At 50.9% G+C, this 85,369-nt stretch carries 71 protein-coding genes, 1 tRNA gene and 2 pseudogenes; 32 read left to right on the top strand and 42 right to left on the bottom strand.

The genetic code is table 11. The annotated features are described in order from the left end of the window. Positions 1-473, top strand: a 473-nt coding sequence (locus ACO0LL_RS18475) for an IS3 family transposase (RefSeq protein WP_422952294.1), incomplete at its 5' end; no start/stop codon positions are given. 117 nt (positions 474-590) lie between these two features. On the opposite strand, the gene ACO0LL_RS18470 is transcribed toward ACO0LL_RS18475, so the two are convergent. From ACO0LL_RS18470 to mutM, 7 genes are all read right to left on the bottom strand, one after another. After that, positions 591-1,598, bottom strand: coding sequence for a tetratricopeptide repeat protein (locus ACO0LL_RS18470; protein ID WP_422952293.1), 1,008 nt, complete (start codon positions 1,596-1,598; stop codon positions 591-593). 366 nt (positions 1,599-1,964) lie between these two features. Then, positions 1,965-3,128 carry an ABC transporter permease gene (locus ACO0LL_RS18465; protein WP_422952292.1) on the bottom strand — a complete coding sequence of 388 codons (1,164 nt, stop codon included), beginning with the start codon at positions 3,126-3,128 and terminating at the stop codon, positions 1,965-1,967. Beyond that, positions 3,128-3,958: an ATP-binding cassette domain-containing protein gene (locus tag ACO0LL_RS18460; protein WP_422952291.1), complete on the bottom strand. Its 831-nt coding sequence runs from the start codon at positions 3,956-3,958 to the stop codon at positions 3,128-3,130. The genes ACO0LL_RS18465 and ACO0LL_RS18460 overlap by 1 nt, the downstream gene beginning before the upstream one ends. Beyond that, positions 3,955-5,436, bottom strand: a complete 1,482-nt coding sequence (locus ACO0LL_RS18455; RefSeq protein ID WP_422952290.1) for an alpha/beta hydrolase — start codon at positions 5,434-5,436, stop codon at positions 3,955-3,957. Before ACO0LL_RS18455 ends, ACO0LL_RS18460 begins: the two co-directional genes overlap by 4 nt. A 74-nt stretch (positions 5,437-5,510) precedes the next feature. Further along, positions 5,511-6,695 (bottom strand): A/G-specific adenine glycosylase, encoded by a 1,185-nt coding sequence (gene mutY, locus ACO0LL_RS18450; RefSeq protein WP_422952289.1) that lies wholly within the window; start codon positions 6,693-6,695, stop codon positions 5,511-5,513. Positions 6,696-6,699: 4 nt separating this feature from the next. Next, the gene (locus ACO0LL_RS18445) at positions 6,700-8,637 is read right to left on the bottom strand and encodes a dynamin family protein (protein ID WP_422952288.1); all 1,938 of its coding nucleotides are present in this window, start codon (positions 8,635-8,637) and stop codon (positions 6,700-6,702) included. 102 nt (positions 8,638-8,739) lie between these two features. Next, positions 8,740-9,561, bottom strand: coding sequence for a bifunctional DNA-formamidopyrimidine glycosylase/DNA-(apurinic or apyrimidinic site) lyase (mutM, locus tag ACO0LL_RS18440; RefSeq protein ID WP_422952287.1), 822 nt, complete (start codon positions 9,559-9,561; stop codon positions 8,740-8,742). 164 nt (positions 9,562-9,725) lie between these two features. On the opposite strand from mutM, the gene ACO0LL_RS18435 reads away from it, so the two are divergent. The 8 genes from ACO0LL_RS18435 (at position 9,726) to ACO0LL_RS18400 (ending at position 17,898) form a co-directional block, all read left to right on the top strand. Continuing rightward, the gene (locus ACO0LL_RS18435; RefSeq protein WP_422952286.1) at positions 9,726-11,543 is read left to right on the top strand and encodes a tetratricopeptide repeat protein; all 1,818 of its coding nucleotides are present in this window, start codon (positions 9,726-9,728) and stop codon (positions 11,541-11,543) included. Positions 11,544-11,606: 63 nt separating this feature from the next. Beyond that, the gene (gene lolB, locus ACO0LL_RS18430) at positions 11,607-12,278 is read left to right on the top strand and encodes a lipoprotein insertase outer membrane protein LolB (protein WP_422952285.1); all 672 of its coding nucleotides are present in this window, start codon (positions 11,607-11,609) and stop codon (positions 12,276-12,278) included. Further along, on the top strand, positions 12,275-13,162 hold the full coding sequence (gene ispE / locus ACO0LL_RS18425) for a 4-(cytidine 5'-diphospho)-2-C-methyl-D-erythritol kinase (RefSeq protein WP_422952284.1): 888 nt from the start codon (positions 12,275-12,277) through the stop codon (positions 13,160-13,162). Before lolB ends, ispE begins: the two co-directional genes overlap by 4 nt. Positions 13,163-13,194: 32 nt before the next feature. Continuing rightward, positions 13,195-13,271, top strand: a tRNA-Gln gene (locus ACO0LL_RS18420). Positions 13,272-13,393: 122 nt separating this feature from the next. Then, a complete protein-coding gene (locus tag ACO0LL_RS18415; protein ID WP_162039708.1) occupies positions 13,394-14,356 on the top strand; it encodes a ribose-phosphate pyrophosphokinase in 963 nt (320 codons plus the stop codon). A gap of 114 nt (positions 14,357-14,470) precedes the next feature. Further along, complete coding sequence (locus tag ACO0LL_RS18410) at positions 14,471-15,058, top strand: 50S ribosomal protein L25/general stress protein Ctc (RefSeq protein ID WP_422952283.1); 588 nt, start codon at positions 14,471-14,473, stop codon at positions 15,056-15,058. A gap of 136 nt (positions 15,059-15,194) precedes the next feature. Continuing rightward, entirely contained in the window at positions 15,195-16,940 is a 1,746-nt protein-coding gene (gene ggt / locus ACO0LL_RS18405) for a gamma-glutamyltransferase (RefSeq protein ID WP_422952282.1), read from the top strand. Positions 16,941-17,436: 496 nt separating this feature from the next. Continuing rightward, complete coding sequence (locus ACO0LL_RS18400) at positions 17,437-17,898, top strand: pilin (protein ID WP_422952281.1); 462 nt, start codon at positions 17,437-17,439, stop codon at positions 17,896-17,898. 192 nt (positions 17,899-18,090) lie between these two features. Here ACO0LL_RS18400 and ACO0LL_RS18395 read toward each other — a convergent pair whose 3' ends face one another. From ACO0LL_RS18395 to ACO0LL_RS18335, 13 genes are all read right to left on the bottom strand, one after another. Then, positions 18,091-20,469, bottom strand: coding sequence for a tetratricopeptide repeat protein (locus ACO0LL_RS18395; RefSeq protein WP_422952280.1), 2,379 nt, complete (start codon positions 20,467-20,469; stop codon positions 18,091-18,093). Between the two features lie 232 nt (positions 20,470-20,701). Continuing rightward, positions 20,702-21,151: a pilin gene (locus tag ACO0LL_RS18390; RefSeq protein ID WP_422952279.1), complete on the bottom strand. Its 450-nt coding sequence runs from the start codon at positions 21,149-21,151 to the stop codon at positions 20,702-20,704. 318 nt (positions 21,152-21,469) lie between these two features. Beyond that, positions 21,470-21,922, bottom strand: a complete 453-nt coding sequence (locus ACO0LL_RS18385) for a pilin (protein WP_422952296.1) — start codon at positions 21,920-21,922, stop codon at positions 21,470-21,472. Positions 21,923-22,041: 119 nt separating this feature from the next. Then, a complete protein-coding gene (locus tag ACO0LL_RS18380; RefSeq protein ID WP_422952278.1) occupies positions 22,042-22,506 on the bottom strand; it encodes a pilin in 465 nt (154 codons plus the stop codon). Positions 22,507-22,945: 439 nt separating this feature from the next. Next, positions 22,946-23,554, bottom strand: coding sequence for an FHA domain-containing protein (locus tag ACO0LL_RS18375; protein WP_422952277.1), 609 nt, complete (start codon positions 23,552-23,554; stop codon positions 22,946-22,948). A 29-nt stretch (positions 23,555-23,583) separates the two neighbouring features. Further along, the gene (locus ACO0LL_RS18370; RefSeq protein ID WP_422952276.1) at positions 23,584-24,390 is read right to left on the bottom strand and encodes a Stp1/IreP family PP2C-type Ser/Thr phosphatase; all 807 of its coding nucleotides are present in this window, start codon (positions 24,388-24,390) and stop codon (positions 23,584-23,586) included. A 489-nt stretch (positions 24,391-24,879) separates the two neighbouring features. Beyond that, the gene (gene sucD / locus ACO0LL_RS18365; RefSeq protein ID WP_186947208.1) at positions 24,880-25,761 is read right to left on the bottom strand and encodes a succinate--CoA ligase subunit alpha; all 882 of its coding nucleotides are present in this window, start codon (positions 25,759-25,761) and stop codon (positions 24,880-24,882) included. Between the two features lie 18 nt (positions 25,762-25,779). Beyond that, complete coding sequence (gene sucC, locus ACO0LL_RS18360; protein WP_268978095.1) at positions 25,780-26,964, bottom strand: ADP-forming succinate--CoA ligase subunit beta; 1,185 nt, start codon at positions 26,962-26,964, stop codon at positions 25,780-25,782. A 31-nt stretch (positions 26,965-26,995) separates the two neighbouring features. Further along, the gene (locus tag ACO0LL_RS18355; protein ID WP_422952275.1) at positions 26,996-27,580 is read right to left on the bottom strand and encodes a DUF2889 domain-containing protein; all 585 of its coding nucleotides are present in this window, start codon (positions 27,578-27,580) and stop codon (positions 26,996-26,998) included. An 819-nt stretch (positions 27,581-28,399) separates the two neighbouring features. Beyond that, the gene (gene recX, locus ACO0LL_RS18350; protein WP_422952274.1) at positions 28,400-28,858 is read right to left on the bottom strand and encodes a recombination regulator RecX; all 459 of its coding nucleotides are present in this window, start codon (positions 28,856-28,858) and stop codon (positions 28,400-28,402) included. 127 nt (positions 28,859-28,985) lie between these two features. Then, positions 28,986-30,029: a recombinase RecA gene (gene recA / locus ACO0LL_RS18345; RefSeq protein ID WP_422952273.1), complete on the bottom strand. Its 1,044-nt coding sequence runs from the start codon at positions 30,027-30,029 to the stop codon at positions 28,986-28,988. 415 nt (positions 30,030-30,444) lie between these two features. Beyond that, positions 30,445-31,179, bottom strand: a complete 735-nt coding sequence (locus tag ACO0LL_RS18340) for a hypothetical protein (protein WP_422952272.1) — start codon at positions 31,177-31,179, stop codon at positions 30,445-30,447. A gap of 176 nt (positions 31,180-31,355) precedes the next feature. Continuing rightward, positions 31,356-32,069 (bottom strand): AbiV family abortive infection protein, encoded by a 714-nt coding sequence (locus tag ACO0LL_RS18335; protein ID WP_422952271.1) that lies wholly within the window; start codon positions 32,067-32,069, stop codon positions 31,356-31,358. Positions 32,070-32,301: 232 nt separating this feature from the next. On the opposite strand from ACO0LL_RS18335, the pseudogene ACO0LL_RS18330 reads away from it, so the two are divergent. The 6 genes and pseudogenes from ACO0LL_RS18330 to ACO0LL_RS18305 all read left to right on the top strand — a co-directional run. Beyond that, a pseudogene (locus ACO0LL_RS18330) lies at positions 32,302-32,640 on the top strand (helix-turn-helix domain-containing protein); the annotation flags it as partial. 181 nt (positions 32,641-32,821) lie between these two features. Next, a pseudogene (locus ACO0LL_RS18325) lies at positions 32,822-32,938 on the top strand (transposase domain-containing protein); the annotation flags it as partial. Positions 32,939-33,296: 358 nt separating this feature from the next. Beyond that, positions 33,297-33,749, top strand: coding sequence for a hypothetical protein (locus ACO0LL_RS18320; RefSeq protein ID WP_422952270.1), 453 nt, complete (start codon positions 33,297-33,299; stop codon positions 33,747-33,749). 519 nt (positions 33,750-34,268) lie between these two features. Beyond that, a complete protein-coding gene (locus tag ACO0LL_RS18315; protein ID WP_422952269.1) occupies positions 34,269-34,649 on the top strand; it encodes a recombinase family protein in 381 nt (126 codons plus the stop codon). Between the two features lie 95 nt (positions 34,650-34,744). After that, positions 34,745-35,446 carry a hypothetical protein gene (locus ACO0LL_RS18310; protein WP_422952268.1) on the top strand — a complete coding sequence of 234 codons (702 nt, stop codon included), beginning with the start codon at positions 34,745-34,747 and terminating at the stop codon, positions 35,444-35,446. Positions 35,447-35,661: 215 nt separating this feature from the next. Next, positions 35,662-36,735 (top strand): alpha/beta fold hydrolase, encoded by a 1,074-nt coding sequence (locus ACO0LL_RS18305; protein WP_422952267.1) that lies wholly within the window; start codon positions 35,662-35,664, stop codon positions 36,733-36,735. Between the two features lie 576 nt (positions 36,736-37,311). Here ACO0LL_RS18305 and ACO0LL_RS18300 read toward each other — a convergent pair. The 3 genes from ACO0LL_RS18300 to ACO0LL_RS18290 form a co-directional block, all read right to left on the bottom strand. Further along, positions 37,312-39,180: an ABC transporter ATP-binding protein/permease gene (locus tag ACO0LL_RS18300; RefSeq protein WP_422952266.1), complete on the bottom strand. Its 1,869-nt coding sequence runs from the start codon at positions 39,178-39,180 to the stop codon at positions 37,312-37,314. Between the two features lie 309 nt (positions 39,181-39,489). After that, on the bottom strand, positions 39,490-40,902 hold the full coding sequence (locus tag ACO0LL_RS18295; RefSeq protein ID WP_422952265.1) for a diguanylate cyclase domain-containing protein: 1,413 nt from the start codon (positions 40,900-40,902) through the stop codon (positions 39,490-39,492). A gap of 340 nt (positions 40,903-41,242) precedes the next feature. Next, the gene (locus ACO0LL_RS18290) at positions 41,243-41,392 is read right to left on the bottom strand and encodes a hypothetical protein (RefSeq protein ID WP_422952264.1); all 150 of its coding nucleotides are present in this window, start codon (positions 41,390-41,392) and stop codon (positions 41,243-41,245) included. Positions 41,393-41,403: 11 nt separating this feature from the next. On the opposite strand from ACO0LL_RS18290, the gene ACO0LL_RS18285 reads away from it, so the two are divergent. Then, entirely contained in the window at positions 41,404-44,220 is a 2,817-nt protein-coding gene (locus ACO0LL_RS18285) for a choice-of-anchor Q domain-containing protein (protein WP_422952263.1), read from the top strand. A gap of 4 nt (positions 44,221-44,224) precedes the next feature. Here ACO0LL_RS18285 and ACO0LL_RS18280 read toward each other — a convergent pair whose 3' ends face one another. Next, the gene (locus tag ACO0LL_RS18280; RefSeq protein ID WP_422952262.1) at positions 44,225-44,557 is read right to left on the bottom strand and encodes a hypothetical protein; all 333 of its coding nucleotides are present in this window, start codon (positions 44,555-44,557) and stop codon (positions 44,225-44,227) included. Between the two features lie 330 nt (positions 44,558-44,887). Between ACO0LL_RS18280 and ACO0LL_RS18275 the strand changes: the two genes are divergently transcribed. Next, a complete protein-coding gene (locus ACO0LL_RS18275) occupies positions 44,888-48,085 on the top strand; it encodes a diguanylate cyclase (protein WP_422952261.1) in 3,198 nt (1,065 codons plus the stop codon). A gap of 190 nt (positions 48,086-48,275) precedes the next feature. Here the strand turns inward: ACO0LL_RS18275 and ACO0LL_RS18270 are convergent, their stop codons facing one another. Then, a complete protein-coding gene (locus ACO0LL_RS18270) occupies positions 48,276-50,354 on the bottom strand; it encodes a hypothetical protein (RefSeq protein ID WP_422952260.1) in 2,079 nt (692 codons plus the stop codon). A gap of 269 nt (positions 50,355-50,623) precedes the next feature. Here ACO0LL_RS18270 and ACO0LL_RS18265 point away from each other — a divergent pair, with 269 nt between their 5' ends. The 3 genes from ACO0LL_RS18265 to ACO0LL_RS18255 all read left to right on the top strand — a co-directional run bounded on the left by ACO0LL_RS18265 (position 50,624) and on the right by ACO0LL_RS18255 (position 54,751). Then, positions 50,624-51,655, top strand: a complete 1,032-nt coding sequence (locus ACO0LL_RS18265; RefSeq protein WP_422952259.1) for a hypothetical protein — start codon at positions 50,624-50,626, stop codon at positions 51,653-51,655. A 146-nt stretch (positions 51,656-51,801) separates the two neighbouring features. Further along, on the top strand, positions 51,802-52,587 hold the full coding sequence (locus tag ACO0LL_RS18260; RefSeq protein WP_422952258.1) for a substrate-binding periplasmic protein: 786 nt from the start codon (positions 51,802-51,804) through the stop codon (positions 52,585-52,587). A 478-nt stretch (positions 52,588-53,065) separates the two neighbouring features. After that, positions 53,066-54,751, top strand: coding sequence for a chitinase (locus tag ACO0LL_RS18255; protein WP_422952257.1), 1,686 nt, complete (start codon positions 53,066-53,068; stop codon positions 54,749-54,751). A 113-nt stretch (positions 54,752-54,864) separates the two neighbouring features. Here ACO0LL_RS18255 and ACO0LL_RS18250 read toward each other — a convergent pair whose 3' ends face one another. The 3 genes from ACO0LL_RS18250 to ACO0LL_RS18240 all read right to left on the bottom strand — a co-directional run bounded on the left by ACO0LL_RS18250 (position 54,865) and on the right by ACO0LL_RS18240 (position 58,968). Beyond that, on the bottom strand, positions 54,865-55,923 hold the full coding sequence (locus ACO0LL_RS18250; protein WP_422952256.1) for a cupin-like domain-containing protein: 1,059 nt from the start codon (positions 55,921-55,923) through the stop codon (positions 54,865-54,867). Between the two features lie 113 nt (positions 55,924-56,036). Further along, positions 56,037-58,049: a glycosyl hydrolase family 18 protein gene (locus tag ACO0LL_RS18245; RefSeq protein WP_422952255.1), complete on the bottom strand. Its 2,013-nt coding sequence runs from the start codon at positions 58,047-58,049 to the stop codon at positions 56,037-56,039. A 334-nt stretch (positions 58,050-58,383) separates the two neighbouring features. Next, positions 58,384-58,968 carry a metal-dependent hydrolase gene (locus tag ACO0LL_RS18240; protein ID WP_422952254.1) on the bottom strand — a complete coding sequence of 195 codons (585 nt, stop codon included), beginning with the start codon at positions 58,966-58,968 and terminating at the stop codon, positions 58,384-58,386. 211 nt (positions 58,969-59,179) lie between these two features. Between ACO0LL_RS18240 and ACO0LL_RS18235 the strand changes: the two genes are divergently transcribed. After that, positions 59,180-60,889 carry a S41 family peptidase gene (locus ACO0LL_RS18235; RefSeq protein ID WP_422952253.1) on the top strand — a complete coding sequence of 570 codons (1,710 nt, stop codon included), beginning with the start codon at positions 59,180-59,182 and terminating at the stop codon, positions 60,887-60,889. Positions 60,890-60,980: 91 nt separating this feature from the next. Here ACO0LL_RS18235 and ACO0LL_RS18230 read toward each other — a convergent pair whose 3' ends face one another. Next, on the bottom strand, positions 60,981-61,127 hold the full coding sequence (locus ACO0LL_RS18230; RefSeq protein WP_422952252.1) for a hypothetical protein: 147 nt from the start codon (positions 61,125-61,127) through the stop codon (positions 60,981-60,983). A gap of 44 nt (positions 61,128-61,171) precedes the next feature. Then, positions 61,172-64,399 carry a PAS domain S-box protein gene (locus tag ACO0LL_RS18225; RefSeq protein ID WP_422952251.1) on the bottom strand — a complete coding sequence of 1,076 codons (3,228 nt, stop codon included), beginning with the start codon at positions 64,397-64,399 and terminating at the stop codon, positions 61,172-61,174. A gap of 822 nt (positions 64,400-65,221) precedes the next feature. Between ACO0LL_RS18225 and ACO0LL_RS18220 the strand changes: the two genes are divergently transcribed. Next, positions 65,222-65,371 carry a hypothetical protein gene (locus ACO0LL_RS18220; protein WP_422952250.1) on the top strand — a complete coding sequence of 50 codons (150 nt, stop codon included), beginning with the start codon at positions 65,222-65,224 and terminating at the stop codon, positions 65,369-65,371. Positions 65,372-65,384: 13 nt separating this feature from the next. Here the strand turns inward: ACO0LL_RS18220 and ACO0LL_RS18215 are convergent, their stop codons facing one another. Continuing rightward, positions 65,385-67,082 carry a serine hydrolase gene (locus ACO0LL_RS18215; RefSeq protein ID WP_422952249.1) on the bottom strand — a complete coding sequence of 566 codons (1,698 nt, stop codon included), beginning with the start codon at positions 67,080-67,082 and terminating at the stop codon, positions 65,385-65,387. A 356-nt stretch (positions 67,083-67,438) separates the two neighbouring features. On the opposite strand from ACO0LL_RS18215, the gene ACO0LL_RS18210 reads away from it, so the two are divergent. Continuing rightward, entirely contained in the window at positions 67,439-67,987 is a 549-nt protein-coding gene (locus tag ACO0LL_RS18210; RefSeq protein WP_422952248.1) for a hypothetical protein, read from the top strand. A gap of 158 nt (positions 67,988-68,145) precedes the next feature. Here ACO0LL_RS18210 and ACO0LL_RS18205 read toward each other — a convergent pair whose 3' ends face one another. Then, the gene (locus tag ACO0LL_RS18205; protein ID WP_422952247.1) at positions 68,146-68,982 is read right to left on the bottom strand and encodes a hypothetical protein; all 837 of its coding nucleotides are present in this window, start codon (positions 68,980-68,982) and stop codon (positions 68,146-68,148) included. A gap of 241 nt (positions 68,983-69,223) precedes the next feature. After that, positions 69,224-69,814 (bottom strand): hypothetical protein, encoded by a 591-nt coding sequence (locus ACO0LL_RS18200; RefSeq protein ID WP_422952246.1) that lies wholly within the window; start codon positions 69,812-69,814, stop codon positions 69,224-69,226. A 161-nt stretch (positions 69,815-69,975) separates the two neighbouring features. Here ACO0LL_RS18200 and ACO0LL_RS18195 point away from each other — a divergent pair, with 161 nt between their 5' ends. After that, entirely contained in the window at positions 69,976-70,704 is a 729-nt protein-coding gene (locus ACO0LL_RS18195) for a metallophosphoesterase family protein (RefSeq protein ID WP_422952245.1), read from the top strand. A gap of 65 nt (positions 70,705-70,769) precedes the next feature. Here the strand turns inward: ACO0LL_RS18195 and ACO0LL_RS18190 are convergent, their stop codons facing one another. Next, positions 70,770-71,699 carry a DMT family transporter gene (locus ACO0LL_RS18190; RefSeq protein WP_422952244.1) on the bottom strand — a complete coding sequence of 310 codons (930 nt, stop codon included), beginning with the start codon at positions 71,697-71,699 and terminating at the stop codon, positions 70,770-70,772. 96 nt (positions 71,700-71,795) lie between these two features. Here ACO0LL_RS18190 and ACO0LL_RS18185 point away from each other — a divergent pair, with 96 nt between their 5' ends. Further along, a complete protein-coding gene (locus tag ACO0LL_RS18185) occupies positions 71,796-72,662 on the top strand; it encodes a LysR family transcriptional regulator (RefSeq protein ID WP_422952243.1) in 867 nt (288 codons plus the stop codon). Positions 72,663-72,668: 6 nt separating this feature from the next. On the opposite strand, the gene ACO0LL_RS18180 is transcribed toward ACO0LL_RS18185, so the two are convergent. Both ACO0LL_RS18180 and ACO0LL_RS18175 read right to left on the bottom strand, forming a co-directional pair. Next, positions 72,669-73,058, bottom strand: coding sequence for a nuclear transport factor 2 family protein (locus ACO0LL_RS18180; RefSeq protein WP_422952242.1), 390 nt, complete (start codon positions 73,056-73,058; stop codon positions 72,669-72,671). A gap of 84 nt (positions 73,059-73,142) precedes the next feature. Beyond that, entirely contained in the window at positions 73,143-74,006 is an 864-nt protein-coding gene (locus ACO0LL_RS18175) for an MBL fold metallo-hydrolase (RefSeq protein ID WP_422952241.1), read from the bottom strand. A gap of 134 nt (positions 74,007-74,140) precedes the next feature. Here ACO0LL_RS18175 and ACO0LL_RS18170 point away from each other — a divergent pair, with 134 nt between their 5' ends. Next, positions 74,141-75,043: a LysR family transcriptional regulator gene (locus ACO0LL_RS18170; RefSeq protein WP_422952240.1), complete on the top strand. Its 903-nt coding sequence runs from the start codon at positions 74,141-74,143 to the stop codon at positions 75,041-75,043. A gap of 90 nt (positions 75,044-75,133) precedes the next feature. On the opposite strand, the gene ACO0LL_RS18165 is transcribed toward ACO0LL_RS18170, so the two are convergent. Continuing rightward, a complete protein-coding gene (locus ACO0LL_RS18165) occupies positions 75,134-76,315 on the bottom strand; it encodes an agmatine deiminase family protein (RefSeq protein ID WP_422952239.1) in 1,182 nt (393 codons plus the stop codon). Between the two features lie 162 nt (positions 76,316-76,477). On the opposite strand from ACO0LL_RS18165, the gene ACO0LL_RS18160 reads away from it, so the two are divergent. Further along, a complete protein-coding gene (locus tag ACO0LL_RS18160) occupies positions 76,478-77,365 on the top strand; it encodes a LysR family transcriptional regulator (protein WP_422952238.1) in 888 nt (295 codons plus the stop codon). Positions 77,366-77,401: 36 nt separating this feature from the next. Here the strand turns inward: ACO0LL_RS18160 and ACO0LL_RS18155 are convergent, their stop codons facing one another. The 3 genes from ACO0LL_RS18155 to ACO0LL_RS18145 all read right to left on the bottom strand — a co-directional run bounded on the left by ACO0LL_RS18155 (position 77,402) and on the right by ACO0LL_RS18145 (position 79,297). After that, a complete protein-coding gene (locus ACO0LL_RS18155) occupies positions 77,402-78,106 on the bottom strand; it encodes a glutamine amidotransferase (protein WP_422952237.1) in 705 nt (234 codons plus the stop codon). A 217-nt stretch (positions 78,107-78,323) separates the two neighbouring features. After that, positions 78,324-78,536 (bottom strand): tautomerase family protein, encoded by a 213-nt coding sequence (locus ACO0LL_RS18150; protein WP_422952236.1) that lies wholly within the window; start codon positions 78,534-78,536, stop codon positions 78,324-78,326. 20 nt (positions 78,537-78,556) lie between these two features. Continuing rightward, positions 78,557-79,297, bottom strand: coding sequence for an SDR family oxidoreductase (locus ACO0LL_RS18145; protein WP_422952235.1), 741 nt, complete (start codon positions 79,295-79,297; stop codon positions 78,557-78,559). Between the two features lie 121 nt (positions 79,298-79,418). On the opposite strand from ACO0LL_RS18145, the gene ACO0LL_RS18140 reads away from it, so the two are divergent. Further along, entirely contained in the window at positions 79,419-80,351 is a 933-nt protein-coding gene (locus ACO0LL_RS18140; protein ID WP_422952234.1) for a LysR family transcriptional regulator, read from the top strand. Next, positions 80,351-81,112, top strand: coding sequence for a hypothetical protein (locus tag ACO0LL_RS18135; RefSeq protein ID WP_422952233.1), 762 nt, complete (start codon positions 80,351-80,353; stop codon positions 81,110-81,112). Before ACO0LL_RS18140 ends, ACO0LL_RS18135 begins: the two co-directional genes overlap by 1 nt. A gap of 184 nt (positions 81,113-81,296) precedes the next feature. On the opposite strand, the gene ACO0LL_RS18130 is transcribed toward ACO0LL_RS18135, so the two are convergent. Both ACO0LL_RS18130 and tnpA read right to left on the bottom strand, forming a co-directional pair. Beyond that, positions 81,297-81,650 carry a DUF1428 domain-containing protein gene (locus ACO0LL_RS18130; RefSeq protein ID WP_422952232.1) on the bottom strand — a complete coding sequence of 118 codons (354 nt, stop codon included), beginning with the start codon at positions 81,648-81,650 and terminating at the stop codon, positions 81,297-81,299. 310 nt (positions 81,651-81,960) lie between these two features. After that, on the bottom strand, positions 81,961-82,392 hold the full coding sequence (gene tnpA, locus ACO0LL_RS18125; RefSeq protein WP_422952231.1) for an IS200/IS605 family transposase: 432 nt from the start codon (positions 82,390-82,392) through the stop codon (positions 81,961-81,963). Between the two features lie 416 nt (positions 82,393-82,808). Between tnpA and ACO0LL_RS18120 the strand changes: the two genes are divergently transcribed. The 3 genes from ACO0LL_RS18120 (at position 82,809) to ACO0LL_RS18110 (ending at position 85,312) form a co-directional block, all read left to right on the top strand. After that, complete coding sequence (locus ACO0LL_RS18120) at positions 82,809-83,570, top strand: creatininase family protein (protein ID WP_422952230.1); 762 nt, start codon at positions 82,809-82,811, stop codon at positions 83,568-83,570. A 257-nt stretch (positions 83,571-83,827) separates the two neighbouring features. Continuing rightward, positions 83,828-84,298, top strand: coding sequence for a cache domain-containing protein (locus ACO0LL_RS18115; protein WP_422952229.1), 471 nt, complete (start codon positions 83,828-83,830; stop codon positions 84,296-84,298). A gap of 264 nt (positions 84,299-84,562) precedes the next feature. After that, positions 84,563-85,312 carry a tetratricopeptide repeat protein gene (locus tag ACO0LL_RS18110; protein WP_422952228.1) on the top strand — a complete coding sequence of 250 codons (750 nt, stop codon included), beginning with the start codon at positions 84,563-84,565 and terminating at the stop codon, positions 85,310-85,312. The last annotated feature ends 57 nt before the right edge of the window (positions 85,313-85,369 follow it).

Raw genomic sequence — 85,369 nt, 5'->3', positions numbered from 1 at the left:
GGGTAACTGATGTGACGGAATTTAACGTCGCAGGAGAGAAACTGTACCTGTCTCCGGTGATGGATTTGTATAACAGGGAAATTATTGCCTTTGAGACAGCCAGGCGCCCCGTTTATGAACTCGTCGGGAAGATGTTAAAGAATGCCCTGGTCAAGCTCAAAGCACACCAAAAACCTATCCTGCATTCTGATCAGGGGTGGCAGTACCGCATGCTTGCCTACCAGCGTGCGTTACAGCAGAAACAGGTCGTGCAAAGCATGTCACGTAAGGGCAATTGTATCGACAATGCGGCTATGGAGAGTTTCTTCGCCGTGTTGAAGTCAGAGTTCTTCTATCTCAACAAATTTAGCAGTGTCGAAGAACTGCAAGCAGGCATCAAGGATTATATTCACTACTATAATCACGACCGCATCAAGGTCAAACTAAAAGGACTGAGTCCTGTGCAATACAGAATTCAGTCCTTGGCTACTTAAATAATTAAACGTCCAACTTTACGGGGTCACTTCATTTTGGTGCGTTTTTTTATGACCTATCCCATGATTTTCATTGATTGCCTATCAGCTCTGCAAAACACCTGCAGCAATGAATAATCAGAGTTTTTGCAACACCTGGCTGGCACGGTCAATTTCGGCCTGGTATTGTGGCGACTTGCCTGGTAATGCTTTCAATATTGAAACTGCTTCTTCCAGCATCAGTCTGGCAGATTGCATCTGCTTTTGCTGGCGATAAACCATGCCCAGATTAATCATGGTATGGGCAACTTTGGGTTGAAATGTTTCCGGATTTCCTTTCGCGGCCTGTCGCCAAAATGAAATCGATTTTTCATACGCCTGCCGCGCTTCATCCCAGCGTCCCTCCTCCTGGCAGAGTATGCCTAAATTCAACAAGCTGCGGCCAAGATCGGCAATCGATGAGCCGGGACTCATTTGTTCTCTCTTGCGATGAAGTTGCACAACTTCTTCGAAAAGAATACGCGCATCTTGATAGCGCCCTTGTGCCGCGTATTGAGAAGCCAGGGATTCAAGCATCACCTGTACCATCGCGAAGTAAAAATCCGGTATTTTCTCTGCCACATTACGGAACATGACCATCGCCTCTTCAAAATCGAGCTGCATTTCCTTTTCTCGATTTATCTTGCGATACAACAAGCCTCTGCTGCGCAGCGTCAATACCATATCTATTCGATTAAAACTGGCATTGGCCCTCTTCAAAGTGCGGTATACGGCGATCGCTTCATCAAATAAAGCCAGTGCCTCCTTGTTGCGTTCGGCCTCGGAATACACATTTGCAAGACTGGTCAAAATTTCCGCTAAATGCGTTGTATGCAGAAGCGGCTGACTCTTCGCCAATTGTCTATAAATGCTGAGCGCTTCTTCGCTGGCTGCTATAGCGTCATCAAAACGCTTTTGGTTCAGATAGCTATTACTCAAATTGATCAAAGCACTGGCTATTTTTTTTTGATACGTTTCCGGATTGCTGAGCGCCAGCTTGCGGTAAATGAACAAACCTTCTTCATAACTGGCCTGTGCATCCGGCATCCGGCTCTCGGCTTCATACGGGATGCCAACGGCAATCAGGGCGTCAGCCAGCTCTGCCATATACTTGCCAGGGTATTTTTGCGATAACTGGCGATAGATATTCAGCGCTTCTTCATCAGGTATGCGCGCCTCCTTCATCTTACCAACCATGGCATAAGTGCGTCCGTGTGCACTGAGTAATTTCGCCAGTTGCGGTAAATATTGCTCAGGGTCTTTTTCTGCCAGTCGCCGATAACGATTGATATTTTCGGCACTGGTGTCTTCATTGGCAGGTACTGCTGCGGCAGGCGCATCGGCCGCAGAGCATGGCTGCGCATTGATACTGGCGATCGCCATCAAGACGGAAAAATAAAAATGGTGTTTGAGATTATTCACAATAATTTTGTCTCGTTCAATTTACGTATCCATGTATCAAGTTCTGCATATTCAATGCATCACTACCCTGCGCATTTTTTGCGAGATATACGCCAGGCTGACCAGGCTCATCAGGGCACAGACCAGGAAGGCGATGCCAACCGCGACGACACTCAGGGTTTCGCCTTTCAACACCTGGTTCATCATCTGGTTTTGTGACAACACTGGCACCCATTGGAACCACGAAGGTTCGCGACCAGGGAACAGGATAGGTACCAGCGATACAAAGGGTATGAACATGGTCACCAGCTGGTTGCGTACCTGGGCTTCTTTATAGCTTTTGCAATCCAGTGAAATGGCAATCTGTATCGCCGCGACGCTGGCGGCCAGTGGCAGCAAGACCAGCAAGAAGCCCATCGCATCCTTGAAATTGAACTGGAATTCAGCGCGCAGGGTTTCATTATGGATTAGCCATTGTGAAGGGAAGAAGCTGAAGATCGTCAGCACCACCACGCCCATGCCAACAATGGCAACCGCGCCCCATTTACCTATGGTCAGTTGCCAGCCGCTGACCGGGTTCATCATCAGCGGTTCCAGCGAGCCGCGTTCACGCTCACCTGCCGTGGTATCAATCGCGGCATACATGCCACCGAGGACAATAGCCATCAAAACCATCATGGGCAGCATGGTGGTGATGGTAGCTTTGCGTTCTTCCGGCTTTTTGATATGACGTTCGCGTATGTCAAGACGCTGCAATAATTCCAGCGACACACCACGCATGGCCAGCCCCAATGTAGCCAGCTCCTGCGAATAGCCATCCAGCAAACGGCGCAGGGGGCGCACACCAAATTCTGCCTGGCGGTTTGAGGTATCAAAGGCTATTTCCAGAACACCCTTGCCACCTGATGCCAGCTTTTCATCAAAATCATCGGGGATCAGCAAGACGGGCTGGTCAAGTTCCTTGCTTTGCGATTTGGCAGCATAATCATCAGGCGCGGTCTTGATTTGATAACCCTGACGCAGGATGAAGTTTTCCAGGCCGCGTGCATGCTCTATGCCCTTGACGAGGACAGTACGTTTTTCTTCCTGCGATTCAACCTGGGTCAGCACGACCGAGAAAATCAGCAGCATCAGTGGCACGCCCAGCAATGAACTGATCAGGGCCACCATCAGGGTGCGGCGGTCACGCAAGGCGTCACGTAATTCCTTGCGCAGGATAGCTAAAGTGGCTTTCATCAGTTCACTCCTGTCAGAGATTTTTGTGGATGCAGGAATGCCAGTTTGACGAAGGCATCTTCAAAATTATCTTCACCGGATTGCGCCAGCAATTCTTCTACCGTGCCATGCGCCACGTCCTTGCCCTGGGCAACGATGACAACCTGGTCGCACAGTCGTTCTACCTCTTGCATGATGTGGGTAGAGAAGATGATGCACTTGCCGCCGCCTTCTGGCGAGCGCAGGAAGCGCAAAAATTCCCGCAGCGCGCGGGTAGCGACGACGTCCAGACCGTTGGTGGGTTCATCCAGAATGATGTTCTTGGGATCATGCACCAGTGCTCTTGCCAGCGCGGTTTTCATACGTTCACCCTGGCTGAAACCATCGGTGCGGCGGTCCAGCAATTTATCCATATCCAGCCATTGCGACAGTTGCTGGGTACGCTGTTCTGCATGGGCAGTGTCCATGCCATGCAACAAGCCATAGTAATGAATATTTTCACGCGCAGTCAGGCGCGGGTAGAGGCCACGCGCATCTGACAAGACCCCCATATGTGACTGGGTCGATGAAGTACCGGCCTTGACTGCTGTGCCGTCAACCATGATCTGCCCTTCGTCGGATTGCAAGAGTGCAGCGATCATGCGCAGCGTGGTGGTTTTGCCTGCGCCATTTGCGCCCAGCAAACCGGTGATGCAACCATCACTGGCGCTGAAGCTGACGCCATCAACAGCCTTCACCACTTCACTGGTTTTTTTCAGCAAGCCCAGGCTGCGTGCAGCATTGACAAAAGCATTGCCTGAGGATTTGCCGAGGCGCACAAATTCTTTGTGCAAGTCATTGACGATGATCATGGCTTGGCCTCCTTGCCAACTTTGCTGGCAGCAGGCGGCACGGGTGCCTGCCAGGCCAGTGCACGCGGTATCTGACGCACGCAGGTGGTATCGACCTTGACGGCTTCGCTGTCTTCTTTGGCATTTAAAAAACGGTGCACTACATCGCGTATGCAACCTTGCGCCAACAAACCGTGACCGGTATTTTCTATGACGACATGGCGGGCATTCGGGCCCAGTGCCTTGGCGACTTCATCGCCATATCTGGTGGGAGTAACAGGATCAAGACCGCCACTGAGCAACAGGGCGGGCGATGCTGAGGCGGGCACTTTGAAAAAATCTGCGGGTATCTCGCTACGCGGCCATTTTTTGCAAGTCTGGGTATATTGATCAGCCATGAGCTTTTCAAAATCATCATTGGCAGGCAAACTTGCCGACTGTGCGAAAGCTTCACCACACCAGACCGAGAAATGCATGCCGTAAGAAATGCCACCAGGGCCAGGCAAATTTGTCGCACCTGTCATGGTCACCAGCGGCGCATAATTACCCTGCTCTGCCTGCGTCAGTGCATATGGCAAAGCGGACAGCGAATTAGGGCTGTACAAGGACTTGTGAACCAGGCCCAGCAAGCTGTCACGCGTCATCTCGGTCTTGATGGGCGTGCCCATGCGTGGGTGCGTGATACTGATTTTCTGCGGCTGGCTGGCCAGCAGTTTTTTCCAGCGGTTTTCCAGGTCTGGGTAACTGGCATTGCAGGCGGCTTCTTTTTTACAATCTCTGAACAAGGCATCCAGCGCTTTTTGTGCATCGGCACTGGCCAGGCGCATGCTGGGTGGTACCACGCCGTCGAGCACGATGCGGCGTACGGATTGCGGGAACTGACGCAGGTATTCAAGCCCGGCACGCGTGCCATATGAAGCACCGACGACATTGATGCGGCCATAGCCTTGCTTCAGGCGTACCGCCTCCAGATCTTGCATGGCAATGCTGGTACCAAAGTATTGCAGCTCGCCGTAAGGCAAGGTTTGCAACTGGCGCATGCAGTCGTCGGTGACTTTGACTCTTTGTTCTGGCGATAAAACTTCTTCGGCTTTTTCGAGTTCCGGACATTCCAGCGGCGCACTGCGGCCGGTGCCACGCTGATCAACAAACACCAGGTCACGGCGACGATTCAGGCGTGCCATCAAGGTAGTCGCCCAACTGGCAACGCTGATGGCACTTTGGCCTGGGCCACCGGCCAGCAGGAAAACGGCATCCGGCAATTTATTCCTGTCCTGCGAAGGGATCACAACATACTGGATATCGATCTGCTTGCCTTGCGGCTGTGCCGGATTCAAGGGTCTTTGCACCTGTCCACATTGCACTTCTTGCGGGAAGTCTGGCAGGCGGCAAGCCTTGGTGGGTGAAGTAGTGGCTGCGGCATTGGCATGTGCTGTCACTGCACTGCATAGCGCCAGGCCAAGCATGAGCCTGAGCCTGAGCATGAATCTTTTGTTCAAAGTGGTCTCCTGAAACTGCTTACTTAATGACTTGATTACTTTAATAGCAACTTCAGGAGTCTAAGCGGAATTACTCAATCAGTAAATGGCAGTTGCGATTGCGTGCCAAGATTGCTGAGCAGAGTCTTGATAGGTGCAGGCAAACCCAGTTGCATTGCTTCACTGAGCGGATGCCAGCCCAGCTCGCCCTCTGCAACTTGCAGGTGACGTTTTTTGAGTTGCACATGCACCGGCAGGATATGCAATTTGAAGTGGGTGAATACATGGGCAAAAACCGGCAAGGTCTGGATGCTGGCGATGTCACCAAACCGGCTGGCGCGCTCACGCACAGTCGCCATTTGCGCATCGACAGAAAAGGCATCGTCTTCGCCGCTATATTCCTGCATGCCCGCCAGTTCTGGCAGCGATAACAAACCACCCCAGATGCCGGTGGGTGGCCTGCGCTCCAGCAAGACTTCTGCGCCATCCTGCACCAGCAGCATGATGGCCTGTTTTTCTTTTTGCGCTTTTTTTGGTTTGCGTACTGGCAGCTCTGCGGTCCTGCCTTGCGTATAAGCCACGCAGCGTGTCTGGAAAGGGCATAGCGTGCATTTGGGGTTGCTGCGCGTGCATACCGTAGCCCCGAGGTCCATCAGGCCCTGCGTATAAGCGCCTATGTCTAGCGCGGGCAATAAAGCCTGGGCGCGCAGCCACATATTGGCTTCTACCGGTTTGGTGCCGGGATAGCCATCTATGCCAAACACACGGGCAAATACCCGCTTGACGTTGCCATCCAGAATTGCTGCTACCGTGCCATAAGAAAATGCCGTGATCGCAGCGGCCGTTGAACGGCCTATGCCTGGCAATTCTTGCAGCAAGGCGGGGTCAGCCGGGAACTTGCCCTGGTAATTATCCACCACCTGTTTGGCGCAATGATGCAGGTTACGGGCGCGGGTGTAATAACCCAGGCCAGCCCAGTGTTCCATGACTTGTCCGGCCGGCGCTGCGGCCAGATCAAACACAGTAGGAAAAGTTTCCAGGAAGCGTTTGTAATATGGAATAACTGCCGTGACCTGCGTTTGCTGCAGCATGATTTCAGACAGCCAGACACGATAAGCCTCGTGGCTTTGCTGCCAGGGCAAGCCATGGCGGCCATGCTGTTTTTGCCAGGTGATGAGCGCTGCAGAAAAACTGGGATCGACGTATAAACTTGAGTGGGAAGTAGCAAGCTGAGGCTGACCCGCCGGGTCAGCCTTGCTACGTGATGCTATGGACTTCATTATTTCAGGCAGCCACCCTGAGTGCAGTCAGTTCTGCCGTCAATGCAGTACGCAGTGTGTCTTCAAGATCGGTCAGCGCTTTTTTCTGCGCATCGATGTCTGCCTGCAAGCTTTCGAACGACGATATCTTGTCTTCCAGGCTGTCGGTCGCCACATGGATACGCTGTATCGATTGCATACGGTTTTTCAACTGGCCTTTGTGTTCTCGTATCTGCGCTTCCAGCGGTGCCATGACGACTTTTTGCCAGGCTTCGACATCGCGGTTGGCTTGCAAGAAGCTTTGTTTGACGCGGGCAGCGACAGAATCAAAGAACTTGTGCATCAACACAACTTGCGGTGTGGTCAGCAAAGTGGCGGTGCTGAACTGCTTTTGATACACGCCTTCAATCGCTTCGACTTCCTTAATGTATTTATCGAGAGAGAATGACATGGGTGACGACAAGGCCAGACCATGTTCAGTCGAAAACTTGCGGTACATGACCGTCATCATTTCCGAAATCTCATCTGTCTTTTTATTCGATGTCTGCAGGTTCAGTTTAACCTGAGAAAAGAATTGCCTGACCGATTCACGCAGGCCAACCGAGAACCTGCTCTTTTCCATGGCTTCGCGCGATTTACGGATTTCTTCACGCAGGATATCCATGCCCAGGCTGGTATATACCTCAGTCGATAACCGGGTAAACACCGAACGCGTGCCCTGCATGCGCAAGAGGCTGGCATCGAATTCTTTTTTCTCGGCATCGATACGCTTCATCATGTGTTCTATGACGTTCATATTCTTGCCGCGCAGGCTCTTCAATTCCATCATTTGCTCAACCATGCTGCGGCTGCGGGCAGAGATAACTGCCTGTTGCGCATGGATGATTTCATTGATTTCTGATGACATCTGCGCACGGATGATATTTTGCTTGGCCGGTATCAACTCCTTGGACAGCGCATATTCCAGCGTAGGCAGGCGGCTGCGTGCCAGCAAAGGTGCATCTTTATTGATCTTGGCGACCAGGCCTTTTTGCGCCGAGATAGGGAAAATCTGCTTTTCTTCCAATCCAAGCGTATGCGCAACCGTGCTTACCTGACGGACGATTTGCGCTTCGACTTCTTCAGGCGTGCGCAGTTCATCCCACATGCTGTCTATCTTGTTCAAGACCACCATGCGGCCAGGGCCATTGCCGATATTATTGCGCCAGACATCGATATCGCTCTTGGTCACGCCAGTGTCGGCGGCCAGAATGAACAAGACGGCATGTGCATTCGGGATCAAATTCAGTGTCAGTTCAGGCTCGGTACCTATCGCATTCAGGCCTGGTGTATCGACAATGATCAGGCCTTCTTTCAGCAAAGGATGGGGGAAATTGATAATCGCATGACGCCATTGAGAAATCTCTACCAGGCCATCTTCATCGACTTCCAGCGGTGCATCGGGGTCGTTTTCATCAAACAGGCCATATTGTTTGGCCACGTCTATGCTGACCTTCTTGGTCAGGCTGACTTGCTTGAAGGCTTCCAGCATGCCGTCGCCAGAGTTGATATTCAGCGGCAGCACCGTCCATACATGGCTTTGGCCCTTGTATTCACTGGTCGATTGCGCTTCGGCACGGGTTTCTATCGGCAGCAGGCGTATGCAGGGCGGAATGGTGTCGTCATACAAAAGCTCGGTCGGGCACATCGTGGTGCGTCCGGCAGAAGACGGCAATATACGCTGGCCATAGTCTGCAAAGAATATGGCATTGATCAGTTCTGACTTGCCGCGTGAGAATTCTGCAACGAAAGCGATAGACAATTTGTCATCAACCAGACGTTCCATCAAACGCGCAATGCGTTGATCACTGGCGGCATCGGCCATATCCGATCCATGTATCCATGACCGGTACTGCTCCAGCGCTTTGACCACTCCTTTGCGCCAGTCGCTGTACTCCTGGAATTTCTGAACCAGATTGCTCATGTTCCCCTCAGTTAACTTTTTTGATATTCCAAGTATATATGGAAGCGTTAAAAAAATACGCGTAAATCGAATTTTGCTTACATTTCAGCCAGATTTGTGGGTTTATTTCTGACATTTTGCACAATAAAAGCTACTGCGTTGTCCTTGTTTTATCTGTCTGACGGCTTCGCCACAAACGCGACAGGGTTCGCCAGTGCGGTCATACACAAAGTAAGATTGCTGAAAATACCCGCTTTGCCCATCCACGCCCATGAAATCTTTAAGAGTGCTGCCACCCGCCTCAATCGCTGCCGCCAGGGTCGCCCGTATGGCCGCTTCCAGTAAAGTATAGCGCTTCAGGCTGATGCGTCCAGCCTGAGTTTTAGGGTTGATGCCGGCCCGGAACAAACTTTCTGATGCATAAATATTACCAACACCGACCACAATATCCCCGGCCAGCAAGACTTGTTTGATGGGCGCACTACGGTTTCTTGTTAATTTATACAATAATTCTGGATTAAATCCGGCTTCCAGCGGCTCTACGCCCAACTGGCGTATCAGCAGATGCTCTTCAAGGTCGCCATCAGCAGCGTCATGCCAGAGTACCGCGCCAAAACGGCGTGGGTCTGTCATGCGCAGAGCAAACTCGCCCACGACGATATCAATATGATCATGCTTGGCTGGTGGCAGGTTTTTGTCAAGCACGCGTAAATGGCCGGACATGCCGAGATGTATGAGCAAGGTGCCATGCTCAAATTGCAACAACAGGTATTTGCCCCTGCGCCCCGTCGTCAGGATGCGCCTGCCTGCCAGCAAAGCAGGCAAATTGGTGGGAAAAGGCCAGCGCAAGCCAGCACGGCGCATGATCACGTCAGTGACCAGCTTGCCCGACAGGTGCGGTTCTACACCACGGCGCGTCACTTCAACTTCAGGTAATTCTGGCATGTGAGGGAACTTTTACCATTACAATCTGACACAGTGTATATAAGCAGTGAAACCCACAGTTGCGCTGCTTCAGCGTAAAATCAATCATCAACGTCAAATCCGGATTCGTTTTGAAAACACTGCCTACTCTCATATTTAGCCCTATTGTATCCGCAATATCATCCATGTCTGCTGCTGCACTGTGGCGACCTGCGGCTCTGGTATTGAGCGCTGCCCTGATCAGCGGGTGTGCAAGCGTAGGCAAACCAGGCGCAACTGCCGAGGACACGCATCATGTCAGTGATGCTGCACAGGCGGCCCTGTCTGCAGAAAAGACACTGAACGGCGTCAGCAGCGCACCGGTGTATGAAGACCCCTTGCCTGAAGTCAAGCTGACCGAGGAATTATTCTACAAGATCGTCACCGCAGAAATCGCCTTCCAGCGTGGCAGTTGGCAAAGTGCGTATGTGATTCTGTACTCTGTGGCAGAACAGACCCGCGATCCGCGTATTGCCAAACGGGCTGCGGAAATCGCGCTGGCCGCCAAACAATCTGGCGAGGCCTTGCAGGCTGTGCGCCTGTGGCGCGAGCTGGCACCTAATTCAAATGAAGCCACCCAGTATTACCTGGGCTTCATGGTGATGAATAATAATCTGGCTGAAATCCAGTCTGTCTATACCGAAAAGCTGAAGTCATCTGACCCCAAACAACTGGGTGTCATGATGTTGCAGGTACAGCGCCTGTTGTCGCGCGCACGTGACAAGAATGGTGCATACAATACCTTGGTCACCCTGCTGCAACCGTATAAAGATAGCCCCGATGCCCATATGGCGCTGGCCCAGGGTGCCTATGTCAAGGGTGACAACAAGCTCGCCGTCAGTGAAGCGCAGGAAGTACTGAAAGCCAGGCCAGATTCTCAACTGGCGGCGCTGACAGTTGCGCAGGCGTCTTCACAAGAGGATGCGGCCAAGGCTTTATCGGCCTTTCTGGTAAAAAACCCAGGTGCCCGCGATGTGCGTCTGGCCTATGCCAGCATATTGATAGACCTGAAACAACTGGATCAGGCCAACCAGGAATTTGAAATCATCGCGCGTGACAAACCTGATGATGTCAGTGCCATCTACACTCTGGGTGTACTGGCGATGGAACGCAACCAGCCACAAAAAGCCGAGGCTTATTTCCTGCGTTATCTGCAGTCGCTCGAAGGCAAATCCGGTGAAGAGCGCGATCCGACCACAGCCCTTGTCAATCTCTCGCGCATTGCAGCTGAACGCAAGGATTACAAAGCCGCGCAAGACTGGCTGGCACAAGTCGATTCTTATGATGGCCGCAACCCTGCCTGGTTCAATGTACAGATACGCCGCGGCTTCCTGCTGGCCAAGGAAGGCAGGCTGCTGGAAGCCCGCGCCTTTATACAGCAAATCAAGGCCAGCAATGAAACTGAACAAATCCAGCTGATACAGTCAGAAGCGCAGCTATTGCGCGATGCAAACCTGCCGGATCAGGCCAGGGCCGTGCTGGAGCAAGGCATTAAACAGACACCAAATAATCCAGACTTGCTTTATGACTTCGCCATGCTGGCCGAGTCACAAAAAGATATCCCGGGTATGGAAGCCTCATTGCGTAAGGTCATAGAACTGGCGCCCACCAGCCAGCATGCCTACAATGCCCTGGGTTACTCTTTTGCTGACCGCAATGTGCAACTTGATGAAGCCAATACTCTGATAGAAAAAGCTAACCAGCTCTCACCAGATGATCCTTTCATCCTTGATAGCCTGGGTTGGGTCAAGTTCAGGCTGGCCAAGTATGATGAAGCTGAACAAGCCCTGCGCCGCGCCTATCAAATGCGCCCCGATGCCGAGATAGGTGTGCATCTGGGTGAAGTCTTGTGGACCATGGGACAAAAAGATGATGCAAAAAAAATCTGGCGCGATGCACTGAAAAAAGACCCGGAAAATCAGACACTGAAATCCACACTGGAAAGATTGAAAGTCAAACCCTGATGCTGATCTTGTCAAAGATGCTTACATCGAAAATTGAATAGAATGACACCTGGCGGACAGATAATGTCCGCCTTGTTATTTGTACTCACTCCATCCGCGATTCATACTGCAACCATGCCATCAAACACCCCATTCAAGCTGCTCGCCTCTACTCTTTTTTGCACCCTGTTCAGTACTGGTTGCGCCAGCCTGAACGGCCCAGCACAAGTGCCAGCAACAGCGAGCACTGCTACCACAGCAAGCACCCGCCAGTATCAGCAGAAAATACAGATCAGCGGCAAGATATCCATCCAGTACCAGCAGGCAGACAAGCCACAAAGCCTGCCTGGCGGCTTTGAATGGGAGCAGGATGCGCAAGGGATACGCATCACCCTGCTGTCACAACTCGACCAGATCATGGCGCGCATCACCCAAAATGCGCAGGGGGCAACACTGGAGCTAAACGGCAAGGCACCGCGCACTGCCAGCGACCTTGACCAGTTATTGCAAGATACCCTGGGCTGGTCTTTGCCGGTAGCAGGTTTGCGCGACTGGCTGCAAGGCTTTGTCGCCATCGACGGCAAGCAACTGAGCGCCGTGAAAGCAGAAGACCAGACCCTGACTACACAGGGCTGGAAGCTGCGTTATGTCAGCTGGCATGAACAACCAAACTTCCCGAAACGCATAGACTTGCAAAGATATACCGAGCAGGCTGGTGATGTCTCTATCCGCATTGTGGTGAATGAATGGAAATGAGCAGACTGGACAATTGCCCTGCCCCCGCCAAACTCAACCTGTTTTTGCATGTGACAGGCCGCCGGGCAGATGGCTATCATTTGCTGCAAACCGCATTCCAGTTGATAGACCGTTGCGATTACCTGGATGTCGAAGTGCGCGCCGATGGCCAGATATGCAGAACCAATGAGATAGAGGGCGTGCCTGCGGACAGTGACCTGATCGTGCGAGCTGCAAGATTATTGCAAAGCCATACCGGCAGCAAATTGGGTACGAACCTGACTTTGCGCAAAAACCTGCCCATGGGCGGCGGCCTCGGTGGCGGCTCATCTGACGCGGCCACTACCCTGCTGGCGCTAAATCATTTATGGCAAACCGGTGTGCAATGCGATGAGTTGATGAAACTGGCCCTGCAACTGGGGGCAGATGTACCCTTCTTCCTGTTTGGAACAAATGCCTTTGCTGAAGGCGTGGGCGAGGAATTACAGGCCCTGGTCACGCCAGACGTCTGGTTTGTGGTACTGGAGCCGGGCGTACAAGTCCCTACACCTGCAATTTTTTCGGCAAAGGAGTTGACAAGGGACACAAATCCGGTCAGAATAGCGGACTTTTCCAGTGATGCAAAACATAATTGGAAAAACGATCTGCAAACAGTTGCCTGCGCATTGTTTCCGCAAGTTGATGCAGCCATTAAGTGGCTCTCACAATACGGCGATGCAAAGATGACGGGATCTGGAGCTTGTGTTTTTTGTGCCTTTGCCGACGAGACGGCAGCAGACACAGTGTTAAAACAAGTGCCCGGTCGCTGGACATCATGGAAAGCAAAAGCACTGAGTAGCCACCCGATGGCACAGAAATTGGGATCGAAAAATATTTGGCTTGAAGCCGGTTTAACGCTAAAATAGCGGCGAACTTGGAAACAGGCAAACGGTTGTGTAGGGGAGTCGCCAAGCTGGTTAAGGCACCGGATTTTGATTCCGGCATGCGAAGGTTCGAATCCTTCTTCCCCTGCCATTAAATTAAAGCCGCCGCATAGATTGTGCGGCGGCTTTTTCAGTTTTATCAGCGGCCATTTTTGTATAAAACCCATGCAAAATAAGCCAGACCCACAAAATCTCAGCCGATAGGTCCCAGCCATGGCAAATGCGCGCGCAAATGACAACATGATGGTTTTCACTGGCAACGCCAATCCTGCACTGGCTGCCGGTGTTGCCAAACAACTCGGCATCCCCCTCGGCAAGGCAGACGTTTCCAAATTCTCCGACGGCGAAGTCATGGTCGAGATCAATGAAAACGTCCGCGGTAAAGATGTATTCGTTCTGCAATCCACCTGCGCACCTACCAACGACAACCTGATGGAAATCATGTTGATGGTCGATGCACTGAAACGTGCTTCTGCCGGTCGTATCACTGCTGCCATCCCTTATTTTGGTTATGCCCGCCAGGACCGTCGTCCCCGCTCTGCGCGTGTGGCGATTTCTGCCAAGGTCGTTGCCAACATGCTGGAAGAAGCCGGTGTAGACCGCGTGCTGATCATGGACTTGCATGCAGATCAAATCCAGGGTTTCTTTGATATCCCTGTTGATAATATTTACGCTTCACCAATTTTGCTGGGCGACCTGGTCGCAAAGAATTACGAAGACCTGCTGGTAGTTTCCCCTGACGTGGGCGGCGTAGTACGTGCCCGCGCTCTGGCAAAACGCCTGGGGTGTGACCTGGCCATCATCGACAAACGCCGTCCAAAAGCGAACGTCTCTGAAGTCATGAACATCATTGGTGAAGTTGAAGGCCGTAACTGCGTCATCATGGATGACATGGTTGACACTGCCGGCACACTGACCAAAGCTGCTGAAGTATTGAAAGAACGTGGCGCCAAGAAAGTATTGGCTTACTGTACTCACCCTGTTTTGTCTGGCCCTGCGATACAACGTATTTCGCAATCGCCATTGGATGAACTGGTCGTGACAGACACTATCCCGCTGACAGAAGCTGCCCGTGCCTGCTCCAAGATCCGTCAATTGTCTTGCGACAGCTTGCTGGCCGAGACTTTCCGCCGTATCACCAAGGGCGAGTCTGTCATCTCCCTGTTCACGGACTAAATCATTTTTCGGCCCTGCCATCTTCTTGGTGGCAGGGCTATTTTCTGGGCCCCTGGTCGCGGGGGTTCAACACCGCAAACCGAATAAACGGTTTGCATTTTTTGGAGTAACACCATGAAAGTAATCGCATTTGCACGCAATGTTCAGGGGACCGGAGCGAGCCGCCGCCTGCGCCTTGCTGGCCAAACACCTGGCATCATCTACGGCGGTACAGAAGCCCCGGTATCCATCACTCTGGATCACAATGCGCTGTACCATGCATTGAAAAAAGAAGCTTTCCATTCTTCCATTCTGGACCTGGAAGTTGATGGCAAATCAGAAAAAGTATTGTTGCGTGACTTCCAAGTCCACGCCTACAAACAACTGGTTTTGCACGCTGATTTCCAACGCGTAGATCCTAACCAAAAAATCCACGTTAAAGTGCCTCTGCACTTCATCAACGCTGACGTATCCCCAGCTGTGAAACTGTCTTCCGCAGTGATCAGCCACGTTGCTGTTGAACTGGACGTCTCCTGCCTGCCAGCAGACTTGCCAGAATTCGTTGAAGTTGACCTGTCCAAACTGGAAGCCGGTCAATCCATCCACGTATCTCAACTGACACTGCCAAAAGGCGTGACAGCTGTTGTACACGGTGGTGACGCTACTGTTGCTATCGCTGTTGTGCCAGCTGGCGCAACTTCTGCAGAAGCTGAAGCAAAATAATTTGCATTTATGCAGATTAGATGAAAGCCGCCTTCGGGCGGCTTTTTTTATTTGGGCTGGCGTGAAACTTTGTTTATGCGAAATACGATAATTGGTATTACTATTTCTACTATCGATGATTTCTGGAGTTATACGCATGCCCTCGCCTTCCAGCCGCAAGCTATGTCTGAGTCTGCTCGTCCCCCTGTGTTTCGCTGTAGTCAGCCCCGCCAGCCAGGCGCAATTGGCTGCAGGCATCAAATACGATACCAGCTACCCCATCATCAGCCCGATGTATGCAAAGTCTGGCATGGTGGCGACTGAGCAGGCGCTGGCAAGCCAGGTTGGCCTTGATATCCTCAAGCGTGGTGGCAATGCGGTAGATGCTGCAGTGGCAGTCGGTTTCGCGCTGGCTGTGGTGCTGCCAAACGCAGGCAATATTGGTGGTGGTGGCTTCATGATTATTCATGACAGTAAATCAGGCAAGGATATCGCGCTGGATTTTCGTGAACTGGCACCAGAAAAAGCCAGCCGTGACATGTACCTGGATGCCAAGGGCAATGTCATCTCCGGCAAATCCCTGTATAGCCATCTGGCAGTCGGCATACCCGGCACGGTGGCAGGCATGGACCTGGCCTTGCGCAAATATGGCAGCATGAAATGGAAGGATGTCATCGCCCCGGCGATACGCCTGGCCGAACAGGGTTTTGAAATCACCCCGCATCTGGCTGAACTCATCGATTCCAGCAAAAATCAGCTCGGTAAATGGCCGGCCAGCCGCGCGATCTTTTTCAAGGATGGCAAACCCATGCTGGCAGGTGAGCGCTTGCTGCAAAAAGACCTGGCGCAGTCGCTGCGCCTGATTGCCGAGCAAGGCCCGTCTGCATTTTATGAAGGTGCGGTCGCCAAAAAAATCGTCGCTGAAATGCAGCAGCATGAAGGCTTGATCTCTGCCAGCGACCTGAAGAATTACAAGGCAGTGGAACGCATACCCGTGCGTGGCAATTATCGTGGCTATGACGTGGTCTCGATGCCGCCACCCAGTTCTGGCGGTGTACACATCATACAGATGCTGAACATGCTGGAGCATTACCCACTCAAAGAACAGGGTGCCAACAGCGCCCAGACCCTGCATCAGTTGAGCGAGGTCATGAAGCTGGCCTATGCTGACCGTTCAGAATTTTTGGGTGATCCTGACTATTACAAGGTGCCGCTAAAGGGCCTGACTTCACGCGCTTATGCGGATGAACTTGTCAAGAAAATACAGCCAGACCGCGCCACGCCTTCTGCCGAAATCAAACCAGGCAAACCTCTGCCCTATGAGAGCGACCAGACCACGCATTACAGCGTGGCCGACAAATTCGGCAACATCGTCGCCACCACTTACACCCTGAACCTGAACTTTGGCAGCGGCATCGTTGCCACTGGCACAGGCATAGTCCTGAACAATGAAATGGATGATTTCTCGGTCAAGGCTGGCGTACCAAATGCCTTTGGCTTGCTGGGTGGTGATGCCAACGCCGTACAGGGCTGGAAACGGCCTTTAAGCTCGATGTCGCCGACGATCGTACTCAAGGATGGCAAACCCTTTCTTGTCACCGGCAGCCCTGGTGGCAGCCGCATTATCACAACGACACTGCAAACCATTCTGAACGTCATAGACCATGACATGAACGTGGCAGAAGCCACCATTTCGCCACGCATACACCAGCAATGGATGCCAGACCAGCTACGCTTTGAAAAAGGCATCAGCATGGACACGCTGCGCCTGCTGGAGCAAAAAGGCCAGGTACTGCGCCCTACTGGCACGCTGGGCAAGACCCAGACCATACAGATAGTCCCGCAAGGCTTTGCCGGTTATTCAGACCCGCGCAACCCGGATGGTGCTGCGCTGGGGTTTTAATCGGAGTTTTAAGTCAGGGCCATCATTTGTCAATTACGCCTGGTGTAAATAGCAATTCTTCTTGCGTTATTAAAAAACCACTGACCTAAAGTGTAACAATTTCGAAACAAGTGCAAATTTTTGTATTACATTGACGTTTTTTGTCATTGACATTTGTCGTTTTAGTATTTTTTAATATAAAAAACTAAAATGACAAGAATATCGCGCCTGATGTCATATCTTCATCAAACTGGATAAAACGCAGGCCGATATTTTTCCATAGCCAAATATTTCTGCGCTATTCCCGGTTGCAAGAGTTTATATTTCTTGCGAACTTTCTATTGGGCATTTCTCCTGTATCAACAAGGCAAACAATTGCAAGCTGGATGCAAGAACAATTGTGGCTTTAAGGGTTCAGCTTTAGCATACGGCTGGCAATTTTAAGCGCAGTCAAACGATTGGCACAAAATTTGCGTCTATGACGTAACTAAACTGCTTTTGCTGATTGGAGAAAGAAATGCAAAGATATTCAAAAACAATTCAGCGAGGCTTCACACTCATAGAATTGATGATCGTGGTGGCCATCATCGGCATCCTGGCGGCAATCGCTTTTCCACAATATTCTGATTATGTTTCTCGCACACGTGCGTCTGGTGCGATATCCGAACTCAATAGCCTGAAAAAAGAATTATCCATTTGCTACCAGAATGAAAATAGCTGGTCAAACTGCACAGTCATGGGCAGCAATTCTATTCCTACGGTCATCACATCAAAATTTTTGACCAATGCAGCCCCCTCCATTTCGAATGCAGGCGTGATTACACAATCAACGACAGGGGCAACGACAAGTACAGGAACTGCGTTGAGCATCATATTGACCCCTTCCATCAGCTCAGGGCAAAGTAATATGATATGGGCAAACACAGGGACTGTCTGTGACCCGATTCGCGGTTTGAAACCAGGCCAGGGCGGCTGCTAATATCCTGCATTTATGCTGCACTGAAGCTGCAAATAAGCTGTACATAAGCAGGCTGGCGGGAACAATGCTAAATGCATGTCCCGCAATTTCAATCAAGCCCTCATAGGCTTGATCGCAGCCTTGAGTGGTGCGCTTGATTGAACAGAGGCTTGAGTATCGTAGTAGCCTTCACCCGCACTCCCCCCCCGCTTCTTATACCTTCGTCCCCTCGCACCATGTAGTCCACATGCTACGCAGCGCGGTATCTACTTTAGCTGAGAATCCCGCCTCATCCATCAACTTGCTGTGTATCATCTGCTCGCGCAAATTCTCACGCACTTGTGCGAGCATGCTGGTGTTACTGGCAAGTTCGACGACTTTATCTATATATTCCTGTTCAGATTGCGCTATCCATTCTGGATGACCAATGCCTTTCAGAATTGAACTACCCAGCAAGCCGACGCTAGGCCGTCCGGCCAGCGTCACATAGGGCACGCCCATATACAGAGTTTCAAACAGCGTAGTACCTGAATTGTGCGGGAAACAGTCCAGACCTATATCGATCTTTCTCAGGGTATTCCAGGGCGGGGTATCGTAGCCTATTTCCAGGCGGGACTTGTCTATGCCAAGTGCAGCAAATTTTTCTTCAAGATCCCGGCGCAAATCGGCATTTTTAAAATTCCCACTATTGATTAATAATTTTGCGCCTTCTATTTTTTCCAGTATCGCTGCCCATACACGTATGGTGAGATGATTGATCCTGACTGACCTGGTCAGCGTACCCAGAGTTATGTAACCATTTTTGAGCGCAGGCAGAGTGCTGACCTCGCCCATTCCATCGGCAGGACGATATGCAAATGAGGGCGTCTCCAGGCGCCAGGGCTGCTCTGAAAATACGGCTTCAGCGCCTGGTGGAGCACAAGTATCATCGGTCAGAAAATAATCAATCGCCCTAAGGCCAGTCGTATAACCATAACCCAGCCACGAAACCTGCACCGGCGCTGGCTTGCGGGCAAATACCTGCAAGCGGTTACTCCCCGTATGACCGGCAAGATCGATCAGAATATCGATGCCATCCGCCCGGATTCTCTCTGCCAGCTCGTCATCAGACAGGCCTGCCGTGGGCACCCAGTGATCTACATAAGTCTTGTAACGCTCAGTGACTGCATCTTCATATTTTAATTCTGCATAGGCATATAACTCAAAACCAGACGAGTCATGATGTGCCAGCAAAGGCTCGAGAAAATACTGGACTGCATGCCGGCGAAAATCTGGCGAAACATAGCCAACTCTGATACGGCGCTGCGGGTTCTTGTCGTTCGCAAATGCCTGCCACTTGCGCTGGTGGGGACGCGCATACTTTTCTTCATAGACCTGATACTCGCCAAATATCTCACTGGCACTTCGCACAGGATCATAGTTCAGCAGGAACAGCAGGTTGCCATAGGTCTCGGCATGATCGGGCTCTATTTCCAGCGCTCTGCGATAACTTTGTTCAGCTTCTGCCCTCATGCCGCGGTCAGAATAGGTATTCCCTATATTGCTGAACAAATTGAGTGAATTGGCATCCAGACTGAGGGCACGTTGATAAGATGCTGTCGCCTCAAGGTAGCGCGCTGTTTCGTGATAAACAATACCCAGATTGCAATGAAAACGGGCAATTTCAGGTTGTAAGGATATCGCAGTTTTATAACACTTTTCTGCATCCTCAAGGCGAGTCTGCTTTTTATAGACATCACCAAGATTACAATGCGCATCTGCAAAGTCAGGACGTATTTTCAAGATAGCCTGAAAACATTGTGCCGCTTCTTCCAGCCTGTTTTTCTCCTGTAAAATCAAGCCGATATTATTGCGGGTTTCTACATGAAGTTCATTGATCTTCAGGGCACTATTAAAATAGCTTTCTGCCTCATCATATTTGCCGCGCTCTTTGCATATCATGCCGAGGTTACAAAATGCAGCAAAGTTGCCGGAATCGATTTTAATGGTTTGCTTGTAGTGATCTTCCGCTTCGTCCAGCAAGGACTGGCGCTGCAAAATAGTCGCTAGATTGAAGTGTGCATGACTGAAATTGGGTCTGAGTGCCAGAGCCTTGCGATACCAGGACTTGGCTTCATCCAGGCACCCCAGCGATGTCAGCGTCACACCCAGGTTGAAAAAAACGTAGTGAGACTCGGGATGAAACTGAAGTATCTGCTTATACACTTGCTCAGCATCTTCATAACGACGCAACTCATCGAGGCTGATACCCAGATTAATGGCCGCATCCAAAAAATCTGGCTTGATTGCCAGCGCTAGCCGGTAATACTTTTCAGCCTGCACACAATTGCGTTGCTCATACCAGGCATCACCCAGTTTATTGTTTAATTCTGCATCTTCTGGATGGATCAGCAGGGCCTGCTGATAGCTTTTTACTGCTTCAACAAAGTTTCTGTTTTTAAAAAACGCATCTCCAGCCGTCTTCAAACTTTCAGCGCCGGTCTCTTGCAGATGCGTTGCCAAGCTAGCAGGCTCAGGGGCCTCTGGGGCCTGGACAGAGTTAGTGCTCTTGTCAGCAGTTGAAGAAAATTTACTCTTAATCCAATTCAGCATTTGTCATTTCTCAAGTAAGCGCCAGCCATATTTATGTATTAGTCCAGATTGTAAATGTGGCGCACAAGTTTGAGCAATAAATCAGACCTGCCTTGCAAGTCCCGGGATGTCTTTTGCATATGACGGGTTGTTACCGGTAAGGCAAGGCGAGAAGTTTTTCTGTCATAGACAGAAATAGAGAAGATATGAGAACCCGCAAGCTGTTGATTGAGCTTGCGGGTAAATTGATATGTCAGCAGCCGCCCTGGCCGGACTTCAAGCCGCGTATGGGGTCACAGATTGTGCCACTTGCTGTCCAGATCATGTTTGCCTGGCCACTGGAGATAGTCGGGGTCAATGTCACAGCCAAAGGTGCACCACCAGTCGTGGTTGCACCCGTTTGCGTTGCAGTGATAACGCCATTGCCCGCTGCTGTGGGGGCCACTGGCAAAAACTTGGTGGTGATGGGATAAGTGGGGATGCCATTGCTACCTATGGTAGAACAGCTTGCCCATGCGCCTTCCATTTGATAGCAAAGCGAAATCGCATGCTTCAGACTCTGCAACTCTGAAATTGCCCCGGCTGCGCGCGTGCGTGACGTATAGTCAGAATATTGAGGAAGCGCAATTGCGGACAGAATGCCGATAATTGCCACGACTATCATCAATTCTATCAAGGTGAAACCGCGTTGTACCGTTTGCATAGATGTGATCATTTATTGTTACCGCGTATAAGAGTTGGTCGTTACTGAAGATAACATAGCATCATCAACAGAAACCAGATACTTTCCTTGATTATTCAGGCCATCTTCATAAGACGGGGTCAAATCATGTCTTAAATAAAAACAAGTACATTGTATAAACTGCACTTTCATGAGCTTCATACACACTTTTCTCTGACCTCGCCCGTTTAGCTCAGGCTTTACAAAGACTTGTCTGAACTTATTATGAGTGCATTTTTTGATCGCTAAAAAAAAAGCCCACCATAATAAAGTGGGCTTTTTTGACAATCAAACCAGCTATTATGGGCAGCCGCCTTGACCAGCTTTCAAACCACGGATTGGATCGCATACTGTGCCAGATGCTGTCCAGATCATGTTTGCTTGACCAGAAGACACTGTTGGTGTCAATGTCAGTGTCAAAGGAACACCAGCAGTTGTTGTTGCACCAGTTTGTGTTGCAGTGATGATACCCAGACCAGCTGCAGTTGGGATTACTGGCAGGAATTTAGTTGTAACTGGGAAAGATGGGATACCGTTAGAACCTGTAGTTGCACAGTTAGTCCATGCACCTTCATTTTGGTAGCAAATTGCCATTGCAGATTTCAGACTATCCAGTTCCGAAACCGCGCCAGCTGCACGAGTACGGGATGTGTAATCAGAATACTGAGGGATAGCGATCGCTGCCAGGATACCGATAATTGCAACAACAATCATCAATTCGATCAACGTAAAACCACGTTGCACGGTTTTCATATTTAATTTCATTTGTTGCCTCATTATAAAATTGAATCTTTAAAAAAAATTGTCCAGAGGTTCATAACAAAAAAAGCCCACAACAATGAAGTGGGCTTTTTTGACAATCAAACCAGCTATTATGGGCAGCCGCCTTGACCAGCTTTCAAACCACGGATTGGATCGCATACTGTGCCAGATGCTGTCCAGATCATGTTTGCTTGACCAGAAGAGATTGTTGGTGTCAATGTCAGCGTCAAAGGAACACCAGCAGTTGTAGTTGCACCAGTTTGTGTTGCAGTGATGATACCCAGACCAGCTGCAGTTGGGATTACTGGCAGGAATTTAGTTGTAACTGGGAAAGATGGGATACCGTTAGAACCTGTAGTTGCACAGTTAGTCCATGCACCTTCATTTTGGTAGCAAATTGCCATTGCAGATTTCAGACTATCCAGTTCCGAAACCGCGCCAGCTGCACGAGTACGGGATGTGTAATCAGAATACTGAGGGATAGCGATCGCTGCCAAGATACCGATAATTGCAACAACAATCATCAATTCGATCAGTGTAAAGCCGCGTTGCAGCTGTTTAGGGATAGCTTTCATTATGAACTCCAGGAAAAGTTGAAATCAGGGACTACGGTTCACATGTAGCAATCACCGTGCCAGTTTGTGTTTACTGCGCAACTTCGCATTTTCTTATGCATAAATCAGCGATTCCATAAGCCATTGATTAACTAGTGACGAAATGCGTCAACAATTGCAATTTAATCAATGCAAATATTTGTCAATGTTTGTGTAAGATCACAAAGACGACTGACAAGTCTGTCAGTCATGTAAAAAATTGTTTCAACACTTGATGAAAATATGAAAATTTTTTTACTTGGCAACTGCCTGACATATGTAGCGTAAGCGCAAGCACATGCGCAGTGGATGTGCAGCCAGGTCATCTGGCCCATCAAATGAAGCAAGGGAAGTTTTTCCAGGCAATTTCAAAGTCTGGCTTGTCCCTGCCCTGGTGGCTCAGGCAGGGACGAAATGAGTTCTAGTAGAAAATCACTGCCATTTTTGTCCCTGACAGCTCTATCATGTCAGCATGCTTGAGGGTATGAGGTTTGTCTTTGATGGACTGGGTATTGACGGTCGCAGCAGCATTACCCTCGACCTGTGCAATGACATATTCCTTGCCTTGCTGGGTAATCGCAATGACCTGGGTGCCAGGGCTGCCTATTGTAGTGACGGGCTTTACAAGATTGAGTTCCTTACCTGCATTAGGGCCAGTCATGACCTTGATCTTGGCTCTTGGCTTTTCAACTGCGGCCGGTTGCGCCTGGCCTGGCTCAGGCACAAAAGTCTGCTTGCCTGACTCTTCTACCTGGAAACGCAATTTGTATTTACCGATGTCGATGACATCATCGTGCTGCAACAAATGTTTTTTGACAGGCTGCGCATTGACCATGGTGCCATTGGTGCTACCAAGATCAAGTACAAAAGAGCCACTGGAAGAAGTATCAATTGCGGCATGCTGACCACTGACAGTCAGGTGATCAATGACGATATCATTACTGGGGCGCCGGCCTACGGTAAGGCGTGATTTGCTGATAGTGATTTCTTGCTGAACCAAACCATTAAAGGTGACGATAATTTTCGCCATAAATCTCTCATCAATTCATAATCCCCGACCTACCGGGTAAATGTTCTTTGTAACCAGGACTTGTTTTCTTCACTCACCAGCCTGAACAGGACTACGGAAATATTATCCAGCCCGCCCCTGTCCTTGGCAGCATCGATCAAGGCTTCGGCACAAGACTGAAGCTCAGACCCGTGCTGCCTGATCAAGGATTGGATTTCATCATGCCCGAGCATATCGGTCAATCCATCTGAACACATCAGATACAAATCTTCTTCTTCAGTATGGTGTGTATGCAACTCTGTATGCACTTCTTCCAGAGTCCCCACCGCCCTGGTGATCAGGTTCTTAATAGAAGAATAACGTGCTTCTTCTTCAGTCACCAGGCCTGCATTGATCTGTTCCTGCAATACCGAATGATCCTGCGTCAGACGTGTCAGCTCGCCCGCACGATAACGATAGGCGCGCGAATCACCGACGTGTGCTAGCAAAAGCTTGTCTTGCAAACAGCATGCCACCACCACGGTAGTGCCCATGCCTGCGCATTCTGGATTGGTCAGCGCTGTATACAAGACATTGCGATTGGCCTGCTCGATTGACTCTGTCATCCAGCGTGCCATCGCCAGCGGCCTTGGCCCCATGGACGGGAACCAGATGGCATCCATCTTGCTACATAAATATTCAGCAATGATTTGGGCGGTCATGGCGCTGGCGACTTCGCCCGCGTTATATCCCCCCATGCCATCGGCCAGGACCGCACAGCCATAGTCGGCACAAACGACGATGGCATCTTCGTTATGCGACCTGACCAAGCCCGTATCAGACAGGGCAGCAAATTCTAGTACACGCTGGTATGACATCAATAAATGTTGGGATACATCCTGAGGTGAATAAATTTATATGAAACAGATAATATTTTAGAATTATTTTTAAATTATTTTAATCAGGGCTTAAGCAAATATTCTCCTGACTTTGCCCGCACCGCCAGTAAACAGCTTACCTGGACACGACGCGTAACATATCATCATGTAGCGTCGATGGCATGACGCAGCCTGAAATTTTGCGTAAACCCTCTGTTTCTAGTGTGCAGAATTGCGTTCTTGCTCGCCCCTTCACTGATTATCGACGCAATACGCCGCATCATCAGGTAAGCAAATCAACTAAGCAAATCAGCTAAACAAAACATACCAAAACATACTGAATTCAATAGAGATTAACCACTGATGTTCAAGCTTAACATTAAGGAAATCTATTTGCACGGATATCCACCATAAACCCGGCCATAAATAAAAAAAGAGTCGCAAAATTTGCGACTCTTTTTCATCTACGACAGCTTTACAGCATTGAGCTTACAGCATGGCTTTCAACAAACGCGCCATCTCTGACGGGTTTTTAGTGGCCTTGATGCCGCATTCTTCCATGATGTCGAGCTTGGCTTGTGCAGTATCGGCACCACCAGAGATCAGCGCGCCAGCATGGCCCATGCGCTTGCCCGGAGGCGCAGTAACACCAGCGATGAAGCCAACAACCGGCTTCTTCATGTTGTCGCGTACCCAGTAAGAAGCATTCGCTTCATCAGGGCCGCCGATTTCACCGATCATGATGACAGCATCAGTATCTGGATCATCATTGAACATCTTCATGATGTCGATGTGTTTCAGACCATTGATAGGATCACCACCGATACCAACAGCAGAAGACTGACCCAGACCCAGTGCAGTCAATTGACCCACTGCTTCATAAGTCAGAGTACCGGAACGGGAAACCACGCCGATACGACCTTTACGGTGGATATGGCCTGGCATGATGCCGATTTTGATTTCGTCTGGAGTGATCAGACCTGGGCAGTTAGGGCCGAGCAATTTTGTTTTGCTGCCGGACTTAGCCATGCGGTCTTTCAACATCATCATGTCACGGACAGGGATGCCTTCAGTAATGCAAATTGCCAGATCCAGGTCAGCTTCAACGGCTTCCCAGATGGCAGCTGCTGCGCCTGCTGGTGGAACGTAGATGACGGATACTGTCGCGCCAGTTGCTGCTTTAGCTTCAGATACGTTAGCAAAAATCGGGATGCCTTCGAAATCTTCGCCAGCTTTTTTCGGGTTCACGCCAGCGACGAAACAGTTTTTACCGTTTGCGTAATCGCGGCACATGCGAGTATGGAACTGGCCAGTTTTGCCAGTGATACCTTGGGTGATGACTTTAGTGTCTTTATTGATCAGGATGGACATATCTGTTCCTTGCGATTATTAAGCTTGAGCTGCAGCAGCTGCAACAACCTTCTGTGCTGCTTCTTCCATCGTGTCAGCCGCGATGATAGGAAGGCCAGAGTCAGCCAGCATCTTCTTGCCGATGTCTTCGTTAGTACCCTTCATACGCACAACCAGTGGTACTTGCAGGGAAACTGCCTTGGATGCAGTGATCACGCCTTCAGCGATCACGTCACAACGCATGATGCCGCCGAAAATGTTGACCAGGATGGCTTTCAGGCCTGGATTTTTCAACATGATCTTGAAGGCTTCAGTGACTTTTTCTGCTGTTGCACCACCACCTACGTCGAGGAAGTTGGCTGGTTCGCCGCCGAACAGTTTGATAGTATCCATGGTTGCCATCGCCAAACCGGCACCATTCACCAGGCAGCCGATATTGCCGTCAAGGGAGATGTAAGCCAGGTCAAATTTAGACGCTTCGATTTCAGCTGGATCTTCTTCATCCAGATCGCGGTAAGCCACGATTTCTGGTTGACGGAACAATGCATTCGCGTCGAAGTTGAATTTTGCATCCAGTGCGATAACCTTGCCGGAGCCAGTCAGGATCAAAGGATTGATCTCAGCCAGGGAGCAGTCAGTTTCCATGAAGGCTTTGTACAAACCTTGCAACTGTACGCGTGCGTCAGCGATGGAGCCTTCTGGCACACCGATTTTGCGGGAGATGTCATCCGCTTCAGCATCTTGCAAGCCAGCAGTCGGGTCGATTGCCAGGTTGTGGATCAATTCTGGATGTTTTTCTGCCACTTCTTCAATATCCATACCGCCTTCGCTGGAGGCCATCAAGACCACGCGCTGGCTGATACGGTCAGTGACCATACTGACATACAGTTCTTTTTTGATATCTGCGCCTTCTTCGATCAACAGGCGACGAACCTTTTGACCTTCAGCACTGGTCTGATGCGTGACCAGTTGCATGCCCAGAATCGCGTCAGCGTATTCACGCACTTGTTCCAGGGATTTAGCGACTTTCACGCCACCACCCTTACCACGGCCACCGGCGTGTATCTGTGCTTTAACAACCCAGACTGGTCCGCCCAGCGTTTCAGCCGCTTTGACAGCTTCGTCAACAGACAGGCATGGAATACCGCGTGGTACTGTCACTCCGAATTTGCGGAGGATTTCTTTACCCTGATACTCATGAATTTTCATACGACTTCCCTTCAGACACTGAGGTATAAATAATTAAACAAACAAACTAGCTGGGTGATTTCACGTCAGGCGATACTTTTGCCCAACGTGGGTAATATTGAACAACCGCCGGCCCGTCAGTACGAAGGGCGTGACAGCGATCAAGTTGAAAAGGTTGCTGCGCCTGCTGGCCGTGATCAGTCGCCCCGTCGCGGGTATCGATCACATCGCCGGCAAAAGCCTGGACAGCAGCAGTGGGTAGAATTTGTGCCATTTCCGTCAGATGGGTGCAACCCTGCACACCAGCCATGCGCTCTTTCACGCCCTGGCGGAACTGCCTTAACAAATTCAAACCGATGAGTTTTTTATAATCTGGAGTAATGACTTCGCAATAACCCGGATAAGGTACGGCATCCGAAGACGCTTCCACATCAACGATGGTCAATTGCAAATCAATAGTTATGCGCAGGCTGAGGTCATGCAGCGCGCTGCCATTCGGGCGCACGCCTGATGCGAGGGTGATATCGCGAGGCTTATAGTCAGTGATACGGGCGTCAAGATCCCACAATCCGTCATCGCGCGCGAACGCTTCGATCTGGATAGTACGCGTATGCTTCAGGGCGCGTCTGTTGATTGACGAAGATAAGGGCATCATGCCTGCTGGCGGCTAAACCGGAATTACTGAATAAATAGCCACAATTGCGTGTCGTTACCGCAGCTTCTACGATAACAGCCGCTCCTGCGGCCCTGCAAAAAAACCAGCAGAGTGTAGCACAGACCAGCCGCGAACTCATCATATGACTACAATTTAAGCAGTTTTCTGAGTATGCTTATGCAGAAATCTAAGCAGAAAATTAAGTTTTTTGTGGTTTGGCAAAAGAAAACCGGGCGATTATCAGGTAAATGTCTGTTCTTGCAATACCTGAATCCAATTGAAAGGAGTGCTTATTTATGCAGCAAACCAATACCTGTTATTTCAAAGTTCAGGCCGAAGTTTTACTTTGCATACAAGGATTGGGTTCATAGGCTGCGCTTTATCAGTTTCTTATCAGTTTATCAGTTTCTTATGAGCCCTATAGATTAATGCGGAGTCCCGCCAGATTAAGCCCCATCAACCCACCACTGGGCGTTTATAAACGTGTGCGTAGTTTCGGTGCCAAGTATCGGACTGATAAAAGCCAAGCTTTCGCAGATCGAATTGGACTCTCAAGGTCGCGGCTTATCAACCCAATGCCAGGGCTTCAATCAATGTCCCGGCTTCAATAGTAAGAATATCCTCCACTTCGTCATTCCTGCGCAGGCAGGAATCCATCGTGTTAATACCTTTACAGTCAAATCTGCAGGGGTCTTGTTCAGGATTTTTGAGTCGGTACAAAAAATTGATGCGCAACCAAGGTGAACAAACGCCGCTGGACCTCAGCCTACATTGGGGCGACATTATTGACATTGTGAGCATATTGAATTGTGAGTACTATTCATCATCCTCATCCCGCGGCGCTCGCATCGCCGCCTGCGTCGCCCTGCCGGAAAACCCCCTCTGCTGCAAAAACGCCGCCTGTTTCATCTTCTCCTGATGATCTTTCGGCGCATGTCGAAATTTCCTGTGCAAGACCTGAACAGCCCGCTCTACCTCAGACTCTTTTAAATCTTCTTTAACGTTTTCTATATCCTGCGCATCCAGGCCGTGGCTTTGCAGCTCCGCCAAAATGCGGTTATTGCCAAACCTCGCCTGCCGCCGGTTAACCAAAGATTCAGAAAACCGCTCGCCAGATAAATACTTGGCCGCCTCCAAAAAATCCAGCACGGCAGCCACGTCATCACCCTCTTCCGCATAGCGTGCCAGCTTGCGTTCCAGTTCCATGCGGCTATGTTCACGCATGGATAAATAACGCAGGGCACGGGCTTTCAGGCTAATGGTAGGTTTCTTCATACTTTAAAAGCGAAAATGCCGGTTGGTAGCTACCAACCGGCATGATACAAAACTATAGTGCTGACAGCGCTGCAGCTCAGTGTTACAACTTAGCGCTAAAACTTAGGCTTCAGCTTAGTGGATCAACTTACTCAGCCGTTGCCGCCGACGGCATCAACAAAGGCACGCCCAGATGCAAGCGCACTTTGTTTTCAATTTCAAATGACAGTTCAGGACGCTCTTTCAGATAAGTACGTGCATTGTCCTTACCCTGGCCGATACGCTCACCGTTATAGCTATACCAGGCACCGGCTTTTTCTATGATCTTGGCATCGGCTGCCAGATCCAGAATCTCACCTTCGCGTGAAGTACCTTCGCCATACATGATATCAAAGTGCGCTTCCTTAAATGGTGGCGCCACCTTGTTCTTGACTACCTTGACCTTGGTTTCATTACCCACCACTTCATCACCCGACTTGATGGAGCCAGTGCGGCGGATATCCAGACGTACGGAAGCATAAAACTTCAGCGCATTACCACCTGTTGTCGTTTCTGGGCTACCAAACATGACGCCAATTTTCATACGGATCTGATTAATAAAGATCACCAGCGTATTAGTACGTTTGATACTGCCAGTCAGCTTACGCAAAGCCTGGGACATCAGACGTGCTTGCAGACCAGGCAAAGAATCACCCATGTCGCCTTCAATCTCGGCACGTGGCGTCAAGGCTGCTACCGAGTCAATAACCACCAGATCAACACTACCTGAGCGCACCAGCGCATCGGTAATTTCCAGTGCTTGCTCACCTGTATCAGGCTGGGAAATCAGTAAATCAGACAGATTCACACCGAGTTTTTGAGCGTAGCCTACGTCCAAAGCATGTTCAGCATCGATAAATGCACAAGTACCGCCCAGCTTTTGCATTTCAGCAATTGCCTGCAGCGTCAATGTGGTTTTACCAGAGGATTCAGGACCATAAATCTCGACTACGCGGCCACGTGGCAAGCCACCGACGCCCAACGCGATATCCAGGCCCAGGGAGCCAGTAGAGACAACCTGCACCTCTTCCACCACTTCACCGTCGGCCATACGCATGACCGAACCTTTACCAAACTGCTTTTCTATCTGTGCCAGCGCTGCTGCAAGTGCCTTTGCTTTTTCTGAGGCATTTTCTGGTTTCTTATCGTCCATACATTCTTTCATTCAATAAGCGGCGGGTGGAAAAAGGAATACAGGCTTAATTTCCTGCGATTTGCAGTACTGTATAAAAAAACAGTGATTTATGCAAGCGACTTTTTGCATTGATTTCTGAATGGGGGATTTTACAGTCAAACATTAGTAGCAAATTAACATTTGTTACTTGATTGTAATTTCGACAGAAGGAGAATTAGTACAAGAAAACTCATTGTCGATTTTCATTTAACTTTGAACTTTTCTCATTTAACTTTGAATTTTGCCTCATCTGGCACATTGTGCTGTATTAGGGGGATGGACAAAAATCGGGCAAAGTTAATCTCGGCTGGTTTCCTCTTTGTAGCTGGCCGCTGGTGCTGCCCTTCGAATCGGAAGCTAGTAAAGTGCGGCACGGCTAGTAAAGTGCGGCACGTTATACACTGACGTTACACAGAAAATCTAGAAAAGGTTTGCAATGTGTCACTGAAATGCCATATACAAGACCTTGCTCTTCATCCCCTTTGCACACCAACGCTACAATTCGTTTTTTCATGTCGACAATAGGCGCGCCGCTGCAGCCTTTAAATTCACTATGTCCAGGATGTTCAACAGGCAATTTGAAGACATGCATTTCGTTTTCGGTGCGGAGGTATTTCAAACCGGGGAAAATAACCATGTCAGTGCAAAAAATATTTGAACCAAGATGTGCTGGATTTACTTCGCCCGCAAAAGCGTAAACATCTTCGACGTTCGGTAAGGTCGAAAGGTCTGATCGAAATACATGACGCAGACGCCTTTTACCTGAAGCGACTAGGGATCGATATTGATAAAACGACTTTAGACTCGATGGGAGTTCGGCATAACAGAAATCGAGTAAGCCAGTGACTTCAGTTCCGTGGTTTGCTTCGCCAGCGTATACAAAAGAACGCGGCCGCCAGGTTTCTTGGCCCGGGCCGATTTTCGGATCATGTCCAATATCCATGACCCAATCAGATTCGTCATTATTTACTACATGGGCTACTGAAAGTAAAAACCTTCGCCCAGCATATTCGACGATAGCAGCAGAGCCAAACCCTATCGGGAACGCGTTTGCGTCGTAGCGGCGAAGTGGTTGGCTTGTTATGACCACCCAGTTGAGCCAATTCGTGATTGCTGGAGTGATGATCATGGAGATTTACTCAGGATTATTGAGAGAATGAGAAATCACGCTATTTTAGGCCGGTTTGACCAGCGTGCGGGGTAGGCTGCCAGTGGCGTCTTCTTCAAACAGAGCTCCAGGCCTTGATTGTGTGACCAAGCACCAAGGAATCTTGAGCACAGACGCTGCTGACATAAATTTTGCAATTAGGGGGTCTGTGCATTCAAATGCGCGAATCTATTGTTGCGAGACCTTATTCTAGATTTATACGGCCACTCAAAAATGAATTGGTTCGCTTTCCACAAAATGACTTCATCAAGATCAGCTATACCGAAATTTCCAGAATTCACCGTTATGGATTTATGAATATATATAAATTCGGCGTTCACCCACGAAATCATTCTTTTTGCATCAATTAACTTGATCGACTTTGGTGTTGAAATTCGACTGTTAACATCAATGATTTTGCTTCCTCTCCCTAACCCAACGTACACCGCGCTTTGCTTCTTTCGCTCTAGTTGACCAGATTTTATGAATTTGACCAACTCCGGTGTAAATTCGAACAAATCATAGCTAATGAAAGCGAATTGTTTCTCGCTGTGTAGATATAACAGTTTCAACCAACTCTGTTCAAATTCAGCGTCAGGAAATCCATCATTGGTTACCGAGGAATAATAATAGTGATCAACCCATTTTGCTTTCGCGAATTCTTCCAGTGCCAATACAGAGATTTGATAAGCAGAAGGATATGAACCAGCTTCAAAAAGTAACACGGCATCCTTGTGTAAACGAAGTGCGTTGATAAGCGCCTCTTTGGCCAGTCGTTTCCATTTATAAACAGAAAGAGTGTTTTGTTTTATCGTCTTAACCTTTGCCATCGCCGTCCCTGAAAAAACTTCTACACTAGCTTGTACATTCATGACAGAATAATTTATTTTAGTTTCACTATCCAAAAATTGATTTAAGCTGCATCTTCCGAATCGTTAGTGCAATTCACTCGCCATTGAACGTCATCAGTAAAATCCAGCGACATATTGATCGGGGACTGTTGATTTGCACTGAAAATTGACCCACTTTGCTGGATAAATTGCATCTAAAATTGACCCACGTTTAGCACACAATCCTACTTATCTTGATGAGTAGGGAGCAGGAGTGATTGACGTGGCATTACTAGGTATTATTCGACGCTGGCACATTCGTGACCAGATTCCATTACGCGAGATCGCCAGACGACTGGGCATCTCGCGAAATACTGTCCGGCGCTATCTGCGCTCTGAAGTCACAGAGCCAGCCTATGCGGATCGACAAACAACAAGCGCCATCGATAAATATGCATTACAGCTTTCAAGCTGGCTTAAAACCGAAGCGGGTAAAAATCGTAAGCAGCGACGAAGCTTAAAACAACTTCATCTCGATCTGAAAGAACTGGGATTTGAAGGGTCGTATGACCGGGTGGCAGCCTTCGCCAGGAAGTGGAAGGTGGATCAAACTGACAGGGTCAATTCAGCTAGCAAACGCACAAGACTTAAATTGCATAGCGTTTTGTAAGTGCTTGATTTAGCTGTTTCGGAAGTTCAAAGTTAAATGAACATCGACACTCATTGATAAAAAATACACAATATTGTACCCTCGGATTTAGCTTTTCTTGTACGTTAGATGTCGATTTTCATTTACGGCCAAGCTCAACGGGGTCGATCCCGAAGCTTGGTTGCGCCACGTGCTAGTCCACATCGCCGATCATCCCGTCAATCGTGTTGACGAATTACTGCCCTGGCATTGCGCCGGGTAGTTGGCCCCTGCCTGAACAACACGCCGCTTCCCAGCGGTGTGATGCCATCATCTAGTAATTCGACGCAGCCATCAATACGGCCCTGGGCAGACGCTTACTTCCCAGCCGTGTCACTGCATCATTTAACAAATCCAGGTCCAGCTCAGACGGCGCTGGGCAGTCGCTTACAATAGACCTCCTACCGGCGTCCTAGCCTTTTCATTCATATGTTGCTTCCAAAAAACAAGAATCCGGCGTAATATAGATTTTTTCACAACAGGCTGACGGCCGGCGGCTCAATGATATGGTATATTTTATAACGCGCGCATTCCTCGGTGTTGCAGGTTGCCTAGTATTGACGGCCTGTGGGACCTCGAAAATGTACGAGGGCCCCAAGCTCGAGCGCAAGGACGCTGCCTTGCTGTTTCTGCATACCCGCCCCAACATGAAGTATCGCCAAGTCGACGGCGTTCCCGTAAATTTCGTCTATGACGGAGACATTAAGGAATTCAAGCCGGGCTTGCATCGCTTCACGGTCGAGGTGAGCACCTACCAGGCTCGAGGTGGGCCCTCATTGATGTACTTCACGACGGAATACGATATCGCCACGTTTGAGCTCGAGGTGAACATGCGCGTCGGCTACACCTATGTGCTGGACTACCGGGATGTCAATGTCCCAACGTTGCCCAAGATACTCTGCATGGAGGGAGAGGCCCACGATGCACCTGGCAGCAGGGTCAACGTAACAGGCGAGGTTAGGATTATGAGCCCGACGGTGCAGAAATTCGGCTGTCGCGAGGCGACGTCAATTCGTCACCACAAGAGCAGTTGACCGGCTCGCCATGTAGCAGTGGACTGTGTCACCCCGCCGGTGTTTGCGCGACGGATCCATCACTGCGCCCACGGCGCCGATTACTCCGCTAACCGAGTTGACGAGTACCTGCCCTGGCATTGCGCCGGGCAATTGGCCTCTGCCGGAAATCACTCCACTTCTTAGCGGTGTGATGCCATCATCGTCGAACTAGGCACCCCGTTCAAGACGTAGCTGAGTTGACGCTTACATAAATTCAAAGGCTAATCTTTTAATGATTTGGGGCGTGTGAGTTCATTTTTCCAATCCGTTTTTGCAAATTTCTTAAAGTTCAAACTTAGATGAAAAAAACCCCTAGGAATTCAGAGTTAAATGAAAACTTGGTTCAGACTTAAGTTGTTGGTGGTTTTGTAAGTGCTTGATTTAGCAGTTTTGGCTGTTCAAAGTTAAATGAACATCGACATTAGATGCGTCATGTTGGTCGGATATGTTCGCGTTTCTAAAAGCAATGGTAGCCAGACACTAATGCCTTAACGCGATGTGCTGATTTCCGCTGACATCGATCCAAGCCAGATTTACGAAGACCGTACCATTGTCCACAAGGACGACGGGCCTGGGTTGAATGCTTGCCTCAAAGCACTCGAGCCTGGCAATACGCTGGTGGTGTGGAAACCAGATCGACTTGGTCGCGACTTGAAGCACTTGGTAACGACAGTGGAGGAATTGCGCTCTAGAAACGTCGGCTTAAAAATATTGACCGGTGCTGGCGCGCAGATCGACACAACAACTGCGACTACCCCTAAAACCAATCCCGCCGAAGTGGCACGCCGTTTGGACATTACGACCACGACCCTTTATGCATGTGTGAATGGTGACGGTACGTTGAAGCAAATGGAACAGAAGATTTTGATTAAAACCTAGCTGGATCGGCAGGGGATGGCCAAAAGCGGACCGTCGGCGTAGCAATCAATGTACATTTTCATGTTAATCCCGCTGTTAAATTCTTTGGAGTGCCTATGTCAACTACCAACAAATTTTGGATGTCTTCCGGCTGCAAAAGTATTGCAGGCATATTAGTCGCATTCAAATTAATCATCGCAAGCACTCCTGCCTGGGCCCAGGCCACATCCCGTCATTGTGAAGATGTGAACGTCAACGAAGAAAAAGCTGGCCCCGCATGTCTGCTTTCACATGAGAGTTTGGGCAGCTTTAACGCAGATACCGTCTATTGGAACCTGGATAAATATTCCAGCGTCGAAGCAGCGCAGCGGGATGTAGTCCGCAGCACTTCGGTTATCAAAGCGTTTGGCAGCTTCTGGTTGTTCACTGTCGGACCGGTGGCATCGCGCCCGCTCAACGGAGAGCACGTAGCGCAAGTGGGACCTATTTCAATAGATAGAAATACTTCGTATGATGCGGAGTTTCTCAAATCTACCTTTAGCCCGGGTATGACAGCACCAATCCATATCCATTCTGGGCCCGAAGCTTTTTATGCCGTCAGCGGGGATTCTTGTCTGGAAACGCCAGAAGGCATACAAGTGGGGCGTGGACCAGGGAATAGCATGGTAATACGTGGCGGCCCGCCAATGCTGCTTATGGCATTAGGACGCGAACCGAGAAAAGGTTTCGCACTTATCCTCCATGCTCCCTCTCTTCCGCCAACGACATTAGTTCATGACTGGACGCCAAAGGGGCTATGCCAAGCGGAGATGCGTTGATTTTAGTTGCGCATTGTTCCGTATGAGCTGTCATAAGCAAATGATAAGCAATTTAGGGTTATTATCGGCCAAGAGCCGCCTCCGACGCTGCCGAACCATTAGACGTAGATTTACCTGCGTCAAAGTAGCAGCATACGGGCGCGCAGTTCACGAAACGAAAATAACTGTAGAGAAGACATCTCAAGAACGCTTAAGACGCTTAAAAGGGAGACTCAATGAAACTCGTTCATGTTCTTTGGCAGGCAATATTTGCCACTTTTTGTATGCTGACCGCCATTGATGGCTTCGCCGCGGACTATCCGGCGCCAAAGGAAGGTGACTGGATCGTGCGCGATTTTCGGTTTCACTCTGGAGAAATTTTGCCTGAGCTTAGGCTCCACTATACAACCGTTGGTGCTCCAACCGGCGAGCCTGTACTGATCCTTCACGGCACTACTCAATCAAGTTCCAGTATGCTTGCACCTGCATTCGCTGGCGAACTCTTCGGTCCGGGGCAACCGCTAGATGCAGGCCGTTACTTTGTGATTATTCCCGACGCAATCGGCCACGGCAAATCGAGCAAGCCCTCTGACGGGCTTCGCATGAAATTTCCGAAATACAACTATGAGGACATGGTCGAAGCCCAGTACAAACTTGTGTCAGAGCACCTCGGCATACCCCATCTGCGACTTGTTCTTGGATATTCCATGGGCGGGATGGAGGCATGGATTTTCGCTCAAAAACATCCGAAGTTAATGGACATCGTAGTTCCGATGGCATCGCTGCCAACCGAAATGTCAAGCCGGAACTGGATGCTCAGGCGGCTCATCATTGATTCAATTCGCAACGATCCAGAATGGATGAGCGGAAACTACTTGAAGCAACCGCGAAGCGCGAAATTCGCCTCCGTGTTTTTTGGTGTTGCTACTAACGGTGGCAATCAAGCAATGTTAAGAGCGACTCCGACACGCCAGAAAGCCGACGAAAATCTTGATCAACGGCTCAACGCGCCCTTCAGTGCTGACGCCAATGATGTCCTCTATCAGTGGGAATCTTCGCGTGATTACAACGCGTCATCTGGACTTGAGCGAATCCAGTCCGCGCTGTTGGCTATCAATTCCGCTGATGACGAACGTAATCCACCAGAGCTTGGAATTCTGGATCGTGAAATCAAACGCGTGAAGAACGGACATGTTTTTCTCATACCTATGAGTGACCAGACGGCCGGGCACGGAACAGCATTTCAAGCGAGGTTTTGGAAGGCTGAATTGGCCAACCTGCTGCAATCTGTGCCACCTTCTTTGAAATAGAACCACCTACACTTGCCTACGCTGCTCAACATCAGCGCTGAAGAATGGCCTGTACGACGCATGCCGTATGTCTCTTATGGGGCGCTACCTGTCGTTCGGTAAGGCAAAGATACGTTGATTCCAAAGCTGTTTTCGCCTGTTACTCATCTACGTAGGAATACTCACGGCCCCCACACTGGCCGCTTCCAGGATGCTGCCTTCAAGCGCCCACTGTTTGATCTTCGCGAGAGAAATTGGCTTGAGCAGCTCGGCATGGCATGACAGTTAGGTTAGTTTCCCTCAATGCGTGTCTCGATAATCATCTGCATGATTGCCACGTCGTTGCTCACGATACATTAAAACCCTCGCCCGCGTTGCTATCCAATATGTTGAAGCGGTCGGCTGTTATATGCAGTCGATGTTGGCGAATACTGAGACCAAAGCGTTAGCTGGCAACGAGATAATGGTCAGCGGCTCCAAAATAAGTCGGAGCCGAAGCGCGCGTCGAAAACGGCTTGCTACAGGCAATGGCCACAGAAGGTGCAATAGTTCAGCCTATGCGTCCCCGCAGCCGCCTTGCATTCTTGAGCCCGCACCCTACGCTGCTGCAGCCTGTAATGCAGGCGCAGACTCTACTTCCTCATTGCTCACACTGACCACATTGACTACTGCTGCATCAAACTGATAAGTGCTCGCCTCGTGCAGCTTCCATGCGCCGTCACCGAGCAGGTGCAGGACATGGGTGTGGTGCTTTAGCACGGCGGGGCGGTGGGCGATACTGATCAGGGTGACGCCGCTCTCACGCAGGCGTGCATATAGCGCCGATTCATTGGCGCTGTCGAGTGCGCTGGTTGCTTCGTCGAGAATGACAATCTCAGGTGTATGGACCAGGATGCGGGCGAAGGCCATACGTTGCTGCTCGCCGACGGACAGTAGCTTCTCCCAGTCCTGCACCGCAGACAGTCCACCTACACGCTCGGCCAGTTGCGGCAGATATACCTGATCCAGAATTTCCAGCAGCTGCTCGTCGCTTAGTTCTGAATCGGCACTAGGGTAGATCAGTTGGCTGCGCAGCGAACCTGTCTGCAGATAAGGTTGCTGCGGCAGAAAGAAGAAATTTTCCAGTGGTGGATGATGGATAAGGCCGCTGCCGGTGTGCCACAATCCGGCAATCGCACGCAGTAGCGAGCTTTTGCCGCAGCCGCTGTCGCCGGTAATGAGCAAGGCCTCGCCGGGTTGCAATGCAAGACTCAGTTCCTTGATCAGTACACGTTGCGATTGCGGTGGATGCAGGGTGACTGATTCCAGCGCGAACCGGGTACCTGGACGCAACTGTATGCGTACGGCCTCGGCTTCAGTTGCCGCTTCAGTGGCCGCTTCGGGTGCGGTCTTGGGCAATACCAGGTCGGACAATGCCTGCAGGCGGCCTACGCCTGCCACGAAGCGGCTCAGGCTTTCGAAGTTTTCCACGATCACACCCACCGCACCAAGCACGGCAGAAAACGCCCCGATCGCTTGCGTCGCACGCCCCACCTCCAGCTCGCCGGACAAGACTTGCTGGGCAAGTATTGCCACGGGCAACACCAAAGTGAGTTGACTGAATGTGCGCTGGTACAAATTAAGAGAACGCTGCTTCTTGATCAGCTTGTCGTAGTTTTGGATAGCGCGGTGAAGTTTGCTGTCGATGTGTGCGCGTTCCTGCGCTTCGCCGCGATAGAAGGCGATTGATTCAGCATTTTCGCGTACTCGCATCAGGCTGTAACGGAAGTCCGCCTCGCGCCGCAGTTGCCAGAAATTCAGATGTATCAAGGGATTGCCGAATGCATATAGCGCAGCACCGGTGCCGATGAGGGCATACACGACCAATACGCCGACCAGCAAATGGGAAATCTTCCACAGCACAGCACTGAACGCCACCAACTGCATGGCAGAGCCCAAGAAAATGAGCAGGAAGTTAATGGACCTGCCTGTAAAGGTATTAATGTCTTCGCTGATACGCTGGTCAGGGTTGTCGAGCGTGCTGTCGGCACCCAGTGCGTAGTATTTACGGTCTTTAAGATAGCCGTCGAGAAAGCGCCCGCTGAGCCAGCGCCGCCACTGGTTGGCGAACAGGTCGCGCATGTAATAGTAGAAAGCATAAGTCGGCACCGCAAAGGCCAGCACCATCAGGCAGGTTTGCACGGATGTCCAAAAACGATCACCTTCCTTTGCTGCCAGTGCAGAAGTCATTTCTCCGGCCTGATCGTTCAGCATGACGGCGAACTTGGTTTCAAACAGCATTAATACGATCAGCAGTACCAGGAGTATCCAGGCTCTTTTCCATTCTTCACCCAACCAGTAGGGCTTGGCGACATCAATGAATTGCCGCCATGCAGAAAGTGAGAGGAACGCCGTGCGGCGCCTCTTGGGTGGTGGTGGCACACCATCGGTTTCTACATTGGGGTGAGCGTCGCTTGAGATAGTCATGGTCAGATTCAGTGAATAGGTTTTTATTCATTATGAAATCTGGCGCGATATTGTTCTGTGCGGGAACGGACATAGCCCCGCATATCAGAATAAAAAAATGTGGGAATTACGATGCGTGACGCGGAAGCTTGATGTGACACGGCTAAGCCGAATCAATAGTCAACAGCTCTATTGCATATTGGATAACGCCGACTGGTTTTGCGATGATCCCGGGTCATTCATTTGGCGATCTCGTACCAGGGTAACTGGCCACGGATGTGCCAGCGTCGGTAATACCTGATACGCACAGGATTAATTACGAGGTACTCTTCATTCCACAAACGCAGCAATAGCGCTGCTGCTGGATGCACCCTGTTTTGCCTTGTACATGGCGATGTCGGCTTCTTTGAGGAATTGTTCGGCGTTCGCGGGGGAATCGTAAATACTGATACCGATGCTGGTTGACATCATGATCGTGGAACCGGGTAAAGGCAGATCCAGTGTGGTGACAATTTTTTTGGCCAAGACCTGTGCATGTTCCAATACCCGCACACCTTCGGCAAGCACGACAAATTCATCGCCGCCAAGGCGGGCCATGGTGTCATTTCCACGCAAACAGCCAGAGACTCTTTTTGCAAATTCTTTCAATACCTCGTCACCCGTATCATGACCATTGGTATCGTTAATTTTTTTGAAGCCGTTCAGGTCCATGAACAATAAAGCCAGACCGTTGTTTTGCCGCAGTTGCCGGACGATTGACTGATGCAGTACCTGCATGAAATGCCGGCGGTTCGGCAGGCCGGTCAGGCCGTCTGACAAGGCCATTTCATTTAGTGCAGATTCCCATTTCTTGCGTTCAGAAATGTCATGCAAAAAAGCGGTGAATTCGAACTGGCCTGCAATATTATTGACGTTCAGACTTACCTCAACGGCAAGCTCTTTGCCGAACCGATCGACCGCGAGAAATTCGCGTCGCGCAGTTGTGGATTTTTTTCCAAGCCGGTCTAAATGCGTCAGGATATTGACGAAAGAATTTCTAAAAGCGGGTGGCACAATCAGATCAACAATATTGCGACCCATGGCTTCATTACTGGTCCAGCCAAACAGGGATTCAGAAGTGCGGTTCCATTGCGTCACGATGCCAATATTGTTGATCGATATGACGGCATCGTTAGCGTATTCGAGGATGGTGCGTATCCGTTCTTCGCTTGTACGAAGTTGTACCTGCACACGCAGCATCTCATCAAAAGCAACCTGCTTGCCAAGCGCGGCACCCAGGGCAGTACCCATGAGTTCCAGCGTCTGTAAATCTTCTTCGTCAAAACCGCATGCCTGCTCTGACATGACTTTAAGCACGCCGACTGGTTGCCCACGTTCAAAAAGTGGTGTGCAGATCATGGAGCGGACACCCACTTTTCTACAGGCATTGGCATCAACACGCGGATCGGTCTCAGCGTCATCACATTGCAGAATTTGAGCACTACTGACACACAGACCTGACAGGCTGTTTGCTCTCAACAGACGCAAACCAACATGCTGGGATATCGCGCCGCTGGCAGAGCGATACACCATGTGGTCGCCATCAACCAGCTCGACGACCGCGCCTTTGGCTTCTGTGAGTTCTTGTAATGTATTGACAACAAGTTGCATGAATGCCGTGAGATCCAGATCTGCCTGGGCAAGCAATGATTGTGTCTCAATGATTCTCTCTAACCGGTCAAGTTGTCTTTTGTTTTTTTTCATTTTGCGACCCCAGGCAGTTTTATACGTGCCATTTATTTTATGGTATTTCTGAACGAATTCGCTTTCAATCTATAGCGTATATACCACTTTTTTGTTAATTATTGCTGCGTGATTTTCAGAAGTGTTCAAGTCTGTCTGCCATTCGTTGCAGGATTTTCATCGTGATATCAAGGCACAAACTATTCATGTATTTCATTGTTTCATATTGACAGTGAGTGCAGCATTTTTTTGTACTGCATTTTTGCAAAAATAATAAAAAAGACATCAGTTTCATGTCGCAAAAATCGGTAGTAAATAGGCATCATCATCGCAAGTCTGGTCTTTTACCTGAGTATGATTTTTACATTGCCATAAAACCCTGGTTACCAATTGTAGATTTTGGTAACAAAAAATCATTACGATTGTGAATAAATGCTAAATCTGCCAGCATTTGCTTTTGTTGTTGACCATGACAACGCCCGGCCTGCTTTGCCAGGAAGCGCTCTTTCAAAAGGTACAGTGATGTATAAAATTCGCAAGTCGGGATGGATGTCGTGGATGCTGCAAGCCAGCGTAGTCGCCCTGCTCAGTGCATGTGGGGGCAGTAACAATAGTGCGGTCTCAACTGCGTCGCAAACACATACATCGAACCCGCCACCGGCGACTGCCGACGGTTCTTTCCCGCAGAATGTATTGGCGCCAACGACAAAGACCGCTTCATCCTTGAGCGCGAATACTGCGAAGGGACTCGCATCCAGCAGCCCCGCACCGCAAATCTTGTTTACCGATACCTTAAGCGCGCCGACCACTGGTGGCGAAAACAACCAGGGTGGTTATCTTTCCATCTTCGGCAAGAACTTTGGTTCTGCCAGCGACCTCGGTACGAATACCAGGGTGTATATCAACGATAAAGAAGTGGCCAACTACCGTTATCTCGGCAATGCAAAATCAAATGCAAAAACTGGATTGCAGCAAATCACGGTGCAGGTAGGCTCGCTTGAGGGTGCGCCGGCAGGCGGCGCACTGCCTGTCAAGGTTGTATATAACGGCGCCTCTTCAAACACGGACAATAACTTTACACCGACTTCTGGCCGGGTACTTTTTGTTTCACTGTCCGGCTCTGACACCAGCGCTGTCGCTAATAATATTGCCAGGCCATGGCGCTCACTGCAAAACATGAGCACGCTCAAAGGTGCCTACTTTGCCATGCAGGCGGGCGACCAGCTTGTGGTACGAGGCGGTGCCTGGCATGACACCAACGGCCAGGACAAAACATGGATGCGTTTTGGTGGCGGCATCTATGCCAGAAACGGCAGCCCCGCTGCATGGATACATATCACGGCCTACCCTGGCCCGGTCAATGGCAACGCGATAGAAGATGTGCATTACACGACACCAGCTGGCGCATCAGGCGGTATCTCTGGCCCCTGGTCAGCCATCGCAGGTTCTACCGGTGAATACATCTCGGTATCGAACCTGAGGATGGATGTGGCAGGCGGCGCCAGCCGTGATGCTGCACCTGTCAACTTTCAATACACTGCGGGCCCATGGCGCGTGGTCAACAATGAGCTGGGCCCCTGGATCGCCGGTAATTCTGCCACACTCAATGCCGCAGGCGTATCTGGCCACGGCAAGGGCAACCAGGTCCTTGGCAATAACATCCACGACATCGCCGGCACATCCGAGCTGCAAAACCATGGTATCTATGCAGACACCACGGCACAAGACTGGGAAGTTGCCTATAACTGGATACACAATATCACCGGTGGCTCAGCCGTGCAGTTCAACGACAACGAAGGTGGTGCAGGCTCTTACACACTGCCGCACGGCGGCATCTGGCAAGGATTTACCGGCATACGCATACATCATAACTGGCTGGAAAACGCCGCGAAATACGGTATCAACTTCAATGACCAGGGCAGTACGCACAAAGGTACATATGAAGCCCAGAGCTGGAATAATGTCATCACCGGCACCAAGCTCTACCCGATACGTATCAACTCTACCGCCACGATGCAAAACATGTGGTTTGCCTACAATACGGTGTATAACGCCATGACCGGGCCATCAGGGAACAAAGCCTACATCATGGACGAAGGCTTTGGCAGCGGCGCGGGCATACGCAACAAGTTCTATCATAATATTTTTGCCTTTGGCCCAGACACCCAGCCGGGCACGACCTGGCTGATTGACTACAGTACGCCATCGACCACAACCAGCTACGACTTCAAACAAAACCTGTACTTCAGCAATGGCCAGACTGCGTCAGCGCCAGGCACACTGGGCGATAACCTGGCCATCTCTGGCAACCCGCAGTTCAAGAATGCAGCGTCGGCAAACTACACTTTGCTGGCAAGCAGCCCGGCAGTGGATGCCGCGACACAGCCCGATATTTTTGCAGTCAATGACGACATCAGCAATACCGCACGCCCGCAAGGCAATAGCAAGGACATCGGTGCATTTGAACTCAGCGGTGCTGTCGTACCTATTCCTACCCCAGTGAATGGCATGTGTGGTACTGCCAACGGCCAGTCGTTCAGTGCAGTACCAAGCAGCCAGCTTTGTTCATCAGGCATTGCCTCGCTGGTTTCAACGACCAACACCGGCTGGGCCTGGAGCTGCTCTGGCAGCAATGGGGGCACAACGGCAAGCTGCAGTGCAAACCTGGCGAGCAACCCTGATCCATCAACTCCACCAAGTGTGCGTCAACAATACTCTGGCGTGATCACAGCGGGAACGAGCAGGCATCAATTGCCCAGTACGGTATCGGCAGGCAACTGGATACTGTTGACCGTGGGTATAAACAATAATGCACTTGGGGTGTCAGGCACACTGTCCGACAATCAGGGGCATGCCGATATCGGCTCTTTCACATCGTTGGGACGTATTTATGTAGATGGAATGGGTACCGACCTGTATGCGGTAAAGGCCACGACATCAGGGACATACACATTGTCCGTAGGCATCCCCAACCAGGGCAGCATACACGTGGTGGAAATTCAGAATGCAGACACTGTGAATTTGCTGGATGCTCCTTTGACAACCAGCGCAGGCCCACGCTTTGCGTCTACCGCTTTGTCTTCTCCAACACAGACCAGCACAAGAGCGAATGATCTCGTGCTTGCGCTGATTGATCTGGGCATAGGCAATGCCATTCCCTTCAGCCCGAACGGATCATGGCAATTGGTGAGCCCTGAAGCAGGCACTTATATTACTTCGCGTATCTATGAACAGCGCCCGGCCGCTATTGGTGCATTTGGCATTTCTGGCACGGTCGGTGGCAGTGGCGCCGGTTACCCTGGCTGGGAAGCAGCGCTTATTGTGATCAAGGGACAGTAGCTATTTACACCCTGGCGACGAGCGAGCATGGTATGTTTTCAATCATTGTGCAAAGCAATTTCCCTGATAGGGGTTTGAATCTTTCTATGCCAGCAGCGCTATGTGCAAAATACTCCAGCACATCCTGGCAGATGGGCACTGCCAATGCCTTCCGCTGCGAAATGCGCGGAGGCAAGGGACAATCAACAGCCACGGCTCCAGTCGTATAGTTGATCATGCGCAGCGATACCCACGCCGGCATGGTAAAGGCATCACCGTCCATCCGAACGCAGCCGTCCAGCTTGTGGCTGACCTTAACTTCTGTTGAATGCGATATGTCTTCCAGGTTATGCGCCACGATCTGATGCCGGGATGTTTTAAGAAGCCTGTGTGTCAACTCCAGCCAATAATGTTACTGAATATGAAAACCCTCCTTCATGTTGACACGCATAAGACTTATGGGTAATTTGATGTTAGCCGCGCCTGCCGTCTTTGCTTATCACAATAGATACGCTACCCCTAATTCCAAGAAGCATGTACGCCTTAAGTATTTACGAAGCACTCTTTAATATTTGTAATCTTTAATATTTGTAATCTTTAATATTTGTAATCTTTAATATTTATTTGGTTTTGCTTAAGTATTGCTCTTATCTGCACTGGCAAATAAGCCTGGGACTACCCTCTATCTATGGAATTCACTAGCGAAAAACTTTGTCGGCATAGCTTGAAGTCGCAGCTTGCAAAGACCATTCAATATGTCTTTGGCATCATTGCTTTTTGGGTGTTTTTGCTCAACGCAAACGCATCATTGCCGTTGCCAAAGGCAAACCTTGATGCGTCTTCCCTGGTATCGCGGTGGTCGTCACTGTCGGATACGGTGTTCCGCAACTTTAGTGTTGGCTATGGGCTGCCTCACCCAATTGTCACCGCCATTGCGGAAGATGGCGATGGTTTCATCTGGGCAGGCACACAAGATGGCCTGGCCCGATGGGACGGCTACCGTTTTCGTGTTTTCGGACCAAACCCTCTTGACCCCAACACTTTGCCAGACAACTTTATTTCAGCGTTGCACACTGATCGCCAGGGACGGCTCTGGGTAGGTACTGGCAGCGGTGGACTTGCGCGCTATGACCGTGACAATGACCGCTTCATCCGTTACCCATCAGGCGGTGCCAATGGATTGAGCGATGTCGCGATCAGCAATATCACCGATGACGACGCAAAAGGTATGTGGATTACAACTAACGGCGGGTTGGATCATCTCGACCAGAACACAGGTGCAATCAAGCATATTCCTCTCGGTCCGACGGATGCCAGTCCGCTGGAACGTGTAAAGGCAGGTGCTGCCCTGCACGACAGCCGCGGCAACTTGTGGGTCGGAACTAATAAAAATTTGCTGCGCCGTGAGCGTGGCGGCAAGCACTTTGTACCTGTCACTCTGACAGCGGATGCAAATGCGCCACAGCCAGCAGTAAGGCATCTCTACCAGGGCAGTGACGGCCATATTTGGGTCGGGACTAAAAACAGTGGTGCATTTGTCCTGGACCCGGTGACCGCAAAAGTGGTCGTGGTAACAGAGTCAGGCCCTACAGTGTCGCTATTGTCCTCCCAGGCGATTGATGCCATCGTCGAAGTACATCCCGGAGAAATCTGGCTAGGCACCCACGGACATGGCATTGTGGTGGTTGACACGGCAACCATGCATACCCGCAGGCTGGGTCATGACCCAAAGCTCGAAGCAAGCTTGAGTCACGACAATGTATGGGCAATGCTACATGATCGCGCCGGGCAGGTCTGGGTGGGCACTAATCACGGCCTTGGCCGGCACGACCCTACTCAGACTGCCATTCTCACGCTTTACGGTGATTCCAGCCGTCCGAATGGGATTTTCGATTCTGATATTGAATCTCTTTTGGTTGCCAGTGACAGGCGAATCTGGCTCGGTTTTGGCATTGCAGGAATGGATGCTATCGATCCTGAACTAGGGCGTGTTACCGCCTTGCGCCCCGATCCAACCAAACCAAAAACAGCCTTACCACATAGCATCATCACTTCTATGGTCGCGGTGCCTGATGGCGATATCTACGTTGCCACACTGTACGGTCTATATCGCCTTGATCGTGACGAAAAAAACCTGACCCGCGTTGACTTGCTGCAAAATAAAGCCATACTCAGCATACGAACACTCAGGGTGGATGGCAAGCGCTTATGGATCGGCACCCAATCAGACGGTTTGCTGACCCTGGATTTTGCCGACAAGGCAGCCCTTGGCGTTCGCGCAGAATATACCAGGAATTTGACGGATCAACGAATACTTGCCATAGAGGGCGGCAAACCTGGTTCATGGTGGATCTGCACACGAAATGGTCTGAATCTCCTTGACTCGCTTCATCAGACAATCGAACGCATTTTACCTGATGCCACTGATCCAAAGTCGCTGTCAAACGGCTATGTATCAACGGCATTGACCGATTTGCAAGGACGGTTATGGCTTGGCACCCAGGGCGGCGGAATCAACGTTCTCGAATCCCGCAATGCAGAAGGACGCCCACTTTTTAAAAGACTAGGTATCAAAGAAGGATTACCGAACGCAAATATCAACAAATTGCTGCTTGATGGTTCCGGTAATATCTGGGCCAGCACCGATAAAGGCCTGGCCGTTGTCGATGCACGGACTTTTGCCATCCGGGCACTTCAAAGCGCGGATGGCGTGGCCATCCCTACCTACTGGAACGATTCAGGGGCGGTGACCACTCATGGGGAATTGCTATTCGGGGGTTTAGGTGGCTTGACCGTAGTGCGCCCAGAATTGGTGAAAGCGTGGACTTACCGGCCACCTGTCGTCGCTACCGATGTCCGGCTCGGCGGCAAGCTTGTGCCGTCGGGGCGATTCAATGGGGAACTGGCAACGCAAGATAGTGAGTCACTCATTATTACTCCCGAAGCCAATAGCGTTGCGGTCGAATTTGCCGCCCTCGACTACACAGATCCCGAACGCAATCGCTATGCCTACCGGCTTGAGGGATTTGAAGAAGACTGGGTTGATACCGACCCCTCGCGGCGAATTGCCAGCTACACAAACCTGCCACCGGGCAAATATACGCTACATGTGCGCGGCGCCAATCGTGCAGGCATGTGGACCGAAAAAACGCTCGATATTCCGATTCGTGTGCTGCCTGCGTGGTATCAGACATGGCTATTTCGAATAGCAATTCTGCTTTTAGCTATCCTGTTTGTCTGGCAGTTAGTCAAGTCCCGCACTGCTCAGTTGAACAAAGCTAAACACCATTTGGAAAGTCTGGTCAACCAGCGCACTGAAGAACTGTTCAGGAGCAACGAGAAACTGACTCAACAGGCCTTGCAACTGGAGTTACTGGCATTTCAGGATACATTGACTGGCATTGCAAATCGCAGGCGTTTTACAGAGCGCTTCGACTTTTTTAGCGAACTGGCCAATCGCAATAAAACTGGCTTTACACTGCTGCTGATTGATCTTGATAAATTTAAAGCCATTAATGATACTTACGGGCACGACGCCGGTGACGCTGTCCTGGTTGCCACGGCAAGACAATTAACGCTCGCCACACGCGCTGTCGATGTGGTGGCCAGGCTGGGCGGTGATGAGTTTGCAGTGCTTCTGGAGTCTTGCACAACAGAAGAAGCAATAAGAATGGCATGTGAACGAATTATGCAGATGTGCCGTGTACCTATCGCTTTTTCTGACATGCAATTCACCGTGTCGATGAGTATCGGAGCCTCAGTTTTCGGTATTGATGGGAGTAAGCAGGCAGAACTCTATGCGGCTGCCGATCTTGCGCTATACGCAGCTAAAAGGGATGGTCGCAATACCTGGCGTATGGCAGGAAAAGCGGGGCAGCAGGAATGAGGGTTCTGTTACATGGGCAAGCGCCTTTGCAACAGCTGTGACTTACTGCAGATGACCAAGTGCGTCGTGGTTTCATGCAAACCGGCATTTCAACAAGTCCGCCAGCGCGAACAGCGATGCTTGACAGATTGCAATGAACAAGTGCTGCGGCAAAGCCGCCGCACTTGTTCATTGCGCATCATGAAGCCAGCTATTTCGTGTCAACCGTTCCATCGCCATACTCTTCTATCGCAGGGTCGAGATTTTCCGGTGCATGAAGTATAGCCGGTCCTCTGGAACATGCCTGCCGGGTAAGGTATTGTGTCAAACCTTCTGCCCGCACTGCGGGTGGAATTGTCGCCCGCATTTCGCTTAACAATTCTTCAGTCGCTCTGACTATCCATTCCACGCTGCGATATTTGGGTGAGACGATTTGTATATTTTGTGAATCAGTCTGATCAAAGAAGCCATGCTGCAGTTTGTGTCTGACGTAAGAAAGCGCTGTGATGCCGGGTATGGTGCGTTGCTCCAGATAAGCCTGTTTACCTTCTTCATCATAACGGACGACGATATCCGGGAATTCATATCCCTCATCTTCCAGCAACGCTTCGCTGACGATCGCTGGCAATAGTGGCCTGGCATCTTCATGCCCCACCTCAAACAACAAAATTTTCTTGAGCTTTTTCATTTCCTTTTGTTCTTCTGTGTCCGTCTTTTGTATGGCAATTGTCGGAAAATATTCACGGATAAAAGCATTGGATTTACTGATCAACTCGTCCCTGCTAACTTCAGGTTTATGTTTGAAAAACCTGTCATCCATATCCATCATCTTCCAGGCATGGTTCAGGTCATGAATCAGGAATTCGAGTGGAGATTGCCAAAACTCATCAACATATACAGGCTCGGTTGATACGCCGATAAAATACACTGGCGTACCGCGTATTTTCATGAGATCAGTCGCAGAGATATTATCGAAACTGGGGATGATGATGACTTCTGGCAAGCGTCGCATCAGTTCTTCATAGCGGTACCAGTATTTCTTTTGGAAATGCGTGCTTAAATTCTTTTCAGTGCGGCAGGCTACATCAAAAAATCCTACGGCTTCAAACAGGATGCGCAAGGTGGGCTCATACGGGCACATCGCTCCATTCTGTATAGTGACGTGGTGCAGCTTGTGTAGCAACTGATCGCGCATAAAAGCCAGCGCTGCGTCGTTGCGGCATTTTTCTTCCATCGCCGGGAGTGTCATCTGGCTGCGGAAGTATTCGACCACGGGCAACAATTCCAGCACAGGTGTATTAAGGCTATTGTGGTTCTGTTCAAAGCGCTGGCGCAATTCACGGTATAAATCTACCGGGTTCTTCACCCATTCGCGTATCCATTCATGGTGTGAAACACCCTGCGTCCTGCTGAAATTTTTTGCGACCAGTGCTGCAGCTATCTGCTTGTGGTGACCAAAGGCAAACGAGCCTTCTTTCGCATACGGCGTCGTCATCACGCTCTCGGGCAGCCACCTGCCGTGAACACCTTTGGTATCGGCAATCTCAACGAGAAACCCCAGCGTATCGACAATATGGCGCGGGTCAGAGGGAACGGCAATTTCTTTCAGATGGTCGCGATAGCTGTGCGTCACCGTCCTGTCCATATAGATACGGGCTTCATTGCTGGTTGCACTCTCCACTTCATCGCGGACAAAATAGTATTTGCGCCCATCTTCTTCTGCAATGCCGTATTCTGGCGCCAGGGATGCAAACACCTTGCTGCCAGTGACCCGCAATGCGGCAAAAATATTGGCGGGAATGCCGCTCGCATTTTGCTCATCTTCATCCTGCAACAGCCCACCGGGCAGCGCAATGCCTTCAGGAAAAATCGTGCGGTCCAGAACCAGAAATTCGCGGCCATGTTGCCCTTCACGCATGACCAGCACATCAACCGTCTTGCGCACCATGATGCCCTGATCTATGCGCTGCCTGGCACCGGTTTTAAGCTGCTGATCCGTCACCAGGGCTTGCACCACTGCTGACTGAGGGTCCATATCCAGGTATTTGCCTATGCACTCTTGCATGTAGTTCTTGCGGGCCGGGTCACGCAGGCGATGGAACCAGTAAATCATGTACAACAGCGATTCGGCATACAGACTGGCGGGAAAGCTTTGCGTATTGAGATGCACGGCGTGCTTGTCAAGTATGTCGATAACGGTTTCCGTAACCTTGTCTGCCTGCATATCCGGGAGCGGGGTGGAAGTTTGTGCGCTCGTTTCTGAAGCAGGCGCAGATGCATTCGATGTCATATTGTTTTTCCTAACAAGTTCTCAGATGTCGCGTGTTCGCATGAAACATGTCTGTATTGATCTCTAACACTAGCAGAATTGATGCATGTTCTCATATTGCCATTAAATCACAATGGAAACCGACTATCATACTGCTTGAACTATGCGGCAAGGCCAATCTCGCCGCATCCGGGATTTGAAAAATATTAAACACACCGAGAAAGCCAGGTATGGTCCACTGCGCTGGAAAATACTATAAAAAATCAAGCAGCCTCATCCTCAGCATATTCATGCTGGTGTTCACAACGTCATGCTGGGCAGAATCACTCACTCTCGCCGGCAAAATAGGTACATCGCCTGTTGTTATGGAACTGGAGTTGAATAAGGGAGATGTGCAGGGCCGTTATTTTTATCGCAGGCATCATCTGGATCTGGCTCTTGAAGGTCAGTTGCGTGACGACGGTAGTCTGGCCTTGACAGAAGTCTCTGCAAACTCCACGGCAGCGAATGCTGAAATGGTATTGCGACCGGGGCCGAATGGCGCATGGCAGGGAAACTGGAAAACGCGCACGCGCTCTGCTGCCCTGCTTGTGCAGTTATCGCCGTTAAAGACACTTGCCAGCTCTGTAGCCGGATCAAGTGCCTATGACCATGAACGGCTGCAAGGCCTGCCGCTGCGTCGTGAACATGCTGAAACGGTAGCAGATAAAAAATTGCAATGGTGGATAGAGCCCGTGTCTGGAGTCAGGGCGTTTCGTTTTGACAGTGGCTACGACGCCACTGTCATGGCAAGTCTTAATGCACGGCTATCACAAGAACAGACCATAGCCATTACCGTTTTTTTCGCTTGCCAGCTCGATTATTCGCGCCGTTATGGCTCCGCGCAAGCAGCTGATTTCAGCTTCAGTGCCGAGCCACGTTTATTAACGACGACGCTAGTCAGTATGCGCTTTAGCACAGTAAGCACTTGCAACAGCGGCGGATTGTCTATCCATGGATCAAGCATGAATGTTCAGATTCCTGGCCTGCGTGAACTTGAGCTTTCACAACTGATCTGGGGTGAGGATAAACCAGTCGTAGCGGACCAGTCTGCACTTTCCAGCTGGATCGCAAATGCCATGCAAAATCTTTACGGCAACGACATGGCCGACCTCAAAGAACGATGTGCCGCCAGGGATGAAGAGATCTGGCGCCAGCCTGCATGGTCAATGACAGCGGCAGGAGTCACGCTGGAGCCTGTCTTTTCACAAAACAAGCAAGGGCCATGCGGTGGAGAATGGCTTTTGCCATGGACCATGTTCAAGCTTAAGCCAGTGCGTTGACGCGTGACGGTGGCTGGCCCCGTAAAGTCTGCGTTGAAACTAGCTGAGACATCAGGTACGCTGGCGTACAATGTCAAAAAAGCCTCTACTGAGCCAGGCTGTGGCGACAATCAGGGGGCGCATAAAATATAAAATGGAGGCGTTACGTGGCTGCTTTCGCATTGAGCATCAAAGGCACACGCTGCTTTATTCTGTGCATGGCGTCGCTGTTATTTTTTGCCTGCCCCGTCAATGCGCAAAGCCTGATCAGGATTGCTGCGCAAGAGGCATCTGCCCCCAAATTCATCCCCATACTGCAAGATGGCAAACCCGCGGTTGGCGGTGTATGTGTCGATATCATGCGGGCCATAGAAGCGGTGGAGCCTGGCATCAAATTTGTCGGTGACCAGAACTGGTTGCCGCTGGTCAGGATACTGGGCGGGCCTGTCGATGCGATTTGCGGTATTCTGCATACCAAAGAACGTGCCCAGCTCTACGACTATGTTGATCCACCGGTTATTTCAGTCAATTACCTGCTGGCCGTGCGTGCCGACGACGACATACAGGTGTCAGGCTGGGATGACATACGCAAGCTCGGCAAGGATGGCATTATCCTGTCCATGCATAACTATGCCATCAATGAGCGTTTGAAGAGTCTCGGTGGTTTGCAGGTCGATTCGAGCGCCGTCTCATCCAAATCCAACCTGAACAAATTGCTTGCGCGCAGAGGTCGCTTTTATTGTCACCGCTCGCCCGGCATCGTTGCAGAAATACGGCAGGCAGGGCTGGAAGGCCAGATCAGACTGCTACCCAAGGTGATGCTGAAAGATGAGCTTTACATGGTACTGTCAAAAACCCTGGCAGTGGAAGATGCGAGGAAAATCAGGGCAGCAATCATCTTGCTTGAGCGTCAGGGTACATTGGCGAAATTATTTGAAAAGTATCAGGAGTAATCCTGCACCTGGGCGACTCTGCGGCTGGTAGTCCTGCCAGATTGTCCAGCACATCTGGCTCATCGCATCCTGGCAGCACCCAGTACCCGCCACCCAAGAGATAACAGCTCACAGGCCCGTTCCAGCGCCTACGCAAGCTGGTGCTGTACCTGTATTCAACATCGTCCCATCAGCAATCATCCATGCTGATAAAAAAGCGCTAATACCACTGTTGCAAACTGTCAGGGCTGGTCTGATCAAGGAACAGTCAAAGCAAGGCACATACTGTTTACCTGATTCTTATTTCCATTGCATCTTGTTGCCTTCCAGTTAAGTGGTATTTAAGTGGCAAGATAAAAACAAAACCAGTTGACGTCCAAATTCATGGCCTACATGCTTGAATCCTGAGCGCTTGTCTGTAGCAAGGGCAAGCGTATCAAGAATGTATCTGGGGAATAAACACATTTTCTGAATTCACAAAATCACGGGGGAGACGGCAGTGGAAAATACAACTTTAAGAAACCTGATTCAAAACATGCTGGTGTGTGCGACGAGCGGTAGTTTGCTGGTTGCATGCGGTGGTGGCAGTGGTAGTGCGGCAGGCAACGGGCAGACAAACACGCAGCCACAGGCCCCGCCGGCAGTGGCTTCAACAGCCTGCTATGCGGCATGGGATGCAGCAACAGCCTACAACGGCGGTGCCCTGGTCAGCACCGGTGGTAATAATTATGTGGCGAACTGGTGGACGCAAAATGAAAACCCCGCGACCAATAGCGGTGCGTCTGGAAGCGGCAAACCCTGGACAGGCAAAGGCGCTTGTGATGCCACGCCAACGCCTACCCCAACACCAACACCAACACCAACACCCACTCCAACGCCCACACCGACGCCTACGCCAACCCCAACGCCCACGCCAACACCGACGCCTACTCCCACACCAACCCCGACGCCGAGCTGTTCTGCCTATGTCGCCGGTACCCAATACACCGCTGGAAAAGTGGTCAGCAATGCGGGTGGCTTTTATCGTTGTGATGTAGCAGGCTGGTGTTCTACCGGTGCATCGGCTTATGAGCCTGGTGTAGGCTGGGCCTGGACTAGCGCCTGGACATCAGTCACATCAAGTGCCTGCCCTACGCCGACACCTACCCCAACGCCTACTCCGACACCAACACCGACGCCTACGCCTACGCCTACGCCTACCCCCACACCAACTCCAACACCGACTCCCACGCCAGTCCCTGGTCTGGCCAAGCATGCGCTGGTCGGTTACTGGCACAACTTTACGAACCCTAGCGGTAACACTTACCCTATCGCACAGGTCAGCAATGACTGGGATGTGATTGTCGTTTCGTTTGGTGACAATGCAGGCGGTGGCAATGTGAGCTTTACGCTGGACCCAGGTGCCGGTAGCGAGGCGCAGTTTATTGCAGACATCAAGACCAAGCAGGCGCAAGGCAAAAAAGTAGTACTGTCACTCGGTGGCCAGAATGGTTCAGTCTCGGTGGGCTCTGATGCAGAGGCGACCAACTTTGCCAATAGCCTGTACGGCATCATCAGCAAATATGGCTTTGATGGTATCGATCTTGACCTTGAAAACGGTGTGGCGCAGGGTGCAGCTATCCAGACTTATCTGCCAGTCGCCGTCAAGAAACTGAAGGCCAAAGTCGGGGCGAATTTCTACCTGTCGATGGCACCGGAATGGGTCTATGTGGAAGGTGGCTTTACTTCTTACGGTTCGATCTGGGGTGCCTACATCCCCATCATCAATGCGCTGCGCGATGAGCTGACTATCCTGCATCCGCAGTATTACAACAATGGCGATATCTATACACCTTACCAGGCTGCGCCACTCAGGGCAGGGTCGGCAGACCAGCTGGTGGGCACGGCAAAAATGCTGATTGAGGGCTTTACCTATGGCGGCAATACCTTTGCCGGCTTGCGCCCTGACCAGGTTGCTTTTGGTGTGCCGTCTGGCCGTAGTTCAGCCAATTCCGGCTTTACCACTTCGGCAGACGTCAGCAATGCGCTGAACTGTTTAACCAAGTTGCTGAACTGTGGCACCATCGTCCCCAAACAGGCTTACCCTGGTTTCAGAGGGGTCATGACCTGGTCTATCAACTGGGATAAACATGACGGCTACAACTTCTCCGCGCCGACCAAGGCTGTCTTGAAAACCTTGCCTTGATGTAGAAATGCCTTGCCTGTCAGATGACAGGCAAGGCATGGATAGCTGATATAAAAAAACTGCGCTCCGGCATACGCCGCAAGCGCAGTTTTCTTATGATGAAAGACTGTTGATCAGAAGTCGTGATTGGCCGGGTAATTACTGAAGAAGTCATTATCCCAGCGAAAATTTGTCGCAGCGATAGTGACAGAAATATCCAGTGATTCTACAAAATGCCACCATCCCACAGGCAGGAATAATATCTCGCCCGGTTCCAGTATACATTCCAGCACAGGCACATCCCGCATCTGAGGGAAGCGTGTCAGGTCAATATCGCGGCCATCAACTGGCGTAAAGCAATGCCGCTCATTTTGCAACTTGGCGAGGTGGCATGGCGCGATGAGTTTGACGCGTTTGCGCCCCATGATCTGAATCATGAAATTATTGGTCAGGTCGTGATGGAAAGGCGTAATGGTTCCCGCCGGGCCAAACCAGAAAAAGCCTTGCTTGCCCTGATCTGTCTTCAGGTATTCTGGCAATGAAGGCACATCTTCCCACAATTCATTAAGTGCTTTGCGGTTGCTGGAATCGTTATTGGCGGTCATGTACATGTCATTGCTATGACCGTTCTTTTCTACCAGATCAACATAATCACCAAAGCGCATCTGGCGTTTGTGGGCGATGCTGTTCATTTCATAATTGGCGTCGCTATTGCGACCAAATTGCACTTCCACTTGGCGCTCAGAAAAATGTTCACGGAACCAGGCCAGATTCCAGCGGCTGCGCGCCGGGCAATCATCGAGCATGCCGGTAATGATGACGGGGCGGTTTTGCTGGTAATAGTCATGCAAAAACTGTTCGCCAGATAATTGATGTTGACGTTCCAGTACAAGCGGTTCTATCTGGTCGAGTTTGGCAGTGATGGCCAACACCCAGTCACGCTTGTCGAGGCGGTTCTTGAGTCTTTGCATGCCCTGGAAATAAGGGCTGGACAAAGCGGCACTGATTTCCAGCCTGGCAATATGCAGGCTGAAGGAATTTTGTTGCAAGACATTTTCCAGTGTTGCCGGATGCGCGCCGAGTAGCAGATTTTCTGCGATCCAGCGGCGCCACTCATCACTCATGGATTGAGTTGCATGAGTTGACTGAGTTGCCTGCTTTGTCTGCGTATGCAAACCGAGTTGTGCATTCATTTGCTATCCTCTCGCTGAAAAAACTGCGGATGTGATTGATATACACATCACATCCGCAACCCTACATTGTGACAGTCCACCTGAGATGAACTATAACATTTCACTCCTCAGATTTACCGCCCTTTCCAGACTTCGCTACCCAGAGTACCGCTTGCATCGCCGTCCAGTTCCCAGGTAAATGCGCCACGCAGGTTCTGGTCGCGCACATACTTCATTTTAATGGCAATGACAGCAGGATCATCATAACTCCACCATTCACCATTATTGGTCAACAACATCAACTGCTTTGTCACCGGGTGCAGGGTGCGTGTACCGGTCTTGTTTTTCAAGACCTTGTAGTCTTCTATCCCTGCCTCATAAGTGGCCGGTGCAGCTCCACCGGTTGCCTGATACAGCCCATTGCCATTTGGCCCGGCACTGACCCCTTTCCAGCCACGCCCGTAGAATGGGATACCCAGCAAGATCTTATTGCGTGGCATGCCAGCTGTGACCAGCGCCTGGATGGCGTCATCACTATTGTACTTGGCAAGCACACCCGTGGATGGGTCTGCAGTGTCATGGTACAGCGGTGAATGGAAGTTGGTGGTGTTTTCCCAACCGCCATGGAAGTCATACGTCATGACATTCACCCAATCCATATACTGGCTATACAGCGAAGGCTCGGTCTGGGCGATCTTTTCAGTGCCCGCACCAATTGCTGCGGTCAATGCATAACGCTTGCTGTCGAGAGCCCCTTGCGCATCGAGTTGCGCGCGGAATTCTGCCATCAACAAAGTGAAGTTATGCTTGTCGTTGGCGGCATCAAAAGTGTTGTATGGCTGCCCGCCACCACCTGGGTATTCCCAGTCAATGTCGATACCATCAAACACACCTTTGGCTGCACCAGGACCACCGCGGCCATCCTGCACTGGCAAATCACCTGCAATGAATTGCTTGACGCAAGACTTGGCGAGTTGCTTGCGCAGGGCATCGGTCTTCGCTGCTGCAGAGAAGAACTTCGACCATGTCCAGCCACCAAGTGAGATGAAGACTTTCAGGTTCGGATGTGCTGCCTTCAGCAATTTCAGTTGCGCAAAATTGCCGGTCAGTTTGGCGTCCCAGGGGATGGTTTTGCCATCGACGGTGCGGGCCGGCTGACGCTGGTAATCGGCAAAGGCATCACCACCGGTACCCGCGTCTGCTGGTGCCGGCACGTTATTGCCAGTCTCTGCCTTGGTCACCATGTCGCATTCATAGCCACCATTTTTTGCATACACATTGCCGAAGGCATAGTTAATGAAGGTCAGTTGATCAGCGACACTGGTCTGCACGCCATTGACTGGTGTCTGCGTGGTGTGAATATCTGCCACTTCATAGCCACGGCCATACACGCCCCATTGTGCAAAGTAGGAGCCAACTTCGCGGCCACCGACTGGTGTCGGAGTAGGTGTTGGCGTTGGCGTCGGTGTTGGCGTCGGTGTTGGCGTTGGCGTCGGTGTTGGCGTTGGCGTTGGCGTTGGTGTCGGAGTTGGAGTCGGTGTTGGGCAGGCACTGACAGTCACCGCAGTCCAGGCACTGGTCCAGGCCCAGCCTACACCGGGCTCATAGGCAGAAGCACCGGTAGAACACCAGCCCGCGACATCGCAGCGATAATAGCCACCGGCATTGCTGACGACACTGCCTGCCAGATAACTGGTTCCCGCCACATAAGGCGCGCATCCTGATGTAGGCGTAGGAGTGGGCGTTGGTGTCGGAGTGGGCGTTGGTGTCGGAGTGGGCGTTGGTGTCGGAGTGGGCGTAGGTGTTGGAGTTGGAGTCGGCGTGGGCGTTGGAGTCGGTGTTGGCGTGACCGCACTGACTTCCCATGGTCCCCATTGTTCTGTGCCCGGCACATTCCCCTGCGTCCACCATTTGGCTTTATAGGTAACGCCCTGATAAGTTACGCAATTACCCTGGGTATAAACCTGGGTATTGCTCCAGACTGCACAACTGCTGGGCACTTCTGCAGGCGGCATTGCCATGTGCGCACCGGCCTTGGGTGTATCTGTCAAACTATTGGTGTTGCTTCCTCCACCGCAGGCTGCCAGCATACCGCCGACCAGACTGAGCATGAGGTGATTAATGCGAATTCCAGTTCTATGTCTCATCCTATTCCCCCTGAACTGTTGATAGATAAATGCCCCGGTTTTGTGGGGTCATTTTCGTCGTTCCTGTTTCATTTTGAGCAGAAACTGAGGCAACGATGTTGCTTAAATATCAGGCGGTCAAGTGGTTTTTTTGGAAACAAAATATTGTTACAAAGTAAGAGTCCAATTCAGCGCATCGGGCTTTGGAAATTAAAAACTGTGGGGCGTAAGGATAAAAAAAGGTAAAGCATTTGAGATACCATAACAATACCAATAATTACAATTAATCAAAGTGGTATTACGACCAAATACTAGGTATTGGTTAAAAAATTTACCATGATGCTGGAGTCAGCTATCAGATAGCTGCCAGCCTCCCTCCGGCAAAGACCAGGCCTGACCACATCACCAGTACCAGCAGGATTTCTGGCATGTAGCTGCGCACAGGCACGCGTCGCACCATTATCACTATGGCCACCAGCATGGGCAAAAGTAGGCACGCTTCCATGATCAGGTTGCGCCAGAACGCATAACTGACCAGCCCGGTATGTGAAGCCCCAGGCAGCAACACCAGAGGCAGAGAAAACTCCGTTGTCACAAACGGCCACAACAAAGGCAGAGCCCGTCCTACCAGCATATCAAGCAAGAGATGCGAGCATGCCGCCAGCAGCAATATCCAGAAACCCGGCATGGCAGGCGATTGCCGCCAGATGCGGCGAACAAGGTAACAAGCAACTGCACCTGTCATCAGGCAGAACAGCAGCGAATGCGTGAAACGCTGTTCATAGCGCAGATGAAAAAACCAGATGCCAAAATAATCAAAGTCAGGTGCAATCGCCAGCAAAACCGGCAGAGCCATACTGACATGAAGCCGTGGCCGCTGATCGCTGCGGCAAAAATACAGCGTCAGGCCAGCGGCGACATGGGCCAGCAAAGAAGACATCGGTGAAGGTGGCCAAATGGCAGCGAATAAAGATGCGCCAGCTTATCCTTGCAGGGTGAAGCCTGTGTGCAGGGAATATGAAGTAGCTGAAAAATTTACAAGCAGAATGTGTTATGACATTCACATGATAAAGTCGCTATATTATTGCAATAAACAATAAACTTATTAATTACCTTATTAATTACCCTATTAACCAACTTCTCTGAATAAAATGATGCCCGTTCCCTTCATTAACGCAGCAAGCAGACTGACACACATCGCATTCATGGCAGGAGCATTTCTGCTACCGGCCACCAATATCCTGGCATCAGAAAACACCGGGGCTGTCGTTCAATGGGGAATAAGTGCAGCAGAAAACGAACAATTGGGTATTCGCGCGCTTCAGGAAACCCGCTACCAGATTGCATTACAGTACTTTCAAAAAGCTTACGAAATAGACCCATCGATGGGCAGTGCCGCATACGGCGCTGCTGCGTCAGCAAGCAGATTGAAGCAGACTGATCTGGCTTTTACCTGGCTGCAAAATGCATACAGGGTCAAATATTTCAACATTAGGCAACTCAAGAATAATAAGGATTTCGATGTTTTGCACCAGGATCCGCGCTGGGATAAGCTGATGACCCAATTCGAAACAGCCTCCAAAAAAGAGGCTGAATTTTGGAACGGTAGCGCCTGGAAAACACCCTATAAAGAATCATTGACCGAAGATGAACGCGTCGCTGGTTTATCCAGGGTATGGTCAGAAATAAAATATAACTTTGTCTTTGTCGAAAAACTTCAAGACATCAATTGGGATGGTTTGTATTTACAGTATTTACCAAAAATTCGGGCAGCAAAAACAAATCTTGAATATTACCAATTACTGTCGGAAATGGTCGCTTTATTGCAGGATGGGCATACCAATGTTTATCCTTCTCAACAAGAGTATGACAAATACCAAACCAAACCGCTTATTTACATCGAACTAATGGAAGGCAAGGTCATGGTAAAGTGGGTAGGTGATTCTGAACTGCAACAGGCAGGATTAAAGCGTGGACATGAGATAGTCAGTGTAAATGGCATGCCGGTGCAGGAATACTCAGAAAAAGTCCTGGCTCCTTATATTTCTTCAGGCACCAGACAGGATAAAGATGTTCGTATATATCAATATCAATTCCTGCAGGGACCAATCAGCGAAAAAATAGCCTTTTCAGCACGGGATGAAAACGGTGTAGTGAAACACTATTCGGCAAAGCGAGTCAGTAATGAAGAAAGAAGCAACGCGATTGGAGGATCATCGTACACATTCAAGATGCTGGAAGGCGGCATTGCACATGTATGGATGACCACATTTGAGAGCACCAAAGTCACAGAGTTTTTTCTAGAAGATTTTCCAGAAATTTCAAAAGCAAAAGCCCTCATTCTGGATGTACGCCGCAATGGTGGCGGCAATGCCCATGTCGGCTACGATATATTAAAAACGCTGGGCATGGATGTATTTCCAGCTTCAAAAGCGACCATACGCAATTACCGTTCCATTGATCGCTCTCAACACAATAGCAATCCAGAATACACCTACCCGGTATACACGGTCACACCAGATGCGAACCATCAATTTAAGGGCCCGGTCGTGGTGTTAACTTCAGGACAAACGTTCTCTGCCGCTGAGGATTTTGTCGTTGCATTCAGGAATATGAAACGTGGGCTGATCATAGGTGGAGCGACTGCTGGCAGCACAGGGTCGCCAATCAGTTTTAACCTTCCAGGAGGCGGCTCTGGCAGGGTCTGCGTCAAAAATGACACCTTCCCTGACGGCACAGAATTTGTCGGCAAAGGTATTGTGCCAGATATTAAAGTTGCACAAACCGTGGCAGACTTCAGAAATCGGGTTGATACGATTTTGAATGCTGCAATCTCTTCACTGAATCAGCAATTGAAATAAACCAGCAAACTATGCCTTATTTCTGGCAGCGAACTCATGCTCGACGTTCGCTGCCAACGACTACCATTTAAAAAACCTGGCGTCACCATGACTAATCTGCATCACGCGGCCCTGGGGTATTGCGGCCATTCTGATGCAGTACCAGGCCGCTGATCTTGCCATCGGCCTGACGCTGAAAACTCAGTTGCGCATCGACGATTTTTAAAAAATTTGTCTTCTGTCGCGGCAAAGCTGGCATTGCTGACCTGCTCCAGAATACTTGCCGACTTACTGACTAATCACTCAACCCTTCACCGCCTCCGCCAGGGCCGCTACATCATAGGGTTTGATGAGCGTGACAGCACCGGGCAGGCTGATTTGCTGGTGGCGTCCGGATGCAAACACGACGTGCAATGAGGGCAGGATGTTGCGGGCCTGGGTGGCAAGGGTTTCGCCAGACATGCCGGGGAGCTGGATGTCGGTCATGAGGACATCGAATGCTGTTGCTGGCAGCAAGCTCAGGGCCTGTTCGGCGTTACTGGCTTCAAGCACGGTATGACCCAGCAGGGAAAGTAACTCTGTCGTATTGGCACGGATGACCTCATCGTCTTCCACCAGCAGGATGCGTTTGCCGCGTAGTGGTGTGGATGACATAGTGGGTGTATTGTTACTCGCAGGCGTGGTCGTAGCAACTTGTTTGCGCTGCTTCTGATTAGCCAGCACGTGGCGGATTTTTTGCGCCAGCGCTGCGCGGGTATATGGTTTGCCCAGCAACTCTACGCCAGCATCAAGGCGGCCACCGTGCACGATGGCGTTTTCAGTATAGCCAGAGGTGAACAGCACGGCCAGATTGGGCAGACAGCCGCGTGCTTCGCGCGCCAGGTCGGGGCTGCGCAACGGGCCGGGCATGACCACGTCGGTAAACAGCAAGTCGATGGCGAGGCCGCTTTGTACAATGGCCAACGCACCTTCAGCTTCACCGGCCTGCAAGACGCGGTAACCGAGGCCGCCCAGCATTTCAACGACGGTCTTGCGCACGCCGACATCATCTTCCACCACCAATATGGTTTCTTCACCCCCGACGATTTCGCGGCTGTCGATGATAGTGGGCATTTCTTCTGCCGCCATCGAGCGCGGCAGATACAGTTTGACCGTGGTGCCATCGCCCACTTCGCTGTAAATCTTGACGTGGCCTCCCGATTGTTTGACGAAACCATAGACCATGGACAAGCCCAGCCCGGTGCCCTTGCCCTCTGGCTTGGTCGAAAAGAAGGGTTCGAAAGCCTGCGCCATGACTTCAGGTGTCATGCCGCTGCCGGTATCGCTGACGGCGATCATGATGTACTGGCCGCGCTCTACTTCAAGGTGGTTGGCGGCATAGTCGTCATCAAGGGCAACATTGCCCATTTCTATGGTCAGCTTGCCGTTGGATTCCATCGCATCACGGGCGTTGATACACAGATTCAGGATGGCGTTTTCCAGTTGCGGCACATCGACGAGGCAATTCCATAAACCACCGGAGGCGATCATTTCTATATCGATGGCTTCACCAAGGCTGCGGCGCAGCATGTCTTCCATCGCGCCTATGTAGCGGCTGACCTTGACGACCTTGGGTTCAAGCGCCTGGCGGCGGCCAAAGGCCAGCAGATAGCTGGCCAGCTTGGCTCCGCGTGAGACGCCATCGAGCGCATTGTCGATCTTGCGTTGCGCACGCGGGTTGTCTTTGACTTCGGCAGCCAGCAATTGCAGGTTGCCAGAGATGACTTGCAGCAGGTTGTTGAAGTCATGGGCCACGCCGCCGGTCAGTTTGCCTATGGTGTCCATTTTTTGTGATTGTATGAGCGCCTGCTCGGTACGCTTCATGGCGGCGGCAGCGGCACGCTCGGCGGTGACATCACGGCCTACGGCATGGAACAGGCCCGCATCACGTGAACCCGTCCACGAGACCAGGTTGTAAGTACCATCAGCGCGGCGCACGTGTTTTTCAAACTTGAAGGTATTGTTACCGTCAGAGGATGCAAATAATTTGCCGCCTGCCCGTTGCTGTTCGTCAGGATGTATCAGGCTGATAAAAGGCATGCCCGCGACATCGGCTTCTGTCCAGCCCAGGAGCGCGGTAAAGGCCGGGTTGACCGAAGTGATATTGCCATCCACATCAGCCACCAGCATCAGGTCTGTTGCCAGCCGCCACATGCGGTCGCGTTCTTCCGTGCGCTGGCCTATTTGCTGGGTCAGGTTCAGGTTTTCATGAGTCAGTACCTGTGAAGCACTCTTCTGGTCGTGGATATCGGTGTTGGTGCCTATCCAGCGCAAGATTTCTCCCTGCTCATCACGGATGGGTAGTGCCCTGACCAGATGCCAGTGGTAATTGCCGTCATGCTGGCGGATGCGGAATTCTGTCTGATAGACTTCACCAGAAGTAACCGCGGCTATCCAGGTAGCTGCCACTTCTGCCACTTCATCAGGGTGAAGGATGCTCGCCCATTTGTCGCCATCAAGCTCACCCGGCCTGGCACCGCTATAGCTATACACCCGGTCGTTGAACCAGTACAGCAAACCGTCTGGCGATGCGGCCCACACCTGGTTGGGGACGGCTTGCGCCAGTGTGCGGAACAGGGCTTCACTTTCCAGCCGTGATTTTTCTGCCAGCACGCGGTCGGTAACATCAAAACCCTGCACGAAGATGCCGAATATCTCACCTTCATCGTTCTTCAGTGGCTGATACACAAAATCGAGAAAACGGTCTTTGGTGCCGCCGTTAATGTCATCGACCAGAGAAAAAGGAATCGCATGGCCTTCAAAGATTTCGCCACTCACATACAGTTTGTCGAGCAAATCAACAAAGCCCTGCTCTGCCGCCTCTGGCAAAGCTTGCGCCACGCTTTTACCCAATACCTGGCGATTATTCACCAGCGATGAATAGGCGCGGTTGGTCAGTGTAAAAATATGCTCTGGCCCGGTCAGCATGGCGGTAAAGCCAGGCGTCTGTTCAAACATGGCTTGCAGACGCTGATGTTCACCCTTGACCCAGCGATCTGCCCTTACTTTATCTGTCGTCTCCACTACGGTTGCCAGCACTGCTACAGTGACGCCATTCTCATCAGAGACGGCAGAGTAATCAAGACTGAGGAAAACTTCTTCCAGCATGCCTTTTCTGTTGAGAGCAAACTCCTGGTCAGTGTAGCTGATTCTTTCACCGGCAAACACGCGGCTGATAATCATGGCATTGAATTCTGCCACTTCTGGCCAACCTTCTTTGGCCGTCATACCGAGCAAGTAGGGATGACGAGGGCTAGCGAATTTTGCATAACCCTCGTTATAGATCATGACACCCTCCACCCCCATCAACATCACCATGGGCATGGGCGAGCGCAACATCATTGCCACCACGGCCTTGACACCGGCAGACCAGGTATCGATATCACCTAAAGCAGTAGCTGCCCAGTCAAATTGACTGACCAGCTCACCAATGTCGCCGGTATCGTTCAAAAAAGGCTGATGCGCGCGTTTGCTAGGGATGGAATTGATCATTGGCTTAGTAAATGGTATCTGGGTACCCGTCGCCAAGTCCATCAAAGGGCAATAACGCGGGGTTCATGCGAGCCTGCCATTATAAAACACAATATCAAACGGATTAGCGCATTTTACAATCACGCCTTTCGAGAAAAGTCTTTTTAAAACAAAGACTTAAAATCACGGGATGTGGGTATAAAGCGACACCTGTGCTGCCATGGACCTGCTTCCATATTCCATGTCATCGCCGCATTGTTGTGTCATCATCACCGCATCATTGCTTGATTATTGTCGGATCAGGCTGCCATCAGCTTGCCGTCGACACACCGCTGACGACCAACAAGCCCGCCAATGCCATCCCCGGATACGCCGGGTTTGCCTGGTCGTCGCGCTTGCAAAATACAGGGTAAGGCCAGCAGCAACATGGGCCAGCAATGAAGACATAGTCAAACCAGATAAGACGGCGGTAGTAAGCAAACACTTAGCTTAACCAGACCATGTGAAGCCAGTATGTGCTGGATGTGGAGTGAATTTTGGCCATGAATTTCAGCTGCGCATTTCAGCCCGCTGATACTGTGATGGAAGGGCAAGTATCTTAATTACCCTAGCTCACATATTTCAACAACATCTGATTCACTTCCTGCTCGCAATGCATGACAGCCTGAGTGTCGTTTTTTTTGCTGGATTCTGGCAAAAATAATACTAAAACATACGCTTCCTGCAAAATCCTACGCGAGCTGGTTCCGTCTTCCTACATCCATTTTGACTTGGAAAATTCATCATACGCCTCATGGACAGATAATTTCACTTGCTTATCACAATATCCCGGGGGAAACAAAAATGAACACATATACAGACAACAATGCAGGCAACAATGCAGGCAACAAAAAAATAAACAGGCGCAGGCCAAAAAAACTTTCCCCTCCGAGTATAGGCCTGGCTTTGCTCATGCTGGCATCAACGGTACATGCATTGATCAAACTGGCATGAATTGTGAAACACTCTAATCCGCATCACGCGGCCCCGGCATATTGCGGCCATTCTGGTGCAAGACCAGGCCGCTGATTTTGCCATCTGCCTGACGCTGGAAACTCAGTTGGGCATCAACCACTTTCAAAAAGAATTTGTCTTTTGCCTCGGCAAAGATAGCATTGCTGCCCTGGCCGGTAGCCTGGGCATACAGTTGCCCGGCCTTCTCGCTGATGATGAGCTTGAAGCCCGGGGCCAGGGTGTAGCTGCCGGTATATTGTTTAAGCTGTTCAGCGGGTAAATTTATTTCTGTGCGCTTAGTTGCGTTTGAAGCAGCTTCTGGAGCAGCCTCGCCTACGCGCGGCGCGGGAGATGCATGGCCGTTCTGATGCAGGGTCACTGACTGTATCTTGCCATTGGCATCGCGCTCAAATTGCAGGCTGGCTTCCACTACTTTATAAAAGAATTCATCTTTCTTGCGCGGGAACACTGGCGCCTGTGGCTGGCCGCTCAGTTGCGCAAGTAAGCCATCTGGCCCGGCGCTGATGTTGAGGATGGCACCGGGCGCAAGCTGATAGCGCCCTGAGTATTCTGCCAGTTGTTTTGCGCTGAGCTTCTCGGTTGTGGTATTGCCACCATCAGCAGCAGGAGCAGCAGCAGGCAACAAGGCTGCCATGCCTATGTCATCGACATTGACGCTGGCATTGGCCAGCACCACAACACCGCGCTGCCCATCTGCCGTAAAACCGATGAAGGATGCGTAACCACCCGTCATGCCGTTATGCCAGACCACAGTCTGACCGCGCGCACTTTGCACATGCCAGGCCAAAGCGATCTGCAAACCCGGCATGCCAGTGGGTCGTTGGGGCTGTTGCACCAGTTGCAAACCTGCCGGTTCTTTGACATTGGCAGCATGCATGTGTGCCTGCAAGTAACGCAGCATGTCTTGCGCGCTGGAGCGCAAGGCACCAGCACCTGCCAGTGTGGGCATGTCCCAGTTGGCCACAGCCTGGCCTTGCGCATCATGGCCCGTCGCCAGATTTTTTTGCATAGTGGCAGTCAGGGCGATGCCGGTATCTGCCATGCCCAGCGGCTTGGTAATCCGCTCTTGCACCAGCTCTGCATAAGGCTTGCCTGCACGTGCAGACAGGGCCTGGCCCAGCAAGCCAAAGCCAAGGTTGGAATATTCATACTTAGCACCCGGCGCGCGTGTCAGTTGATAGCTGCGCAAAAAGTCGCGCAAATTATTCTCTGAGTAATCAGCATAGGGGTTATCCGCCTGCCTGGGCAAGAGATTGGCAGGCAGCCGTGGCAGGGCCGACGTCTGGGTAGCCAGATCCAGCAGGGTGATGGCACGGCCCTGATATTGCGGTATGGTATAGGAAGGCAGCAAGGCTGCCACAGTATCATCAAGCTTGAGCACGCCACGCGCCTGCATGTCTGCCAGCAATAAGGCAGTAAAGGTTTTGCTGACTGAACCTATTTCAAAAACGGTGTTGGCATCTGGCAGGTGAGGCTGTTTTTTGCCATCGGTACCATTTGTGACCTGGCCGAAGCCCTGTATTTTTTGCTCCTGACCATTCACAGTCACGACTACCAAACCAGGTATCGCAGCGTTGCTGACGCGGGCGCTGGCAATTTTTTGCACGGCTGCGGCAAGGTCTTCTGCTGCAGCTACTGGCCCCAGGATAATAAGGCCGCATACTGCAAGCAGGGCTGATGATATCTTCATGAACATTCCTATACAGATCAAGCACTACAATCAAATACCGCAATCAAGCACAAAGAAATATGTCATCTGCCACGCACGTCTCAGTTGAATCAGGCAGCATGATGATTTTTCAAAAGATGATCATAGTACAACAATAAATGTAGAAGACAAGCGGCTTCTGAACTTGCTGATGAACTTGCTGATGAACTTGCTGCTGAACTTGCTGCTGAACTTTCTACTCACTCGCATCCTGGAAGATTTTGCGTAACACCTTGATTCATGCACTTTGAAAAACTGACCTGGTAATGGCATACTCATATAGAAAATGCAATTACTCCAAATTACCTGAGTCCATAAAAATACTGCCCCGATACCATATGCGTAAATTAAAAATCAGCCTGATCGCCACCCTGCTCATCGGCATCAACGCGAGTAGCCATGCGCAGTTACTGGCCTATGACAATAAGGATCAAATTTATGGCGCAGCCGCTGTCTCGCCAGATGCCGGTGGAAAATTATTGGGAAAACTGTTGGCTCATTGCTCTCAATATGGCGAGCCTGTCCGGCGTGCTGGCGAAAATTCATTGAATAGCTGGAAGAAAAAACACCAGCCTTACCTTGATGAAAACAAGGTGATACAAAGAGAAGTCATGGCGTTTATCAACGATCCGGCAACACCAGAAGCGCAAAGAAAAGTATTTAAAAATACTTTCGAAACTGGTGTGGCGAATATGATCGATTCCCAGTACAAAACACTGGAGACTTCCATTACCATGCTGAGTGACGACAAGCAAAAGGCATCGATGTGCATGTCTTACTTCGGTTCGGTCGATGCAGGGAAATGGGACTTGCGCAATAACGACCCTGTGGTCACAAAGTTTCTTGAAGAACGCATCGCTGCGCGAAAAAAGAAGGGCGACAATTAACTCCCCCAGTAAGCATCTCCTGCAAATTGCTCTGCAACATAGTCAATGAATTGTCGTACTTTAGATGGCACGTAACGCGCAGTCGGATAGACTGCATGCACCGTCAACTCCGTAGTCTGGTAATCAGGTAGCAATCGCCCCTGCAGATACCTTCCCTGTCACATATAAATCGCCTGCCAGCCAGTTGCCGGCATGATGAGGTTACCCTTTTCCTTGGCAACATCCTTGGCTGCAAAGCGGGCGCAATGGACTTTGTTTTTGAGCGGGTCGGTCGCATCACTGTTGGCGGGCAGTTGCTGTTCTTCATTGCCCTTGACCAGCACAGTCTGGTTTTGTCCGGCATAGCAAATGCCTATGCTATTGACCGACGGCATGAACACGCGAAAATACCAGGGTACCAGTTCTTTGATGGCCATTTGAGCGGCTTCTATGCTGTCACTGATGTCGGCATATTTGAAGACATCTTGTGGCAGTTTAGGCAGCAGCAGGATGTTGACTTCCATCGAGCCTTTTTTCTGGTTGGTGACAAACTCGGCACCATCGGCATAAGCAGCCTGATCCAGCGGCACGTTGACAAAACCGGTTGCTGAAATGTCCAGTTGCTGACGGGTGTTCTTGCCGTCGAGGTAGATGCTCAGGTTGGGTACGGGTGCATGAGTTTTTGCTGAGGTGATGCGTATCTGTATTTGCACCTTGTCTTTGCTTGCCGCACGTACTTTGGACATCAGCTCATACGCCACCTTGTACGGCATGATGGCGGGGTCCCTGACGGCTTTGACTTCTACGCTTTGTAATTCTTCTGCTGCAGTTTCAGCCGCGCTTGCGGATGAGCTTGCCGACGAACTGGCGGGCGAACTTGCAGGCGTATTTGCAGGCGTATTTGCAGGCGAACTTGCCTGCGTTTGTGCCTGGCTACTATGTGCGGACATCATGAGCAGCGTGAGCATCAGCGTGGCGACATATCTGGTGGGAGTGAAAACAGAAACTGAGGGCATGTAACATTTCCTTGAATGATTATGCTGCCGGGGCCGGCTAATACATAGCCGCCCGGCAGCCTGTGCCTGCATCCCATACAGTAAAAAATTGGGAAGAAACCGGCACAACAATTTTCAAAGTGTCCTCACTTTTGATGCATGGTGCTATATTTTTGGACAAAGTACTGCATTTTCATCCTCAAGGCACTATCTGGCAGAACTAATTTGCAAATTTATTACTCATTATCAATTTATGTCCGGCTCACTTCACCTCAATCGCCTCTACCCTGATCAATTCGCACGCACCTGCGCCGGTGTCATCGCGGGTCAGGGATGAGCGCCAGTGCCAGCCATCGGCAGCTTTTGCCTCAACCAGCTGGCCGCGTATCTTGACGACCTGGCCGACGCGCACGTCTTTCATGATTTTTTCCAGCGCGGGCGTGGTGGGTATCAAGTGCATGTTCGCGCTGTGAGTGGCGATTTCTGCCGGTGGCCTTGGTGGCTCTTTTTCCCAGCGATAGAAATAAAAACGGTTGCTCTGACCTATCGACAACTGATCAAGCACTGCCGTATCTGACATGGAACCCCAGCCCAGCGCAAGATCTACTGGAGCCAGCTCGGCTTCGCGGTCAGATGAATACGTCTGCTTCGACAAGACGCGCGCCTCTACCGTAAAGTCTGCCAGCGCAGTCAGCTTGTAATTGTTCTGATCGTAAATCTTGCCAGAGCCTGAAGTCTGCACAGGGTCGTTCGGCGCGATACTGCCTGGTGGCACTGGCAAAGGACGATTACGCCAGTGTTGTACGGCAAAGAACAGGATGACTGCAGCGATGATCCATTTCCATGGTGACATAATTGATTTACCAAACAAGAACGTGAAGAATGTGAAGAATGTGAAATTTCAAAATATATTTGTTACCTGTATCTTATTTGAATTTGTTTCTCAGGTATATTCTTTGCATCTGAACTCTTGCGGCGCTGTCTTTGGTGCGCCACTATTTTAAATGCAATGTTATGCAAGCCATTTATTTTTGCGGTGACACCCACGGCAATTTCCAGCATGTGATTGATGCGGTACTGGACAACCGCCCCGCCGCCATCATTTTTCTCGGAGATTTGCAAGCCCGCCAGCCGCTGGAAATGGAGCTGGCAGCTATCGTTGATCTGACTGAAGTCTGGTACATCCACGGCAACCATGACACGGATACCGATGCCGACTACGACCACCTGTTTGGTTCAGCCCTGGCTGGCCGCAACCTGCATGGGCGGATAGTTGATGTTGCCGGTTATCGCATCGCCGGTCTTGGTGGTGTGTTCAGGGGTCATATCTGGATGCCGCCGGGGCCAAAGAAATTCCAGACGCAAAGAGAATATACGCAGAAGGCCGGCAAAGAAAACCGCTGGCGCGATGGCTTGCCACGCAAACATTACAGTTCCATCTTCCCTACCGACTACAATTACCTCGCCGGCCAGCGTGCCGACATCCTGGTCACGCATGAAGCCCCGAGTGCCCACCCGCATGGCTTTGCCGCCATCGATGAACTGGCCCGCAGCATGCGCGTGAGCCGCAGCTTCCACGGTCATCACCACGACCGCATCGACTACAGCGAACACCAGGAACGCCTGGGCTTCAAAGCGCAAGGCGTTGGCTTGTGTGGAGTGACAGATATAGATGGTAACGTCATTGTGGCAGGCAAGCATGATCATGAAGTGCCTTGGGCGACATTACATAGACGTAGATAAGCAGACGTAGATAAGCAGACGTAAATAAACGTAGATGAGCAGGTGAATTGATCAAACCCTGAGTGTCACAAAGCTGCCAGCCTCTGCCTGACTGCATACCACGACCAATTCAAGTTCACTCCCAGGCTGGCCAGCACGATCAGCACCAGTCCTGCCAATTGCAGCAGACTGATGTGTTGCCCATACACCAGATAATCCACACCAAGTGCCGTCGCCGGATAGATGAAGGTCAGCACCGCAATTGCCGTCGTAGGCATTTTGGGTAATGCGCCATAGATCAAGACATAGGCCAGCGCAGTAGGCATCAGGCCCAGTCCAGCCAGCCATGCCCATTGCTGCATCCTGATGCCATCAACCGGGATGGTGACCAAACCAGCCAGCAAGACCAGGCCCACCAGGCAGTGTATCAGCGCAATCAGATGTGCTGGCATATTGCGCATGGCGCGAGTGGTCAGGGTGACGCCGGCATAGGCGCATGCACCTGTCAGTGTCAGCAGCAAACCGGTCAGGTATTGCTTATTTATTTGCCCACTCAACTGCATACCTCCAATTTGCAAACCACAGGCCAGCACCAGTCCGGCAAAGCCCAGGCATATCCAGGCCAGTTTATTGGTGGCGATTTTTTCACTGAACAGCACTACTCCCAACAGCAGGACGATAAACGGCTGTACATGAAAAACAATCGTGGTGACCGAGATGCCTATGCGCTGTATCGCTGCAAAAAAAGTCACCCAGTTCACCACCATAAACACACCGCCAAATACTGCCAGCCCCAGGTTTTTGCGTGAAAAATTGGCAGCAACAAACATGCCTTTGTAAGTGCAATACAGTGCCAGCGCGATGGCGGCAAACAGGCAGCGGAAGAATACCGTCGTCACCGCATCCAGACCAGCTTCATGAATAAAGATGCCCAGCGTTGCCAGCATCAGCATGGCGGCGATGTAAGCCAGTGTGGCATTGCGGTTGTAAGGGATGACGGCTGATGGCGCAGACATGTTTTGCTCTCTGATTGATTATTGCGCTATCATGAATTTTGTCCATGCATCAGACAAGCTGATTAAATTGAAGTCATACTTTCGAATAACTGAATCATGAATTTATCTGAACTCAACCTCAGCCAGTTGCGCACCTTTGTGCTGGCCGCCGAACGCCTGAGCTTTGTCAGCGCGGCAGAAGCTGTACATAGATCACAGGCCGCAGTCAGCATGCAGATCAGCAAACTTGAGACCAGTCTGGGTCAGCCCCTGTTTGAACGACACACCCGGCGCATCGCCCTGACGCTGGCAGGTGAAACCCTGTTGCCCTATGCCCGCCAGTTATTGCAGACTGAACAGGCGGCACTGAATGCATTACGCACGCAACAAGTGGTGGGCAAGGTGGTGCTGGGCTCGCCGGATGATTATGTGTCCTCGCTACTGCCCGCTGTGCTGGAGCGGTTTTCAAAAAGATTTACTGGCGTGGAAATAGAGCTGGTGTGCCTGCAAAGCCTGTTACTCAGACCGCTGTTGAAGAAAGGTGCGATCGACCTGGCCTTCGTCACCCGCGATGAAGGCCTCGATGGTGCCTTCATACGCCGTGAACCCATGGTCTGGGTAGGTGCAGAACAACATGCCGTGTGGAAGAAAAGCCCGCTGCCAGTCGCCCTGTACGACAAAGGCTGCGTCGCACGCGCCCATACCCTCGCCGCACTGGAAAAAAGCGGCCTACCCTACTACTCCACCTACAGCAGCCCCAGCCTGCTAGGCATACTGGCGATGGTGGAAGCAGGCCTGGCGATAGCCGCACTGGCAGAATGCAGCGCACCTGCACATCTTGTGCGACTGGGGAAAGCGGAAGGCTTGAAACCGATAGCGCCGCTAGATATTGTGCTCATCAAGGGCCGGAAAAATAATTCGCCTGCGGCGGAGTGTCTGGCGAATGAGATTATGCAGGGGTTGAGTGAGCGGCGTGGGGTGTAGCGCGACCTAGGTCATTGCAACAATAACGCTGTAGCTATCAACAAACTGTTCAAAGCGGATGATCTTTTCATCCTTTAATTGCCATAGATGGGCGACTCTGGCTGTGAAAGATTTTTGGCTCGCCTTATGCGTACCGCTGTAAGTGCCATAAGCCACGACCTTGTCGCCGCTGGCGACGTAATCTTCTACGATGAATTTGTAGTCTAGCCATTCGGTGGCGAGACGGTAGAAGACATTCTTTTGTATGTCGGCAAAACCAATATAAGTGCCGGCATAGGGAAAACCTTTCGCCTCGGTCCAGCTGGCGTCTGTCGCCAGATAGCGCTGGAGGTTCTTGCCGTTTTCTTCCGAGGTCTTACCTTCGTATGTGCTTTTGATGATATCGAGGTTGCTCATATTTTTTACGCTTCGCCGGTAGCAATATGGCGAACCATTGTTCGCCATGTTTGGTAACGTTCTAGTGAATTAACTGAACCAAACTCACCACTTCATCTCACCCTTATTCACCTTGGCACCAATATCCAGAGACAAACCTGGTGGCGCATCAGGGTAGGCTTTTTTCATGGCATCAATTAGCTCGACGCCTGTTTTGGTCGCCGCTGCATTCTTCTCAAACGACAGCAGATAGGCCTTGGTATAAGTGATGGCGCTGATGTCAATAGCGGTGCCAGATTTCATGTGGCCGGGCACGACGATTTTAGGTTGCAGGGCTGCCATTTCATCGAGTTGTGCGACCCAGGCGGCACGTTCTGCCGTGGTCTGGGTGTCTGCTGTCCATACATGCAAATTACCAAACACGCCTATGTTGCCGACGATGGCTTTGATGGAAGGTATCCAGAAGTAAGGGCGGTGTGCCAGCAAACCCTGGTTGCCGCGCAGCTCGACCACTTCACCATCGACGGTCAGGCTATTGCCACTCAAGGCTTTTGGCAGGACAGGTGTACGTGGTGCATTGGCACCCATTTTTGGGCCCCAGAAGGCGACTTTGCCTGCGACTTTGGCTGTCAGTTTTTCCAGCACGGCGGGTGTGGCGACGACATCGGCTTGCGGGAAGATTTCCTTGAGGATTTCTACACCGAAGTAATAATCAGGATCAGCCTGGCTGACCAGAATGGTTTTCAGTTGCTTGCCGCTGTCGAGCACATTGGCTGCGATGCGCAAGGCATCTGCACGGGTGAAACCGGCATCGATGACCATGGCTTCTTTTTCACCAAAGACCAGGGTGGAATTGACATTAAAGCTATTGCCGTCAGCGTTATAGACTTTGACTTGCAAGGGTGTAGCTGCCTCGGCAGAGGCGAAAGTGACAGCGAGGGTAGTGGCCAGGATGGTAGTGCGCAGCATGGTGGGCTCCAGATTTTAAGGGGTTTTGAATCTGTATTGATTCAGTGTTTGTAGTTTAATTTCATTTATTAGCCAGATAAACGAGCTAAAATGCACATAACTGTTTCAATATTCGAGCAAATGGCAGATATATCATGGACAGACTGACAGCAATGCGGGTGTTTTGTGAGGTGGCTAGCAGTGGCAGCTTTAGTGCCACGGCCGACAAGCTGGACATGTCGCGCGCCATGGTGACGCGTTATGTGAGTGAGCTGGAAAGCTGGCTGAATGCCCGCCTGCTGCAAAGAACCACACGCAGCGTGACGCTGACGGATGCGGGTGAACAATGCCTGCGCCGCAGCCAGCAAATGCTGGCGCTGATGGAGAATATAGAAGAAGAAACCCGCAGCGATGATGCAGAATTGCGCGGGCAATTGCGCCTGACTTGCAGTACCTCGTTTGCCTTTGGTCATCTGGCGCGTGTCATCAGCAAGTTCCTCGCGCAACATCCCTTGCTGAAAATAGACCTGCATGTCGGTGATGGCACAGTCAACCTGGTTGAGGCGCGCATAGACTTGGCGATACGCATCAGCAGCGAGCCTGATCCTTTGTTGATCGCGCGGCCACTGGCTATCTGTGACTCTGTGCTGGTCGCCTCGCCGTCTTATGTGCAGCAGGCGGGTTTGCCACAACACCCGCAGGATTTGCCTGCCCATCGCTGTTTAAGCCATGCCAATTATGGCCGCAACACCTGGCGCTTTGTGCGTGGGAATGTGCATGAAGATGAGAGCGTGCAGGTCGATATCGCCAGCCATTTCAGTGCCAATGATGCGACGGTATTGTTGCAGGCAGTGCTGGCTGGTGCGGGCATTACCCTGCTGCCGACTTATTTGATGGATGATCATCTGGACAAGGGTGCTCTGCAAATCATCTTGCCGGAATGGACGGCACCGCCCATGACTATCTATGCCCTCTTCCCTTCACGCCGTCACTTGTCGCCCGCGGTGCGGGCCTTGCTGGATTTTCTGGTGGAAGAATTTGCCAGCCAGCCCTGGTGATTTGATTGCCTGTAGGAGCGGCTTCAGCCGCGAATCGTCAATGTTGCAAATGCCCATTTCGCGGCTAAAGCCGCTCCTACGGCCACCAGATCATGCCAGCGGCTCTTGCTGTGTCGTGCAATGTATGCCACCACCACCTGCAGCAATCGGGTCTATATTTAACTGCACGATACGCCTACCCGGATACAGGTCGGCCAGTTGTTTTTTGGCGTAGTTGTCCGCTTCTGCATCACCAAATTCTGGCAGGATGACGGCACCATTGCAGACATAGAAATTAATATAGCCTGCTGCAAAATTCTTGTTTTCAAATTCTGGCCGCACTGATCTTGGTACGGGAATAGGGAAAACCTGCAAGGCCTGGCCCTGTGCATCACGGCTATTGCGCAAGATGTCGAGATGGCGTTTGGTAACCTGGTATTCTGGTGACGAAGTATCATCATCGAGATTGGCCACCACCACACCGGGCCGCACAAAGCGCGCATAAAAATCGGTGTGGCCATCGGTGATATCAGCCCCGGCGATGCCCGGCAGCCAGATGACTTTTTTGATGCCGAGTACGCGCAAGAGTTCTTTTTCGCATGCTGCTTTTGTCACACCGGGATTACGGTTGGCATTGAGCACGCAACTCTCGGTGATGATGGCCGTGCCCTTGCCATCGACTTCTATGCCGCCACCTTCCAGCGTCAGGCTACTTTGGATGAAGCTGCTGGAAGTCTGCCTGGCCATGGCTGCGGCCACCTGACGATCCTGCGCATAAGCCTGCTTCTTGCCCCAGCCATTAAAATTGAAACCTACTCCGGCTTTGCTACGGTTGCTGCCCAGTACAAACACGGCACCAGTATCACGCAACCACAGGTCATCGATTTCTTGCACGATGAGTTTGATACGCGGGTCACACTTTTGTTTTGCCAGGGCCAGATCTTGCTGGCGCACCAGCATGTTCACAGGTTCAAAGGCGACAATCGCATTGGCGATACCTGCGAGGCTGTCACGCACAGGATTAAGCAAGCGGCGACCCCAGATCGCTTCTGAGGCGCCAAAGGCCATCCACGTTGCCGCATGTGACTCGGCTTCATCCGGCATGCGCCAGGCGTCAGCCGTTTGGCTTGGCGCGCTATTGTTGCCACCTGCCAGGTTCGATGGCTGACTTGCTGGCGAACTGGCAACTTCTGAACTGGCGTCGCCACCACAGGCATATAGCAGGCCGGGAGCAAGCACGATGGCTGTGCTGTGCAAGGTTTTGCTTAAAAAGTTTCTGCGTTTGGTATTCATCATTTTCTCAGGCTTGTTCATGTAGGTGTTTCAATACCGCTCCATATATAAACAGCAAGATATTTGAGCGATGTGGGCATGAACAGGATTGTGCTTGAATTAAAATATGAGAAAAAGCGATATTATTTGCCTTTATTAATCAAGTTTTCTCATATCTTATCCATGCCAAAACAGAAACTTCCTTCGCTGACTTTATTGTCGGGTTTTGAGGCCGCCGCCCGGCATGGCAATTTTTCCAGGGCGGCTGATGAATTACACCTTAGCCAATCAGCGATCAGCCATCAAGTACAACAACTGGAAGAGCAACTGAAACAACCGCTGTTCCGCCGCGTAGGCCGTGGGGTGGAACTGAATGTCGCAGGCGAAACCCTGCTAAGCAGCGTACAGCGTGCGATGACGGTGTTACAGGCGGGACTGGGGCAGATTGCCACTTATCTGGACCCTGGCCTGGTAGTAGTAATCTGCCCTGAACATATCGCCCATGGCTGGTTGCAAGCCCGGCTTGCCAGACTCCAGGAGCGCCTGCCTGACTTATGCCTGATGTTATCCACCGATATGACGGCGCGCTTTGTCGATGAAGTAGATGTTGATATCAGCATTAGCGACCGGCCCTTGCTGCAGAAAGGCCTGACTGAGCTGCCGTGGTTGCAGGATAGCTGGGTGGTGCTTGCCAGCAAATCGCTGGCCGGGCATATCAATGCACTGCCCGCCAGCGAGCATCACTTGCATGCGGGTTTGCTCTGTCTGGAGCAGAGTCTGACAGATGAAACAACTGCATCGCTATTTTTGCAGGAGCTGGCGCATTTCCGCAAACTGGCATTGTTTGATGATGTGCGCCTCTTGCTCGATGCCGTACAACGGGGGCGTGGTATCGCCTGCCTGCCGCGCCTGCTGGCAGACGAAGGCTTGCAGAATGGCAGCCTGTGCATGCTGGATGGCTATCAACAAACCGCGGGACAGACCTGGTACTTGTCTGGCATGGTCACAGAGCCCAGGGCCGACATTGTCAAACAAGTGTTTGACTGGCTGCAGGCTGAAGCAAAAAAATAAGCCAGATATGGATGCAGAGGCAGGAATGATCCTGCATCACACTCCACACACTCTCAACCATTCAGTAAAAAATAAACGCGCCTGATGTGCGAGGTCCAGCCCATAGCTGGCCGCCTGCTGGCGCATCTGTGGTATCGATAATTTCTCGTGTGCCATTTCATGGGCATTGCCTACAAACCAGGCCTCCAAACCTGCTGCCGTCACTTCTGGATGACACTGGAATGCCAGACCATGTTTGCCCCAGCCATATGCCTGGTTGTGGCAAACCTCGCTCGACGCCAGCAATTGTGCGCCCTGAGGCAAATCGAAGGTATCGCCATGCCAATGGAACATATTGCAATGCCTTGCATCAAAATGCCGCACTGGCGTGTCCTTGCCTTCATTTGTCATCTTCAGCGGAAACCAGCCTATCTCTTTGGCAGTCGCCGGATAAACACTGGCCCCCAGCGCCCGCGCCATGATTTGCGCGCCCAGGCAAATACCCAGCGTGGGCAAGTCTGCATGCAGGCGCTGCTGCAGGAAATATACCTCTTGCAACAAGAAAGGATAATTGTCATCTTCGTAGGCCCCGATAGGGCCGCCCAGCACGATGCACACATCGGCTGCCAACGGGTCTAGCGCAGCCCAGCCCTGGGTACAGGCGTTAACTTCCTGAATGTTGAAATCCTGCTCTTTCAGCAGGGCAAGAAAACTGCCTGCATCTTCAAAAGCGACGTGGTGGATGATCAGGGCGGTTTTCATAGGGGCTCCTCAATATGGCTTTGCTTGTATGGTCCAGCGTGTGTTGCAACTTGCACTGTGGACATTAGCACGGACAAGTCAACGCGAGTCCAATAAACAATATAGTCTTGAATTTGCGAAATTCAAAACGCGCCGTGTCATATTGATGAGGTTGATGAGTGGAAATTTGTAGGTTGGGCCGGGCCTTGCTAGGCTACGCTGTTAACCCGACCCAGGTTTACCTTCCCTTCATCCCCATCTTCTCCAGCGTCAAGGTCTCATCCGCTCGCCCCCAACCACCATCAGTCACTTCTTCGACCATCACCATGGTATAGGGCCGCACGCCTTCACCGAAATATTCGACAAACATGGCGGTGGTGCGGTGGATGATTTCTTCTTTGCGGGCAGCATCGATGATGCCTTCAGGGAATTTGAAATTGGCAAATGGCATGATTATTCCTTTAAAGTAAATTAGGCGAAGCCGCCGTTGACACGTAACACTTGTGAATTGACCCACACACCGTCAGGGCCAGCCAGGAAGGCAACCGCAGAGGCGATCTCTGCTGGCGTGCCTATGCGTTCCATGGGATTCATCCTGGCGATGTTGCTGACCTGCTCTTCCGTTTTGCCGTGAAAGAACATCTCAGTGCCTACCGGCCCTGGGGCAATCGCATTGACGGTAATTTCACGGCCGCGCAGCTCATTGGCCAGCACATGTACCAGGCCTTCTACCCCTGCCTTGCTGGCGATGTAGGGGCCATAGGCAGGAAAGGATTTGGCGATCACGCTGGTCGATAGCGCAATGATGCGCCCGCCCTTTTCTATATGCTGCGCGGCCTGTGCCAGCACCAGAAAAGTGCCACGCAGATTGATGGCGATGAGCTTGTCAAAGGCATCAATATTGCTGGTGTTGATGGTGGTCATCGTCATGCTGCCAGCACTGTTGACGACCACATCTATGCGACCAAACACTTCTTTGGCGGTGGTAAACAATTGCGCCACATCTTCAGGTTTGCTGACATCGCCCTGCACGGCGATAGCCTTGCCCCCTGCCGCCTGTATGGCGCTGACAGTTTCCTGTGCCTTACTCACATTGCCTGCGTAATTGACGACGACGGCGAAGCCATCTGCCGCCAGGCGCAGGGAGATAGCATGTCCTATGCCACGTGAACCACCGGTAACGATGGCGGTTTTTGTTATTTCATTGTTCATGTTTTTTCCTTAATCCAGATTGCACAGACTGATGCGTCTGTCTGGATCACACTTTAAGCATTCAACCCAGCAAGATAAATACTGATAAACTCAGAACATAATTCAACACAGCTCAACAATCATGGACAAACTGGACACTCTGCAGCTATTCACCCGCATCGTTGAAACTGGCAGCTTCAGCCGGGCGGCGGATATGCTGGACATCCCCAGAGCCAGCGCGACCCATGCCATCAAGCAACTGGAAACTCGTCTGGGCACCCGCCTGCTCGAGCGCACCACGCGCCAGGTGCGTACCACGCTGGATGGCCAGGCCTTTTACGAACGTTGTGTGCATATCATCAGTGAACTCGATGATGCCGAGGCATCAATGCGCCATGTGGCCGCCAATCCGCGTGGAGTCTTGCGGGTCGATATGCATGGCACCCATGCGACGCAAGTGGTGCTGCCACGGATACAAGAGTTTCGTGACCGTTATCCCGGCATAGACCTGGTGGTCAGCAGTGGTGACCGCCTGGTCGATCTGGTGCGCGAAGGTGTTGATTGCGTAGTACGCGGCGGCAACCCGCGTGATTCAACTCTGGTAGCACGCCGCCTGGCACTGATGCCGCAAGTACTATGCGCAAGCCCTGCATATCTGGCCAGATTTGGCACACCACATCACCCTGATGATTTGATGCTGCACCAGGCCGTCAGGTTTTTTTCCAGCACGACCGCGATAGACTATCCCATCGTGCTCAATATCGAAGGCCAGGTGAAGGAATTTGACGTTGGCGGCTGGATGACAGTCAATGATGCCGAAAACTATGTGACCTGCGCCCTTGCTGGCTGCGGCCTGATACAGCTGCCGCGCTTCCACATCGCCGACGCCTTGCGCGATGGCCACCTGGTAGAAGTGCTGGCAGACTGGCAGAGCCCGCCCTTGCCTGTCACGGCGCTGTACCCCTACCGCCGCCAGCTATCACCACGCGTGCGGGTGTTTGTAGACTGGCTGGTGGGTTTGTATGAACAGAAGTTTGGGGTCTTGCCTGTGGCAATGAAAAGAGAAACAAATTGATGAAAATTCGTTTACCAGTCTTGTGGGGCAGGCCTGCGGATGTTGATTACGGGGCAGAGCAATTAACACTATCAGATATCCTGCCAAAGACAGGGCAGACCATTAATGTCTATTTTTCTGAAGATGATAGTCCGGTTTATAAAGAAAGCCCGTATGTGTTGTGGAAGCCGCCCTTGACTGAAATGAATTGTTGGTCCGATCACCCCAGTGACATTTTGCATAGCTACATCGTGACGGGGCAGGTGAAATTTCTACGTCAGATTCCACAAGATAATGAAGATGCCACACCGCTGGAAAGAATGATAGAAAAAAAACTGGAATATGAGTTGCTCATTACGGATGTACAGCCTTTGCTCAAGTTATGCGATATGGTGAAATCAATGTCGGCAGAGTTGTGGCAAGAACGTTATGGCAGCAAGACCTTGTCTGGCCTGTTGCAAGCCAGAAACGATAATGGAACTCTTTTTGGCTATGCGGATGACTCAGATTGGGATGCTGTGCGCTGGGTTGGAATGGCGAGTATTGGTGATTACATTTACCTGAATTTCAGTTGCTACGAAGCGCATTATGACCTCCTGCTTCAACAGCAAGGGAAGCAATTATTTGTTCATTATTTCAGCGCTGACATCTGCGGTTTAATCGAACGATACATCGCATACAAAAAGCTCCCATCAAGTGAAAATGCAGGTCTCAAATCATTGATGGCAAGAGCTGTCGCACTGAAGGATAGTTTTGGTGATTACTTGCTCATTGATGTGTAGTCTCGTAGGTTGGAGCGGACAGCACTAGACTACGCGTTGTAGGTTGGGCTACGCTTCACCAGCCCAACACTGGGCTTTCAAATGACGTATACGATGGCTGAGGCCGAGTGTTGGGCTGATGAAGCGTAGCCCAACCTACGCCCCCTACGCCCGACAATTTTCTCATCCGGCATCCGTCAACAAATCACAACTCCACCATCACCTCAAAACCACCATAAATCATGCGCTTGCCGTCGCAAGGCATGGGATTGGCTTCCTGGCTCAGGCGTGGGTCTTGCATGGCTTTTTCCCATCCGGTATTGCGTGCTTCTTTTGATGGCCAGGTCATCCATGAAAACACCACAGTTTCATCTTCCTTGCATTGCACGGCCAGGGGGAAAGAAGTCAGCTTGCCGGGTGGCACATCATCGCCCCAGCATTCGACGATGCTGAGCACGCCGTATTCCTTGAACACTGGCGAAGTTTTTTCCGAATACAGGCGATAGGCTTCACGGTTGGCATTGGGCACTGCGAGTACAAATCCATCAACGTAGCTCATGCTGAAACTCCTGGTCTGGCAAAGATAATGAAGGATGAAGCTGATGGATTTTTGAACGATCCAAAGCATCAAAAAAAGCAACCGTATTTGTCGCTGTGCTTGAATTCTAGTGCAAAGATTTGGCCTGATGTTAAGTATTTTTTGCCACCGTGCTGTGCACGTGCTCTGTTGGACTTGCCTTTAACCTGCGTCAATTTCATCCACGATTAGTTCTGGATATAAATCGAATTAAATTACCTCCGGCAAAGCCGGAGGTTTATTGCTGGGGCGCCTCAAAGGCGCTGGTAACCCTTGAGCCGCCTAAAGGCGGCTACAGTCCCAATTTCATTTGGTCGTAACGCTCATCTTCCTGCTCTTGATTCCGGATGTAAGCTCGAACCATTTCTTCATCTAGTCCCACCGTTGAGACAAAATAACCTCTTGCCCAAAATACTTCTCCTGTGAAATTCCTTTGCCTCCCACCAAAGTGTCTGGCTATCGAAATTGCACTCTTGCCTTTCATGAATCCCACAACGTTTGACACTGAATACTTTGGCGGAACGCTCAAACACATATGAACATGGTCAATCATTAAGTGACCTTCTACTACGCTGCATTCCCTTTGCTTGGCCAACTCCCGAAATATTTCCCCAAGATGCTTTCTCAACGCCCCATAGATCAACTTCTTTCTGTATTTCGGAATGAACACTATATGGTACTTACAATCCCACCTCGTATGACTCAAACTTTGATACTCTTTCATCTTGAAACTCCTTCTTTTGGTAGAGATAGAAGTTTCAAACCGACCGCCGTATAGGTCAAACCTTGAGGAGTCCCCCGGCAGAGCCGGGGGATTACCTTATTTATTTAATCCAGGATTGATTTTGAATGTACATCAATTTAATCCAGTTCTAGCCTCAGTCTAGTCTGAGGCTAGTTTAGGGTTCAACCCTATACTAGCCCGGCTGATTCCTGATTCCCTTAACTTGATTCCCTTAACCTGATTCCTGATTCCCTCTCCCCTTCATCCATCGCAATCCATGCGATGACGTGTGAGATAAAAAAATTTGGCGATTTTCAAAATTTGCGGCAAGATGATGGCTGCGAATTTTGTCGTCCGTACCAGCCCACAGCGGACGAATCAGCTGCATCTGCCAACCCCGATTTGAAAGTAACCCCATGCGTCTCGCGTACTCCACCTGGCCCGAAATTACGGCTTTTCTGGCCGACTCCAAAACCGTCATCATCCCCATAGGCTCGAATGAGCAACACGGCCCGATGGGTTTGCTGGGTACGGACTGGATGTGCCCGGAGATCATCGCCACCGCTGCTGAAAAAGTCGCGCAAGGCAGTGAAGCGCTGATGCTGGCACCGACTTTCAACATCGGCATGGCACAGCATCACTTGGGCTTTGCCGGGACGATTTCGCTGCGCCCTTCAACCTTCATGGCGGCGATTGAAGACTGGGTCTTGTCGCTGGCACGCCATGGCTTTGACCACATATATTTTTTGAACGGCCACGGTGGCAATATCGCCACCATAGAGGCGGCTTTTTCGCAAATTTATTCGCATTATTCGTACAATAACAAGACCTGCCCGCTGACGCTGCGGTTGAAAAACTGGTGGGATTTGCCTGGCGTTGCAAGCTTGTGCCATGGCATGTTCCCGGTTGGCCATGGTTCACATGCCACACCGTCAGAAATAGCGGTCACCTATGCTGCTTACCCTGACCAGGTGCGCCAGGTAGAGCTGACGCCAAAAATCCCACCGACAGGCCCCATCCTTGATGCACTCGATTACCGAGCCCGTTTCCCGGATGGCCGCATCGGTGCCGACTCCAGCCTGGCGACGATAGAACTGGGGCAGCAGATCATCGATACTGCGGTAGCTGGCTTGTTGAGTGATATCAAGCTGTTTAGTGCTGAACAAAAACCTGCATGATAGTCACTGACAGCCACTGAGCCACTGATAGCCATTGATAACCGCCGATAGCCGTCACATTGATTCACAAAGCTGCTGAAAAAATCATCAACATTTCCACATGGAAATCTGGTATTGTTTTCCTGGTAGCCCGATGCTGAAAGAAAAAGTGCGGTCTTTGCATTGCAAAACCTGCCTGCAAAGCCTACTCTGGATTCGCCGTTGTTCGTTACGGTCAGGCATTTGGCCACGCCATAAAAACACATACCGGAGACATCATGAGACAATTTTTCAAAAGCATCCTTGTCGCTTTATCCCTGTCATTGCTTGCCCAGAGTAGCGCATTTGCCGCCGAACATGCGACGGCGCAAGAAGCAATCGACATGATCAAAAAGGTCGTCACCTACTACAAAGCGAATGGCCCTGAAAAAACCTATGCCGCGGTAAATGACCCCAAAGGGCAGTTCATTTACAAGGATTTGTATGTGTTTGCCGGAACCGTCAAACCAGGTGGCGTCACCCTCGCCCATGGTGGCAACCCAAAATTGCTAGGCAAACCCCTGGGGGAATTGCGTGATGGCGATGGTGTTTTTTTCGTCAAAAAAATCAATGAAGTGGCTGGCAGCAAAGAAGGCAAAGGCTGGGTGGATTACAAATGGCCAAATCCTGTAACCAAGGCGCTGGAGCAAAAAAGTACTTATGTAGAACGTGTAGATGAGATTTATTTTGCCTGCGGCATCTATAAATAAATTTGACCCGAACTTACTCAAACCAGGCTGTATTTCTTGCCAAATCTCTATGCTGACTGGCCGTGATCGTTTGAACACGGCCACCAGCAATCAAGCTCCCCTCTTTCGTCTGATGGTAAAATGATAGCTGGCAGCCTCGCTACGCTATTTTTTAGGCTGTTTTAGACCGTTTTACCTCCCTGTTGCATCCTGATCTGCACACATTAGCTGGATACTTCCAGATGTACAGGATGCATTTGCCCTCTATTTTTACCACTTATTTTTATGCCATATATCGGAGCAGGTTTTCATTTTCTCATCGCCATATTTTTTGCTGTGCACGCAATGCGCAACAAACGCGAAATGTACTGGCTGATGATTTTATTCATGTTCCCCTTGCTGGGTAGCGCGGTGTATTTCTTTGCAGTATTCTTGCCAGAATCACGCCTGGAGCGCGGCATGCGCAAGACAGTGATTGCCGCCGCCAAAAGCCTTAACCCTGGCCGTGAACTGCGCGAAGCACAGCAGGCCTTTGATCTGGTACCAACAGCACAAAACCAGATGCGTCTGGCAAATGCCTATCTGGATGCAGGTGATACTGCCAAGGCAGTGCAACAATATGATATCTGCCTGCAAGGGCCTTTTGCCAGCGACGCGGTCATTCGCATGAATGCCGCTGAAGCAAATATCTTGCATGGCCAGGCTGATGAAGCCATCACCTTGCTACTGGCAGTAAGCAAAGACCAGCCCAATCACAGGCCAGAACAACAAGCCCTGTTGCTTGGCAGAGCCTATGTAGCAGCCAGCCGCCAGCAAGAGGCAGGCACCACCTTTGCCGATGCTGTATCCCGTTTTGGCAGCATGGAGACTCGCGTTGAATATGCAATCTGGGCATTGCAGGCCGGTGAGCAAGGCATCGCCGATGCACAATACGCAGAAATCCAGCAAAACATGCGGCACTGGAATAGCGATACCAAAGCCATGAACCGTGATTTGGTCAAGCGCCTCAACAGCGCTTTTGCTGGTCGCAAGTGATGGATGTAGGGTGCGCCGTGCGCACCATCGTTGAAAAATACGATTGCTGTTATTCAA

Source organism: Undibacterium sp. TC4M20W (assembly GCF_049340245.1).
Taxonomy (GTDB): domain Bacteria; phylum Pseudomonadota; class Gammaproteobacteria; order Burkholderiales; family Burkholderiaceae_D; genus Undibacterium.
This window is presented reverse-complemented; position numbering and strand designations above follow the sequence as displayed.

Excerpts from the sequence above, each read along its gene's own strand:
- ACO0LL_RS18470 (WP_422952293.1), bottom strand. The coding sequence starts at position 1,598 with ATGGCAGAGCTGGCTGACGCCCTGATTGCCGTTGGCATCCCGTATGAA.
- ACO0LL_RS18465 (WP_422952292.1), bottom strand. The coding sequence starts at position 3,128 with ATGAAAGCCACTTTAGCTATCCTGCGCAAGGAATTACGTGACGCCTTG.
- ACO0LL_RS18460 (WP_422952291.1), bottom strand. The coding sequence starts at position 3,958 with ATGATCATCGTCAATGACTTGCACAAAGAATTTGTGCGCCTCGGCAAA.
- mutY (WP_422952289.1), bottom strand. The coding sequence starts at position 6,695 with ATGAAGTCCATAGCATCACGTAGCAAGGCTGACCCGGCGGGTCAGCCT.
- ACO0LL_RS18445 (WP_422952288.1), bottom strand. The coding sequence starts at position 8,637 with ATGAGCAATCTGGTTCAGAAATTCCAGGAGTACAGCGACTGGCGCAAA.
- mutM (WP_422952287.1), bottom strand. The coding sequence starts at position 9,561 with ATGCCAGAATTACCTGAAGTTGAAGTGACGCGCCGTGGTGTAGAACCG.
- ACO0LL_RS18435 (WP_422952286.1), top strand. The coding sequence starts at position 9,726 with ATGTCTGCTGCTGCACTGTGGCGACCTGCGGCTCTGGTATTGAGCGCT.
- lolB (WP_422952285.1), top strand. The coding sequence starts at position 11,607 with ATGTCCGCCTTGTTATTTGTACTCACTCCATCCGCGATTCATACTGCA.
- ispE (WP_422952284.1), top strand. The coding sequence starts at position 12,275 with ATGAGCAGACTGGACAATTGCCCTGCCCCCGCCAAACTCAACCTGTTT.
- ACO0LL_RS18415 (WP_162039708.1), top strand. The coding sequence starts at position 13,394 with ATGGCAAATGCGCGCGCAAATGACAACATGATGGTTTTCACTGGCAAC.
- ACO0LL_RS18410 (WP_422952283.1), top strand. The coding sequence starts at position 14,471 with ATGAAAGTAATCGCATTTGCACGCAATGTTCAGGGGACCGGAGCGAGC.
- ggt (WP_422952282.1), top strand. The coding sequence starts at position 15,195 with ATGCCCTCGCCTTCCAGCCGCAAGCTATGTCTGAGTCTGCTCGTCCCC.
- ACO0LL_RS18400 (WP_422952281.1), top strand. The coding sequence starts at position 17,437 with ATGCAAAGATATTCAAAAACAATTCAGCGAGGCTTCACACTCATAGAA.
- ACO0LL_RS18395 (WP_422952280.1), bottom strand. The coding sequence starts at position 20,469 with ATGCTGAATTGGATTAAGAGTAAATTTTCTTCAACTGCTGACAAGAGC.
- ACO0LL_RS18390 (WP_422952279.1), bottom strand. The coding sequence starts at position 21,151 with ATGCAAACGGTACAACGCGGTTTCACCTTGATAGAATTGATGATAGTC.
- ACO0LL_RS18385 (WP_422952296.1), bottom strand. The coding sequence starts at position 21,922 with ATGAAAACCGTGCAACGTGGTTTTACGTTGATCGAATTGATGATTGTT.
- ACO0LL_RS18380 (WP_422952278.1), bottom strand. The coding sequence starts at position 22,506 with ATGAAAGCTATCCCTAAACAGCTGCAACGCGGCTTTACACTGATCGAA.
- ACO0LL_RS18375 (WP_422952277.1), bottom strand. The coding sequence starts at position 23,554 with ATGGCGAAAATTATCGTCACCTTTAATGGTTTGGTTCAGCAAGAAATC.
- ACO0LL_RS18370 (WP_422952276.1), bottom strand. The coding sequence starts at position 24,390 with ATGTCATACCAGCGTGTACTAGAATTTGCTGCCCTGTCTGATACGGGC.
- sucD (WP_186947208.1), bottom strand. The coding sequence starts at position 25,761 with ATGTCCATCCTGATCAATAAAGACACTAAAGTCATCACCCAAGGTATC.
- ACO0LL_RS18355 (WP_422952275.1), bottom strand. The coding sequence starts at position 27,580 with ATGCCCTTATCTTCGTCAATCAACAGACGCGCCCTGAAGCATACGCGT.
- recX (WP_422952274.1), bottom strand. The coding sequence starts at position 28,858 with ATGAAGAAACCTACCATTAGCCTGAAAGCCCGTGCCCTGCGTTATTTA.
- recA (WP_422952273.1), bottom strand. The coding sequence starts at position 30,029 with ATGGACGATAAGAAACCAGAAAATGCCTCAGAAAAAGCAAAGGCACTT.
- ACO0LL_RS18340 (WP_422952272.1), bottom strand. The coding sequence starts at position 31,179 with ATGATCATCACTCCAGCAATCACGAATTGGCTCAACTGGGTGGTCATA.
- ACO0LL_RS18335 (WP_422952271.1), bottom strand. The coding sequence starts at position 32,069 with ATGAATGTACAAGCTAGTGTAGAAGTTTTTTCAGGGACGGCGATGGCA.
- ACO0LL_RS18320 (WP_422952270.1), top strand. The coding sequence starts at position 33,297 with ATGTACGAGGGCCCCAAGCTCGAGCGCAAGGACGCTGCCTTGCTGTTT.
- ACO0LL_RS18310 (WP_422952268.1), top strand. The coding sequence starts at position 34,745 with ATGTCAACTACCAACAAATTTTGGATGTCTTCCGGCTGCAAAAGTATT.
- ACO0LL_RS18305 (WP_422952267.1), top strand. The coding sequence starts at position 35,662 with ATGAAACTCGTTCATGTTCTTTGGCAGGCAATATTTGCCACTTTTTGT.
- ACO0LL_RS18300 (WP_422952266.1), bottom strand. The coding sequence starts at position 39,180 with ATGACTATCTCAAGCGACGCTCACCCCAATGTAGAAACCGATGGTGTG.
- ACO0LL_RS18295 (WP_422952265.1), bottom strand. The coding sequence starts at position 40,902 with ATGAAAAAAAACAAAAGACAACTTGACCGGTTAGAGAGAATCATTGAG.
- ACO0LL_RS18285 (WP_422952263.1), top strand. The coding sequence starts at position 41,404 with ATGTATAAAATTCGCAAGTCGGGATGGATGTCGTGGATGCTGCAAGCC.
- ACO0LL_RS18275 (WP_422952261.1), top strand. The coding sequence starts at position 44,888 with ATGGAATTCACTAGCGAAAAACTTTGTCGGCATAGCTTGAAGTCGCAG.
- ACO0LL_RS18270 (WP_422952260.1), bottom strand. The coding sequence starts at position 50,354 with ATGACATCGAATGCATCTGCGCCTGCTTCAGAAACGAGCGCACAAACT.
- ACO0LL_RS18265 (WP_422952259.1), top strand. The coding sequence starts at position 50,624 with ATGCTGGTGTTCACAACGTCATGCTGGGCAGAATCACTCACTCTCGCC.
- ACO0LL_RS18250 (WP_422952256.1), bottom strand. The coding sequence starts at position 55,923 with ATGAATGCACAACTCGGTTTGCATACGCAGACAAAGCAGGCAACTCAG.
- ACO0LL_RS18245 (WP_422952255.1), bottom strand. The coding sequence starts at position 58,049 with ATGAGACATAGAACTGGAATTCGCATTAATCACCTCATGCTCAGTCTG.
- ACO0LL_RS18240 (WP_422952254.1), bottom strand. The coding sequence starts at position 58,968 with ATGTCTTCTTTGCTGGCCCATGTCGCCGCTGGCCTGACGCTGTATTTT.
- ACO0LL_RS18235 (WP_422952253.1), top strand. The coding sequence starts at position 59,180 with ATGATGCCCGTTCCCTTCATTAACGCAGCAAGCAGACTGACACACATC.
- ACO0LL_RS18230 (WP_422952252.1), bottom strand. The coding sequence starts at position 61,127 with ATGCCAGCTTTGCCGCGACAGAAGACAAATTTTTTAAAAATCGTCGAT.
- ACO0LL_RS18225 (WP_422952251.1), bottom strand. The coding sequence starts at position 64,399 with ATGATCAATTCCATCCCTAGCAAACGCGCGCATCAGCCTTTTTTGAAC.
- ACO0LL_RS18220 (WP_422952250.1), top strand. The coding sequence starts at position 65,222 with ATGAACACATATACAGACAACAATGCAGGCAACAATGCAGGCAACAAA.
- ACO0LL_RS18215 (WP_422952249.1), bottom strand. The coding sequence starts at position 67,082 with ATGAAGATATCATCAGCCCTGCTTGCAGTATGCGGCCTTATTATCCTG.
- ACO0LL_RS18210 (WP_422952248.1), top strand. The coding sequence starts at position 67,439 with ATGCGTAAATTAAAAATCAGCCTGATCGCCACCCTGCTCATCGGCATC.
- ACO0LL_RS18205 (WP_422952247.1), bottom strand. The coding sequence starts at position 68,982 with ATGCCCTCAGTTTCTGTTTTCACTCCCACCAGATATGTCGCCACGCTG.
- ACO0LL_RS18200 (WP_422952246.1), bottom strand. The coding sequence starts at position 69,814 with ATGTCACCATGGAAATGGATCATCGCTGCAGTCATCCTGTTCTTTGCC.
- ACO0LL_RS18195 (WP_422952245.1), top strand. The coding sequence starts at position 69,976 with ATGCAAGCCATTTATTTTTGCGGTGACACCCACGGCAATTTCCAGCAT.
- ACO0LL_RS18190 (WP_422952244.1), bottom strand. The coding sequence starts at position 71,699 with ATGTCTGCGCCATCAGCCGTCATCCCTTACAACCGCAATGCCACACTG.
- ACO0LL_RS18185 (WP_422952243.1), top strand. The coding sequence starts at position 71,796 with ATGAATTTATCTGAACTCAACCTCAGCCAGTTGCGCACCTTTGTGCTG.
- ACO0LL_RS18180 (WP_422952242.1), bottom strand. The coding sequence starts at position 73,058 with ATGAGCAACCTCGATATCATCAAAAGCACATACGAAGGTAAGACCTCG.
- ACO0LL_RS18175 (WP_422952241.1), bottom strand. The coding sequence starts at position 74,006 with ATGCTGCGCACTACCATCCTGGCCACTACCCTCGCTGTCACTTTCGCC.
- ACO0LL_RS18170 (WP_422952240.1), top strand. The coding sequence starts at position 74,141 with ATGGACAGACTGACAGCAATGCGGGTGTTTTGTGAGGTGGCTAGCAGT.
- ACO0LL_RS18165 (WP_422952239.1), bottom strand. The coding sequence starts at position 76,315 with ATGAATACCAAACGCAGAAACTTTTTAAGCAAAACCTTGCACAGCACA.
- ACO0LL_RS18160 (WP_422952238.1), top strand. The coding sequence starts at position 76,478 with ATGCCAAAACAGAAACTTCCTTCGCTGACTTTATTGTCGGGTTTTGAG.
- ACO0LL_RS18155 (WP_422952237.1), bottom strand. The coding sequence starts at position 78,106 with ATGAAAACCGCCCTGATCATCCACCACGTCGCTTTTGAAGATGCAGGC.
- ACO0LL_RS18150 (WP_422952236.1), bottom strand. The coding sequence starts at position 78,536 with ATGCCATTTGCCAATTTCAAATTCCCTGAAGGCATCATCGATGCTGCC.
- ACO0LL_RS18145 (WP_422952235.1), bottom strand. The coding sequence starts at position 79,297 with ATGAACAATGAAATAACAAAAACCGCCATCGTTACCGGTGGTTCACGT.
- ACO0LL_RS18140 (WP_422952234.1), top strand. The coding sequence starts at position 79,419 with ATGGACAAACTGGACACTCTGCAGCTATTCACCCGCATCGTTGAAACT.
- ACO0LL_RS18135 (WP_422952233.1), top strand. The coding sequence starts at position 80,351 with ATGAAAATTCGTTTACCAGTCTTGTGGGGCAGGCCTGCGGATGTTGAT.
- ACO0LL_RS18130 (WP_422952232.1), bottom strand. The coding sequence starts at position 81,650 with ATGAGCTACGTTGATGGATTTGTACTCGCAGTGCCCAATGCCAACCGT.
- tnpA (WP_422952231.1), bottom strand. The coding sequence starts at position 82,392 with ATGAAAGAGTATCAAAGTTTGAGTCATACGAGGTGGGATTGTAAGTAC.
- ACO0LL_RS18120 (WP_422952230.1), top strand. The coding sequence starts at position 82,809 with ATGCGTCTCGCGTACTCCACCTGGCCCGAAATTACGGCTTTTCTGGCC.
- ACO0LL_RS18115 (WP_422952229.1), top strand. The coding sequence starts at position 83,828 with ATGAGACAATTTTTCAAAAGCATCCTTGTCGCTTTATCCCTGTCATTG.
- ACO0LL_RS18110 (WP_422952228.1), top strand. The coding sequence starts at position 84,563 with ATGCCATATATCGGAGCAGGTTTTCATTTTCTCATCGCCATATTTTTT.